This is a genomic window from Streptomyces nanhaiensis, assembly GCF_046614825.1.
Lineage (GTDB): Bacteria > Actinomycetota > Actinomycetes > Streptomycetales > Streptomycetaceae > Streptomyces > Streptomyces radiopugnans.
Genome location: NZ_JBKJFM010000003.1, coordinates 1 through 112,852, shown reverse-complemented (window position 1 = coordinate 112,852; position 112,852 = coordinate 1). Strand labels below are relative to the sequence as shown.

The 112,852-nt window shown below is 72.6% G+C and carries 107 protein-coding genes, 1 pseudogene and 1 CRISPR repeat array (1 of these 109 cut by a window edge); of the genes and pseudogenes, 71 read left to right on the top strand and 37 right to left on the bottom strand.

Annotated elements, in window-relative coordinates:
* From ACLIYP_RS02075 to ACLIYP_RS02010, 14 genes are all read left to right on the top strand, one after another.
* A protein-coding gene (locus tag ACLIYP_RS02075) for an SCO6880 family protein (protein WP_412711410.1) crosses the window boundary here: on the top strand, positions 1–392 show its 3' end. Its footprint begins 1,063 nt before the window's first position; 392 of the gene's 1,455 nt are visible here — the last part of the coding sequence; its start codon lies off the left edge, out of view; its stop codon occupies positions 390–392.
* A gap of 22 nt (positions 393–414) precedes the next feature.
* A complete protein-coding gene (locus tag ACLIYP_RS02070; RefSeq protein WP_412711409.1) occupies positions 415–885 on the top strand; it encodes a DUF6238 family protein in 471 nt (156 codons plus the stop codon).
* Positions 886–913: 28 nt separating this feature from the next.
* A complete protein-coding gene (locus tag ACLIYP_RS02065; protein ID WP_412711408.1) occupies positions 914–2,413 on the top strand; it encodes an ATP-binding protein in 1,500 nt (499 codons plus the stop codon).
* 265 nt (positions 2,414–2,678) lie between these two features.
* Entirely contained in the window at positions 2,679–3,185 is a 507-nt protein-coding gene (locus ACLIYP_RS02060; RefSeq protein WP_412711407.1) for a suppressor of fused domain protein, read from the top strand.
* A gap of 87 nt (positions 3,186–3,272) precedes the next feature.
* Positions 3,273–3,413, top strand: a complete 141-nt coding sequence (locus tag ACLIYP_RS02055; protein ID WP_412711406.1) for a hypothetical protein — start codon at positions 3,273–3,275, stop codon at positions 3,411–3,413.
* Between the two features lie 35 nt (positions 3,414–3,448).
* The gene (locus tag ACLIYP_RS02050; protein WP_412711405.1) at positions 3,449–3,892 is read left to right on the top strand and encodes a hypothetical protein; all 444 of its coding nucleotides are present in this window, start codon (positions 3,449–3,451) and stop codon (positions 3,890–3,892) included.
* A 437-nt stretch (positions 3,893–4,329) separates the two neighbouring features.
* A complete protein-coding gene (locus ACLIYP_RS02045) occupies positions 4,330–5,136 on the top strand; it encodes a hypothetical protein (RefSeq protein WP_412711404.1) in 807 nt (268 codons plus the stop codon).
* A 30-nt stretch (positions 5,137–5,166) separates the two neighbouring features.
* Positions 5,167–5,664, top strand: a complete 498-nt coding sequence (locus ACLIYP_RS02040; protein WP_412711403.1) for a hypothetical protein — start codon at positions 5,167–5,169, stop codon at positions 5,662–5,664.
* Complete coding sequence (locus ACLIYP_RS02035) at positions 5,657–5,944, top strand: hypothetical protein (RefSeq protein WP_237882754.1); 288 nt, start codon at positions 5,657–5,659, stop codon at positions 5,942–5,944. The genes ACLIYP_RS02040 and ACLIYP_RS02035 overlap by 8 nt, the downstream gene beginning before the upstream one ends.
* 67 nt (positions 5,945–6,011) lie before the next feature.
* On the top strand, positions 6,012–7,868 hold the full coding sequence (locus ACLIYP_RS02030) for a type IV secretory system conjugative DNA transfer family protein (RefSeq protein WP_412711402.1): 1,857 nt from the start codon (positions 6,012–6,014) through the stop codon (positions 7,866–7,868).
* Positions 7,865–9,028 (top strand): DnaB-like helicase N-terminal domain-containing protein, encoded by a 1,164-nt coding sequence (locus ACLIYP_RS02025; RefSeq protein WP_412711401.1) that lies wholly within the window; start codon positions 7,865–7,867, stop codon positions 9,026–9,028. The genes ACLIYP_RS02030 and ACLIYP_RS02025 overlap by 4 nt, the downstream gene beginning before the upstream one ends.
* Positions 9,025–9,237 carry a hypothetical protein gene (locus tag ACLIYP_RS02020; RefSeq protein WP_412711400.1) on the top strand — a complete coding sequence of 71 codons (213 nt, stop codon included), beginning with the start codon at positions 9,025–9,027 and terminating at the stop codon, positions 9,235–9,237. The genes ACLIYP_RS02025 and ACLIYP_RS02020 overlap by 4 nt, the downstream gene beginning before the upstream one ends.
* Before the next feature lie 115 nt (positions 9,238–9,352).
* On the top strand, positions 9,353–9,931 hold the full coding sequence (locus ACLIYP_RS02015; protein ID WP_412711399.1) for a hypothetical protein: 579 nt from the start codon (positions 9,353–9,355) through the stop codon (positions 9,929–9,931).
* Positions 9,932–10,182: 251 nt separating this feature from the next.
* On the top strand, positions 10,183–10,755 hold the full coding sequence (locus ACLIYP_RS02010) for a DUF4240 domain-containing protein (protein ID WP_412711398.1): 573 nt from the start codon (positions 10,183–10,185) through the stop codon (positions 10,753–10,755).
* A gap of 175 nt (positions 10,756–10,930) precedes the next feature.
* Here the strand turns inward: ACLIYP_RS02010 and ACLIYP_RS02005 are convergent, their stop codons facing one another.
* Together ACLIYP_RS02005 and ACLIYP_RS02000 are read right to left on the bottom strand one after the other, a co-directional pair.
* A complete protein-coding gene (locus ACLIYP_RS02005) occupies positions 10,931–11,416 on the bottom strand; it encodes a hypothetical protein (RefSeq protein WP_412711397.1) in 486 nt (161 codons plus the stop codon).
* A 174-nt stretch (positions 11,417–11,590) separates the two neighbouring features.
* On the bottom strand, positions 11,591–12,295 hold the full coding sequence (locus tag ACLIYP_RS02000; RefSeq protein WP_412711396.1) for a DUF6308 family protein: 705 nt from the start codon (positions 12,293–12,295) through the stop codon (positions 11,591–11,593).
* A gap of 343 nt (positions 12,296–12,638) precedes the next feature.
* Between ACLIYP_RS02000 and ACLIYP_RS01995 the strand changes: the two genes are divergently transcribed.
* The 3 genes from ACLIYP_RS01995 to ACLIYP_RS01985 are packed head-to-tail and all read left to right on the top strand — an operon-like array spanning position 12,639 to position 14,865.
* Positions 12,639–13,226, top strand: a complete 588-nt coding sequence (locus ACLIYP_RS01995; RefSeq protein ID WP_412711395.1) for a DUF4913 domain-containing protein — start codon at positions 12,639–12,641, stop codon at positions 13,224–13,226.
* A gap of 2 nt (positions 13,227–13,228) precedes the next feature.
* Complete coding sequence (locus tag ACLIYP_RS01990; RefSeq protein WP_412711394.1) at positions 13,229–13,990, top strand: glycosyl hydrolase; 762 nt, start codon at positions 13,229–13,231, stop codon at positions 13,988–13,990.
* A gap of 14 nt (positions 13,991–14,004) precedes the next feature.
* Positions 14,005–14,865: an SPDY domain-containing protein gene (locus tag ACLIYP_RS01985; RefSeq protein ID WP_412711393.1), complete on the top strand. Its 861-nt coding sequence runs from the start codon at positions 14,005–14,007 to the stop codon at positions 14,863–14,865.
* A gap of 54 nt (positions 14,866–14,919) precedes the next feature.
* Here the strand turns inward: ACLIYP_RS01985 and ACLIYP_RS01980 are convergent, their stop codons facing one another.
* From ACLIYP_RS01980 to ACLIYP_RS01940, 9 genes are all read right to left on the bottom strand, one after another.
* Positions 14,920–15,732: a hypothetical protein gene (locus tag ACLIYP_RS01980; RefSeq protein ID WP_412711392.1), complete on the bottom strand. Its 813-nt coding sequence runs from the start codon at positions 15,730–15,732 to the stop codon at positions 14,920–14,922.
* Positions 15,733–15,794: 62 nt separating this feature from the next.
* On the bottom strand, positions 15,795–16,205 hold the full coding sequence (locus ACLIYP_RS01975) for a hypothetical protein (RefSeq protein ID WP_412711391.1): 411 nt from the start codon (positions 16,203–16,205) through the stop codon (positions 15,795–15,797).
* A 95-nt stretch (positions 16,206–16,300) separates the two neighbouring features.
* A complete protein-coding gene (locus tag ACLIYP_RS01970; RefSeq protein ID WP_412711390.1) occupies positions 16,301–18,064 on the bottom strand; it encodes a relaxase/mobilization nuclease domain-containing protein in 1,764 nt (587 codons plus the stop codon).
* Positions 18,061–18,537 carry a MobC family plasmid mobilization relaxosome protein gene (locus ACLIYP_RS01965; protein WP_412711389.1) on the bottom strand — a complete coding sequence of 159 codons (477 nt, stop codon included), beginning with the start codon at positions 18,535–18,537 and terminating at the stop codon, positions 18,061–18,063. Before ACLIYP_RS01965 ends, ACLIYP_RS01970 begins: the two co-directional genes overlap by 4 nt.
* Positions 18,538–18,716: 179 nt before the next feature.
* On the bottom strand, positions 18,717–18,938 hold the full coding sequence (locus ACLIYP_RS01960) for a hypothetical protein (protein ID WP_237875818.1): 222 nt from the start codon (positions 18,936–18,938) through the stop codon (positions 18,717–18,719).
* 63 nt (positions 18,939–19,001) lie between these two features.
* Positions 19,002–20,051, bottom strand: coding sequence for a DUF2637 domain-containing protein (locus ACLIYP_RS01955; RefSeq protein WP_412711388.1), 1,050 nt, complete (start codon positions 20,049–20,051; stop codon positions 19,002–19,004).
* Entirely contained in the window at positions 20,048–20,602 is a 555-nt protein-coding gene (locus tag ACLIYP_RS01950; RefSeq protein WP_412711387.1) for a WhiB family transcriptional regulator, read from the bottom strand. The genes ACLIYP_RS01955 and ACLIYP_RS01950 overlap by 4 nt, the downstream gene beginning before the upstream one ends.
* Positions 20,603–20,724: 122 nt before the next feature.
* On the bottom strand, positions 20,725–21,417 hold the full coding sequence (locus ACLIYP_RS01945) for an ATP-binding protein (RefSeq protein ID WP_237875814.1): 693 nt from the start codon (positions 21,415–21,417) through the stop codon (positions 20,725–20,727).
* Positions 21,417–22,445: a hypothetical protein gene (locus tag ACLIYP_RS01940; protein ID WP_412711386.1), complete on the bottom strand. Its 1,029-nt coding sequence runs from the start codon at positions 22,443–22,445 to the stop codon at positions 21,417–21,419. The genes ACLIYP_RS01945 and ACLIYP_RS01940 overlap by 1 nt, the downstream gene beginning before the upstream one ends.
* Before the next feature lie 472 nt (positions 22,446–22,917).
* Between ACLIYP_RS01940 and ACLIYP_RS01935 the strand changes: the two genes are divergently transcribed.
* The 4 genes from ACLIYP_RS01935 (at position 22,918) to ACLIYP_RS01920 (ending at position 25,952) form a co-directional block, all read left to right on the top strand.
* Positions 22,918–23,379, top strand: coding sequence for a helix-turn-helix domain-containing protein (locus ACLIYP_RS01935; protein WP_412711385.1), 462 nt, complete (start codon positions 22,918–22,920; stop codon positions 23,377–23,379).
* Between the two features lie 229 nt (positions 23,380–23,608).
* Positions 23,609–24,175: a hypothetical protein gene (locus ACLIYP_RS01930; protein WP_412711384.1), complete on the top strand. Its 567-nt coding sequence runs from the start codon at positions 23,609–23,611 to the stop codon at positions 24,173–24,175.
* Between the two features lie 8 nt (positions 24,176–24,183).
* Positions 24,184–25,377, top strand: a complete 1,194-nt coding sequence (locus ACLIYP_RS01925) for an MAB_1171c family putative transporter (RefSeq protein WP_412711383.1) — start codon at positions 24,184–24,186, stop codon at positions 25,375–25,377.
* Complete coding sequence (locus tag ACLIYP_RS01920) at positions 25,374–25,952, top strand: phosphatase PAP2 family protein (protein WP_412711382.1); 579 nt, start codon at positions 25,374–25,376, stop codon at positions 25,950–25,952. The genes ACLIYP_RS01925 and ACLIYP_RS01920 overlap by 4 nt, the downstream gene beginning before the upstream one ends.
* A 51-nt stretch (positions 25,953–26,003) precedes the next feature.
* Here the strand turns inward: ACLIYP_RS01920 and ACLIYP_RS01915 are convergent, their stop codons facing one another.
* Positions 26,004–26,552, bottom strand: coding sequence for a GNAT family N-acetyltransferase (locus ACLIYP_RS01915; RefSeq protein ID WP_412711381.1), 549 nt, complete (start codon positions 26,550–26,552; stop codon positions 26,004–26,006).
* A gap of 22 nt (positions 26,553–26,574) precedes the next feature.
* On the bottom strand, positions 26,575–27,924 hold the full coding sequence (locus tag ACLIYP_RS01910) for an ATP-binding protein (RefSeq protein WP_412711380.1): 1,350 nt from the start codon (positions 27,922–27,924) through the stop codon (positions 26,575–26,577).
* Positions 27,925–28,398: 474 nt separating this feature from the next.
* Between ACLIYP_RS01910 and ACLIYP_RS01905 the strand changes: the two genes are divergently transcribed.
* The 13 genes from ACLIYP_RS01905 (at position 28,399) to ACLIYP_RS01845 (ending at position 36,497) form a co-directional block, all read left to right on the top strand.
* Complete coding sequence (locus ACLIYP_RS01905; RefSeq protein WP_412711379.1) at positions 28,399–28,659, top strand: hypothetical protein; 261 nt, start codon at positions 28,399–28,401, stop codon at positions 28,657–28,659.
* Entirely contained in the window at positions 28,649–28,801 is a 153-nt protein-coding gene (locus ACLIYP_RS01900; protein WP_412711378.1) for a hypothetical protein, read from the top strand. The genes ACLIYP_RS01905 and ACLIYP_RS01900 overlap by 11 nt, the downstream gene beginning before the upstream one ends.
* A gap of 84 nt (positions 28,802–28,885) precedes the next feature.
* The gene (locus ACLIYP_RS01895) at positions 28,886–29,107 is read left to right on the top strand and encodes a DUF5999 family protein (RefSeq protein ID WP_412711377.1); all 222 of its coding nucleotides are present in this window, start codon (positions 28,886–28,888) and stop codon (positions 29,105–29,107) included.
* A gap of 221 nt (positions 29,108–29,328) precedes the next feature.
* The gene (locus ACLIYP_RS01890) at positions 29,329–29,793 is read left to right on the top strand and encodes a roadblock/LC7 domain-containing protein (RefSeq protein WP_412711376.1); all 465 of its coding nucleotides are present in this window, start codon (positions 29,329–29,331) and stop codon (positions 29,791–29,793) included.
* A 43-nt stretch (positions 29,794–29,836) separates the two neighbouring features.
* Positions 29,837–30,244 carry a 6-pyruvoyl trahydropterin synthase family protein gene (locus ACLIYP_RS01885; protein ID WP_412711375.1) on the top strand — a complete coding sequence of 136 codons (408 nt, stop codon included), beginning with the start codon at positions 29,837–29,839 and terminating at the stop codon, positions 30,242–30,244.
* Positions 30,241–30,972 carry a 7-carboxy-7-deazaguanine synthase QueE gene (locus tag ACLIYP_RS01880; protein WP_412711374.1) on the top strand — a complete coding sequence of 244 codons (732 nt, stop codon included), beginning with the start codon at positions 30,241–30,243 and terminating at the stop codon, positions 30,970–30,972. Before ACLIYP_RS01885 ends, ACLIYP_RS01880 begins: the two co-directional genes overlap by 4 nt.
* Positions 30,962–31,456: a phosphoribosyltransferase gene (locus tag ACLIYP_RS01875; RefSeq protein WP_237875786.1), complete on the top strand. Its 495-nt coding sequence runs from the start codon at positions 30,962–30,964 to the stop codon at positions 31,454–31,456. The genes ACLIYP_RS01880 and ACLIYP_RS01875 overlap by 11 nt, the downstream gene beginning before the upstream one ends.
* Positions 31,441–32,280, top strand: coding sequence for a class I SAM-dependent methyltransferase (locus ACLIYP_RS01870; protein WP_412711373.1), 840 nt, complete (start codon positions 31,441–31,443; stop codon positions 32,278–32,280). Before ACLIYP_RS01875 ends, ACLIYP_RS01870 begins: the two co-directional genes overlap by 16 nt.
* Positions 32,277–32,951: a thymidylate kinase gene (locus ACLIYP_RS01865; RefSeq protein WP_412711372.1), complete on the top strand. Its 675-nt coding sequence runs from the start codon at positions 32,277–32,279 to the stop codon at positions 32,949–32,951. Before ACLIYP_RS01870 ends, ACLIYP_RS01865 begins: the two co-directional genes overlap by 4 nt.
* A complete protein-coding gene (locus tag ACLIYP_RS01860) occupies positions 32,933–33,970 on the top strand; it encodes a radical SAM protein (protein WP_412711371.1) in 1,038 nt (345 codons plus the stop codon). Before ACLIYP_RS01865 ends, ACLIYP_RS01860 begins: the two co-directional genes overlap by 19 nt.
* A 62-nt stretch (positions 33,971–34,032) precedes the next feature.
* Positions 34,033–35,070, top strand: a complete 1,038-nt coding sequence (locus tag ACLIYP_RS01855) for a DegT/DnrJ/EryC1/StrS family aminotransferase (RefSeq protein ID WP_412711370.1) — start codon at positions 34,033–34,035, stop codon at positions 35,068–35,070.
* A complete protein-coding gene (locus ACLIYP_RS01850; RefSeq protein ID WP_412711369.1) occupies positions 35,058–35,726 on the top strand; it encodes a 3'-5' exonuclease in 669 nt (222 codons plus the stop codon). Before ACLIYP_RS01855 ends, ACLIYP_RS01850 begins: the two co-directional genes overlap by 13 nt.
* A gap of 30 nt (positions 35,727–35,756) precedes the next feature.
* On the top strand, positions 35,757–36,497 hold the full coding sequence (locus ACLIYP_RS01845) for a nucleoside/nucleotide kinase family protein (protein WP_412711368.1): 741 nt from the start codon (positions 35,757–35,759) through the stop codon (positions 36,495–36,497).
* Here the strand turns inward: ACLIYP_RS01845 and ACLIYP_RS01840 are convergent.
* Positions 36,487–36,978 carry an NUDIX domain-containing protein gene (locus ACLIYP_RS01840; protein ID WP_412711367.1) on the bottom strand — a complete coding sequence of 164 codons (492 nt, stop codon included), beginning with the start codon at positions 36,976–36,978 and terminating at the stop codon, positions 36,487–36,489. The genes ACLIYP_RS01845 and ACLIYP_RS01840 overlap by 11 nt on opposite strands.
* Here ACLIYP_RS01840 and ACLIYP_RS01835 point away from each other — a divergent pair.
* The 13 genes from ACLIYP_RS01835 (at position 36,971) to ACLIYP_RS01775 (ending at position 55,075) form a co-directional block, all read left to right on the top strand.
* Positions 36,971–37,729 (top strand): HAD family hydrolase, encoded by a 759-nt coding sequence (locus ACLIYP_RS01835; RefSeq protein ID WP_412711366.1) that lies wholly within the window; start codon positions 36,971–36,973, stop codon positions 37,727–37,729. The genes ACLIYP_RS01840 and ACLIYP_RS01835 overlap by 8 nt on opposite strands.
* Before the next feature lie 14 nt (positions 37,730–37,743).
* On the top strand, positions 37,744–38,751 hold the full coding sequence (locus ACLIYP_RS01830) for a methyltransferase domain-containing protein (protein ID WP_412711365.1): 1,008 nt from the start codon (positions 37,744–37,746) through the stop codon (positions 38,749–38,751).
* Positions 38,752–39,059: 308 nt separating this feature from the next.
* Entirely contained in the window at positions 39,060–39,359 is a 300-nt protein-coding gene (locus ACLIYP_RS01825) for a helix-turn-helix transcriptional regulator (RefSeq protein WP_412711364.1), read from the top strand.
* Positions 39,360–39,473: 114 nt separating this feature from the next.
* A complete protein-coding gene (locus tag ACLIYP_RS01820) occupies positions 39,474–40,745 on the top strand; it encodes a tyrosine-type recombinase/integrase (RefSeq protein ID WP_412711363.1) in 1,272 nt (423 codons plus the stop codon).
* Positions 40,746–42,120: 1,375 nt separating this feature from the next.
* Positions 42,121–44,982, top strand: coding sequence for a CRISPR-associated endonuclease Cas3'' (locus ACLIYP_RS01815; RefSeq protein WP_412711423.1), 2,862 nt, complete (start codon positions 42,121–42,123; stop codon positions 44,980–44,982).
* 233 nt (positions 44,983–45,215) lie between these two features.
* A complete protein-coding gene (casA, locus tag ACLIYP_RS01810; RefSeq protein WP_412711362.1) occupies positions 45,216–46,790 on the top strand; it encodes a type I-E CRISPR-associated protein Cse1/CasA in 1,575 nt (524 codons plus the stop codon).
* 70 nt (positions 46,791–46,860) lie between these two features.
* A complete protein-coding gene (gene casB / locus ACLIYP_RS01805) occupies positions 46,861–47,616 on the top strand; it encodes a type I-E CRISPR-associated protein Cse2/CasB (RefSeq protein ID WP_279951740.1) in 756 nt (251 codons plus the stop codon).
* A 64-nt stretch (positions 47,617–47,680) separates the two neighbouring features.
* Positions 47,681–48,862 (top strand): type I-E CRISPR-associated protein Cas7/Cse4/CasC, encoded by a 1,182-nt coding sequence (gene cas7e, locus ACLIYP_RS01800; RefSeq protein WP_279951739.1) that lies wholly within the window; start codon positions 47,681–47,683, stop codon positions 48,860–48,862.
* The gene (gene cas5e, locus ACLIYP_RS01795) at positions 48,859–49,713 is read left to right on the top strand and encodes a type I-E CRISPR-associated protein Cas5/CasD (protein ID WP_412711361.1); all 855 of its coding nucleotides are present in this window, start codon (positions 48,859–48,861) and stop codon (positions 49,711–49,713) included. The genes cas7e and cas5e overlap by 4 nt, the downstream gene beginning before the upstream one ends.
* Complete coding sequence (gene cas6e / locus ACLIYP_RS01790) at positions 49,710–50,387, top strand: type I-E CRISPR-associated protein Cas6/Cse3/CasE (RefSeq protein ID WP_279951737.1); 678 nt, start codon at positions 49,710–49,712, stop codon at positions 50,385–50,387. Before cas5e ends, cas6e begins: the two co-directional genes overlap by 4 nt.
* Entirely contained in the window at positions 50,384–51,382 is a 999-nt protein-coding gene (gene cas1e, locus ACLIYP_RS01785; RefSeq protein ID WP_412711360.1) for a type I-E CRISPR-associated endonuclease Cas1e, read from the top strand. Before cas6e ends, cas1e begins: the two co-directional genes overlap by 4 nt.
* Positions 51,383–51,407: 25 nt before the next feature.
* Positions 51,408–51,719 carry a type I-E CRISPR-associated endoribonuclease Cas2e gene (cas2e, locus tag ACLIYP_RS01780; RefSeq protein ID WP_279951735.1) on the top strand — a complete coding sequence of 104 codons (312 nt, stop codon included), beginning with the start codon at positions 51,408–51,410 and terminating at the stop codon, positions 51,717–51,719.
* An 18-nt stretch (positions 51,720–51,737) separates the two neighbouring features.
* Positions 51,738–52,924: a CRISPR direct-repeat array (repeat unit 29 nt; unit sequence GTCCTCTCCGCGCGAGCGGAGGTGTCCCG).
* A gap of 1,107 nt (positions 52,925–54,031) precedes the next feature.
* Complete coding sequence (locus ACLIYP_RS01775; RefSeq protein WP_412711359.1) at positions 54,032–55,075, top strand: glycoside hydrolase family 11 protein; 1,044 nt, start codon at positions 54,032–54,034, stop codon at positions 55,073–55,075.
* A 165-nt stretch (positions 55,076–55,240) separates the two neighbouring features.
* Here ACLIYP_RS01775 and ACLIYP_RS01770 read toward each other — a convergent pair whose 3' ends face one another.
* From ACLIYP_RS01770 to ACLIYP_RS01760, 3 genes are all read right to left on the bottom strand, one after another.
* Complete coding sequence (locus ACLIYP_RS01770) at positions 55,241–55,972, bottom strand: GntR family transcriptional regulator (RefSeq protein ID WP_412711358.1); 732 nt, start codon at positions 55,970–55,972, stop codon at positions 55,241–55,243.
* A gap of 111 nt (positions 55,973–56,083) precedes the next feature.
* A complete protein-coding gene (locus tag ACLIYP_RS01765) occupies positions 56,084–56,578 on the bottom strand; it encodes a hypothetical protein (protein ID WP_412711357.1) in 495 nt (164 codons plus the stop codon).
* Positions 56,579–56,690: 112 nt separating this feature from the next.
* Positions 56,691–57,008: a DUF2795 domain-containing protein gene (locus ACLIYP_RS01760; protein WP_412711356.1), complete on the bottom strand. Its 318-nt coding sequence runs from the start codon at positions 57,006–57,008 to the stop codon at positions 56,691–56,693.
* Between the two features lie 124 nt (positions 57,009–57,132).
* Here ACLIYP_RS01760 and ACLIYP_RS01755 point away from each other — a divergent pair, with 124 nt between their 5' ends.
* Positions 57,133–57,900: a vWA domain-containing protein gene (locus ACLIYP_RS01755; RefSeq protein ID WP_412711355.1), complete on the top strand. Its 768-nt coding sequence runs from the start codon at positions 57,133–57,135 to the stop codon at positions 57,898–57,900.
* Between the two features lie 22 nt (positions 57,901–57,922).
* Here ACLIYP_RS01755 and ACLIYP_RS01750 read toward each other — a convergent pair whose 3' ends face one another.
* The 3 genes from ACLIYP_RS01750 to glgX form a co-directional block, all read right to left on the bottom strand.
* Positions 57,923–58,852 carry a hypothetical protein gene (locus tag ACLIYP_RS01750; protein WP_412711354.1) on the bottom strand — a complete coding sequence of 310 codons (930 nt, stop codon included), beginning with the start codon at positions 58,850–58,852 and terminating at the stop codon, positions 57,923–57,925.
* Between the two features lie 333 nt (positions 58,853–59,185).
* Positions 59,186–59,416, bottom strand: a complete 231-nt coding sequence (locus ACLIYP_RS01745; RefSeq protein WP_412711353.1) for an EF-hand domain-containing protein — start codon at positions 59,414–59,416, stop codon at positions 59,186–59,188.
* An 84-nt stretch (positions 59,417–59,500) separates the two neighbouring features.
* Positions 59,501–61,735, bottom strand: a complete 2,235-nt coding sequence (gene glgX, locus ACLIYP_RS01740) for a glycogen debranching protein GlgX (protein WP_412711352.1) — start codon at positions 61,733–61,735, stop codon at positions 59,501–59,503.
* 263 nt (positions 61,736–61,998) lie between these two features.
* On the opposite strand from glgX, the gene ACLIYP_RS01735 reads away from it, so the two are divergent.
* Together ACLIYP_RS01735 and ACLIYP_RS01730 are read left to right on the top strand one after the other, a co-directional pair.
* On the top strand, positions 61,999–62,766 hold the full coding sequence (locus tag ACLIYP_RS01735) for an enoyl-CoA hydratase/isomerase family protein (protein ID WP_412711351.1): 768 nt from the start codon (positions 61,999–62,001) through the stop codon (positions 62,764–62,766).
* A 228-nt stretch (positions 62,767–62,994) separates the two neighbouring features.
* A complete protein-coding gene (locus tag ACLIYP_RS01730) occupies positions 62,995–63,537 on the top strand; it encodes an ATP-binding protein (protein WP_412711350.1) in 543 nt (180 codons plus the stop codon).
* 67 nt (positions 63,538–63,604) lie between these two features.
* Here the strand turns inward: ACLIYP_RS01730 and ACLIYP_RS01725 are convergent, their stop codons facing one another.
* Positions 63,605–63,913: a hypothetical protein gene (locus tag ACLIYP_RS01725; RefSeq protein WP_093661833.1), complete on the bottom strand. Its 309-nt coding sequence runs from the start codon at positions 63,911–63,913 to the stop codon at positions 63,605–63,607.
* Between the two features lie 149 nt (positions 63,914–64,062).
* On the opposite strand from ACLIYP_RS01725, the gene ACLIYP_RS01720 reads away from it, so the two are divergent.
* The 3 genes from ACLIYP_RS01720 to ACLIYP_RS01710 all read left to right on the top strand — a co-directional run bounded on the left by ACLIYP_RS01720 (position 64,063) and on the right by ACLIYP_RS01710 (position 70,170).
* Positions 64,063–65,952 (top strand): ABC transporter ATP-binding protein, encoded by a 1,890-nt coding sequence (locus ACLIYP_RS01720; RefSeq protein WP_412711349.1) that lies wholly within the window; start codon positions 64,063–64,065, stop codon positions 65,950–65,952.
* Entirely contained in the window at positions 65,949–67,859 is a 1,911-nt protein-coding gene (locus tag ACLIYP_RS01715; protein WP_412711348.1) for an ABC transporter ATP-binding protein, read from the top strand. The genes ACLIYP_RS01720 and ACLIYP_RS01715 overlap by 4 nt, the downstream gene beginning before the upstream one ends.
* A gap of 334 nt (positions 67,860–68,193) precedes the next feature.
* Entirely contained in the window at positions 68,194–70,170 is a 1,977-nt protein-coding gene (locus tag ACLIYP_RS01710) for a M4 family metallopeptidase (protein ID WP_412711347.1), read from the top strand.
* 140 nt (positions 70,171–70,310) lie between these two features.
* On the opposite strand, the gene glgP is transcribed toward ACLIYP_RS01710, so the two are convergent.
* Complete coding sequence (gene glgP / locus ACLIYP_RS01705) at positions 70,311–72,899, bottom strand: alpha-glucan family phosphorylase (RefSeq protein ID WP_412711346.1); 2,589 nt, start codon at positions 72,897–72,899, stop codon at positions 70,311–70,313.
* Between the two features lie 425 nt (positions 72,900–73,324).
* Here glgP and ACLIYP_RS01700 point away from each other — a divergent pair, with 425 nt between their 5' ends.
* The 4 genes from ACLIYP_RS01700 to glgB all read left to right on the top strand — a co-directional run bounded on the left by ACLIYP_RS01700 (position 73,325) and on the right by glgB (position 81,555).
* Positions 73,325–75,352 (top strand): alpha-1,4-glucan--maltose-1-phosphate maltosyltransferase, encoded by a 2,028-nt coding sequence (locus ACLIYP_RS01700; protein WP_412711345.1) that lies wholly within the window; start codon positions 73,325–73,327, stop codon positions 75,350–75,352.
* The gene (treS, locus tag ACLIYP_RS01695; RefSeq protein WP_412711344.1) at positions 75,339–77,036 is read left to right on the top strand and encodes a maltose alpha-D-glucosyltransferase; all 1,698 of its coding nucleotides are present in this window, start codon (positions 75,339–75,341) and stop codon (positions 77,034–77,036) included. Before ACLIYP_RS01700 ends, treS begins: the two co-directional genes overlap by 14 nt.
* Before the next feature lie 228 nt (positions 77,037–77,264).
* The gene (locus ACLIYP_RS01690; protein ID WP_412711343.1) at positions 77,265–78,725 is read left to right on the top strand and encodes a maltokinase N-terminal cap-like domain-containing protein; all 1,461 of its coding nucleotides are present in this window, start codon (positions 77,265–77,267) and stop codon (positions 78,723–78,725) included.
* A 28-nt stretch (positions 78,726–78,753) separates the two neighbouring features.
* The gene (gene glgB / locus ACLIYP_RS01685) at positions 78,754–81,555 is read left to right on the top strand and encodes a 1,4-alpha-glucan branching enzyme (protein ID WP_412711342.1); all 2,802 of its coding nucleotides are present in this window, start codon (positions 78,754–78,756) and stop codon (positions 81,553–81,555) included.
* A gap of 78 nt (positions 81,556–81,633) precedes the next feature.
* Here glgB and ACLIYP_RS01680 read toward each other — a convergent pair whose 3' ends face one another.
* Complete coding sequence (locus ACLIYP_RS01680) at positions 81,634–83,124, bottom strand: cation:dicarboxylate symporter family transporter (protein ID WP_412711422.1); 1,491 nt, start codon at positions 83,122–83,124, stop codon at positions 81,634–81,636.
* 258 nt (positions 83,125–83,382) lie between these two features.
* Between ACLIYP_RS01680 and ACLIYP_RS01675 the strand changes: the two genes are divergently transcribed.
* Positions 83,383–85,005 (top strand): sensor histidine kinase, encoded by a 1,623-nt coding sequence (locus ACLIYP_RS01675; protein ID WP_412711341.1) that lies wholly within the window; start codon positions 83,383–83,385, stop codon positions 85,003–85,005.
* Positions 85,002–85,736, top strand: coding sequence for a response regulator (locus ACLIYP_RS01670; protein WP_412711340.1), 735 nt, complete (start codon positions 85,002–85,004; stop codon positions 85,734–85,736). The genes ACLIYP_RS01675 and ACLIYP_RS01670 overlap by 4 nt, the downstream gene beginning before the upstream one ends.
* 153 nt (positions 85,737–85,889) lie before the next feature.
* On the opposite strand, the gene ACLIYP_RS01665 is transcribed toward ACLIYP_RS01670, so the two are convergent.
* Positions 85,890–86,915: an ATP-dependent 6-phosphofructokinase gene (locus tag ACLIYP_RS01665; protein ID WP_093661856.1), complete on the bottom strand. Its 1,026-nt coding sequence runs from the start codon at positions 86,913–86,915 to the stop codon at positions 85,890–85,892.
* 373 nt (positions 86,916–87,288) lie between these two features.
* Between ACLIYP_RS01665 and pta the strand changes: the two genes are divergently transcribed.
* The 3 genes from pta to pyk are packed head-to-tail and all read left to right on the top strand — an operon-like array spanning position 87,289 to position 92,185.
* Entirely contained in the window at positions 87,289–89,481 is a 2,193-nt protein-coding gene (gene pta / locus ACLIYP_RS01660) for a phosphate acetyltransferase (protein ID WP_412711339.1), read from the top strand.
* Entirely contained in the window at positions 89,478–90,704 is a 1,227-nt protein-coding gene (locus ACLIYP_RS01655) for an acetate kinase (protein WP_412711338.1), read from the top strand. The genes pta and ACLIYP_RS01655 overlap by 4 nt, the downstream gene beginning before the upstream one ends.
* 53 nt (positions 90,705–90,757) lie before the next feature.
* On the top strand, positions 90,758–92,185 hold the full coding sequence (pyk, locus tag ACLIYP_RS01650; RefSeq protein WP_412711337.1) for a pyruvate kinase: 1,428 nt from the start codon (positions 90,758–90,760) through the stop codon (positions 92,183–92,185).
* A 106-nt stretch (positions 92,186–92,291) separates the two neighbouring features.
* Here the strand turns inward: pyk and ACLIYP_RS01645 are convergent, their stop codons facing one another.
* From ACLIYP_RS01645 to ACLIYP_RS01630, 4 genes are all read right to left on the bottom strand, one after another.
* Positions 92,292–93,635: an ICP22 family protein gene (locus ACLIYP_RS01645; RefSeq protein ID WP_412711336.1), complete on the bottom strand. Its 1,344-nt coding sequence runs from the start codon at positions 93,633–93,635 to the stop codon at positions 92,292–92,294.
* Positions 93,628–94,167 (bottom strand): DUF6114 domain-containing protein, encoded by a 540-nt coding sequence (locus tag ACLIYP_RS01640; protein ID WP_412711335.1) that lies wholly within the window; start codon positions 94,165–94,167, stop codon positions 93,628–93,630. Before ACLIYP_RS01640 ends, ACLIYP_RS01645 begins: the two co-directional genes overlap by 8 nt.
* Before the next feature lie 104 nt (positions 94,168–94,271).
* Positions 94,272–94,889, bottom strand: a complete 618-nt coding sequence (locus tag ACLIYP_RS01635; protein WP_237877257.1) for a DUF6230 family protein — start codon at positions 94,887–94,889, stop codon at positions 94,272–94,274.
* 577 nt (positions 94,890–95,466) lie between these two features.
* Positions 95,467–96,450 (bottom strand): tetratricopeptide repeat protein, encoded by a 984-nt coding sequence (locus ACLIYP_RS01630; protein ID WP_412711334.1) that lies wholly within the window; start codon positions 96,448–96,450, stop codon positions 95,467–95,469.
* A 173-nt stretch (positions 96,451–96,623) separates the two neighbouring features.
* Between ACLIYP_RS01630 and ACLIYP_RS01625 the strand changes: the two genes are divergently transcribed.
* On the top strand, positions 96,624–97,301 hold the full coding sequence (locus ACLIYP_RS01625; protein WP_412711333.1) for a TetR/AcrR family transcriptional regulator: 678 nt from the start codon (positions 96,624–96,626) through the stop codon (positions 97,299–97,301).
* Between the two features lie 121 nt (positions 97,302–97,422).
* Here the strand turns inward: ACLIYP_RS01625 and ACLIYP_RS01620 are convergent, their stop codons facing one another.
* The 5 genes from ACLIYP_RS01620 to ACLIYP_RS01600 form a co-directional block, all read right to left on the bottom strand.
* Positions 97,423–99,123: an acyl-CoA mutase large subunit family protein gene (locus tag ACLIYP_RS01620; RefSeq protein WP_412711332.1), complete on the bottom strand. Its 1,701-nt coding sequence runs from the start codon at positions 99,121–99,123 to the stop codon at positions 97,423–97,425.
* A 129-nt stretch (positions 99,124–99,252) separates the two neighbouring features.
* Entirely contained in the window at positions 99,253–99,591 is a 339-nt protein-coding gene (locus ACLIYP_RS01615; protein WP_093661875.1) for a DUF3817 domain-containing protein, read from the bottom strand.
* A 76-nt stretch (positions 99,592–99,667) separates the two neighbouring features.
* On the bottom strand, positions 99,668–100,177 hold the full coding sequence (locus tag ACLIYP_RS01610) for a MarR family winged helix-turn-helix transcriptional regulator (RefSeq protein ID WP_237878613.1): 510 nt from the start codon (positions 100,175–100,177) through the stop codon (positions 99,668–99,670).
* 100 nt (positions 100,178–100,277) lie between these two features.
* Positions 100,278–100,568: an MTH1187 family thiamine-binding protein gene (locus ACLIYP_RS01605; protein ID WP_093661879.1), complete on the bottom strand. Its 291-nt coding sequence runs from the start codon at positions 100,566–100,568 to the stop codon at positions 100,278–100,280.
* Positions 100,565–100,939, bottom strand: coding sequence for a DUF3817 domain-containing protein (locus ACLIYP_RS01600; RefSeq protein ID WP_412711331.1), 375 nt, complete (start codon positions 100,937–100,939; stop codon positions 100,565–100,567). The genes ACLIYP_RS01605 and ACLIYP_RS01600 overlap by 4 nt, the downstream gene beginning before the upstream one ends.
* An 85-nt stretch (positions 100,940–101,024) precedes the next feature.
* Here ACLIYP_RS01600 and ACLIYP_RS01595 point away from each other — a divergent pair, with 85 nt between their 5' ends.
* The 5 genes from ACLIYP_RS01595 to ACLIYP_RS01575 all read left to right on the top strand — a co-directional run bounded on the left by ACLIYP_RS01595 (position 101,025) and on the right by ACLIYP_RS01575 (position 104,903).
* On the top strand, positions 101,025–101,663 hold the full coding sequence (locus ACLIYP_RS01595) for an AIM24 family protein (RefSeq protein ID WP_412711330.1): 639 nt from the start codon (positions 101,025–101,027) through the stop codon (positions 101,661–101,663).
* A 189-nt stretch (positions 101,664–101,852) separates the two neighbouring features.
* The gene (locus ACLIYP_RS01590; protein ID WP_412711329.1) at positions 101,853–102,503 is read left to right on the top strand and encodes an AIM24 family protein; all 651 of its coding nucleotides are present in this window, start codon (positions 101,853–101,855) and stop codon (positions 102,501–102,503) included.
* On the top strand, positions 102,500–103,288 hold the full coding sequence (locus ACLIYP_RS01585; protein ID WP_412711328.1) for an AIM24 family protein: 789 nt from the start codon (positions 102,500–102,502) through the stop codon (positions 103,286–103,288). Before ACLIYP_RS01590 ends, ACLIYP_RS01585 begins: the two co-directional genes overlap by 4 nt.
* 68 nt (positions 103,289–103,356) lie before the next feature.
* A complete protein-coding gene (locus ACLIYP_RS01580; RefSeq protein ID WP_412711327.1) occupies positions 103,357–103,833 on the top strand; it encodes a MarR family winged helix-turn-helix transcriptional regulator in 477 nt (158 codons plus the stop codon).
* A gap of 185 nt (positions 103,834–104,018) precedes the next feature.
* Positions 104,019–104,903 carry a hypothetical protein gene (locus tag ACLIYP_RS01575; RefSeq protein ID WP_412711326.1) on the top strand — a complete coding sequence of 295 codons (885 nt, stop codon included), beginning with the start codon at positions 104,019–104,021 and terminating at the stop codon, positions 104,901–104,903.
* On the opposite strand, the gene ACLIYP_RS01570 is transcribed toward ACLIYP_RS01575, so the two are convergent.
* Positions 104,900–106,429 carry a sensor histidine kinase gene (locus ACLIYP_RS01570; RefSeq protein ID WP_412711421.1) on the bottom strand — a complete coding sequence of 510 codons (1,530 nt, stop codon included), beginning with the start codon at positions 106,427–106,429 and terminating at the stop codon, positions 104,900–104,902. The genes ACLIYP_RS01575 and ACLIYP_RS01570 overlap by 4 nt on opposite strands.
* Before the next feature lie 79 nt (positions 106,430–106,508).
* The gene (locus tag ACLIYP_RS01565; protein WP_412711325.1) at positions 106,509–107,174 is read right to left on the bottom strand and encodes a response regulator transcription factor; all 666 of its coding nucleotides are present in this window, start codon (positions 107,172–107,174) and stop codon (positions 106,509–106,511) included.
* Between the two features lie 122 nt (positions 107,175–107,296).
* Here ACLIYP_RS01565 and ACLIYP_RS01560 point away from each other — a divergent pair, with 122 nt between their 5' ends.
* Positions 107,297–107,827 carry a PepSY domain-containing protein gene (locus ACLIYP_RS01560; RefSeq protein ID WP_412711324.1) on the top strand — a complete coding sequence of 177 codons (531 nt, stop codon included), beginning with the start codon at positions 107,297–107,299 and terminating at the stop codon, positions 107,825–107,827.
* 19 nt (positions 107,828–107,846) lie between these two features.
* Here ACLIYP_RS01560 and meaB read toward each other — a convergent pair whose 3' ends face one another.
* Together meaB and ACLIYP_RS01550 are read right to left on the bottom strand one after the other, a co-directional pair.
* Positions 107,847–108,806, bottom strand: coding sequence for a methylmalonyl Co-A mutase-associated GTPase MeaB (meaB, locus tag ACLIYP_RS01555; RefSeq protein ID WP_412711323.1), 960 nt, complete (start codon positions 108,804–108,806; stop codon positions 107,847–107,849).
* 203 nt (positions 108,807–109,009) lie between these two features.
* Positions 109,010–110,236, bottom strand: coding sequence for an acetyl-CoA C-acetyltransferase (locus tag ACLIYP_RS01550; protein WP_412711322.1), 1,227 nt, complete (start codon positions 110,234–110,236; stop codon positions 109,010–109,012).
* Positions 110,237–110,373: 137 nt separating this feature from the next.
* Between ACLIYP_RS01550 and mce the strand changes: the two genes are divergently transcribed.
* The gene (gene mce / locus ACLIYP_RS01545) at positions 110,374–110,805 is read left to right on the top strand and encodes a methylmalonyl-CoA epimerase (protein WP_093661901.1); all 432 of its coding nucleotides are present in this window, start codon (positions 110,374–110,376) and stop codon (positions 110,803–110,805) included.
* 148 nt (positions 110,806–110,953) lie between these two features.
* Positions 110,954–112,852 (top strand): annotated as a pseudogene (locus tag ACLIYP_RS01540) (hypothetical protein); the annotation flags it as partial.

The following is a 112,852-nucleotide window of genomic DNA, read 5'->3' as shown; positions in this document are numbered from 1 at the left end:
ACCAGGTGCTGTTCACCTCCGGGGTACGCCGCTCGCTGTCCCTGACCTACGAGCCCAAGGACCTGCACGCGGCACTGCGGGACGTGCGGCGCCGCAAGGCCACGGTGATCGCGGACGCGGCCGAGCGGCAGCGCCGGGGACAGGTCGACTCCGAGGAGGACTCGGTGGAGTACGCCGACATCAAGGACCGCGAGCGCCAGCTCATCGCCGGTCACGCCGACGTCGCCCTGACCGGGCTGCTGACGGTCTCCGCCGACTCCGAGGAGGAGCTGCGCACCGCGTGCGCCGCCGTCGAGACCGCGGCCGTCTCCGCCCTGATCGACCTGCGGCAGCTCACCTGGCAGCAGGCCGAGGCGTTCACCAGCGCCGCCCTCCCCCTCGCCCGCCCGTGACGCACCGCCCTCCGGCACTCCCATGAAGACCACCGCCATGCCGATCCCGCCGCCCCTGCCCGAACCCGCCGAGGGCTTCGTACCGCTGGCCACCGCCGCACTGGAGCTCCACCTCGCGCTCAACCTGCCCGGCGACAGCGCCGCCGCCGACCGCGCCGAGCTGGACGCCCTCCACGCCCATCTGGTCTCCCTCCACCGACTGCTGGACGCCCACACCATCCGCACCGGTCCGGTCGCCGCAGCCGAGGCGGACCACCTGCGGGCGGTGCGCACCCGGCTGTGGCAGGCCGCCGAGCATCTCCACGCCGCCTTCCACACCGCCCCGCGCCCCACGACCTGCCGACCGCCCGGGGCGGAGGCACACCGCCCCGGCCTGCGGGAAGGCCCGCCGTGGTCGGCCGTGTGCCGGCGACACCTGCGCACCGCGCTGCGGGTGCGGCGCCAGACCCCGGCCGACCTGCGCGACCCGTTCACCGGCCTCGTCCGCCACTGACCGTCCGTCCTTCCCGGAGGACACCGCCATGCCCCGCATCCGCGCCACCGCCAGCCGACTGTTCGTTCCCCACCAGGCTGACCGCGCCCAAGTCCGCGCGAGCCGCGAGCAGTTCGCCGCCGCCCGCAGCAAGGCCCGCGGCGCCGTACCCTCCCGGCCCCGCCCCTCCGGCAAGGGCGCCGATCCGGAACTGCGCGCCGTCTACCCGGCCGCCGGACGGCCCGGACCGGCCTCCGCGCGCGGCGGCCGACTCAAGCTGCCCGCCCACCGGATGACCACCGCGACCGCCGCCGGCGCCTACCCCTTCCTCGCCGAGGGCGGGCTGGGTGCCGAGGGCCTCTACATCGGCCGCGACGTCCACGCCGAGGCCGCCTTCTGCTACGACCCCTTCGTCCTGTACGGGCGCCTGGAGGGCTTCACCAACCCCAACATCCTGCTCGCCGGGGTCATCGGCATGGGCAAGAGCGCCCTGGCCAAGTCGCTCGCCCTGCGGGCCGTCGCCCACGGCTACCGCGTCTACGTCCCCTGCGACCCCAAGGGCGAGTGGACGGCTGTCTCCTCCACCCTGGGCGGCCGCACCATCGCCGTCGGCCCTGGACTGCCCGGCAGGCTCAACCCCCTCGACGCCCCGGCCCGGCCGCACGGCGCCGACGAGGGCGACTGGGCGGGCGAGGTCCGCAAACGCCGCCTGCTGCTGCTCGCCTCCCTGGCCCGCACCGTTCTCAAGCGGGACCTGCGGCCGATGGAGCACACCGCGCTGGACGTGGCCCTGGACCAGGTCGTCGCCCACACCGCCCGTACCGGCCGCACTCCCGTGCTTGGCGACATCGCCGCCGTACTGGCCGACCCCGACTACCTCGCCCGGGTCGCCGGGCCCACTGGGGGTCACCTGGCCGGCGCTGCCCAGGACCTCGCCCACGCCCTGCGGCGCCTGATCGCCGGCGACCTGGCCGGGATGTTCGACGCCCCCTCCACCGTGGTGTTCGACCCGGCCGCGCCCATGCTGACCATCGACCTGTCCCGGCTCGGCGGCTCTGGCGACGACACCGCCCTGGTTCTGGCCATGACCTGCGCCAGCGCCTGGATGGAGTCGGCCCTTGCCGACCCCGCCGGCGGCAGGCGCTGGGTGATCTACGACGAGGCCTGGCGCGTGATGCGCCACGTCGCCCTGCTGGAGCGCATGCAGTCCCAGTGGAAGCTCAGCCGCGGGCTGGGCATCGCCAACATGATGGTCGTCCACCGCCTGTCCGACCTGCTCACCGCAGGCGACGCCGGCTCCCGCAGCCGCGCCCTGGCCGAGGGCCTGCTGACCGACTGCTCCACCCGCATCGTCTACCGCCAGGAACCCGACCAGCTCACCGCCGCCGCCTCCCTCCTGGGGCTGACCGGGGTCGAGACCCAGGCCGTCGGCGCCCTGGTCAAAGGCCGGGGTCTGTGGAAGGTCGCGGGCCGCTCCTTCATCACCCAGCACCTCCTCCACCCCACCGAGCGAGACCTGTTCGACACCGACGCCCGCATGCAAGCTTGATCTCCTGGTGCCGCCCGGCCTCCGTGCTGTGCTGGTCAACGCCTGGGAGGCCGCCGGGGCCGGTACAGAACATCCAGTCCCAGGACTGGTGAACTTGCATGGTGAGGTAGCGCGAGTTTGCGGCCGATGCCAGCGCTTCATGGCACCGGGTGATCTCTCGGAGACGCCCATCGGCGGTCTGGCATGTCGCGCGGTGAGCGTTGCGAGGATGCGGGCCGCGGAGGCTATCGAATCGCATGTCCGGGAATTCTTCGAAGGGCATCCCATGGAGGTCGTCGAGTACGACCTCGGGCCAGGACGGCGAGAGGTGCTGTCCGACCTGCGAGTTCTCGTCGTGGGTCCCGGCCCGCGCAGCGACTGCTGGGCCTACGTAACGGCCGGTTGCTGGTCCGCGGTGGAGCAGGGCGGCCACGGGCTTGAGTTCGTCATGACGACCCATGTCCGCGACCAGCGGTTCGTCGAACTCATGGCGATGATCGCGTACTACCACTGCGGTGGGTATCGGCTTGGTCCGGGACACAGCATGCCGATCGGTGAACCGTGGGTACCGGGTTCGGCCTGCGATCACCTGTTGATCAGCCTGCCCTATCTGCACGGCCCTGGCCTTGAGCGCTGTCCGTTGCCCGCTGGACACGCTCGCATCCTGTGGGTCTTGCCGGTAACAGCGGCCGAGATCGAGTACCGCCGACATCACGGCCATGAGGCGCTGGAGCAGATCCTCGACGAGGTAGGGATCGTTCCCACCGCCCCCTTCAGGACATCGGTCGTGTGAGTTGTCGTCCGGCCGCCCCGGAGTCATGGGGCTCGGTCCCCGCCGACGTATCGGCTCCAGGTTCCATCGGCTTCGACAACCAGGCAGGTGGCTGTCTTGTCGTGGCAACTGAGCGCCTTCGTGACGGCGGGAGTGGAGATCGTCACCGACAACCCGGACTCCGTCCCCTGCCGGCGCGTGATGACGGCCGCCCACGACGTCAAGGGATACGCCCGCCGCGTTCCGTGACCTCCGTCGATACCTCGTGGAAGGGAAGACCCCAGGTGGAAACGTCCGAGCTCGCCGAGCTGCGCACCATGTTCATCTTCACCCCGCCGCAGGGCAGCACCTGGAACCTGGTACTGGCGGACTTCGCGGCTCGTCTGCGTGAGCGCACCCCGGACGAGTTCGTCCGCATCGACGAGAACCCCCAGGGGCCGGGCGCCCGCGGCCCGTCCATGAGCTTCGGCTTCACCCTCCAGGACGGAGCCGTCGAGGGATTCGTCCTGACGGTCCCGGAAGGCGCAACCGTCACCGGCGTGACGGCCCGGGAGGCGGCGGAGTTCGCGATGTGGCTCCGCAACCACGTCGTACCGAACGGTGCACCCATGATGGTCAACACCGAGTGGGGAGTGGAGGACGACTTCCCCGAGGCCCTGGTACCGGACGTACCGCGCCCCAGCCTCGTCGCGGCCCTCCTGTCACACCTTGAGGAGAGGCTCGACTGACCAGCCGCAGCGGGCAGTTCGCCCAGTAGGTCCCCGGCGAACGAGGCGCCGTGATGGTCAACGTCTTGACCAGGGGACAGACCTACCGGGTGGACGGCACGCTCATCCTCATCGAGGCGGACCAGCAAGTAGGTATGCCCGGAGACATGTATGCCGCAACAGTCGACCGAGCCAGCCGCGGAGTCGGCTCCGTAGCCTCGGCGCGACCCCGGCGGCGGGGCAGGTGACGGTTCAAGGCTCCGGCGCTACTGCACCTGCCACGCAGCCCGCAAGGACCTTCTCGTGCCCCGGCCACCCCGGGCTCATCGACTGCTACCGGAAAACCTGCGGTCCAGCCAAATCCCCTGACTTCCGGATCCTGCTCCTGCCCGGTCGTTTTCGCCCCGGGGATCGGGCGCCACCCCTTGCCCGGGCGGTTCTTTCCAGGAGCAGCCTCCATGAGCAGCCCGCACGTCACGGTTCGCCACCATGACGAGTTCGGCGTCGTGGCATGGAACGTGCGCGACCACCACCTCGTCGACCACATGCTGCGTCTGGTCGGGTTCGAGCCCGTTCCCGGCCAGGCCCTGTATGCGCTCACCGAGCCGGACCGTGATCCGACCAGGCGCGCACGGCAGGCGATCGGTTCTCTCCGAGCGGCTCGCCTCACCGTCGTCGCAGATGCCGCCTACGACATCACCCCATCTCGTCGGCTCCCCTCCGGTCGCGGTCTTCTCGACCGCCGTGACCGGATCGCGTCGCAGACCACCGGCCACGGCAGTCCGGTCACCGGAGAACCGTCACCGTCAGGCCACGCCGGTGCCGGTGCCGGCGATCGGGCGCCGGCCGCGGACACCGGCCCGGACGTGGCTTTCGGTGTGCACCCCTCGCTGGGAGTCGTCGCCGCCGTCACCGACGGCCGCACGGCGGGCGAGCGGATCCTGCGGGAGCAGGGTTTCCGGTACCAGCCCCGACTGGATGTCTACACGCTGCCGGACACCTCCAGGTACCGCGAGGCCGTGCAGAAGGTCGCCCGGACGAGTGCGGCGCTGCAGCGGGCCGGTCTGACCGTCGCCGCTCAGCCGCACCTGGCCGCGTCCGTGGTCTCCGTACGCGTCCCCTCCCGTGCCGCTTCCGCGCGGGCCGAAGGCTTCGCGCTCGGCGGTGGTCCCGCCCGTACCTCCCAAGTGAGGACGGCGCAGACGGCCGCCGCTTCCCGGGCCGCAGCCGCCGAACCGCGTCCCACCCGGGGCCCCTCCCGCTGATCGTTCCTTCCGAGAGGAGTCATGCCTTCGATGGCCGTGAAGAGGATCTGGACCATCGACCACGCCTGCGGACACCGGGCCGACAGGGACCTGTCCGACCGGCCCGCCGATCGCCGGGCCGGATACGCCCGGTGGCTCGCCGAGCGCGACTGCACCTCCTGCTGGAAGACCTCCCGCACCGAGGACGCCGAAGCCAGAGCCGCCTGGGTGGAGGCCAAACGAACAGAGGAGCTGGCCGAGGCCGAAGCATGGGCCGCGCAGTACCGGATGCCTCCGTTGGAGGGCACCGACCGCCTCGTTCCCTGGGGTGTCCGCTGCCGCCACCGGCTCATGACCGCCGCATACACGGCCCTGGTCGTCGAAGGCGAGACCGGCGAAGCGGCCTGGGAGCGCATCGAGGACGCCGCCCGGACCGTCACCCGCGCCGGGTGGTGGGTCGATCAGCGCGACACCGATCCCGAGGACCTGCCCGAGTTGCTGGAGGCCGCCACCGAAGCCGACCGCCCGACCGAGAACCCCTATGTCTGATCCGCTCCCCGCCGAGGTCTCCATGCGCACATCCGACGGCAGCCGCACCCCTCCTTCCTCGCGGGCTCCCGGCATCGTCATCGCCCGGCACCCCGAGATCGGCGTCACCGCCGAGGACGGTGGCAAGCCGGCCGCCGCCCTGCTGCGGCACGCGGGCTTCATTCCGCAGCCCTCGCCCGGGCAGCAGTGGCACCGGCTCCCCTACGACTACGACCTCGGGGAGCCGGCCGGGAACGAAACGGCCGACCACGCCCCGGCGCTCGCAATGAGGGCCACGTGATGGCCGCCGCCGGAAGAGCTCACCGTGCCGACCCCGCCACCGCCCCTGCCCGCTCCCGGAGTCCGCCGTGCCGTCTCCACGCACCCGTACGCCCTCCCCCACCACCGGTACCGACCTGCTGCTCTACCCCCTGCTCGGGCTCGCCGCCGCCGGGATGACCGGCGGCTCCCTGGCCTGGCTGACCGGCAACCTCACCAGCCTCCTCACCGGTCATGATCGGTGGGCCGCCTACCAGCCCGTCGAAGCGCTGTTCCACCCCGAGCGGCTGTGGCCCCACCTGTCGCCCACCGCAGTACTCGTCGGTGCACGCGCCGCCCCCGCCCTGGTCACCACCGTCGCCCTCGCCGCCGGGCTGCTCCTGTGGCTGCGGCTGCGCGCCCCGCGGAACGGATTGGCAGGTCCGCGGGATCTGGCGGCGCTGCTGCCCGAGCAGAGCGCGGCCAAGGCCGTCGATCTGCGTCCCGGCCTGTCGGGCCGCAGGCCGAGGGACGTACATCCGGACGACCGCGGTGTCCTGCTCGGCACCCTCACGCCGGGCCGGGCCGAGGTGCGGTCCTCCTGGGAGGACGTCCTGCTGGCGATCATGGCCCCTCGCTCGGGCAAGACCTCCTGCCTGGCGGTCCCCGCCATCCTCCGGGCCCCCGGTCCGGTGCTGCTGACCTCCAACAAGGCCGCTCGGGACGCCTACACCGCCACCGTCGGCGCCCGCGCCGAGGCCGGACGGGTCTGGACGCTGGATCCGCAGCAGATCGCCCACGCCCCGCGCGAGATGTGGTGGGACATCCTCGCCGACGCCCGCGATCTGCCCGGGGCCCGGCGTCTGGCCGGCCACTTCGTGTCGGCCTCGGTGGATGACTCCTCGCAGGGCGATTTCTGGTCCACCGCCGCCGCCAACACCCTCACCGCTCTGTTCCTGGCCGCGGCCCGCAGCGGGCGTCCGATCACCGACGTGCTGGTCTGGCTGGCCTCTCCTGCCGACCGCACTCCGGTCGATCTGCTGCAGGACGCCGGGCTGGAGGCGGTCGCCGCCCAACTCCAGGGCACCGTCGCCGGCGCGGTGGAGACCCGGGACGGCATCTTCGAGACCGCCCGCCAGTACGCGGCCTGCCTGCTCGACCCGGAGGTCGCCGCCTGGGTCACCCCCACCGATGAGCTACCCGAGTTCAGGCCGCAGGAGTTCGTCACCGGCCGCGACACGCTGTTCCTGCTGTCCAAGGACGGCGGCGGCTCCGCCTCAGCCATCATCGCCGCCGCGGCGGACGCGGTGATGCGCGCGGCCGTCGTCCAGGCCGAGCGCGACGGCGGGCGGCTGGACCCGCCGCTGCTGGCAATCCTGGACGAGGCCGCGAACGTCTGCAAGATCAGCGACCTGCCCGACCTGTACTCCCACCTCGGCTCCCGTGGCGTCATCCCGATCACGATCCTGCAGTCCTACCGACAGGGCGTACGGGTGTGGGGCGAGGCGGGCATGGACGCCCTGTGGTCGGCGGCCACGATCAAGCTGATCGGTTCCGGCATCGACGACGCGGACTTCGCCGACAAGCTCTCCCGCCTCGTCGGCGACCACGACGTGCCCACGGTCTCGAAGACCACGGGCGAGTCCGGCGGATCGACCTCCGTCTCCCTGCGGCAGGAGCGCGTGCTCCCGGCCGACGCCATCCGCGCTCTGCCCAAGGGCTCGGCTCTGCTGCTCGCCACCGGTGTCCGGCCCGCCCTGCTGAAGCTCAGGCCCTGGTACAAGGAGCCGGGCGCCGAGGCACTGGGCAGTGCCTCGGCCAGGGCGGCCGCGGCGATCACCGAGCGCGCCTTGGCCAAGGCCGCCGCCCTTCCCTCCGATGCCGGATCCGGTCGGGCCTCCCCTTCGCCGACCGCTCTTGGCCGGGCGTCCGCAGCCCAGGACCCCGGATACGAGGTCCGCCGGTGAGGCCACTGGTGGAGGCCGAGCAGGCGGTGCTCGGCGCGGTGCTCCTCGACCCCGGCCAGCTTCCGCGCCTCGCCGGCTGGCTGGCTCCGGCACACTTTTCCCGGCCCGTCCACGCTGCCCTGTACGCGGCGATGCTCAAACTCCGCGCCGACAGGCACCCCGCGGCACACGCGGGCGCCGACGAGGTGCCGCTGTCCTGGGTCACCGACACCGTCGCCGAGGCGAGCCGCCATGTGCGGGGGCTGACCGCGGCGTACCCGCACACCCTCGTCGCCGCATGCCCGCGTCCCGGCCACGCCCCGGCCTACGGCCGGATGGTGCTGGAGGGCGCCATCCACCGCAGCGTCGCGGAGCACGCCGTCCGTCTGCACCAGGCAGCCCGCGCCGATGCGGTCCGAGGCGAGGCGGAGGAGAGCCTGCACTGTGCCCGCAGGCTCACCGGCGTACTCACGGACCTCGGTCGCCGGTGGGGTGGTGTCGAACCACGTGCCACCGCTCCGCGAGGGCCCTCGCCAGCTGCTCCGCAGCCCTCCCTTCCGCCGGACGAGCGGGTGGTCGCCGACGAGCGGCACCTGCTCGGTGTGCTGGTCGAGCGTCCCGCACGGCTGGACCAGGTCGTTGCCTGGCTCCGGCCGGAGGACTTCGCCGTTCCCGCTCACGCCCTGCTCTACCGGTGCGTGGCGGCGCTCCACCACCGCGGCGAACCCGTGGACCACCTCACCGTGCTGTGGGAAGCGCAGCACCGCGGCCTTCTCGCCGACGGCACTGTGACGGCCGAGCAGGTCAGGGACGTCTGCGGCAGCGCGGCAGCCGGCTCCGCCGAGTACCTGGCGCAGCAGGTCGCGCGTGCCTCCGTGCTGCGGACCGCCGCCGCCTCCGCCCGGGCCGTGCAGGAGCTGGCGGACGACGAGTCCCTCTCCCCCGGCCGCCTCATCGGCTATGCCCTCCACGCCCTGGAACCGCTGGCGGAGGCCGTGCGCCGCTGGCGGCAGGCCACCGGCTCCCCTGAACCGCCCGTCGCCGCCCGACCTTTCCCCGACCGCATCGCCGCCGCCCGCACCCGCAGCCGGCTCTCGCCGCCGAATCGGGCCGTCCGTCCACCCGCCGCGGCAGCCCGCACGGTGACTCATGCCTGTCCATCCCATCGGAGCCGCCCATGAGCGATCGACTCGATGACGGCGCTGAGCCCCTGCACGCCCTGGACGACGAGGCGAAAGCTCCACGCAGGCGCCTTCCGGTCTCCCTGCTTCCCGGCCGCTTGCCCGACCTGTCCTTCGTCGGCGCCCTCTCCTCTGCCGTCGTCTCCGCCGGCTTCCGCCTCCCAGCCCGGCCGACGGCCTCGCCACCTGGGCGAGTCGGCGAGACGTGACCGGCCACCCCGAACCCGCAGCCACCGCGGGCCCTCACCCTGATCTGCCCGCCAGACGACCGGCCCCTCTTCTCCACCTGCCGCCCAACCCGCGATCACCTTCTCGGAGTTGCTCGTGACCAGCCTGACCGCCGAGGACGCCGAAGCCCTGTACGAAATGGCCCTGCGCTTCGACACCGAGCGGAAGCACCTCTCCTTTCCCGAACACCACGGCCGTCTGCCGAACCTCGTCGAGGTCTCCCAGCGCCTGAGCGGCCTCGGTGAGTTGCTGACCGAGGTGTCGGACGAGGTGCTGTTCCGTGCGACCGCTCCCGAGCAGACCGAATCCCAACGCCAGACCGTCGGCGTGTTCACTGCAGCTGCTGCACACGTCAGGCAGGCCATACGCCTGGTCTCCGACGCCCACTACCACCTGGCCGTCCCGCAGGGAACGGTCGGCGGGCCCGATGCCCCCGACCGCGCTGAGAGCGCCACCGTTGCCGGTGAACGGCTGGACGAAGCGCGCCTGGCCATACTCACGGGCGGCTTCCTTCTCCACAGGGCCGCAGAGCAGCAGAGCCTCCTGTCCTCCCGCGCCGCGCGCAGCCGGTCTGCGCTGCCCGGCCTTCCCCGCAGCAGTGGACAGGCATCTGCCGCCCGTCCAGCGCACAGCCCTGCGCCGGCGTCCTCTCCCGCTTCTCGGCACAGGCGGTGATCGCGTACGAAGTGCCTTCCGGAGATCCGCGCACCAAACGCGGCAGCGTTCTGGCCCGGCACCGAAGGACCGACCTCCAACACCACCCGGTCCCCGCGTGTGCCGTGGCCGGTGCCCGCCAGGAGAGGGCGTGCCCTGGTCGTCCCGACTCGGAGGCGGCGCACCTCCAACCTCTCCTTCCCTCCGCCTCATCGGCGAGGCACGAGGTATCCGCCAGACGCTGTCACATCGGGATGGCACAGTGGCCCCTCATGGACATCGACGAGTTCTGGCAGGTCATCGAGGCAGCCCGGACGAGCACCGCTCCTACCCACAAGGCGCTGGCGGACCTGCTGGCCGCGCGCCCCGCCGAGGAGATCCTGGCCTTCCAGGAGCGCTTCGACGTGGTGCACGGAGCCGTGGACCGCTGGGACCTGTGGGCAGCCGCCTACCTCATCGGTGGCGGCTGCTCGGACGACGGCTTCATCGACTTCCGTGCCGGCCTGATCGCTCAGGGCCGTGCCTGGTACCAGAGAGCAGCTCTCCACCCCGACGATCTCGCCGACCACCCCACCGTGCGCCTCGCCGGCCCGGGCCCAGGTGAAGAACTCTTCTACGAAGAGATCAATTACGCGGCCGCCGCAGCCTTCGCCCGCCACACCGGAGACCGCGACGCCTTCTACACCGAGCTGGCCCGCCGAGAGACCGCGCCGTCCCAGGAGGAGCCGGAGCACGACATGGGAGAGGACTTCGACTTCGACGACCCGGCCCGGATGCGGCAACGTCTGCCCCGGCTCGCAGCCTTGTACCTAGACGACGAAACGCACCGAACTCGCCGGCTTTGACCGGTCAGATGGGGAAGAGCTCAGTACCTCAGACCGCCGAGCCCCCGCCATCCTCTGCTTTGAGTTTCCCCCTCACCTTCTCGGTGGCCGTGCAACGGGGCACCCGGCACCGGACCTGTGGCCCCTTCGCGGTATCCCGCGACGGCCCTCCACCGACACCGGGGCACGGCAGCGGTCACATGACCGGTGGTTCGGCCAGGAGCACGACGCGGTCGGCTTCGGCGTCGAACCCGAGTACCGGGTGGCCGTAGTCACCCTCCGGGTCCATCAGCACCGGCTTGCCCAGCCGCCGCCCTATCGCCCGGAGAAGGCCGCAGAACACATCCAGCCGTTCCTGCCCCTGAAGCTCGCGCAGATCCACATCGAAGTCGATCTCCTCTGTCGTGCGAAAGCGGAAGATCGCCAGCACCTCGTCCGACGGCCAGACCCGCAGCTCGGGGCACTCTGCTTCAGCCGGACGGGACAGCACCACCGCGGCCCGGGGTGGCGGCAGCACCGCCTCGCCTTCGGAGTACCGGCACCTCCAGCCGCTCTCGCCGATGGGATCGAGGACCGCCTGCCAGTCCTCCACCGAGGCATCCGGCACACGTACGTCCGGCAGCGTCCCCATCACGCCTGGGTCGAAGAAGTACGCGACGTCAGCCCACAGCAACTCAGACATCCCGCCATGCTGTCCGCCGTCCCTCCCCGCCGCAGCCCGATTTCCTCGGCGGACCCGGCAGGACGCCTCTGCCTTGAGCTTCAAGAGGGCCCGGCAGGTGCGGAAGGACCGCCCCAGTGGAGGTCCGCACCGCGCGTCGGCCCACGGCCTCGGCCTACCGCCTTCGGCAGACGCCTACTCATCGGGCGCAGAGGGATCCAGTCCCGGGCACTTCCTGCTCGTGTGGTCGCCCCGGTGGCGCATCCACACCACGACATCGCATACCCGCAGCGCACTCACTGTGTCCGGCACCCCGGCCGCCGTCCGCAGCTCCAACAGGCGGCGGTGTATGGCTCGGTCCTCCGCGCGCAGGGCGACACGCAGGTCGTGCCAGAAGCGGGATGGAGACCCCAGCGCGCAGCGCACCACCTGGTCGTAGACCGGCAGCGATCGGGGGCGTTTGCGGGCCAGGAGCTTGCTGGCGGTCACCCAACCGACCTTCGGCTGGGTGACCAGGAGATGCCAGGCCCGGTCCGCCGGGGACCCCTTCCCGATGCGGGCCGGCTCGGCGTCGACGAGGTCGAGGCCGGTCGGGATCTGCCGGAGAAAGTCCTCGATCTGCTGTCCGAGACCGCCTTCGAGAAGGTCCAGCGCGGTGCGCGCCGGTATGCGGACGGAGAGCATCTGCACCGCGACCAGGTCGTCGGCAGTGATCTTGCAGGCGGTATCAGACCGCTCTCCTCCGCCCCCCAGCCCCTCGAAGCGGCTGCCGGTGAAGGGCGTGGTGCCCGTGTGAGGGCCTGTGCCGAAGTAGCTGCGCAGGTCATCGACGGCTCGAGGGGCACTGACCAAGGCGTGCAGCCGTTCGGCCAGTGTCCCGGGAGTTCCGGCAGGCGGCATCGTGACTCCTGGCGAGGAAGAGGCGTCCGGACGGGGGGATTGTTCCAGGCCACACAGCGTCCAGAGGCTGTTAGGAGCAAGAGGTTGCCGCCCTCCTCCGGGGGCTGAGGCCGGTTTCCGGCTCCGCCCGGCTCCGACACTTCCGAGTCCTCCCACGGCCGGCAGCGCGTTCTGGCTCTCGTCGCCGTTCCGGCCCCGGGTTCCACTCCGCCCGGTCAGGTATCGGCTTCGCGTCGCCCCTTGGGCGCAGCCCCATAGCCGTATACACCGGCTGCGCCAAGCCCGAGGTTCTCCGGACCATCCTCCTCGTCTGCATTCCGGCCCATCCCTGTGAGGGAGCACCATGCCCGACTCAGTCGAGGAAGCCCCGGAATCGGCCCGGGCTTCCGGACACGACCTGGACGATCTGGCCTCCACCGTCGCCCGGCTCGTCGCGGACACCCGCGCCCACGGCCGGCTCCTGGACCGGCTGACCGACGAGTTCGACGACCCCGCGGTCACCGCCACCGCGAGCGCAGGCAGCACGGAGGCCGAGTCCGCACCAGACGAAGAAGAGGTGCGTACGGCCTTCATCCTGGCGCTGGACGAGGATGCCTACGCTGCCGAGTTGAAGGCGCTGCGGTTCTGGGTGGACAACCTCCTGCTCCCCGTCTACGGGCGGGAGATCACCACCAACCGCCCCTGGTGCCGACAGTGGTACGAGCATCCCGAGGCCGTCGCGCGCCTGCACGCCCTGTGGCTGGCCTGGCAGCAGCTCACCGACATCGAGGCCGGGCCGGCCGGGCCCAGCACCTGGCACCGCGACCACCTCGACCCCACCCTGCTGCAACTACGTGCTCCCGACGGCCCGTTCGCCGCCTGCACCACCAACCCGGGTCGGCCGAACCACCGTCTGCTCACCACCCCCCAGAACGGTCCGGAAGAGAGGTGACCGTGCCCGACTACCGTCTCGACGGCCTCACCCCGGCCGACCAGGCGGCCGCCGACGCCAAGGACCACCTCGACCTGGCCGGCGACGACTTCCGCGTCCTGGCCGGCCACCACACCGCCGACGCGGCACACAGTTTCCTCGTCCTCCACGACAGCTCGGCCACCTGGGGCCTCCCAGGTGCTCCCCAGCTCGTCTCGCTGCACATCGCCCGCGACCTGCAGGCCCGCACCTTCCAGGTCGAGCACGCGCAGCACGCGATGGTGCCCTTCGCCCAGCGGTGGCTGGTCGCCCGCGGCTGCGATCCTGCGGCCATCCGCCTCCCGGAGGGCAGGTACAGCCGCCCTGCGGACGCCCTGACCACCGAGATCGAGGAACGCATCGTCCGCTCGGGCGAGCGGTACCAGGTGCTCGATCACCACACCCGTGACGGCGAACCGCACGAGACCTGGGTGATGGTCCGGGACACCGACCCCGGCGCCGCCCAGCGTCCGGTCCGGCTCTTCCTCGAGGAAGCCGGCCTCGACGCGTTCACCTACACCGTGCGCGAAGGCGCCTTCCGCGACGGCACAAGCGCCAACCAGTGGTTGATCGACCGGGACACACCGCTTCCCGAACCCGTGCGACACCCCGGCGCACCGGATCTCAGGGCTCGGGCCGCGCTCTCCCGGTCCAGCGGCACCGGTACCCGCCCCACCGCCGACGCCGCCCGAGTCGCCCCGGCGAGCGAACCGCAGCAGAGGCACGACCGACGGAGGGCCCGATGAACACACCGTCCCCCTTGACCGACGACGACCGCCGACGGGAGTACCACGTCGCTCCCCGCTACCTCGCCGGCCCCACCCACACCGGCGACCCTGCTCTCCGGCCCCTGCTGGAGCAGGGATGGGACATCGACGACGACGAGCTCGGCAACGTCTACGTCACCGCACCCGACCACACCGCCCGCCTCGGCTACCTGCCCGAGGGCGAGGACGACGTCCTGTGGAAGATCGCCGCCTACAGCAACCCCTTCGGCCCGCCGCACTGGGTGACCACCTTCAACGGCACCACCCCCACCGAGATCGTCACCGGCTTCACCACCGCCCTGGCCGAGAAGTACGCCCAGGGCCGCGACGGCTACCTGCACGGGAACCACCGGGTACAGGACGGGTACGCGCCCTTGGCCGCGGCAGGCTGGACCGTGCGCTCCAGCTACGACCACGTCGAGGTCACCGCCCCGGACGAGCAGGCCGGCCTGGTCTACCGCCGCGGCCGTACCGACCATCTGGCCGAGCTCTTCGGACATCGGGAGAAATGGACCCTCTGGGGCGGGCCCGAGGGCTACGGCTCACGCTGGTACGGCACCCACTCGACCCACACACCGGCCTCCCTCATAGCCGCCGCCACATCCGCCTTGGCGGACCCGGCCCCGGTCGTCCGCTCCCGAGCCGAGGTCCCCGACCGGTGCTGGGAGCTGGTCGAGGCAACACCGCTCGAACCACCGGCGTCATCCGTCCCCACGCCACTGGACGTCCGCCGAGCCCAAGCCGCCCGGGCCCGCTCCACACCCCCCGCTCCCTCGCCGTCGACCCCGAGCCATGCGGACTCCGCTTGGCGACCGGAGCGGCCTTCCTCTCACCTCCCGGGGCGCCGCCGCTGAACCGGCCACCTCAGAGCGACCAAGTCCTCAGGCAACCGCAGTTGCCGGGGCCGTCTACCCATCGATCCGTTTCACAGCACCGCTTTCCGTTACCTCGTACAGGTCAATGCGCAGCAGACGGCGCACGGCGGCCGGAACCCGTTGGGCGTGCCAGGCGGAGGTCGTCGACACGATGAGGGCGTATCGGGTGGTCGGAGACTCATCCGTCATCCGGCGCAGGAGCTGTCCGTAGGCGGTGTCGGCATCGGTGCCGGGTTCCTTGGTGCGCCCCTTTGCTTCGCCTATCAGCCGCTCCTCGCCTCGTACCGCCTCGATGTCGGTGTGGGGGTCAGTCGGGGTCACCGGAGTCCAGCCATCAGCCGTAAGCCAGCGTCGGAATGCCTCCACCACTCTCTCCTCGTCGCTGGCCTTCGGAGCGGAGGGGCGGGGTTCGTCGTCGGCTGCCGGCGCCAGGAGGCTTCGTATCGTCTCCAGGTCGGTCTCCCTGTTCCGGCGCAGACGGCCTCTGCTGTCGGCATCGAGCTGGGAGGGCCGGATCACCACAAGTCGGAGGCCGTGGGCCGAAACCTCGGTGTCGCGGCGCGCGTCGTACAGCGCCCGCTGCTCGCCTCGGTGCACCCCACTGACCGTCAGCCGATCCGGCTTGTCGAAGAACGGCACCGGCTGGTCGTGCTGTATCTCTCGGTACTCCACCACCAGCCGGTGACTGGCCCAGTACGAGTCGACCGGCAGTCTCGCCCGCCGCCCCGAAACGCCCGGATCTCCTAGAAGCCAGTCAAAACGGTGCTGTCTGCTCCCCTGTTCACCCAAGGCGTCGTCACACAGGTCGAGTACATATGCCTCATCGCTGTCCTGCCTGTTTCCCATGCCACGCGATGATGCCACCTGCAGCCAGCGTCGACCGCCGCTCCGGTACAAGGCATGCAGTGTCACTGCTCAGCATCGGATTCAGGCAGGTAGGCGCCGGCAAGGGTTCCGTCGTATCCGGAGGCGCGGATGGCGGCGGGCAGGGTGGGATAGGCGGTGGCCGGACCGGCGAGCATCGCGTCGAAGTCGGCCCGGGTGATCTCCCGCTCGGCCCACTGGTGTGAGCAGCGGCAGCGGATGCTGACCTCGCCACGGAAGCAGACGAGCAGCCAGTCGCGGCGGGCGCCGCAGGCCGGGCACATCACGGTGATGCCGGTGATGGTCAGTTCGTGCGGGTGGTGGACCGCTCGCCAATGCCCTGGACCGTCCAGTTCGCGGGTCTCCTGCTGGAGGCGCAGCAGGGGATCATCCGTCGGCGACGGCGAGGGACGCTGCTGGTGGCCGAACGGTCTGAGCGCGTGTGTCTTCTCCATGAGGCTTCTCCGGTTCCATCGGTAGCAGCCATCGGATGGTGCTGTCGAGGGGCTTCGGTGTGCCTTCCGGGTGTGGATTACTTGAGGATCGCTGGTCAGCGCCTTGTTGGGCGGTGGCTTGAACTCGCTGGGGTCGGCTGGACGGGCGGGGTTCGCCGGATGGATGCGGAGTGTTCGGAGCGTGGGCGGCTCGTGTGGCTGCCCGCCGCCCTGTTCCGGCGAGGGGGATTCGGGTGGGCGGGGAGTCCGGCCAGGTGGCGCAGCCGCCACACCAGGACGTGGTTGGCGTTCTCTGCCGTCGCCAACTCCCTCATCCCCACCGCCCGCTCCAGCAGTGCCGCGGAGTCGTGTCCGGCGCGTTCGGCCTGGTCGAGGGTGGCCAGCAGCGCGTCCCAGCCGGGTTCGCCGCTCATCCGGGCCGCCCTGTCGGGGAGGGCTGCCCGGATACGGGCGGCGTGGTCTTCGCGGACCGGCGCCGGGAGGCTTCGGCCCTGCTCGCGCAGTGCCTTCATCGGGGCGTGGGCTGCGGCCTGGTAGGCGACGCGCAGGTGTGCGGCGGCCTCGCGGGAGGCGGCGGCCTGCTGGGCGTGGTGGCGGGCGGAGTGCCAGCGGGCGGCGGCGATCGCCACCAGCGCCAGGGTGGACAGCAGCATGGCGGTGGTGCCGCCGTCCTCTCCGCGGCCGAGGGCGCTGCCGGCGCGGATGATCCCCCGGGCGGCCGAGCGCAGAGCGCGGTAGTCGGCCTGCTCCGCGCGGACGTGGGAGCGGGTGGCGCGTTCGAAGGCGCGGGCGGCTTCGGCCAGTTCCCTGCGAGTGCTGGAGGGCGCGGTCTGAGCGAGGCCGTCGAGCAGTTCCCCGATGCCGACGAGCTGCGCCGCTCCTGCGTCGTCGTTCGCACCGAGGACGTCGGCGGCATGTTCGGCGGCCTGGACGGCGTCGCGGCGGGCCTGTGCGGGGCGGGGGCGGTGTGGTGCGGTGGTCTCCGTCTCCGATCCGCGAGGCCTTCCGTCTGCCTCGGCGCGCAGCGGTGCGGCTTCCAGGCGCCGGCGGATCCTGGGCAGTGAGAGGTCGGGGGCCAGCTTGGAGCCGGAGAACCAGATGGGTTCGCCGTCCCGGTTGCGGTCGCCGGGCAGCGCCACGGAGTACCCCAGCACGTCACCGGAGGGGGCGAGCCGCTTGTTCACACGCAGTCCCGCTTCATGCAGCCGGGTGAAGAACTCCTCCTCCGTGGCGGCGCCTGCCACGGCTCGGCGGACGGCTTCGCGCAGCGTCTCGCGCGGTGTCCGGTCGCGGCCGGTGCGCTCGGCCTTGAAGCGCTCGGCGCTGGTGGGGTTCTTCGCCCCCGTTCCGTCGCCGGGGTTGAGCCGCCGCAGTCCCCACTCCTTCTCTATGCGGCGGCACTCGGCCTGGGCACGCTTGAAGTCGTAGCTCATACGAGGGCGGCGCAGGTCGCCGCGGACCATGGTGGCCACGATGTGGATGTGGTCGTCTGCGTGACGGACGGCCACCCAGCGGCAGCCGTCCGGGTCCCCTTCGGGGGCGAGCCTGGTGGCGCGGACCAGGCGACCGGCGACCTCGCCCCACTCGGCGTCGGACAGGTGCCGGTCGCCGGGGGCCGTGCGGACCGAGCAGTGCCATACGTGCTGGGCGGGCGCCCGGTCGCCGGCCTGGACGACCCGCAGGTCCAGTGCCCGGGCGAGCCGGGCCAGGGTGGCCTCCGGGTCGCGGCCGGGATCGGGCGCGAAGCCGTCCCAGGAGGCGACCAGGTGGGGGTCGGTGTGCTCGTCTCGGCGTCCGGGCCCGTAGAGGTAGGCGAGCAGGCCGTACGTGCGGGAACCTCGGCGGATCTTGGGGATCACCGGGTACGCCTCCGGGCGAGGGCGTCGGCGGCGAGATCGACGCGGCCGAGCGTGCCTACCAGGGTCTTCAGAGCGCTGTCGAGTGCGCCCGGATGCGGCCGGCCGCCGCTGTTGCAGGCGCGGGCGATCTGGTTGAGGTTGTTGCCGACGCGGGCGATCTGGGCGCGCAGTGCGGCCAGTTCGTCGATGGCGGCGTCGAGCTGCTCGTCGGCGCGCGGAAGCGCGCCGCGGCCGCGGGCGGCGGTCAGGCCGGCAGTGGCCAGGAAGCCGGCGGGGAAGACTCCCGCACGCCCCGCCGCGGCGGCGATCTCGGCCTTCTCCTCGGACGTGAAGCGGACGGCGATCACGGCTTCGCGGTGGGAGCGCTGGTAGGTGCGGCGGCGCGGCGGGCGGTCGGGGAAGGCGGGCGCGTGCTCGTGCGGCGGCTCGGAGCCGACTGCCTCTCCCCCGGGCGGCACCCCCTGGTGCCGCACGCCCGGCCGGTCCCCGTGCGCCCTCGTTCGGGGACCGGCCGGACCGCCTCCGCTCCCCTGGGCGGAGGCGGACGCCTTGGATAGTCCTTTGGGGCATCCAAGGTGACAACTTGCTCGGCCGGCGGCCGTGGAGGGCCGGCGCTCCTCGCCCGGGGTGGTGCCCGCCGGATCGTCGGCCGTCATCGGAGCCCCTCCCGGTTCTGGCGGCGGAGGTCGAGGAGCACGTCGGCGATGTAGTCCATCGCCAGGACCGGGTGGTGCAGGGTCACGGGCGGGCAGTCAGGGGTGCGCTGGAGGGTCCAGGTCCCCTCGGGCGTGGTTTCGGCGGCGTGGAGGTGGCCTCGGCCGCGCAGGACGGTGATCCAGGCCTCGACCTCGGCGGGGGTGGCGGTGGTGCGCATCAGGTGCTTCCTCTGTGACGGGTCGGCCCGCCCGGCTCGGTGGGCCGGGCGGGCTCCGGACGGTCAGGGGGAAGGCGTCCGGTCCGTGTGCTGCTCTTTCCGGAGGCGCTCGACGAGGTCGGTCAGCCGGTCGTTGCTGATCGACATCCGGTTCGAGCGGACAGCGGTGGCGACCACCTTGCGGGTCACCCGCCCCTCGTCCGCGACCGCCTGGCGGGCGATCGGCAGCAGCTCGTCGATGCTCGCCCTCGTACCGGGCGGAGTGGACGGTCTTCTGATGCGGGTGTCCGTGGCGCCTACCGCTGCGGTGTCCGTTTCCTCGTCCGCAGCCGGACTGTCCGCTCCGGAGGCCCCCGGCCGATTCTCTCCGCGACCGCCGTGGGCACCGCCGTTCTGCCGCAGACGGCCGCCGTGGTGGGCGGTAGTACCGCCGTCCGCCTCGGATCGGTGTCCGGCCTGACCGGGGTGTCCGGGGTGCCCGGCCCGCCGGAGCGTGGTGACCGCGCCGGCAGGGCGGCCCCGCCCTCCGTCCGGAGTGGCCGCGGTGTCCGCCCTCGTGGTGCCCGCCTGTCCGGTGCCGCGGCCGGAGGGGCGGACGCCGGCCACGGCGGACACCGGCTGCGCGGACGGACCGGCCGGGTCGCCCGGGCGGACACCCCGGTTGTCCGCGGACGGGGTCTGGGTGCGGCGGGCGATGAGGATGTAGAGGTGGACGGCTCCGGCCAGGGCGAGCGGAGCGAGGGTGGACAGGACGCCGACGACCGTGTCCCCGAGCCGCAGTCCGCCGTCGTCGGCCGTCTGCTGGTTGAGGCGGACGGCGTGCAGGGCGTTGGCCCAGATGCTGGCGGCGGTGGCGGTGCCGAACAGCGTCCACACGTACAGGCGGGCGGTGAACCGCGCGGTGCGCAGGACCAGCAGGGCGCGTACCCCGTAGGCGATGAACCCGTCGATCACCAGGGGGAAGAGGTAGGTCAGCGGTCCGCGGACGTGGATGGCCTCGGCCATCTGCTGGAGGGCGTCGTACGACAGGGCGCATCCGGCTGCGCCGAGGGCGACGATGGCGGCCCGGTCCCATCCGTTGACGCGGGCCGGGGCCGGGGCGTCCGTGTTCACGCCGCCTCCCGGAAGTCGCCTCGGTCGGGGTGTCCGCCTCCTCGGCAGCTGGGTGCCGCCGACCGGCCCACCGACCGGTTGCGGATCTCGCGGCGGACGCGCCGGTAGAGCTTTTCGGCGTGCTCTTCGGTGATCTTCAGCAGCCAGGCGAGGCGTTCGGCCGGGATCTCGGCCTGGTACGCGGCGTGGATGACGGCCCGGCGCTCGAGGTCGGTGAGGTGGACGTCGCGTCCTGCGAGGACGGCGTCGACGCGGGCGTGGTCCAGGCGGTTGGGGAGGTCGCGGTGCAGGGGCTCGCGCTCCTCCTCGGTCATGCCGCCCCGGATGCCGACCCGGTCGCCGTTCTCCAGGGCGGCGTCCAGGCAGATCTCCTTGACGGAGCATCGTGCGCACAGGGCCTTGGCCGCGGCGATGCGGTCGACCTCGTCGGGGCCGGGGAAGAACAGCTCGGGGTCCACGGGGTTGTCCTCCGTCGGGAGGCAGGCGGCCCTGTTCTGCCAGGTGTGGTCGCCGAGGATCCGGAAGGCGTGGGTCATCGAGGTGTTGGTCATGGTCGTCTCCGATGGCCCTCCGCTCGTGCGGTGGCGGCATCGGCGGAGGGGTTCATGTGCTCGGGGGTGTCCGGGCGGCCTCGGCGAGGGAGGCGACGGCCCGGTCTGCGGCCGGAGTCGGGTCAGGCGGCGGGGCGGCGTCTGCGGTCGCTGCCGGTCAGGACGACCCGTTCGGTCATCTCCGCCAGGCGCGAGGCGACACGGTCTCCGACGGCCTTCCGCAGTTCGGCGATGGCCAGGTTGGTGGTGACCAGGGTCGGGAGCATGTCGTTGTACCGCCGATTGATCAGCCGGTACACGATCTCCTCGGTCCATTCGCTGCTCCTGGCGGCCCCGAGGTCGTCCAGGATCAGCACCGGGCACCGGGCGAGGGCGGCCAACTCCCGTTCGGCTTCGGCACCGAGGCGGAGGCGGAGTCCTGCGTAGAGGTCGGCTTCCGTCGTGGCCTGCCAGCGGACGCCGACTCCGGTGGCGACCAGTGACCGGATCGCGCCGTACGCCTGGTGGGTCTTGCCGGTGCCGGTCGGTCCGGCCAGCAGCAGCGAGGGGCCGGTGCCGACCTGCCGCCGGGCGCCGCTGCTCGGCGCGGCTGCCTTCGAGGCGACCTCGCGCACCCAGGACTCCACCTTCGGGTGGTCGGCGACCGCGCCCCGGTAGCGCGGTGGGATGCGGTCCTCGACCGCGGCCGGGGTGGGGACCGGTTCGGGGACACGGTCCGCCGGCGTGGTTCCGGCGGTGCTGCCTCGGTCGGCGACGATGCGGGCGAGGCGGGCGGTGATGCGCTCGCCGACGAGTTGCGGGTCGCGGCCGGGCATCACAGCTCCTCGGCGTAGGCGGAGGCATCGGCCGGGTTGGCCCATGCGGTGTGGCCGGACACGCCGGGTCGGTTTCCCGGCCGCGCCGAGTCTGCGCTGTCCGCGTTCATGGCCTCGTTGACGAGACTGGCGAGAACGCTGGGGTGCATCGGCTTGGCCCGGAACCGCTCGAGTCCGGCCCGGACGTGGCACGGGTCGATGCCCTCGGCCAGGAGCTGCTTCACCTCGCGCCCCAGGTGGCTGAGGACCTTGGCGGGCGGGCGGCTGGGGCAGGCCGCGGCGTATTCGCCGATCAGCGTCTGCGCCGATGGAGCCGCTGCGGGCGCCGTGCGCCCCGAGGGGGCGGAAGGTCCAGGATCCAGGTTCCTGGATCCAGGGGCCGAGGAGTCGGGGAGGCCTCGGCGAGCCCTCGCGGAGCCGTCGTGACGCGTCTTCCGGGCCGCCGACTCCTCCTGCTCGGTTCCGGGGCCGGCCGTACCCCCGGCCGGGGCGCCTCGGCCGTCGGCGCCGTTCTCCTCGCCGCCGACGGATGGGTCCGCGGTGGTCCCGGAGGTCCGGCCGAGTTCTGCGGGAGCGCTCGGCGAGGCCTCGGGGAGGTCTCGCCGCGGGCTCGGCGGAGTGTCCGTACGGCCTTCCGCGCACGCGCTGCACGGGCCTTTGCAGGCTCCGCACCGGGCCGCGGGGTGGTGGAGGGGGCATGAGGGCAGACGTGACTGGCTCGGTTTGTCGATCTTCTGGTGCTCGAACCAGGTGACCACGTGCAGGTATCGGCGGCCGTCGCAGCCGGTGTACCGGCAGATGAGCCCTGCTTCGGCGAGCTGGTGCAGGTCCTCCTCCGCGTGCACCGGGGTGTGCTCGGCACGCAGCGGCCACAGCAGGCCGTTGATGATGGCGGCGTTGTCCCGGAAGCGCCCGTGGTCGTCGGCCTGGGTGAGCAGGCCGAAGAAGGTACGCTCCGCGTTGACGCTCACCTCTGCGAGGGACTCGGAGACGAACGCCTCCGGCTTGATCGTACGGATCCGTGCCACGGTCAGCGCCCCCGTCCGCTGGTCGTCAGACAGCGCCGCGGGCCGTGTCGGCCGGCTGTGGAGCAGGTTCCGTTCTGGACTTCACGCATGCCACAATCCCTTGCTTGCGGATGGGCGGAGCGGCCGCGTCGTCGGAAAGCCCGGCCGGACCGCCCGATTCGATTCCGCGCCCCTCGGGGCCGCGGTCCGGCGCCGGGGAGTCGGCAGCTCCCCGGCGCCGGTCTGGTCTGTACGCGTCGGCGCCTTGGCAGGCGCACCGCATGGACGTGCTCTCCCTGGGATCGCCACCTCCTCGGATCCGGACGTGTGACTCGATCACCGGTCGCCATTCACATCAGTTCATGACGGCTCGATCAACATAGACCGACAGAGATGGCGCATGTCAACTGAAGAAAATAAGCCACCCACCCCAAGACATGTATCGTTTTCCTCAGTTGATGGACGGCAGGCGGCGACCGAAGGGCGGTGCGGCATGAGCGAAGAGGCGTCCGGGGAGAGGCGCACCCTCGCAGAGAAGATCGACTACCTCTTCGCCACCGTGCACCCGAAGAACCGCGGCCCGTACAGCTACGAGGAGGTGGCCTCCAGCATCAAGAAGTCCGGAGGCCCGACCATCTCGGCCAGCTACATCTGGCAGTTGCGCACAGGCGTGAAGGACAACCCGACCATGAAGCACCTGGAGGCGCTGGCCGGGTTCTTCGGCGTGCCGCCCGCCTACTTCTTCAACGACGAGAGCTCCGAACGGATCGCCGCCGAGCTGTCCACCCTCGCCGCGATGCGGGACAACCAGGTCCGGTCGGTCGCCCTGCGCGCCTCGGGCCTGTCCGCGGAGACCCTCAGGACCATCCAGGGCTTCATCGAGCGCGCTCGCACCCTGGAAGGCCTGAGCGATGAGGGCGAGAAGGAGCCTCGGGTACGCAGAAGAGACCGGTAAGCCCCAAGGGACGTGACGCAGTTCACGCCTGCAACGCCATGCAAGCAGCAGTCATCCAAGTTGCAGGTCTGCACCCTCCGCCCAATCGACAGAGCCGGAATCAGCCACTCACCGCAATGATTCACTCAGAGATCCACCGAACGGCACCCTGCCAGGTGGATCTTCTCCGGGCGCCTGCCATAGAGTTCCGTTGCCTTCGTGAACGTATTCGAGTGCCGCAGTGTGAGGCATGACCGATACCAGACGCGGAACCCGGTTGTCCTGGCACAGCCGACGTAAGCAGCCGAACGGCAGGCCGCACGGCCGCCGACGATTCGACGAGCTGCTCTCCACCATCGACGTTCCGGACCCGTTCGACATCCAGGTCTTCTGCGACCGGATCGCCACTCAACGGGGACGCGCGCTGCACCTGCACAGCGTCCAGGGAATCTCGGGAGCCGAGGCTCCCTGCGGGATCTGGATCGCGTCGGAGACGAGCGACCACATCTTCTACGAGGCAGCCACCAGCCCTCTGCACCGAGATCACATCATCCTGCACGAGGTCAGTCACATGCTCCTGAATCACACGTCGGTGATCGACGTAGACCAGCCGGGAGACGGCGGACTGTTCCCGGACATCGACCCCGCCACCGTCGTCGGCTTCCTGGCCCGCGCGAGCTACGGAAGCGACGACGAGCGGGACGCCGAACGGCTCGCCGGCCTGATCGCCAACAAGGCCGCCCCGGCCACCCGCAACAGCACCACCGCCCACGACCGGGTGCTGCGGCGCCTGGACGACGCCCTCAGCGACCTGTGACGGCTCCGATGACCGACGTACTCCCCGCCCTCCTGCTGTGGTCGGTCACCGCGTGGCGCGCTCCCTCCGCCTGGCGGGACCGCCGGAAGCGAACGCTGTGGACCGCGTTCCTCGCCCTCTCCGTGGTCATGACCGTCCGCCCCCTGCCCGTGGCCCACGCCATGGACCGGCTGGTCCACGTCAACAATCTGTCGTTCCTGGTCAAGCACCTGTGCGGCATCGTGGCGGCGGCCGCGGTCCTCTCGTTCGTGAACGACATGTCGGAGAGGAGGACGGCCGGGCTGAAGGGCGCAAGGCTGCACGCCGCCGTCCCGGCCACCGCTGCGGCCGCGATCACGGCGCTCTTCTTCGCCACTCCGCAGCCGTTCGAGGCGACCGACATCCTCACCGACTACGCGGACGACTGGCGCATCGCCGCCTATGGCACGGTGTGGACGGCCTACCTGGGCACGGCCCTGTTCAGCGCCACACGCCTGTGCCGGCAGTGGGGGCGGCAGTCCGGAACCGGCCTGCTGGAATACGGGCTGCGCTGTACTGGGGCCGGCACCGCGGTCGGCATGCTCTACTCGGCACATCGGATCGTCGCACTGCTGCTCAACCACTTCGGCCGCAACCCCGTGCCCGCCCGGCTCGACGACGGGATCAGCGACCTGCTTCTCCTGGGCTCGCTGCTGCTCATCCTGGTCGGCAGTACCCTTCCCGCCCTCCAGCGCCTGCGCCAGTGGTGGCGGGACTACCGGGACCTCCTCTCCCTCCACCCGCTCTGGTACAGCCTCACCGAGGCGGTGCCCTCCGTCCGGCTGGATCCGCCTCGCAGCAGAACCGCGGAGCGGCTCCATCTGCGCGACGCCCACGTCCGCCTCTACCGGCGCACCATCGAGATCCGCGACGCGATGCTGGCGCTGGGCGACTACACCTCCAGAACGCTGCTGGACCGGGCCCGTTCCCACGTGGAGGCGAACGGACTCACCGGCGCCCGGGCCGATGTCGCGGCCGAGGCCTGCCGACTGGCGGCGGCCCGGGAGGCCAAGCTCCGCGGCGAGCCAGCCTCCGGCGAGCACCACCCGCCGTCCGGCGGGGGCCGCGACCTGCCGAGCGAGATCGAGGCGCTCAAGCAGCTCGCAGAGGCCTACGCCTCCGACCTGACGAAGGCCTTCGTCGCCGACCCGGACCGCACCCGTACCGCGGAGACCTCAGCATGACCACGATCCGTACAGCCCGTCTGATCACCGACGCCCTCGCGCCGGCGAACCTCGTCGTCGCAATCCTCCTCGTCATCGGCTGGCACTCCACACGCGACCTGACGGGCCTGGCGTGGGGGCTGCTCGCCGCGCTGTTCTGCGGCGGCATCCCCTTCGCGATCATCATGTTCGGCGTACGCCGGGGCAGTTGGACCGACAAGCACGTCCGCATACGCGAGCAGCGCGCCGTACCGCTTCTGGCGACCATGGCCTCGGTGCTCACCGGCATCGCGCTCATGACCGCCTTCGATGCCCCGCGCGAGGTCTTCGCCCTGGTCGTCGCCATGCTCGCCGGGCTGGCCATGACCATTCTGGTGACCCTCTGGTGGAAGGTCTCCATCCACAGTGCCGTCGCCGGCGGCGTGGTCGTGGTGCTCGTCCTCGCCTACGGCACCTGGATGGCGTGGCTGCTACTGGGCGTGGCGGTCATCGGCTGGTCCCGGGTCGCGCTGCGCGACCACACCCCGGCCCAGACGGTGGCCGGGGCCATTCTCGGCGGGTTGGCGGCCGCGGTCGTCTTCGACCTCCTGCGGTGAGAGGCCTTGGCCGTACCACCCAGCGGCCGGGAGGCGGCACCTCCCGGCCGCTCACCGCTCCGGCTGCCACTCCTCGGCCAGCACCGAGTAGGTGATGGAGTCCCGCCAGCTCCCCCGCACGTGCACATGCCCCCGGATGCGTCCCTCCTCGGTCATCCCCGCCCTGACCAGGGTGCGGTGGGACGCCTTGTTGGCGGGAGAGCGTGCCGCCCACAGCCGGTGGAGGCCGAGCCGGTCGAACGCCAGGCCCATCAGTGCGCGGACGGTCTCGGTGCCGTACCCCTGGCCCCAGTACGCGGGATTCAGTGCGAAGCCGATGGTGGCGGCCTGCGGCTGGTGGGGGTCCATGGCCAGGCGGGCGAAGCCGATCAGTTCGCCGGAGGGGACGGTGACGGCCAGTGCGTACTCGGTGCGCGGCTCCTCAGCGGCCGAGGCCATCGAGCGCCGGACGATCCCCTCCACCTGCTCGCGCGAGCGGGGCTCGAACGACAGGTACTCGGTGGCCTTCGGGTCGCCGTAGACGGCGTGGACCGCCTCCACGTCGTCCACGGCGAGTTCCCGCAGGACCACGCGAGAGGTGCTGTACGTGATCGGCTCCATGCCGGTGGACTCTACCCGCGTCCTACCGGGGCAGGGCCGGCGTCGGCGACGCCGTGAACACCTCGATCTCGCTGCGCAGATCGCGGGCTGCGTGAGCTTCGGCGAGCGGACCGCGGCCGAGGGCGTCGGCGACGCGCCTGGCGCTGAGCACGATCCCGGCGTTGCGCTGCCCGACCTCGAGGTCCAGCACGGGCCGGAGTGCCTCGGCCGCCCCTTCGAGTTCCTCCCTGTCCAGCCGGGCGATCGCCAGGTTGGTGCACGCACCCGCCTCGTCGCCGAACGCCCATTCCTCCGGCCGGGCGTTCCGGTAGGCGGTGACGGCGTCCTGGGCGTGCTGCTCGGCCTGGGGCAGGTGTTCGGCGAGCAGCACCTCTGCTTCGGCGGTGTAGTACATCCGCCGTGGCCGGGGGAAGGTCAGGATGCCGCCGATCCGGTCCAACTCGTCCTCGACGGCGAGCTCGTCGGCCTCGACGGCCTGGGCGATGGCGCGCAGCGTGGACTCCCTGTCGTTCAACACCGCGTGGGCCCGGGCCTCCAGGCTGTGCAGCCACACCGCGATGGTCCCCTGGAGTTGCCCCTCGGTGCGGCCGCGCTGCGCATAGGTCACGGCCTCCGCCGGGCGGCCCGCCCAGTAGCAGACGAGGGACTGCAGACCGCGCGTCCAGGCCCGCATCTGCGGATGGCCGGCGGTGTCCGCGCACACGTAGGCGGCTCGGGCCTGCGCCATCGCCGACTTCGGGTCTCCCAGGTCGTGGCCGGCCTTCGCGAGCATTCCCGACGCCATGCTCGCCAGCAGGTTCAGGTCCCTGCTCTGTGCCGGGGTGCCGCGGCCCGACTCGAGCAGGCGGAAGACGAGGTCCTGCACCTCGACCAGGTCTCCGAGGATCTGGTGCAGGGGGACGCGGGGGTACTGGGCCGCGATCCGGGTCACCTCCTCCCGGAGGTGGTCCATCGTCTCGTCCCCGACGGTGTTCGACTCCGCGGTGACCGCGAACCGAAGCGCACGACTTGCCGCCATTGCAGCCTGCCTTCCCATCTCTCGTACGTCCGCACCGGGTTCGGTGCGGAGGGTGGTCGGCGCGCCGGCCGCGGAAGCGGAGTGCAGAGCGGTCTCCCCGTCCTGCGGCGGCGCGAGAAGGGTCTCGATGTCGTAGCCGAACATGTGGACCAGCACCCGCCTGGCATCCGGAACCGGCCTCACCCTGCCCGACAGCCACCGCTCATACGTGCTCTCCGAGAACGTCAGCGTCGCGAGACGGGGGTCGCCCTCCCGCTCGGCCAACTCCTGTGCGGCCCGGCGGAACTTCGTCCTGAAGGTGGAGTACGACTGCCAGTTGCGGCCGTTGACCAACTCCCGCAGCAAGGTGCGCATCCCATCTCCTGTCACCAGCGCGCCGACTTCGACGGTAAGGCCGTACTCCCCTCAGGATCCCGGCATCAGTCCCCCGTACGGAAGGTGAGGGGCGGGTGGGGGACCGATGACGGCGGCCGCCACCCGCACGGCCGCGGATGACGGCCGGATGCGGGTGGAGATGGGGGCCGCTCCTTCGCCAGGCTCGAATACGAGATAGCCGTATGTGTCAATCCGAGCACGGAACGTGGAGCAGGGATGCGAGTGATCCGGCACCAGAGACAGACCGCTGCGAACGGCGCCCCCTGCGGGTCCGCGCCCGCCGGGCACCGCCCGGGCGCCTCCCCGGGAACGCCGGTCCGGTCGGGTGTGTGGTGCGAGACCCTCGTCGCCGTCTGCGGCTCGGACGCGGTCGAACGCCGGGACGTGTTCGCGGCGCCGTCTCCCGAAGCCGCCATCGCCTGGATGCGGCTCTCGGCCAGATCCGCCTTACCCATGCTGGGTCCCCTCCAGGCCGGGTACGTGTTGGACCGCTGGGTCCACGGTTCGGGTTCGCTGGAGGACTTCGCCCGGCTGAGCAGAGGGCGTCCCTGCTCCCTCAGCGTCTACCGGGGCGACCTCCGGCTCACCTGGCAGGCGCGCCCGGTGAGGTTCCTCCACATCGCTCCGGCCGGCGGTCCACGATCGGAAGGCGGCGCCGGAGCGCACCGCCGTCCCCGGCTGCGCCTCGTGCCGGGAGGCTCCCATGCCGTCTGACGGCGGCCGTGTCGGCCTCATCCGCTGGTTCCGGATCGCGGTCCGCCGCAACGCCGGAGCCTCACTGCTCACAGCGCTGCTGCTCGCCTTCGCCGCATGGGCGCTGTGGCCGCTGATCGGTCTGCTCCTCGCCTCCTTGTGAACTCTGCGGTGCCTCACGCGCCGCCTCGCGGCAGGCAGGCCCCTTGCTCCCCGCCCAGTCCGGCCACCGGAAGGAACACCGACCATGTACCAGCTCCCGCCGCCGCGCCCAAGAGCCTGCTCCGCCGAACGGGGCGCCTCCCACCTCGTCGCGCACTTCCCGCAACAGGGCTGGGCGCTGCGATCCGACGGCGCGGTGCTGTTCGAGGACACCGGCGAGTTGCTGCCCGACGGGCGGGTCGTCCCTCCGCACCGTCCTGCGGTCTCCGAGCACACCACCGCCGGAGACCGCAGGGGCGCCGTGTGAGCGGAGCCTGCCCAAGCACCGCCCGGGCCTCAAGACCGCAAGCCGCCCCGGCCCGGTCCTGACATCACCGAAACCACCGCTCCCGCCTGCGGATGCTCCCGTTGCGGCCCGCAGGCGGGAGCGGCTCGAAGCTCTCCCCCACCCGGTGGCCGAGCCGCGTCCCCTGCCGGCGCTCCGGGCGGAGGAGTCCCCCGTCCGCTTCCACACCAGAGAAGGCGACCATGCCGAGCGACCAGCCGACCGGACCCCGAGACCTGGACTGGCTCCTCCAGGGCCTTGTCGAACGCGTCCCCCGCACCCGCAGCGCGATCCTGCTGTCCTCCGACGGTCTGGCCAAGGCCTCCCACGGCCTGGAGGCCGACCACTGCGACAGCCTGGCGGCCGTCACCTCCGGCCTGTACGCCCTGGCCCGCGGCGCCGCCGGACGTCTCGGCGACAGCGGCGGTGTACGGCAGATCATGGTCGAGCTCACCGACACCGTCCTGTTCGTCTCCACCGCCGGAGACGGCGCCCACCTGGCCGTCCTCGCCGACCGCGAGGCCGACGCCGCCGTCCTCGGCCACGAGGCGGCGCAGCTGGCCAGAAGCGTCCGCCACCACCTGGCCACCCCCGCCCGGCAGCCCTCGCAGAACCTGCGGGGAGCGGGCTGCGGCTTCTCGGCACCTCCTGCTGCCGAACCGGCATGAACCCCACGACCGTTCCCGACCCGTTCTCACGGAAGGCGACATCATGAGCGAATCCCGCTACAGCGTCACCAGGCGGATCGGCCCCGTCAGCGCCATGCACGCGATCCTGGGACTGCCCGAGGGGCACGAGTGCCGCAACATGCACGGCCACAACCTCTACGTCGAGGTCACCGTCGGCGCCGGGGAGCTGACCGGTCCCGGCTTCGTGGTCGACTTCAACGACCTCGCCCCACTGGAGGAGTACCTGCGGTCCTGGTCGCGGCTGGAGTCCCTCAACTCCCTCTTCCAGGGGCAGGATCCGACCGTGGAGCGGCTGGCCGAGCACATCGCCGCCTGGTACGGCCGGCACATCGCCCCCGGGGCGAACGGCGAACTGGTCGCGGTGACGGTGCACGAGAACGAGACCTGCTCGGCCACCTTCCGCCCGGCGCCGCAGGCGGTGCCCCGGTGAGCGCCGCGGCGGCCGCGACCCACCGCCGCGCCGCGGCCGCGGGGGACCTGGTGGTCAGCGAGCTGTTCACCTCCCTCCAGGGCGAGGGCCCCTCGGCCGGGCAGACCGCGGTGTTCGTCCGGCTGGGCGGCTGCAACCTGGACTGCTCCTGGTGCGACACCCCCTACACCTGGCGGTGGGACCGGCACGACCCGCGGGCGGAGCTGTCCGTCCGGCCGGTGGCGGAAGTCGCGCGGCAGGTCCTGGAACAGCGGGCGCCCCGGGTGGTCGTCACCGGCGGCGAGCCGCTGCTCCAGCAGCGGGCGCTGCTGGAGCTGGTGGCCCGTCTGCACGAGGCCGAGCGGCTGGTGGAGATCGAGACCAACGGCACCATCGCGCCGGCGCCGCGACTGGTCGAGGGCGCGGCCCGGTTCAACGTCTCCCCGAAACTGGCCACCTCCGGTGTCAGGACGGGCAGGCGGATCGTCCCCGACTCGCTGACCGCACTGGCCGGCACGGGCAAGGCCGTCTTCAAGTTCGTCGTCACCGACCCGGGCGCCGACGTCCCCGAGGTGGAGGAACTGGCCGCCTCCTACGGCATGGAGTCGGTGTGGCTGATGCCGCAGGGCACCAGCGGGCCCGAGGTCGTGGACGGGATGCGGGCCCTGGCCGAGGCCGCCGTACCGCGGGGCTGGTCGGTCAGTCCGCGGCTGCACGTGCTGCTGTGGGGTGACGCACGTGGCCGCTGACCCGCGCGTGGGCGCGGTGCTGTCCTGGGGCGACGTCGAGGCCCTCACCGGGAGCATCGCGGAAAGAGTCTGGGCGGACGGGGCGCCGGAGGCGGTGGTGGGGGTCCTGCGCGGCGGCATGGTCCCGGCCACGCTGCTCGCGCACCGGCTCGGTGTGCGGGACATGCGGGCGGTGGAGGTCACCCGCACCACCGCCGACGGGGTGGGCGCGGCCAAGGCACCCGAGCCGCAGTACCGCAACCCGGCCTCCCTGGGCGTACTGGCCGGGCTGGACGTGCTGGTGGTCGACGACATCGCCGGCAGCGGAGCCACCCTGGACCGCGCCCGCCGCCTGGTCCGTGCCCTGGGCCCGTCCCGGATCCGCACCGCCGCCATGGCCGTGAACCGGGACAACTGGTCCACCGAACCGGGCCCTGAAGAGGCCGTCGACTACATCGGAGAACTCTACGAAGGATGGGTGGTCTTCCCATGGGAGAGGCACTGACCGGCCGGGCGTTACCGGAGCAGTACCGCACCCGGCCCGGTACGCCGATGATCGGGCCCTACAGCACCAACCAGATGGACGACTTCTACACGGCGCTGTTCACCGGGCACGCCAAGCCGTCCGGGATCATGAACTTCCTCCAGCACCAGTACATCGCCGAACGCTGCGGCCCCGGCACGCGCGTGGCCGACGTGTGCTGCGGCCGCGGCCTGCAACTGCCGGTGCTGTACCGGACGGCGCCGCACATCGCCTCCTACACCGGGCTGGACGTCAGCCCCGGCAATCTCGCCGAGGCGGCCGCGACGGCGGAGCGGCTGGACGCCCATTACGGGCGGCGGCCCTTCCCGATCGCCTGGCACGAGACGGACGTCTCCGGGCCGTGGCCGGACGGCCTGCCCCGGTTCGACGTGATGGTCAACACCAGTGCCTTCGAGCACCTGCCGCGCGAGCGGGGCGTAGCCAGTCTGCACCGCATGGCCGCCGCCCTGGCCGATGAGGGCCGGCTGTACCTGTCGACCCCGGAGACGCCCGGACCGCCACCGCGTCCCCTGCAGCACCGCGTCCACGTCTACGAGTGGAACCGCGCCGAGTTGGAGCCGGAGCTGAACGCCGCCGGGCTGGAGGTGGTGGAGGTGGTCGGCCTGCTCCCGGCCGGTGAGGAGCAGGTCGCCTCCGCCTTGGCGGACCGGTTCGGGCCGGGCGCGGACGCGCTGTACCGGCGGCTGGTGGAAGTGGTGCCGGAGGCGTTCGTGTCCGCGGTCTCGGCGGCCGCGGTGCCCGAGGCGGCCAGTGAGCTGCTGTACGTGTGCCGGAGGCGGCCGTGACCGTGTGGGTGAGCCTGGAGGGCCCCAACGGGGTCGGCAAGACCCGTCTGGCGCACCGCCTGACGCAGCGGCTGGGGGACGGCTGCGTACTGCTGGAAGAGATCAGCGACCTGCGCGGAGACGGCCTGCCCCCGACCCTGGTCGGGGCACTCGCCGCCGGCGGGGACCCGTTCCTGCGCGGGGCGTCGCCGCTGGCGCGGACGCTGGTCCTCCTAGCACTGAAGACCCGCGCGTACGAGCAGGCCCGCTGCAGCGGCGCCGCCGTCGTGCTCGAGGACCGCGGAGTGGACACGGTCGCCGCCTACCAGGCCGCCGTCCTCGCCGGCACCGGGGCACCCCCGGAGCTGCTGCACCGGGAGATGGAGCGCGTCTACGCCACCGTCTCCGCTTTCCGGCCGCTGCCGGATCTGACGCTGCTGCTGCTGGACGATCCGGCCGTATGCGCTCGCCGCTACGCGCTGCGGACGGGACGCCCCATGGACGCAGGTGAGCGCGCCCTGTCGGACTGCGCCACCGCCCTCTACCGGCACCGGGCCGAACACGAGCCCCGCCGGTTCCGTGTCGTCGACCGCCAGGGGCTGGACGAGGACGCCGTCGTGGACCGGCTGGCGCGCGCCGTCGTCGAAGCGACCAACGAGGAGGAGGACCTGCCGTGCCCGACCGGAACGTAGACCTGCTGTGGGCGCTGCGCAGCCCCTGCAACCTGGGCTGCACGTACTGCTACTTCGGCACGATCGAGGAGCACCGCGACCGGCCGGCACTGGAGGTCGGACGGCTCTCCCACCTGTCCCGCACCGATCTGGGTCTGCCGGAGATCGCCGCGTTCGTCGCGACGCTGGCCGACTCGCCGGTGCGCCGGATCTTCCTCGCCGGCGGGGAGCCGCTGATCTGGCCTCCCGTCCTGGAGATCGTCGAGGAGATCAAGCGCGGCGGCGTCGAGGTGGTGCTGTGCACCAACGGCATACCGCTGGGCCGTGACGCCGTCGCCCGGCGCATCGTTGAACTCGGGGTGGACGCCGTATCGGTCTCCCTGGACGCCGACACCGCCGCCGTCAACGACCGCTACCGGCCCGCCCGCAACCGCAAGGACGGCTTCGACCAGGTCCTGGCCGGTGTGGAGAACCTGCTGCGCCGGCGTGCCGAAGCCGGTGGGCAGGGGCCGCGGATCGGGCTGTACGCGGCCATCGGGCGGCACAACATCACCGCGATCAACACCGTGCCCCGGCTGGCCGCCGGCCTCGGGCTGGACTACTTCGTGCCCCAGCCCGTCTCCCTGGCGCCCGACCACGCGCTGCACGACGAGCTGTGCCTGCGGCCGGACGACATCGAGCGGGTACGGGCCGAGCTGGACCGCCTGTGGCGCAGCCGCCCGGTCGACCTGCCCGACGCCTCCTACCCCGACCGGTTCGTCGCCGCCGTCACCCCTGGCGCCCCGAGCCGTGTGGCGGCGTGCTTCGGCGGCACCTTCCTGCACTTCATCCAGCCCGACGGCTCGGTGTGGGACTGCCCCTCCGCTCTGCGGATCGCCGCCACCGAGCCGGACCGGCGCCGCAGCATCGCGGACCGCACGGCCGCCGAACTGTTCGCCCACGACGGCGCCTGCGGCGGGTGTGCGCTGTTCTCCGCCGACTGCGTGTCGATGTGGCCTCTGACCGGGTTCGGCTCCTTCCTGCCGGGAGGTGTGCGGTGACCGCACGGCCGACCACGCCTCCGAGCCGTGCCGTGGCCGCGGCCACGACCGCGCTCCGGCGGATGCCCGATCCGTTCACCTCCCGGGAGGCGGACGCCTACGACCGGGCGCTCGCGCAGGCATTCGGCGTCCGGCACGCGCTGTGCACCTCCTCCGGCACCGCGGCCCTGCACCTGGCGCTGCTGGCCACGGGCATCGGGGCCGGGGACGAGGTGCTGGTGCCGGCTCTCGCGGTGCCGATGTCCGTCGCCCCGCTGCACTACATCGGCGCCGTCCCCGTCTTCGTCGACTGCCCCGCCGACGGGGTCGGCCTCGATCTGGAGGACGCCGCCGCCAAGCTCACCGACCGCACCCGCGCGGTGCTGCCGGTGCATCTGTGGGGCCGGGCCCCGGACCCGGCTCCCTTGGCCGCCTTCGCCCGGCGGCACGGCCTGGTGGTCGTCGAGGACGCCTGCCAGGCGCACGGCACCCGGGTCGGCGGGCGGCTCGCAGGCACCGGCGGGGACGTGGGCTGCTTCTCCACCAAGGACGGCAAGCTGCTGTGGTCCGGCGAGGGCGGCTTCCTGACTACCGACGACGACCGTATCGCCGACCAGGCGCGCGCCCTGCGCAACCACTACCTCACCCCGCCCGCCCGAGCCCTTCCGCTGTCCCGGGTCGGCTTCAACCATCGGCTGGCCGAACCGCTGGCCGCATACGCCCACGGCAGTCTGCACCGCTTCGACGAGCTGCTGGAGCGGCGCCGCGCCCAGGCCGCCGCCCTGGCCGAATCGCTGTCCGGCCTGAGCCGGCTCACCCCCATCGCCCCGGCGCCCGGATGGAACGGCTACAGCGCCCTGTTCGAGCTCCACCTGGACCAGCCTCGGGCCTTCGCCACGCTGCTGGCGGCCCGCGGCGTGGCCAACAGCGTCGGAACCTTCCACCTCGCCCCGGCCGACCGCCGCCCGGCTCTGACCGTCCGCCCGGCCGCACCGTGCCGGCGGGCCGAACACGTCATCGACACCACCCTCGCCGTGGTCGTCCATCACGGCCACCGCGACGAGGACCTGCACACCATCGCCGAGACCATCGCCAAGGAGGCGGCCGCATGGGCCCCGTGACACACCTCGCAGAAGACCCGGAGTTCCAGCAGACCCACTTCGTCGTCATCGACTTCGAAGGCACCACCCCCACCGGGCACTCACCCGAACCGATCGAGGTGGCGTGCCTGGGACTCCGGCACCAGCCCGGCCAGGGACCCCAGCCCACCGAATTCCGCTGGGAGTCCCTGATGCGGCCTCCGGCCCACGCCCCCGTCACCCCGGCCGACACCGCGCAGATGGGCATCCGCCCCGACGACGTCGCCGACCGGCCGCCCGCAGGCGAGGTCCTGGCCCGGCTGGACGCCGACCTGCCCGGCGCCCCCACGCTCCTGGTCGCCCACAGCGCCGCGGTCGAGGCCGGCTTCCTCTACCGCTACCGGCAGCACTGCCCCCGTCTGGCGATGCTGCCGGTCCTGGACACCATCCGCATGGCCCGCCTCGCCCACCCCGGTCTGCCCCGGTACTCCCTGGACACACTCATCGACCACTTCGGCCTGCCGCGACCGAAGCAGCGGCACCGCGCCATGGGGGACGTGGAGGTCACCGCCCTCCTCTTCCAGCGCCTGCTGGCAGACCTCGCCCGCACCGGTGCCGTCACCACCCTGGCCGCCCTGGCCCGGCAGTGCGCCCGCCCGCCCAAGGCCGCCGAGCCCGAACAGCTCACCTTCGGCTGACCCCTTCTCCCGGCGAACGGAAGGTCCCTGATGCACCCGACCGGCTCCCGCCCCGGCCTGCTCGTCAGCATCGAAGGCGTCAACGGTGTCGGCAAGGACTACCTCCTGCAGCGCGCCCGGCCCCGGCTCACCCGCCCCAGCCGCACCATCGCCGAGTTCTCCGCCCGGATGCGCGCCACCGGAACCCCGGGCCTGTCCCAGCAGATCCTGCGCGCCATGGCCCGGGCCGCCGTCGGAGACCACTTCCTGCGCGGCGGCGCCCCCCGCAGCGAGACGCTGCTGCTCCTGGCCGTCAAGACCCACGACTACGAGTCCGCGCTCCCCCACCTGCTCGACGGCGCCACCGTGGTGGAGGGGCGCAGCCTGCACTCCACCGCCGTCTACCAGTCGCTCATCCTGGAGCCGGCCGATCCCCTGCCCACCGCCCGGCGCCTGCTGGGCCTGGGCGCCCGGTGGCGTCCCCTGCCGGATACGACCGTCCTCGTCACCGACGACCTCGATGCCGCCCTCGCCCGGGCCGAGCAGCGCGACGGCAGGACCTTCACGCCCGAGGAGCGCACCCTGCACCGGCGCGCCGAGGAACTCTTCCGCGAGCTCGCCGACGGCGACGACCGCATCCGCGTCCTGGACCGGCGCCTCCTGGCGCCCGGCGAGGCCGCAGCCCTCATGGCGCAGTGGATCGACCGGGCCGCCGCCCGGAGGGCGGCCGGGGCCGCGGCCGTGCCCCGGCCCCGCGGTGCCTCGGACGCGGACGAGCAGGTCAGCTCGTGAGCCGCGCCAGCTCCCCGATCCGGCCGAACAGCTCCTTGCCCACGATCTTCGTGTCCTCGGGGGCGTGGAGCTCGGCCAGCTCCTCCTCCGCCGTCCACCGGAAGGGATGGACCGCCTCGCCCACCGGGACCTCCGGCGCGTCGACGACCGCGACGTACAGGTGCTCGATGTGCACGTGCGGCTCGCCGTGGTGGTTGTCGCGCGCCGCGGGGATCTCCACCGTCCACCACGGCGCGGCCGCCGCCGGATGCGGGTACCCCGCTGGCAGCTCCGGTCCCGGCGCGGGCAGAAGCCGTCCGGTGAACCCGGACTCCTCCACCAGCTCCCGCAGCGCGCCCTGGTCCGGTGTCTCACCGGCCTCGACGTGGCCGCCGGGCACCATCCACCAGCCCAGCCGCGGGTGCTCGATCATGCCCAGCCGCCATCGGCCGTCCACCAGGGCGAACGGGAAAACAGACGCAGTGGGGTGCTTGATGGTCATATCCGGATCCCATGGGCGGCGGCACGACACGGCCGCGGACGCGGCCGCACCGCCCGACTCTCCCACAACCGGCCATCTCCGCAGGGGTGTTCCGGCCACTTCTCACCCCTCCCCCGCCCCGAGGCGCCGCCTCCGTCCCGACTCGGCACTCCACGGGGTCGGCGCGCTCGTCCTGGACTGGGACGGCACCCTCGCCGACACCCACCAGGCCCGCTACCGCGCCCTGTCCCAGGCACTGGCTCCCTTCGGCGTCTTACTGGACGAGGACTTCTACCGTGCCCGGTCCGGACGGCCGGTCCTCGATCTCCTCGACCGACTGCCCGTACCGGTCCCGGCCGACCGCGTCCGGGCGGCCAGCGCCCGCCTGCTTCTGGAGCACCTGCGCTCAGGCCACCTGCAGCCCGTCCCCGCCACCCTCGCACTGCTGCACCAGGCGCGTGCCGCCGGCCTGCCGTGCGCCATCGCCTCCAGCGCCTCCCGGCGCCTGGTCACCACGGGGCTGCGGGCGCTGGACCTGGAGCACATGTTCGCCGCCGTGGTCACGGCCGACGAGACCTCCCGCGGCAAGCCCGCCCCCGAGGTCTTCCTCCGAGCCGCCGCCGAACTCGCCCTCCCGCCCGCCGCATGCCTCGCGGTCGACGACGCCCACGACGGCATCGCCGCCGCCCGCGCCGCGGGCATGCCCGTCCTCACCCTCACCGGCACCCCGCCGGTCCTCGTCGTCCCGCCCCCTGAGAGAGCCGTCCCGTGATGGATGTCCACACCGTGAACTCGTCCGCATGCCTGGAGACCCGCCAGCTGTTCCGGCCGTTCTGCGTGCACCAGCTGCCCGCCGACGCTGCCGCCCGGCTCCGGTCCCACCTCGACGCCTGCCCCGGCTGCTGGTCCGCCTGGAACGCCTACCGGTGGCACCGCGCGCTGGACACCGACCTCGGGCGCGCGCTGCGCGACTTCCTCGGCGAGGACTTCGTGCCCTTCCACGACTCATCCAAGGCCCTGGCCGCCGCCTGGGACGCCGCCGCTCCCACCACGCCCCGGCAGCGGGCCGACTTCTTCCGCGCCAGCACCGACTACCTCTACAACTCGACCATCTGGACCGCCAGCGGCAACCGCCCGCCCTACCTGGCCCAGGCCCTCCCCGTCCTGCGACGGCTCCGGGCCGCCGGCGTCATCGACTACGGGTGCGGGATCGGAGCCGACACCCTCGGCCTCCTCCACGCGGGCTTCACCGTCCTCGCCTGCGACTACTCCTCGCCCTCCACCGACTTCCTGCACTGGCGAGCCGCCCGCGACGGCGTATACGTACGCACCGTCGAGCCCGGCCGACTCGTCCCGCCGCACGGTGCGGACACCCTGTGGATCATCGACACCCTCGACCACCTCCCCGAACCGCACACCGCCCTGGGCGAGGTGCTGGCCGCCGTACGCATCGTGATCACCGAGAACCTGCACCACGGCCGCGGGCACGGCAACCAGCGCTTCCACCACCGCATGACCCCGGACGAGCTGTGTGCCTTCTTCGCCGCCTACGGATTCCAGTCCGAACCCACCGTCCCGGCAACACGCCACTTGACCGTCTGGCTCCGCGCCGGGCACGACGCGGAGCCGGTCCCCCGGAGCGCAAAGGCCGCCTCTTCGGCAGCAGCGTCAGAGCTCGGGGCCAGGGCGCTGCGTCCCGCCCGGACGGCACGGGTGCCAGGCCGGAGCCCTGGATCGCCGAGCCACGAGACAAGCACCGCCTTTCCGACCGTTGCGGAGGAGAAGCGTGACTGAGGCCGGCGGCAGGCTGCACGACGGCGGCAAGGCCGACGAACCGGCCGCGGAGCAGACATCGCAGACCGCGTGGTCGTCATGGACAGTGGTCACGTCGTGCAGATCGGCACCTTCCACGAACTGATCAACCGGCCCGGACCGGTGCAGGACCTGTGACGCCTCCAGCAGGACCGCGACGCCTACCGCCCCGGCGCCGCCGGCTGACCGGCCTCACCGGGCCACCTCTTGACCGGCAAAAAAATCCACCGGCCGAATATCACATTTCCACGTCCTCACCAAGCCGCTCTCTTTCCGGATCCTCGTCATGCATGTCAACCGTCCAGACGGGAGCTGTTGTGAGCGACGAGGTCCTGACCAGCCACGGGGCCGCCTTCCTCACTCTGCCGAAGGCGGCCGAGTATCTCGGCATATCCCCCAACACGCTGTACGTATGGCGGCACCGCCGACAGGGCCCGCCGAGCTTTCGCATGGGTCGCCGCGTCATGTACCGGGTGTCTGCGCTCAACGACTGGGTGGCCGCGCAGGAGCAGGCCGACTCCCGCTCCAATCCCGCGCTGGACCCGCTGAGCCGGAAGGTACGGCGACGCGCTGGGCGAGGGGTCCGGTAGCGATTCCGTTCGGCCGGCTTTCACATCGCACTCCTGACGGAGGCGAGACCACACCTGGAACCGAGATGACAACTCAGGCCGCTGTGCTCGGCGCACACCGGCCCAAGGGATGAGATGGCGGGTTACATAGAAGACCGGTGGCTCAGAAAGAGGCCGGACATGAAGACCGGCAAACGCGAACGCACCGCCTTGTGGGGCAAGGGCATGCGGTACCGCGTCAAGGGAATACCCGGCGTTCAGGACCGCTCCTTCCACACCAGCGAGGACGCGAAACGGTGGCTGGCCTCAGCACAGGCGGACATCGGGCGAGGAGAGTTCGTCGACCCGCGCGACGGTGAGATCACACTCGCCGACTACATCGAGGAACACTGGTGGCCGAGCCGTACGGACGAGCCCTCGACGGCGGGCCCCATGCACAGTCGAATCCGGAACCACATCATCCCGCTTCTGGGGCCGCTCCGGCTCCGGGACATCGACGCATCGGCTCTGCGGTCCTTCAAGGCCGAGCTCCTGGCACGTGTCGAGGACTCCACCGCCGAGGTGATCTGGGTACATCTCTCGACCGTCCTCAATGCCGCGGTCGACGACAAGCGCCTACTCAAGAATCCCTGCAAGGCCCACCGCACCGTCAAGCCGCCCAAAAGGGTCAAGAAGAAGGCCAAGGCATGGCCTCGCGTCACCGTCGACGCGGTGCGCGAGAATCTCCAGGAGCGCTACCGCTTCGCGGTGGACCTCGGCCTCGGCGCAGGTCTACGGCAGGGAGAGGCTTTCGGTCTCGGCGAGGAGGACATCGACTTCGAAGCCGAGGCCATCCGTGTGCGGCGCCAACTCCGGTGGGATTCGAAGGGACGGCCGTACTTCTCCCTGCCGAAGGGCGGGAAGACCCGCGACGTCCCCCTCTCCCCCGGACTCGCGTCCCGCGCCCGCGAGCACATACACCGGTTTCCGCCGGTCGAGTGCACGCTGCCGTGGCGCAACCCCGAGGAACCGACGAGTCCGCTGGAGGCACGCCAGCGCAAGCCCGTCACCGTCCGTCTGGTGCTGAGCACCGCCCAGGGCAACCGGATCAACTACCGGACGTGGAACGAGCGAAGCTGGAAGCCGGCCCTGGCGGCGGCGGGTGCGCTCAAGACCACAGGCCAGAAGACCGAGACGTACGGAGGCCGCATCCGCAGATATCCTGTGTTCGAACTGTCCCGTGAGGACATGTTCCACGTCCTCCGACACACATACGCCAGCGTGCAGCTCGAAGCGGGCGAATCCGTCGTGAGCCTGTCCGAGTGGCTCGGTCACGCCTCACCCAAGATCACACTCGATCACTACGCCCATTTCATGCCCCAGGCAGGCAGCAAAGGTACTGCGGCCATGGACGCCTGGCTGTCTTGACAGCTACAGCCCTTGGCCCGGAGCAGGACCAGAGGATTCTGCTCCTCTCACATGGAGAGATGCCCCCGCTTGCGCGGGGAGCAGGGGACGATGCGCACCAGCTCGCGCATGACCTCCGGGTCACCCCCGCTCGCGCGGGGAGCAGGTGAGCACCGCGGAGCCGTCGGCGTACTCCACCGGGTCACCCCCGCTCGCGCGGGGAGCAGTAGCTGCAGCGCAGCGTCACGACCCCGTTCCGCGGGTCACCCCCGCTCGCGCGGGGAGCAGGGCGCCTACCGGACCCTCTGTCGTCACGGCCACGGGTCACCCCCGCTCGCGCGGGGAGCAGAGCCAGCCGAGCCCGGGCCGGGGCGGGTCGAACGGGTCACCCCCGCTCGCGCGGGGAGCAGGGCGTCCGGCTCTCCCGCCATCGGGAGTTGGACGGGTCACCCCCGCTCGCGCGGGGAGCAGAGTTTCCCCGCCTCGGAGGCGGAGATGCTCGCCGGGTCACCCCCGCTCGCGCGGGGAGCAGCCGACCAGGCGCAGGGCGCGGGCGCGGGTGCGCGGGTCACCCCCGCTCGCGCGGGGAGCAGGCCGCGTAACCGGCGCGGCCGGCGGGGGGTCACGGGTCACCCCCGCTCGCGCGGAGAGGACACATCGCTCACCAAGCTCGGGCGCAAGCACGGCGGCTCACCTCCGCTCGCGCGGAGAGGACCCTGATATCGATGATCCGGATCATCAGGAGATCGGCTCACCTCCGCTCGCGCGGAGAGGACTGCACGGGGCTGTAGGCGGTGGCGTCGGCAGTCGGCTCACCTCCGCTCGCGCGGAGAGGACCACCGGTCCATCACCCACTGGCTGATCGGGACCGGCTCACCTCCGCTCGCGCGGAGAGGACCACCGGTCCATCACCCACTGGCTGATCGGGACCGGCTCACCTCCGCTCGCGCGGAGAGGACGCCGGGGGCACGCTCAGCACGCGCGCCCGGTACGGCTCACCTCCGCTCGCGCGGAGAGGACCGCTCCGCCTCGCCGGTCATGCCTAGCCCGTCCGGCTCACCTCCGCTCGCGCGGAGAGGACACTTCCGCGATCCACGGGCGCAGCGACACGGACGGCTCACCTCCGCTCGCGCGGAGAGGACGCCGTGGCTGTGCCAGAACATGGACTGTTCGGCGGCTCACCTCCGCTCGCGCGGAGAGGACACTTCCTGACCTGGCCCTTCATCGGGGCTTTGCTTTTTCTTTAATGTTGACTCGGGTCGCTGAGGTGTGCAGCTGGTCTGTCGCATACCGCCGTGGCATGGCAGGGAGTGTACGGGCCGATCGTGCTGAACAGCGTTGTCTGGCCTGAGGTTTGGGGCGATTGTCAGTGGCGGCTGCTATCTCTGCCTTCGTGATGAAGCCCGATCCCTCAACTCAGGTGGCGCCGCTCTTGGATCCCCGCATGTGGGGGAAGGAGAGGGGTCTGCCGAGGCCCTATCCGGTGGTGTGCCATCTGCTGGATACGGCCGCTGTCTTCCAGGCTCTTTGGGACGTGCTGCTAGGCGAGCAGGTACGGGAGCGGATAGCCCTGGCCTTGGGCCTCACAGTGGACGAGTCGCGAGCGGTCCTGGCGTTCTGGGCGGGACTGCACGATCTGGGGAAGATCACGCCACCGTTCCAGGCTCAGGTGCCGGAGGCTTTCGCGGCTGTGCGAGGCGACTCCTCCTACCGGTTCGCGCCGGGGGCGGAGCGTGACCGGGCGTTCCGGCATGAGGCAGCGACGCACTGGGCGCTGGCTCAGCTCTTGGAGGAGATCGGGTATCCCGGTGAGCGCCGGCTGCTGCGGAAGGCTGTCAGCCACCAGGTCGCCCAGCTGCTGGGCGGGCATCACGGCTGTTTCGGCACGGTGTTGAAGTCGAAGGAGCTGGCTCTTGCGAGTGTGTACCGGCCGGGGCTGGGGGAAGAGGGCTGGGCCGAGCAGCGCCGGGTTCACTTCACCGAGCTGCGGCGGATCACTGGCGCTGAGGCGGTGCCCAAGAGGGGGCTGCCTGCTGAGCTGGCTGTAGTGGTCGCCGGTTTGGTCGTGGTCGCGGACTGGTTGGCCAGTCAGACGGATGCGATCGAGCCGCTGCTGCCTCCCGGCGGCTGGCAGGGCACGCCTGAGGATCTCGATGTCCACTGGGCGCGTACGCGGAATGCGGCCTCGGGCCTGGTGAACGCGGCGCAGCTGGGGCGGGCCCGGTTCGTGGCCGAGGAGTTCGGTGCCATGTTCCCGTTCACGCCGAATCCGCTCCAGCAGGATCTGGTCGAGAGGCTGCCAGAGCTGGTCGCGGAGCGGGGGCCGGGACTGTTACTGGTGACCGCGCCGACCGGGGACGGCAAGACCGAGGCCGCGTTGTTCGCCGCGTCGGTGCTCGGGCGGGCCGCTGACGCCCGCGGTCTGTACTTCGCGTTGCCGACCATGGCGACCGCCGATGCGATGTTCCCGCGGGTGAAGGCGTTCGCCGGCAAAGCGCTGAGCGGCGAGCGGGCGCTGACGTTGCTGCATTCCATGGCGTGGCTCAGCCCGGTCTACAGCCAGCGCGAGCACGATGCTGCGCAGCCTGGGGGCATGGAGGTGAGTGCGGAGAAGGCCACAGCCACCGAGGCCGGTGCCTGGCTGCGAGGGGCCAAGCGCGGGCTGCTGGCTCCGCTGGGGGCGGGCACGATCGACCAGGTGCTCGGTGCCGTGCTCCCTCTCACGCACAACGCGTTGCGGCTGTCCGCTCTGTCGGAGAAGGTCTTCGTCGTCGACGAGGCCCATGCGTACGGGCCGTGGATGCACAAGCTCCTGACGCGTCTGCTGGAGTGGCTGGGGGCGTTCGGCGTCCCGGTGGTCTTGCTGTCGGCGACGCTGACGGGCCGTACTGCGGGTTCCCTGGTGAACGCCTACCGGCGGGGTGCCGGGTTCACCGAGCCGTCGGCTGTGGAGCCCTGCTATCCGGGGTGGTTGTTCACCGACGCGGCCTCGGGGGAGGTTGTGGCTCCCCGCGCGGTCGGCAGTGAGCGTGGCCGCACCGTGGAGGTGGCTGTCCGTCCGGTCGTGTGGGATACCGAGGACGGTGTGGGGGCGGCCGTGCGGGCCGGCGGGCGCCGACAGGCGCTGCGGGAGGCGCTGCGGCCGGTGGCGGAGGAGGGCGGCACGGCGCTGGTGTGCTGTACGACGGTGGCCGAGGCCCAGCAGACCTTCCGTGATCTTCGGAAGGCGTTCCCCGAGCTGGCCGGGAGCCGGGGCGGGCTGCGGTTGCTGCACTCGCGGTATCCGGCGACCGTTCGGCAGCGGATCACCGCCGAGTGCGAGGAGGCGTACGGCAAGCCTCGCACGCCGGAGGACGTGGCGCGGCCGCGGCCGGCGTCGATCCTGGTGGCCACGCAGGTGGTTGAGCAGTCCCTGGACCTGGACTTCGACGTGGTGGTCAGTGATCTGGCTCCTCTGGCACAGCTTCTGCAGCGCGCCGGCCGGTGCCGCCGCCATCTGCGGGGAAAGGCGGGGCGCCCTGGGTGGGCACTGCCGGAGGAGCGGCCGCGGCTGGTGGTGCTGGAGCCGGTCGGCGCACGGGGCGGTACGGAGGCGCCGCGCAGTTGGGGCACGGTCTACGACGCCGGGCTGCTGCACCGTACCGCTCATCTGCTGCGCGCCCGGGTGGAGGCCGGGGTCGCGGTGCCCGGTGATGTCCAGCGCCTGATCGACGCGGTGTACGCGGAGGACTTCGTCGACGGGCTGGACGGCGCGGCCGAGCGGGAGGTGCGGCGCATGGATGCCCAGCGGCACGCGGAAGAGGCGGCCGAGGAACATCTGGCCGGCATGGTGGGCATCTGCGCGCCGGCCGATGTGGCCGGCGACCTCCACCAGCTCTCCCGCCGGGAGGTCGGGGTCGGTGAGGAGTTGCTCACCACGCGGCTGGGCGCGGACAGCGGGCGGGTGCTGTGCCTGTACGAGCAGCCCGACGGAACCCTCACGCTGGACGCCTCGGGGAAGCTGCCGCTTCCCGCCGGCGGCAGGCGGGGCCTGGGCCGGGAGGAGCTTGCGCAGATCATGAACCATGTCGCCCCGGTGCCGGGGAAGTGGCTGCGTCACGGCCCCGACGGTCTGCCCGCCCCGGCGGGCTGGGACAAGCAGCCCCTGCTGCGGGATCTGGTGGTGCTGCGCATGCAACCGGGCGGCGAGGGCACCTGGAGCTGCCGCCACGGGGACCGGACGATCACGATCAGCGAGGTCGGTCTGGAAGCAGCCTGAGCCGACTTTGTCAAACCTTAGTCGCCTTCGGCTACAGGCTTGCTACGTTGAGTCGCCACCAAGGTCGAGTCCCTGCCGGGGGGCTACTGCGCAGGGCGCGACCGCCGGTGGTCTACGCCCGCCTGCGCGGGCACGAGGGGACGATCCCGGCTCATCGCCGTAGGCGACAGGCGGATCACCCCCGCTTCCGGTGCGGGGATCCCACCTCATTCTGGCCCACTGACAGGAGCTTGATGCCCACCCACGCCTACAACCTGCTCGACGAACCTTGGATCCCCGTGCGCTGGAGACCGGATGCGCCCCGGCCCGCAGACGGTGAACTGCCCGGCCGGGTCGGGCTGCGGGAGGTACTGGAGCGCAGCGCCGACATCACCGGCCTGGCGGTGCCCGTGCCGCCCGCCCATTCGGCGCTGCTGCGGATCCTGTACGCGCTGACCGCCCGGGTGACCGGTCTGGACGAGGCCGGTCCCGGGGACTGGGGGGAGCGCCGACAGCAGATCCTCGAGGACGGGCACCTGCCTCCGGCGGGCATCGATTCCTATCTCGCCCGGTACCGCGACCGGTTCTTCCTCTACGCCCCCGACGGCGGACGCCCGTGGATGCAGGATCCACGCCTGGCGGCGCAGTGCGATGCGGGCAACACCGCCGGGGTGAACAAGCTGATCGTGACCCGGCCCGCAGGCAACAACCACGCCTGGTTCCGGCACGGCAGCGACGCGGCCCCGGACCTTCCCACCGCGCCGGAGGCGGTGTTGAACCTGCTGGTGTGGCACTACTACGGCCCCTCGGGGCGCTGTTCGGCCCGCGAGGTCAACGGGGCCAAGACGGCGAGCGCGACAGCCGGCCCGCTGCGGACCGCGCTGTCCTACCACCCCGAAGGGAACACGCTGCTGGAGACGCTGCTGGCCGGCCTGACCCCGCCGGAGACCACCGTGCGGCGTACCGAGGACCGGTGCCCGTGGGAGTGGGACGACCTGCCCGACCCCGACGCCGCTCCCCCGGTCCCCTCGGGGCCGTGCTCGCGTCTGACCGCCTGCTCCCAGCACGCTGTGCTGCTGGTGCCGGACGAGCGCGACCCGGGGTTGGTGCGGGAAGCCTTCATCACCTGGGCCTACCGCACCGGCCGCATCCCCAGGGACGACAACTATCTGATCTGGCAGATCAGCCAGCAGGGCAACCGCTATCCCCGCCCGGCCGACTCCCGCCGCGCGCTGTGGCGCGACCTGGACGCCCTGCTGATGAACCACCCGGCCGGCGCCTCCCAGCCCCAGCAGCCCAAAGTGTTCGACACCGCGTATGAGGTGTCCGAGGACCTGCGGGTGCGGGCACTGGGCTTCGAGCAGGAAGGGCAGGCCAAGGACACCCAGTTCGTCGACGGCTCCACCCCGCCGGTCCTCGGCTACATCGAGGACCTCGCCCCCAGGACCGCGCCGGCGGTGGCGCGGATGCGGCAGCTCGGTGAGATGTACGGCTACCGCCTGGAGCGGGCGGTGCGGCGGGCCTGGACGACGTACATGGACGACGCGAAAGCCGACGCGGAGACCTGGGAGGCCGAGGCGGGTGCCCGGTACTGGCCGCAGGCCGAAGCCGAGTTCTGGGCGCGGTTCCGGGCCCTGGACCGCACCGGGCAGAGCCTCGACGTCGGCTTCGACCCCGCAGCCACCCGTGCGGCGTTCCTGCGCCTGGCCGAGCAGGCGTTCGATGCCGTGACCGCGTCGGTCACCCGCACGCTGCGCGGTGCGAAGGCGGTGTCCACCGCCCGTCTGGAGCTGTACGGCGGCCGCCGCAAAAAGAAGAAGACCCCCTGACCTGCCCGCAGCCCTTCCCCGGGCCGCATCTCTTTTCCACCGGCACCACGATCGGACGGAGAACCCGCTCATGGCCACTGACGAGTCACCACCCGGCGCCCCGGCCACTGCCCGGCGCACGCAGCGCCTGGCCTACACCACGTGGATCGAGCAGCTGTGCGCCGGCGATCCCGGGGCCCGCACCGCGCTGCGCAGCGGCATCCGCCGCGGCCTCGATGAGGTACCGCGCATGCACCGCCTGATCACCCGCTGGCTGCCGCAGGACCGGTACGTACCCGACACCGAACAGCGGGCGTACTACACGGTGGCCGCGATGATCGCCGATCAGCCTCGCAGCAGCTACACCACCACCGCCGTCGCCGTCGAGCCGGACACCGAGCAGGACGCCGGCCCGGTCGACAGCCCCAGCCCTGGCAGCGAGCCGAGCAGCCCGGAAGAGACCGCGTCGCGCCGGACAAGCGCGTCTCGTGGAGACCGTTACGGCGCCAGCCTCGGCACGGCCCTGGCGACCGCGGTCACCCAAGGGCCGGGCCGGGAGAGGGAGATGCGCGAGTCCACCGCGGAGGCCCGCCTCAACCTCCTGACCCGGCAGAGCGTCAACGGCCTCCACCGGCACCTGCCCGCCACCATTCGCTACCTGCGCGAGGTCGGCGTGCCCGTCGACTGGGCCCAGCTGCTGGACGACCTGATCGCCTGGCCCGTCCACTCCGGGCAGATCTCCCGCCGCTGGCTGCAGGACTACTACCGAGCGCGCGCCCGGGACGAACGCAACAAGGCCGAGGAAGACGACCGGCAGGAGCTGCAGGAATCCGGACTGCTGCCATAAAGCCCCCTCGCGGCCCCACCACGCCTCACACCCCGCACCACCACACGAAGGAGACCCATCCGTCATGACCGCCCCGGCCCGCTTCATCGACATCCACGCCCTGCAGTCCGTCCCCTTCTCCAACCTCAACCGGGACGACACCAACTCCGTCAAGACCGTCCAGTACGGCAACACCCTGCGCACCCGGGTCAGCAGCCAGTCCTGGAAGCGCGCCACGCGCACCCTGTTCCAGGAGAAGATCGGCGAGGCGGCGCTGCGCACCCGCCGCATCGGTGAGCGCGTCACCCGCGAACTGGAAGGGCGCGGCTGGCCCGGCGAGCTCGCCCAGCGGGCCGGCGGGCACATCGCGGCCGGCAGCAGCATCAAGTTCGAGCTGGCCAAGAACCCCGACGACCCCAAGCAGACCGTCCCCAACAAGGTCCTCACCAACGCCATGGTCTACGTGCCCGAGATCGCGGTCACCGAGCTGGCAGACCTCGCCGAGCAGCACCGCGACAAGCTGGAGGCCGCCAAGGACATCAAGAAGCCCGCCGACAAAAGCGTCCTGCCCACCGACCGGATCGAAGCGGTGCTCCGCTCCCGCAACGGCGTCATCAACCTCTTCGGCCGGATGCTCGCCGAGGTCGACGACGCCGGCGTCGACGGCGCCGTGCAGGTCGCCCACGCCCTGACCACCCACGCCACCGACGTCGAACTCGACTACTTCTCCGCCGTCGACGACATCACCGACGCCTGGGGTGATGCGACCGGCAGCGGCCACATGGGCCACGCCGAGTTCAGCGCCGGCACCTTCTACCGCTACGCCACCATCGACCTGCGCGATCTGGCCCACAACATCGGCGACGAGCCGCAGGCGGCCCGCAACCTGGTCGCCGCGTTCCTGGCCGCGTTCATCGAGTCCCTGCCCCAGGCCAAGAAGAACTCCACCGCCGCGCACACCATCCCCGGCCTCGTCCACATCGCGGTGCGCTCCGACCGTCCCCTGTCCTACGCGGCCGCTTTCGAAGAGCCCGTCCGCGCCGACACCGCAGGCGGCTTCGCCGCCCGTTCCGCCGAGCGACTGGACACCTACGCGCAGGCCGCGAACACCCTCCTGGGCACCGGCCGCATCCTCACCTCCGGCTGGGCGGGTCTGGAGGCCAAGGACCTGACCGGCCTCGGCCGGCAGCACGGCTCCTTCGACGCCCTGATCGCCGACGCCCTGGACGCCGCTCTGGCCCGCAACGACGCCGAGGCCACCGCATGACCAGCCCGGCCGCACCAGCCCCCGAGCCCGGCCTGCTGCTGCGCCTGACCGGACCGCTGCAGTCCTGGGGAGAACACAGCCACTTCAACGACCGCGACACCGCGGGCTTCCCCACCCGCTCCGGCCTCATCGGCCTGCTGGCCGCCGCCCTGGGACGGCACCGGAACGAGCCCATCGACGACCTGGCCCGCCTGTCGCTGACCGTGCGCACCGACCGGCCCGGTGTCCTCCTGCGCGACCTGCACACCGTCGGCGGCGGCCTGCCCGCCAAAGCCACCGTCACCACGGCCGAAGGCAAGAAACGCAGCGGTGACACCGCCACCCTGCTCACTCACCGCGCCTATCTCGCCGACGCCGCCTTCACCGTCGCCCTCACCGCCACCGGCCCCGGCGACACCGACACCCTGGCCCGCTGCGCCCAAGCCCTGCGCACCCCGCACTGGCCCCTGTTCCTGGGACGCCGCTCCTGCCCGCCCGAGGGACCCCTCCTGCTCGGCGAGAGCGACAACGCCCTGCACCACCTGCTCCACCTGCCCCTGGCCGCCCACCGGCCACCCCGGGAAGGGCACGACACCGAGTTCCTCTCCGACCGGCCCCTGGACCGCCTCCCCGTGCCGGAGCACCTCACCACCGCCGACGGCCAGGACGGCACCCACCCCGCCGGCGAGGTCAACGACGAACCGATCTCCTTCCACCCGCGCCGCCGCACCCACCGGGCCCGCCCCCTGTACCGGCGCACACTCCACCTGCCCGACACCCAGTACGCCGGCCTGGGCACCGGCCACCTCGCCCGGCTCCACACCTACCTCAACGCCCACCTGCCCCGTCCCGAAGGGAGGAGCCACCGGTGACCGTCTGGCTCACCCGCATCGTCCCCGACCCGCGCTCACGCGAGGCCCGCCGCGACACCACCGGCACCGACGCGGCCATCCACCTGCACCGCCGTCTGATGTCCCTCTTTCCCGACGGTGCCGGCCCCGACCCGCGCGCCCGCTTCGGCGTCCTGTTCCGCACCGAGGACACCCCCGCCGGCCTCCACCTGCTGCTGCAGAGCAACCACGAGCCCGACCTGGACCGCCTCCCCGCCGGCTACAGCACTACCGCCCTCACCCGCCCCCTGGACCCCCTCCTGGACGCCCTGCGCCCCGGACTGACCATCCGCTACCGGTGCGTGGCCAATGCCGTCCGCAAACCCGGCGCCACCACCCGGGCCCTGTACAACCTGCCCGCCGTCGTCCCCCTCACCGGCCCCGCGGCCGACGATTGGTGGTTGCGCCAGACCGACACCGCAGGCCTGAAACCGCTCAGTCTCCACTCCCAGCCGCTGGACACCGTCCACGGCCGGCGCGGCACCCACGGGGCGGCCGCCCAACAGCGCGTCCGCCACGCCCGCACCCGCTTCGACGGCACCGCCGCCATCACCGACCCCGACCAACTCCGCGCGAAGATCATCGACGGCATCGGCCGCGGCAAACCCTACGGCTGCGGCCTGCTCAGCATCGCTCCCGCCAGGGAGGTCGCATGACATCCACCACTCCCCCGCCCCGCGCCCAGCGTGCCCCCGCCGACGCCCGCCGCAGACTCGCCGCCCCCACCGTCGCCATGCTGCCCCGCATCGCCGACTCCCTGTCCTTCCTCTACCTGGACATCGTCCGCATCCAGCAGGACGACACCGGCGTCTGCGCCGAAGTCACCACCGAGCACCGCGGCACCGAAACCGTCTACTTGCCCACCGCCGCCCTCAGCTGCGTCCTCCTGGGCCCCGGCACCTCCATCACCGCCCGCGCCCTGGCCACCCTCGCCCGGCACGGCACCACCGTCGTCATCACCGGCTCCGGCGGGGTGCGCTGCTACGCCGCAGCCCTGCCCGACTCCCTCACCACCACCTGGCTGGAACGCCAAACCCGCGCCTGGGCCGACGACACCCGGCGCCTGGCCATAGCCACCGCGATGTACGAGAAACGCTTCGGCACCGCAACCGTCCCGCCCGGCACCACCCTCGCTCAACTCCGCGGCATGGAAGGCCAGCGCGTCAAAGCCCACTACCGGCTCCTCGCCCAGCAGTACAAGATCGGCCGCTTCCGCCGCGCCTACGACCCCGCATCCTGGGACTCCCAGGATCCCGTCAACCTGGCGCTGTCCTCGGCCAACACCTGCCTGTACGGCATCGTCCACGCCGCGATCCTCGCCCTGGGCTGCTCGCCGGCCCTCGGTTACGTCCACAGCGGCAACCAGCAAGCCTTCGTCTACGACATCGCCGACCTCTACAAGGCCGAACTGACCATCCCCCTGGCCTTCTCCCTCCACGCCTCCACCAATCCCGAAGCCGAAGCCCGCCGGTCCTTCCGTGACGGCCTGCGCCTGTTCAAGCTCCTGCCGCGCATCGTCGCCGACATCCAACGTCTCCTTGACCCTGACACCGAGTACGACATCCCCGACCCCGAAGAACAGCTCGTGGACCTCTGGGACCCGGTAGCCGGAGCCATCCCCGGCGGCACCAACCACGGGATGGCCTCATGACAGACGCTCCGGGAGGGCACCGGCCTTGTCCTCGATGATCGTCATCTCCGCGACCGCGGTCCCCGACCACCTCAGAGGCGCCCTGACCCGCTGGCTGCTGGAAGTCACGCCGGAGCTGTACGTAGGCACCGTCTCCGCCCGGGTCCGCGACGAGCTATGGGACTCGGTCGCCGCCTGCGCCGGCGACGGCATGGCCGTCCTGGCCTACCCCGCCGACAACGAACAGGGGTTCTCACTCCGCACCGCCGGCACCCGCCGCAGGGAACCACTCGACTTCGACGGCCTGACCCTGATCGCCTTCCGCAGAGAAAGTCAAGAGACGGCAAAGCGCTTCTAACGCCGCAGGTCAGGAAGTGTCCTCTCCGCGCGAGCGGAGGTGTCCCGGCCGACCCCCGCGCGATGTCGTCGTCGGCTACGTCCTCTCCGCGCGAGCGGAGGTGTCCCGGACGAGGGCATGACCCGGGCCGCCGAGCACACGTCCTCTCCGCGCGAGCGGAGGTGTCCCGGTGTACGACGTGCCCGGGGCGAGTCCGCCCATGTCCTCTCCGCGCGAGCGGAGGTGTCCCGCAGCGACCGCGCAGCCGCACGTGCCGCCTTCCGTCCTCTCCGCGCGAGCGGAGGTGTCCCGGACTGCGCCAGCCCCGTGCGGCCCGTCGACAGGTCCTCTCCGCGCGAGCGGAGGTGTCCCGCGGGCCCAGGCCGTCTTGGTGCGTATGGAGTCGTCCTCTCCGCGCGAGCGGAGGTGTCCCGTCGCGGCAGTAGGTCTCCGGGTAGACGCCGGAGTCCTCTCCGCGCGAGCGGAGGTGTCCCGGAACGCCGCCCGAAGAAGGACCCGAACGCCCTGTCCTCTCCGCGCGAGCGGAGGTGTCCCGCACGGCGCCCCCGCCAACGTCATCCAGCTCCCGTCCTCTCCGCGCGAGCGGAGGTGTCCCGCCCTCCAAGATGTGCCGCCGGTACCAGGCGCCGTCCTCTCCGCGCGAGCGGAGGTGTCCCGGTGCTTGTCGGGGTCGGACAGGCGCATTCCGGGTCCTCTCCGCGCGAGCGGAGGTGTCCCGGCCTTCATGCCGGGGGTGGTGAACAGGGTCGGGTCCTCTCCGCGCGAGCGGAGGTGTCCCGTTGGTGGTGGAGCCGAACGCGATCAGCAGGCGGTCCTCTCCGCGCGAGCGGAGGTGTCCCGAAGCGGCTCGGGGAGGAGCGGGCGTGCGCGGTGTCCTCTCCGCGCGAGCGGAGATGTCCCGGTGCTGCCCGCGTTCGGTGAGCTGGCCGGGGCGTCCTCTCCGCGCGAGCGGAGGCGTCCCGAGGATCGCGGCGAGTACGAGTGCGGTGCCGCCGTCCTCTCCGCGCGAGCGGAGGTGTCCCGCCGCCCGTCGAGCAGGAGCCGGACGACGAGGGGTCCTCTCCGCGCGAGCGGAGGTGTCCCGCGGTGGATCTTTCCTCGGGACGCCCACTTGCGTCCTCTCCGCGCGAGCGGAGGTGTTCTGTCTCGGAACTGGTCCGGCAGGAACCGGACCATGTCCTCTCCGCGCGAGCGGAGGCGAACCGGACAAGCGGCCGGGCTACTGCTACCTCTGGCACCATGGCTTGGTGTTGAGGAGCCACTGTGGTCAAGCAACGGCAAAGCCCTCCTAACGTTGCAGGTCAAAAAGCCTGGTCCCCGCGCGAGCGGGGGTGATCCGCCGAACTCTTCGCCGTACGCCTCACGGACGGCCTGGTCCCCGCGCGAGCGGGGGTGATCCGGAGATCGTCCGGCAGGCCGCCGTAGCGCGCCGCTGGTCCCCGCGCGAGCGGAGAGCAGCGGCCCGGGCAGGGCAGCCGATGACCTCACGCGCGTCACCTCCGTGCTTACGGCGTCGCTTTGCCTGAGCGGCTCAGCCGGTCAGAAGGGGGACACGCCCCATACCATCGGAGGGTGCGGGAGACTTGGCGGTCCTGCGCATGGCTCGTCGGGGACTGGCTGAAGAAAGTCCCTGAGAAGTCCCTGAAGCCCCGGCGATCGGTTTCCCGCTTCCGTAACGGCAGGTCAGGACTTGATCGACTGTCCGGGAAGCCTGTAGGTCAAGTACAAGGAGACCGCCCGCGGCGGGCTGGCCGTCAACGTCATCGAGTGCTGAAGGGGCCGCCCCGGCCGCCCCGCTTCCCTCACCCCGTCCCCGGCCCGGATCTCTTCCGGGCCGGGGACGGCCGTGTTCCGCCCCGTTCCCCACCGCATCCGGCCGCATCCGGCACCGCAACTTCCGGATATGTTCCGGAAGTTGCGGTGCCGATCTCCCGAACCGTGGCCACATGATCGAAACCGTCGCCGGAAGCAGCCGGGGGAATCCCGCCGTGCATGGCATCTGAACAGGGGTTATCCGGCCCCGGAAGGATTCACGGCGTCAGATACCTTCCGTAATCCTTGCGGAAACCGTTGACAACCCTGTGGGGCGAATCAACACTGTCGGCGTCGACAGGCCCCGACCGCTGTCGGCCCGGGCCACCCGGCGTGGCCCGGTTACCCGGTCGTCGGCCGTGCGACGACCGACCGATCGACTCCCACCGTCGTCGTACGCACCGGCGTGCGGTGACCGGCCCACCCCGGGCCGGGGTGACCCACGCCGGTCCGTACGCGCTGCCTGGCATCGCCGCCGACCCCTACGAGGAGGCACGCACATGCACGACGCTCCCGCACAGCGGAAGAGACGCAGACCCGGCCGTATCGGCCTGCTGCCCAGGAGCAGCCGGTTCGCCCGGCTGAAGCTGCTCATCGCCAGTGCCTGCGCCGCACTGCTCGCGACCCTGGCGCTCCCGCCCGGCGCCGCCCACGCCCAGACCGTCACCTCGAACCAGACGGGCAACCACAACGGGTACTTCTACTCGTTCTGGACCGACGCCCCGGGGACGGTGTCCGCCACCATGGGATCCGGTGGCAACTACAGCACCTCGTGGCGCAACACCGGCAACTTCGTCATCGGCAAGGGCTGGAGCACCGGCGGGCGCCGGACCGTGACCTACTCCGGCAGCTTCAACCCGTCCGGCAACGCCTATCTGACGCTCTACGGGTGGTCCAGGAACCCGCTCGTGGAGTACTACATCGTCGACAACTGGGGCACCTACCGGCCCACCGGGACCTTCAAGGGCACGGTCACCACCGACGGCGGCACGTACGACATCTACCAGACCACGCGGTACAACGCCCCCTCCATCGAGGGGAACAAGACCTTCAACCAGTACTGGAGCGTGCGGCAGCAGAAGAGGACCGGCGGGACCATCACCACCGGCAACCACTTCGACGCGTGGGCCCGCGCCGGAATGCAGCTGGGCAGCCATGACTACATGATCATGGCGACCGAGGGCTACCAGAGCAGCGGAAGCTCCAACATCACCGTGGGCGGCACCTCCGGCGGCGGTGACACCGGTGGTGGTGGCGGCGGTGGTGGCGGCGGCGGTGGCGGCTGCACCGCGACCCTGTCCGCGGGCGAGCGGTGGGACGACCGGTACAACCTCAACGTCTCGGTGTCCGGCTCCAGCAACTGGACCGTGACGATGAACGTCCCCTCCCCCGCCACGATCCTGTCGACCTGGAACATCACCGCCACCTGGCCCAGCAGCCAGGTGCTGGTGGCCAGGCCCAACGGCAGCGGCAACAACTTCGGGGTCACCATCAAGCACAACGGCAACTGGACCTGGCCGACGGTGTCCTGCAGCACCGGCTAGCTCCCGGAGAGCACCACGAGCACCGCACCTGTGGCGCGGCGGCCCACCGGCCGCCGCGCCACAGCGCTCACGAGGAGACCCCGGGCCCCGGACGGGCGGACGGCAGGCAGCAGGCGACAGGCGGCAGGCAGCAGGCGGCAATCCCCGCCACGCCGAGCCCGTGGGCTACCCCCGCCCGGCCCCGGCCCGCCCGTTCCCGCCCCGTCCGGGGACACGCTCACGGCGGCGGACAGCCCACAGGGCGCGGGCCTGGGTGAGGTGGTGGCGCATGCGCCGCTCGGCGCCGTCCGCGTCGCCGGCCAGCATCAGGTCCAGCAGTTCGATGTGCTCGCGCGCGGACTCGACCAGCACACGCGTGCCACCGGCGCCGGTGAGGGCGCCGGCCAGCCCGTGGAGGCGGGAGCGGCGGCGCAGGTCGCCCACGGTCTCCACCAGGCGGGGATTGCCCGCCAGGGAGAGCAGGCCGAGGTGGAAGCGGTGGTCCGCGTCCAGGTAGGAGACCAGATCGCCGGCGCGGGCGGCGGCCACGGCCTCGTCGGCGGCGGGCCTCAGCTCGGCCAGTTGCCCGGCGGTGGCCACCCGTGCCACCCGGGCGGCGGTCGGAACCTCTATCAGTGCGCGGATCTCGGTGAAGTCCGCCAGGTCCCGCTCGGTGGTCTCAGTCACCCGGAACCCTTTGTTCCGCACCGTCTCGACCAGTCCCTCGCGCGCCAGGTCCAGCATGGCCTCGCGCACGGGGGTGGCCGAGACGCCGTACTCGGCGGCGAGAGCGGGGGCGGAGTAGACCCTCCCGGGCCGCAGTTCGCCCGCGGTCAGCGCGGCGCGGAGGGCGTCGGCCACCTGCTCGCGCACGGGCTGGTGCGGCGATACGGGTCTGCGGGGCCGGGAGTCGCTCATGGTGGCCTTTCGTGACTGGCTGGCCCCCAGCGTAGGCGGTTCCGGCCGGCGCCCCGGCCCCCGTACGGCCGCCACCCGCCGCGGCGGCGGGAGCGCAACCCCCCGCGCCGGTCAGCGGCGGGGCTTGGTCTCGTAACGGGGACCGAGGCCGGGGCCGGCGTCCTCCTGGACCTCGGTGGCCAGCTTGTGGACGGCCACCAGATCGTGCAGCAGCACCCGGGTGCGCTCCTCGGGCAGGTCCGCGGCCCGGGAGACGTCCTGGAGGTGGACGGGCTCGCCGGGGTGCCTGCCCTCCTCCGCGGCGAGGGCGCGGAAGACCTTCTCGTGCTCCTCGCCGTACGGCGGCGCACCGCGGCCGGTGAAGGTGCGGCCGGTCCGCTCCGCCGGCCGGGAGCCGCTGTCCGCGGCGCGCCGGCCCTGCTTGCCCTGGTCGCGGGTCTCCAGCCGCTCCTCGTGCGTGATCGCGGACCGGCCGGTGAGGTGGGTGCGCTGCTTGGACGCGCCGGTGGTCTCGCTCCGCTCGCTGGGCTGCCGTCCGGCCCGCTCGGCCTCGCGGGCCGCGGCCCGCTTCTGGTCCTCGTCGCCTTCCATCTTCCTGCCCGACACGGGGCCTCCCTTCAGTGGCTCGGGACCCCGGTCTCCGGGGGGCGGGAACTCGAGGTCCCGGGGTCGCTTCCGTCGGTCGGTGTCCCTTCCGCCGGGGCCGCGTTGCGCGCCTTCAGCGGTCCAGCTCGTCCTCCACCGGAGGTTTGGGGGCGTCCCGCAGACGCTGCGAGAGTCCCGGCCTGCCGCCCTTCCGGGCCTGCTCGGCCTGCTGGGCGGCACTGTGCCCGGGGTCGGAGTCGGGGTCGACCCGCACCGAGCGCGCGACCTGGTCGCGGTTGTCGTAGCGGTCCGGGGGGATGCGGCGCAGCGCCTTGAGCGCCTCGCCGGAGGCGCCGCCGACCTCCGCGGCCCGCAGCAGTTCGTCCTCGTCCGCCGGGAAGTCGACGTCCTTCAGGGCACCGACGATCTCCTGTACGTCCGTATGGGCCATGCCGTGCGGGTCACCGGCACACCGGGATGAAAACCGTCGATGGGGGCCGGTCGTCCACAGGGGTCCTGCAGCCGCCCGCTCTCGGTTACCCTCGGCGTCCGCAGCACCGAGCGCAGGGGGCGTGATGGCCGTCGACCACGTGAAGAGGCCGGGTTCCGGTTCCGGGTCCGGGTCCGGGTCCGGGTCCGCGATCAGTCTGGAGAAGGTGGAGGCCGCCGCCCCCGGGCTGGTGAGCCTGTACAAGCAGGCCGCGGTCAGCCTGGAGAAGCACCGGCTGTCGGGGCAGCGGGCCGCGGTCTACCTGGTGCTGGACCGCTCCGGTTCGATGCGGCCGTACTACCGCGACGGCACCGTGCAGCACCTGGCCGAGCAGGTCCTCGGGCTGGCCGCGCACCTGGACGACGACGGGCGGGTGCCGGTGGTCTTCTTCAGCACCGGCGTGGACGGGACCGCCGAGGTGGCGCTGGAGGACTACGCCGGGCGCGTCGAGGCCCTCCACTCCCGTCTGGGGCACATGGGCCGCACCAACTACCACCTCGCGATGGAGGCGGTGATCGACCACTACCGGGCGAGCGGTTCCACCGATCCGGCGCTGGTGGTCTTCCAGACCGACGGCGGCCCCACCTCGAAGGCCGCCGCCGAGCGCGTGCTGTGCGAGTCCTCGCGCCTGCCGCTGTTCTGGCAGTTCGTCGGGTTCGGGGAGGACGAGTTCCGCTTCCTGCGGAAGCTGGACGACCTGCCCGTGCCGGGGAAGCGGGCGGTGGACAACGCCGGGTTCTTCGCGGCCGGCCCCGATCCGCGCGCCGTACCCGACGCGGAGCTGTACGACCGGCTGACCGGCGAGTTCCCCGACTGGCTGAGGGCCGCCCGGGCCGGCGGCATCGTGCGCTGACCCGGGCGGCCGGCGGCCCGGGTCAGCGGCGGCCCGTCCACAGGTAGGTGACGGTCACCCAGCCGTTGTCGCGCAGCCCGACGTCGCGGAAGGTGCCGTCGGCCAGGTCGATGCCGGCGGGGTTGAGCACCCGGCGGCCCTTCCCGTCGCGTCCGCCGTTGTAGCCCGTGTAGTACGCGGCCTCCGCCTCGGGCACCCCCCGCGGCAGGTCGCGGAAGGTCTGGCGCACCGAGGACGGGTTCCAGTAGTCGTCGCGGATGTTCCAGGGCCCGACGTCCCACACGGGGGCGGTCACGCAGCGGGCCGGGCCGCAGACCCGCACCGAGTACTCCCTGCCGCCCTTGCGGGACAGGCCCCGCCGGGAGGGCAGGGCCACGAACCGGTCGTTCTTCCGGATGACGTGCCCGTTGGCGGTGGTACGGCCGACCAGGCCGATCCGGGTGGCGAAGACGCGGGCGCCGTACGCGGCGGCCGCCTGCGGCTCCGGCCGGGCGTCCGGGTCGGTGTCGGCCCTCACCTCCAGGCCGCGCAGCCTGATCGCGCCCTCGGGGTCCCACATCGCCAGCCGGACCTGGACGGTGGTGACGGCGCGCGGCAGGGCGGCGGTGCCGCCGCCCGCGCCGCCCGCCTCGCGCCACTCGGTCCACGGGCCGCTCCCGTCGCGTCCGCGGACGTCGAAGGCGATCCCCGATCCGTCGGGCACCTGTCCGGCGGGGCTGATCCGGATCCGGTTGGCCTGCCGGTCGAGCCGGTGCGGGGCAAGGACCTGGACGCCGTAGTCGCCGGTCGTGCGCAGTTCCCCGCCGGCGTGGCGGACGCCGCTGTCGTCGGCGTCCACCCGGGACAGGTCGGCCGCCCAGGTCTGGACGGGGCCGGGCGCCTCGCGAGCGGCGGGAGCGGGGGCCGGGGCGGCGGGGGGTGCGAGGCCGAGACCGAGGCAGAGCAGGGCCACGGCCGGCAGTGCGGTACGGGTGGCGCGGAGCGGTCGGGGGGGCCGGGGCGCGGAGCGGTGGCGGGCTGGGCGTCTGGTGCGCATCGTGGTCCTTCTGTGTCGTGCCGCGTGCCCGGACCCGGTCGGGGAACGGGGCTCGGCGGTTTCGGCTGGCTCAGTGGGCTCGGCGGGCGCGGCGGACCGGGCGGTTTCGGCGGTACCGCCGCACCGGTCGGCGCCGCATCGGGTGCATCAACCGACAAAAGCCACTTATGACACAGAAAAGCGGGGCGGTCACCCTGGGTTGCTCCCTGTGGTGACCGCCCCGCCGCGCCGCGGGCGGCGCGCCGTGCCCTACGCCGAAAGGGTGGCGGCCTTCTGACGGGCCTGCCAGAACTCCTCGAAGGACAGCAGTCCGTCGCCGTCGCCGTCGTGCTGGTCGATCAAGGTCTGGGCCATGTCCACGGTGAGGGTGTAGTCCCCCAGCTCGCCCAGCACCTTGCGGAACTCCGCCGCGGTGACCAGCCCGTCCCCGTCCAGGTCGAAACGGTCGAACGCCTCGCGCGCGGTCTCCATGTCGGCCATCGCCTGTCGTCCCCTCCCTCGTTCGGTCGTGACGCGCACACCCTAACGGGTCATCACTCGCGCCACCGGAGCCACTGGCGTATCTCAGGGCAGCACGCGCCACACCAGTACCGAGCGCGCCGGGAGCACGACCGTCTCGCCCGCCGGGTGGACCGTGCCCGGCTCCTCCCGCTGCTCCTCCCGCGCGGTGTCCACCAGCAGCTCGTACGCCTGCCCCCACGGCGGCCCCGGCAGCGTGAAGCCCCCGTCCTCGTGCCCGGCGTGGAGGACGACCAGGAAGCTGTCGTCGACGACCGGGCCGCCCAGCTCGTCGCGCTGCGGGATGTCCCTGCCGGACAGGTACATGCCCAGCGTGGCGCCGGGCGCGTACCAGTCGGGCTCGCTCATCTCCTGGCCGCTCCCGGTGAACCAGGCCAGGTCCCGCAGCCCCTCCGGGCCGTGCGCGCGCCCGGAGAAGAAGGCCTTGCGCCGCAGGACCGGATGGGAGCGGCGCAGCGCGATCAGCCGCGAGGCCAGGGCGTACAGCTCGCGCCAGGCGGGCTCCTCCAGCAGCGACCAGTCCACCCAGCCGATCTCGTTGTCCTGGCAGTAGGCGTTGTTGTTGCCGCCCTGGGTGCGGCCCATCTCGTCGCCCGCCACCAGCATCGGCACGCCGGTGGACAGCAGCAGGGTGGACAGCAGGTTGCGCAGCTGGCGCCGCCGCAGGGCCAGGACCGCCTCGTCGCCGGTCTCCCCCTCCACCCCGCAGTTCCAGGAGCGGTTGTCGTCGGTGCCGTCGCGGTTGTCCTCGCCGTTGGCCTCGTTGTGCTTGCGCTCGTAGCTCACCAGGTCGCGCAGGGTGAAGCCGTCGTGGGCGGTGACGAAGTTGACCGAGGCGTACGGCCGCCGCCCGCCCCAGGCGTACAGGTCGCTGGAGCCCGACAGCCGGTAGCCCAGGTCCCGCACGTCCGGCAGGGCTCCGCGCCAGAAGTCGCGGACGGTGTCGCGGTAGCGGTCGTTCCACTCCGTCCACAGCGGCGGGAAGGCGCCCACCTGGTAGCCGCCCGCGCCCACGTCCCAGGGCTCGGCGATCAGCTTCACCCGGCGCAGCACCGGGTCCTGGGCGATGACGGCGAGGAAGGGGGAGAGCATGTCCACGTCGTGCATGGAGCGGGCCAGCGCCGCGGCCAGGTCGAAGCGGAAGCCGTCCACGCCCATCTCCTGCACCCAGTAGCGCAGCGAGTCGGTGATCAGCCGCAGCACCTGGGGCTGGACGACGTGCAGGGTGTTCCCGCAGCCGGTGTAGTCGGCGTAGTGGCGCGGGTCGTCGGCCAGCCGGTAGTAGCCGCGGTTGTCGATGCCGCGCAGGGAGAGGGTGGGTCCCAGCTCGCTGCCCTCGGCGGTGTGGTTGTAGACCACGTCGAGGATGACCTCGATCCCGGCGGCGTGCAGCGCCCGGACCATCTCCCGGAACTCCCCCACCTGCCGGCCTCGCGTTCCGGTGGCGGCGTACGCGGCGTGCGGCGCGAAGTAGCCGATGGAGTTGTAGCCCCAGTGGTTGCGCAGGCCGCGGCGGAGCAGGTGGTCCTCGTGCGCGAACTGGTGCACCGGCAGCAGCTCCACCGCCGTCACGCCCAGCTCAACCAGGTGCTCGATCGCGGCCGGGTGCGCCAGTCCGGCGTAGGTGCCGCGCAGCCCGGGCGGGATGCCGGGGTGGCGCATGGTGAAGCCGCGCACGTGCAGCTCGTAGATGACCGAGTCGGCCCAGGGGGTCTTGGGGCGGCGGTCGTCGATCCACTCGTCCTCGCCCCCCGGCCCGGCGCCGAGGGCCGAGTCGACGACGACGCCCTTGGGCACGTACGGCGCCGAGTCCCTGTCGTCGCGCACGGTGTCGGCCAGATGCCGCTGCGGCCAGTCGCGCACGTGGCCGTAGACCTCCGGCGGCAGGCGGTAGTCGCCGTCCACCGCGCGGGCGTACGGGTCCAGCAGCAGCTTGGCCGGGTTCCAGCGGGCGCCCGTCCACGGGTCCCAGCGGCCGTGCACCCGGTAGCCGTAGAGCTGCCCGGGGCCGACGCCGGGCACGAAGCCGTGCCAGATCTCCTGGGTGTGCTCCGTCAGCGGGTACCGGGTCTCGTTGCCGTCGTCGTCGAAGAGGCAGACCTCGACGGCCTCGGCGCCGGCCGACCACAGCGCGAAGTTGGTGCCCGCCACCCCGTCCGGGCCGATGTGGTGGCGGGCCCCCAGCGGCTGGGGGCTGCCGGGCCGGAGGGCGGGGGCGGCCGCGGGGGCCCCGGCGTACCGGGACTCCCGGCGCGTCTGCTGTTCGGGTGCGCTCGACACGTCCGACACTTCGTGGCCTCCGGCGGCTCGCGGCGGGGGCGGGTTCGGGGCCCGTACGGCGTCCCTGCCGTGCGGGTCCGGTACCCGGGTCTGGCAGGAGTGTTCCCGGTGGGGCCGCCCGCCTCACCCGTGTGATCGTCTTCTTTCCGACGCCCTGCTCCGGCCGGGTGAGGGCGGGACGGGACCGGCCCGTGCCCGCCGCGGGGCCGGTACGGCCGGGAGGCGGCGGACCGCGCGGCGTTAACGGGGGCTAACCTGCCCCCATGACTGTGACTCTTGAGGTCGCCGAGGGCGTCGGCACCATCCGACTGAACCGTCCCCCCATGAACGCGCTGGACATCGCCACCCAGGACCGGCTGCGCGAGCTGGCCGAGGAGGCGACGCACCGCGACGACGTACGGGCCGTGGTGATCTACGGCGGGGAGAAGGTGTTCGCGGCGGGCGCGGACATCAAGGAGATGCGCGAGATGGACCACGCGGCCATGGTCGCCAGGTCCCGGGGGCTGCAGGACTCCTTCACCGCCGTGGCCCGCATCCCCAAGCCGGTGGTGGCCGCGGTGACGGGCTACGCGCTGGGCGGCGGCTGCGAGCTGGCGCTGTGCGCCGACATCCGGATCGCCGCCGACAACGCCAAGCTCGGGCAGCCCGAGATCCTGCTGGGGCTGATCCCCGGCGCCGGCGGCACCCAGCGGCTGTCCCGGCTGGTCGGCCCCTCCAGGGCCAAGGACCTGATCTTCACCGGCCGCCAGGTGAGGGCGGACGAGGCCCTGGCCATCGGCCTGGTGGACAAGGTCGTGCCCGCGGCCGAGGTCTACGAGCAGGCGCACGCCTGGGCGGCGAGGCTGGCCGCCGGTCCGGCGATCGCCCTGCGCGCCGCCAAGGAGTGCGTCGACGCCGGGCTGGAGGCGGACATCGACACCGGGCTGGCGATCGAGCGCACCTGGTTCGCCGGGCTGTTCGCCACCGAGGACCGCGAGACCGGGATGCGCAGCTTCGTCGAGGAGGGGCCGGGCAAGGCGAAGTTCCGCTGACGCCCTGCCGGCGGACCGGTGGGTCGGCGGGCCGGCTCACCGGTCCGCCGGTCCGCGGGAACCCGGCGGAGCACGGGGGCGTGGAACGGCGCGCGCGCCGTTCCACGCCCCGCCCCGGCGCACACGACCGGTGCGCAGACGGCACGGCGAGCTCCCAACGGCCTGCCCTGGGAGTGGAATTCGCGCTGTACGGCCGCGGGACGGCCGTTTCGCGGCCATGATGGGCCCATGGCGGGAGTGAACACGGCGCGCACGGCATCGGCACCGGGGGAGGAACCGGCCCCCGCGATCCCCTGCGACGGGCTGGGCGGGACCGGCTCGCTCGACGGGACCGGCTCACTCGGCGAGCCGGCCGGGTCCGCCGGGACGGCCGGGTTCGGCGACCCGGCCGACGCGGAGGTTCGGCTGCCCAACCGCCCCGAGTCCGCGCGCACCGCGCGCCGCCTCGTCCGCTCCGTCCTGCTGACCCGCTGGGGACTGCCCGAGGACCTCACCGAGGACACCGTGCTGCTCGTCTCCGAACTGGTCGGCAACGCCGTACGGCACACCGGGGCCCAGTCCCTCGGGCTGCGGCTGCGGCGGCAGCGCGGCCGGATCCGCGTGGAGGTGCGCGACCCCTCGCGCGGACTGCCCTGCCTGCTGCCCGTGCACGAACTCGACGTCAGCGGGCGCGGGCTGTTCCTGGTGGACCACCTCTCCGACCGCTGGGGCGTGGACCTGCTGCCGCTGGGCAAGACGACCTGGTTCGAGCTGCGGGCCGAGGAGCCCTGACCGGCGCCGGTCCCACGCGCCCCCGCCCGCCTGCCGCCGCATCCGGCCGTCCCGGCCCGCGCCCGCCTCAGCGCCCCGCGTACCGCCGCGCGCCCGCCCGGCGCCGCCGGTCGTTGCACAGCAGACACCGCCCCCAGCCCGGCGGCAGCGGATCGTCCTTGTCCCCGTACAGCGGATCGACCGCCCCGCGCGGATGCTCGCGGCAGCCCGTGCCGCCGCGGTCCTCCCCCAGTGCCCGGGCCGCGTCCAGCGCCCGGCGCAGCGCGTCCGCCAGCTGGTCCGCCTGCTCCGCCGAGGGCTCGCCGTCCAGTGTGAAGACGATGTCGGACGCGGTGTGCAGCGCGGCCCGCAGCTCTCGTAGCTCTGCCTGACTCATACCGGGCAGCGTAGGGGCCCGCACCGACAGCCGCCCGCGGCCCCGGGGCTCGCGGCTCAGGGCCCGCGGAACGAGGCGGGCTCGGCCGTCGGCCCTACGGCGGAAAACCGAGTGTGTCCCGTCAGTGGTGAAACGTAGTCTCACTCGTGATGTCTGCCACCGCCGCCAGTCCACCGCGTCCCGATCCCCCGCACCCCGAGCCCGGCGGCCCCGGCGCGCCCGCCGGTCCCGCGGCGCCCGCGGGGAAGCGGAGCCGTTCCGCCGTACGCTCGCTGCTGCGGCTGTGGCCCTTCGTCCGCCCGGTGCGGGCCCGGCTGTTCACGGCGGCGTTCGTCGCGATCCTCGCCTCCTGCCTGGGCCTGGTCATCCCGCTGATCCTGAAGTGGATGGTGGACGGGCCGATCGCCGCCCGCGACACGGGCGGGGTGTGGCTGGGCGGCGCCCTGCTGCTGGCCGTCGGCGTGCTGGAGGCCGCGCTGTTCGGGCTGCGGCGCTGGCTGGTGGCCCGTCCGCTGGCCGGGGTGGAGGCGTCGATGCGCGCCGCCCTGTTCGGGCACCTGCAGCGGCTGCCGGTCGCCTTCCACGACCGCTGGGCGAGCGGGCAGCTGCTGTCGCGCGCCACGGGCGACCTGCACCTGATCCGCCTGTTCCTGGCGTTCCCGCTCACCTTCCTGCTGGTGAACGGCACCACCATCGTCGTCGGCTTCGCCGTGCTGATGTCCCAGGAGTGGACGCTGGGGCTGGTGCTGCTGGCCCCGGTGGCGCCGCTGGTGGTGTTCTGCTCGGTCTTCGAGACGAGGTTCTCCCTCCAGGCGCGCCGGGCCCAGGACCAGATCGGCGATCTGACCACGGTCGTCGAGGAGGCCGTGCTCGGCATCCGGATCATCAAGGGCTTCGGCCGCCACCGCAGCCAGGCCCGCGCCTTCCGCGAGCTGTCGCGGCGGCTGCTGGGCACCGAGCTGCACAAGGCGCGTCTGCTGGGGGGCATCTGGGCGGCCGTCACGGCGCTGCCGGAACTGGCCATCGGCGCGACCCTGGTGTGGGGCACGATCCAGGTGGCCGACGGCGAGCTGTCGGCGGGCACCCTGGTCGCCTTCCTCACCACGGCCCTGGCACTGCGCTGGCCGGTGGAGTCCCTCGGCTTCCTGATCGCCATGAGCAACGAGTCGGCGACGGCGGCCGACCGCTACTTCGAGGTGCTGGACGAGCCGGTCCCGCCGGACGTCCTCACCGTCGAGCGCCCCTCCCCCGCCTCGCGCGGGGAGACGGAGGCCGCGCGAGGCGGTCTGCGCTTCGAGCGGGTGGTCTTCCGCCACCCGGACTCGCCCCCGGACGCCCGGCCCGTCCTGGACGGCGTCGACCTGCACGTCCGCTCCGGCGAGACCATGGCCCTGGTCGGCGCCACCGGCAGCGGCAAGACCACGCTCACCGCCCTGATCCCCCGGCTGTACGAGGCGACCTCAGGCCGGATCACCCTCGACGGCCGGGACATCGCCGCGATGCCCCGCGAGGAGCTGCGCTCGCTGGTCGCCGTGGCCTTCGAGGAGGCCACCCTCTTCTCCGCCTCCGTGCGCGAGAACGTGCTGATGGGCGCGGCGGGGGATCCGGCGGAGGGGGATCTGGCCCGTGCCCTGCGGGTCGCCCAGGCCGAGGAGTTCACCGCGGCGCTGCCGCGGGGGCCGGAGACCCAGGTCGGCGAGCAGGGGCTGAGCCTGTCCGGCGGCCAGCGCCAGCGGCTGGCGCTGGCACGCGCCGTCGTGGGCCGCCCCCGCTTCCTGGTGCTGGACGATCCGCTGTCCGCGCTCGACGTCCACACCGAGGCGCTGGTGGAGGCCGCCCTGCGCGAGGTGCTGGCCGGCACCACCGCCCTGGTGGTGGCGCACCGGCCTTCCACGGTGCTGCTGGCCGACCGGGTCGCGCTGCTGTCGCGGGGCCGGATCACCGCCGTCGGCACCCATGCCGAACTGCTGCGCTCCAGCGCGGAGTACCGCCATCTGATGTCCGGCGAGCAGCACGGGCAGTACGAGGAGGAGCGATGACCGCCACCGTCACCGAGCCGCCCTCCGGAGACGGGGACGCGCGGGAATCGCGGGACGCGAAGGCAGCGCCGTCCGGACGGCCCGGGCGGCCGGAGGAGTCCGGGCGGCCCGAGGCGTCCGACGCCTTCGACCGCGATGTGCTGCCCGCGCCGAAGGGCGCCTCGCTCCGGCTGCTCGGCTCGCTGCTGCGCCCGCTCCGGCCGCGGGTCGCGGTGGCCGCCCTCCTGCTGCTGCTCCAGCAGGCCGCCGTGCAGGCCGGGCCGCTGCTGGTCGCGTACGCCATCGACCGGGCGGTGCCCGCCCTGCGCGCCGGCGACGGCGGGCCGCTGGCCGCCGTCGCGGCGGGGTACGCGGTGTGCGCGCTGTCCTCGGGCGGCCTGCAGTACGCCTTCGTCCGGGCCGCCGCCCGGGTCAACCAGAGGGTGCTGCTGGAGCTGCGCGGCCGGATCTACCGGCACGCCCAGGTCCTCAGCGTGGACTTCCACGACCGCTACACCTCCGGGCGTCTGATCTCCCGCGCCACCACCGACGTCGAGGCTCTGCGCGAGCTGCTCGACGAGGGTCTGCAGGAACTGCTGGGCGTGATCCTGTCGGTGGTCTACATCTGCTCGGTGCTGCTCTGGCTCGACCTCGGCCTGGGCGGCGCGGCCCTGCTCTCCTTCGTCCCGCTCCTGCTGATCGTGCGGAACTTCCGGCGCCGCTCGATGCGGGTCTACCGCAGGAAGTCCACGGCCACCGCGGCGATGATCGTGAAGTTCGTGGAGACGATGAACGGCATCCGCCCCGTGCAGGCGTTCCGCCGCGAACGGGCGGGCGAGGCGGAGTTCGGCCGTCTCAACGACCGGCATCTGCGGTTCAACGGGGACGCCATCCTGGAGATGGCCCGCTACGTGGTCTCCTCCCGGCTGGTGGCCAACACCGCGCTCGCCGCCATCGTGCTGTGGGGCGCGCACCGGGTGGCGTCCGGTTCCCTGGAGCTGGGCGTGCTGGCCGCGGCGGCGCTGTACCTGCGGCGGCTGTACGACCCGATCGACCGGCTGGGGATGTTCCTCAACTCCTACCAGGCCGCGGCGGCCTCGCTGGAGAAGATCGCCGGTCTGCTCGCCCAGGCGCCCGGCGTCCCCGAGCCGGAGCGCCCCCGGCGGCTGCCGCGGCCGGCGGGTGGGCGCCCGGGCCGTGCCGTGGTCTTCGAGGGGGTGCGCTTCGCCTACCGCACGGGCGGTGAGGTGCTGCCCCGCTTCGATCTGGAGATCCCGGCCGGGCAGACGGTCGCGGTGGTCGGCTCGACGGGCGCGGGCAAGTCCACGCTCGCCAAGCTGCTGGCGCGCTTCTACGACCCCACGGCGGGCCGGGTGCTGCTGGACGGCACCGACCTGCGGGAGCTGGCCACCCCCGAACTGCGGCGCGGGGTCGTCATGGTGACCCAGGAGGCGTTCCTGTTCTCGGGCACGGTCGCCGACAACATCGCGATCGGCCGTCCGGAGGCGACCAGGGAGGAGATCGAGGGGGCGGCGAAGGCGATCGGCGCCCACGACTTCATCGCCGCCCTCCCCGAGGGGTACGACACCGACGTGCGCAAGCGCGGCGGCCGGATCTCCGCCGGGCAGCGCCAGCTGGTCGCCTTCGCCCGGGCGCTGCTGGCCGATCCGGCCGTGCTCATCCTGGACGAGGCGACCTCCTCCCTGGACGTCCCCGGTGAGCGCGCCGTCCAGCGGGCCATGGACACGGTGCTGCGCGGGCGCACCGCCGTGGTGATCGCCCACCGGCTGTCGACGGTGGAGATCGCCGACCGGGTGCTGGTCATGGACGCGGGGCGCATCGTCGAGGACGGCTCGCCGGCCGATCTCATCGCGGGCGACGGCCGTTTCGCCGGGCTCCACCGCGCCTGGCGCGACAGCCTGGCCTGACGGGCCGTCGGACGGGCATCCGGCGGGATGCCCGACGGTGTCCCCTCCGGCGGGCCGCATCCGCCGGAGGGGACACCCCCGCACCCGGCCTCCGTCAGCCTGGCAGGGGCCGATGACGGCCGGGTTTCGCGGCCGTTTCCCTCGTGTTCGGTCAGCGGACAGCGATTTTCCGACAGCGGACAGGTTCCGGCCATTTTCTTGACCTGACCCTGTCATCAACGCCGTTTCGGTGTCACTCTCTCCACGCTGTGCACGGCCGCCTCCCCCCACGGGTCCCCACACCCACAGGCGCACCATCTCCGTCTCCGCACCGCTCTCCAGCGAGGAGTTCAGCGTGACAGGCAGATCCACCCCCCGCAGACGCGCCACCGCCGCCGGCACCCTCGTCGCCGCCTCGGCGCTCCTGGCCGTCGGCCTCCAGGCACAGGTCTCCACCGCCGCGCCCCAGGCCAAGCCCGACCCCGGCGCCCTCTCCGTCAAGCTCTCCCCCTCCCAGCGGGCCGAGCTGCTCCGCGACGCCGAGGCCGACGGCCCCGCCACCGCCAGGGCCCTCGGCCTGGGCGCCAAGGAGAGGCTCGTCGTCCGCGACGTCGTCAAGAACGCCGACGGCACCGTCCACACCCGCTACGAGCGCACCTACGACGGGCTGCCCGTGCTCGGCGGCGACCTGGTCGTCGAGGAGTCGCCCGGCGGTGCGATAGCCGAGGTCGCCAAGGCCACCACGGCGAAGATCGCCGTCCCCTCCACCGCCGCCCCGGCCTCGAAGAAGCCCGCGAAGGCCGCGGCCGAGGGCAGCAGCGCCCCCCGCAAGGTGGTCTGGGCCGCCGACGGCGAGCCCGTGCTCGCCTGGGAGCGCGTGGTCGGCGGCACCCACGAGGACGGCACCCCCAGTGAGCTGCACGTCGTCACCGACGCGGCCACCGGCGAGAAGCTGGCCGAGTGGGAGGGCGTGCACACCGGCACCGGCGAGAGCATGTACAGCGGCCGGGTCGCCCTGGGCACCAGCGGGTCCAGCGGCTCGTACACGATGACCGACGCGGGCCGCGGCAACCACCGGACCTACGACCTGAACGGCGGCTCCTCCGGCACCGGCACGCTGTTCTCCGACGCCGACGACCTCTGGGGCAACGGCTCGCCGTCCAACCGTCAGACCGCCGGCGTGGACGCCCACTACGGCGCGGCCCTGACCTGGGACTACTACAAGAACGTCCACGGCCGCAACGGCGTCCGGAACGACGGCAAGGCCCCCTACAGCCGCGTGCACTACGGCAACGCCTACGTCAACGCCTTCTGGTCCGACTCCTGCTTCTGCATGACCTACGGCGACGGCGCGAACAACTCCAAGCCGCTCACCTCCATCGACGTCGCCGCCCACGAGATGACCCACGGCCTGACCTCGAACACCGCGGGCCTGCGCTACAGCGGCGAGTCCGGCGGCCTGAACGAGGCGACCTCCGACATCTTCGCCGCCGCCGTGGAGTTCAGGGCGAACAACAGCTCGGACGTCGGCGACTACCTCATCGGCGAGAAGATCGACATCCGCGGCAACGGCACCCCGCTGCGCTACATGGACAAGCCCAGCCGGGACGGCAACTCCAAGGACTACTGGTACTCCGGCATCGGCAGCGTGGACGTCCACTACTCCTCGGGCCCGGCCAACCACTTCTTCTACCTGCTCAGCGAGGGCAGCGGCGCCAAGACCATCAACGGCGTCTCCTACGACTCGCCGACCTCCGACGGCAAGCCGGTGACCGGCATCGGGATCGCGGCCGCCGAGAAGATCTGGTTCAAGGCGCTCACCGAGAAGATGACGTCGACGACCGACTACGCCGGCGCCCGCACCGCCACCCTCTCCGTCGCGGCCGACCTGTTCGGCGCGGACAGCGTCCAGCACAAGGCGGTGGCCCACGCCTGGGCCGCGGTCAACGTCGGCTCCCGGCCCGACGACGGCGGCAACGAGCAGCCGCCCGGCGACAACGTCTTCGAGAACACCGACGACCACGCCATCCCGGACCCGGGCACCGTGGAGTCGCCGATCACGGTGAACAGGTCCGGCAGCGCGCCCAGCACCCTGAAGGTGGACGTGGACATCGTCCACACCTACCGCGGTGACCTCGTCATCGACCTGGTGGCCCCGGACGGGAGCACCTACCGGCTGAAGAACAGCTCCTGGGACTCGGGCGACGACGTCCGGGCCTCCTACACGGTCAACGCCTCCTCCGAGGCGGCCTCCGGCACCTGGAAGCTGCGCGTCCAGGACGTCTACCGCACCGACTCCGGCTACATCAACGGCTGGAAGCTGACGTTCTGATCCGCGTCCCGGTCCACAAGCCGATCCACGACCGGCCCCACGTCCCGGCCCGCCCTCCGGCCCGGTGAACGCGGCGGGTACGCGAACGGAAGGGGAGCCGCGCCATCGGCGCGGCTCCCCTTCCCCGTGTCCCGGCCGGCTCAGCGCAGCAGCACCCCGGCGGCCTCCCGGGCGCCGAGGTCGTCCGGCGGCAGGGTCACCAGGCCCATCTCGGCCGGACTGGCCAGCAGCGGATGGGAGGGCAGGACGCGGACGGTGTAGCCGAACGGCCCGGTGCGGTCCAGCGCCAGCGGCCCCTCGTACAGCCGGCTCCCGTCCTCCTCCGGCCCGCCGGAGGGCTTGAGCGGTACGCGTACGGCGTCCTCGCCCGCGATGGAGTCCGACTCGTCCACCCGCCCGGCGACCGCCTGCACCTCCACGTCGCCCGTCTCCAGGCCGCCCAGGGCCACCCGCACCCGCAGCGACAGCGAACCGCCCAGCTCCACGGACTCGCAGACCGACTCCACATGGTCGACCGCCACGCGCGGCCAGCCCGCGCGCACCCTCGCCTTCCACTCCGCCAGCCGTCCGGCGGCGCCGGCGTCGGCCTCCAGCGCCCGGTGGGCGCGGGCGGCGGGGGTGTACAGCCGCTCGGTGTACTCGCGCACCATCCGGTCGGCGAGCACCTTCGGCCCGAGCCGCTCCCGGGTCTGGCGGACCATCTCGATCCACCGCTCGGGCAGCCCGTCACCGGCCGGTCCGCGGTCGTAGAAGCACGGCGCCACATGCTCGCGGAGCAGTTCGTAGAGCGCCGCGGCCTCTATGTCGTCGCGCCGCTCGCGGTCCTGCGCGCTCTCGTGCGCGGCGCCCGGGCCGCCGCCGTCGGCGGTCGGGATGGCCCAGCCGAAGTCGGGCTCGTACCACTCCTCCCACCAGCCGTCCCGCACCGAGAGGTTGAGGCAGCCGTTGAGCGCCGCCTTCATCCCGGAGGTCCCGCACGCCTCCAGCGGGCGCAGCGGGTTGTTCAGCCAGACGTCGCAGCCGGTGTAGAGCTTCTGCGCCATGGCCATGCCGTAGTCGGGCAGGAAGACGATCCGGTGGCGCACCCGGGGGTCGTCGGCGAACCTCACCAGCTCCTGGATCAGCCGCTTGCCGCCGTCGTCGGCCGGGTGCGCCTTGCCCGCGACGACGAGCTGGACGGGCCGGGTGGGATGCAGCAGCAGCTCGGTGAGCCGCTCGCGGTCGCGCAGCATCAGCGTCAGCCGCTTGTAGGACGGGACGCGGCGGGCGAAGCCGACGGTGAGCACGTCCGGGTCCAGGACGCCGTCGATCCAGCCGAGTTCGGCGTCCGAGGCGCCGCGCTGCCGCCAGGAGGCGCGCAGCCGCCGCCGCACCTCGTGCACGAGCTGCTCGCGCAGGGTGCGGCGGACCTGCCACAGCCCGGCACCGCCGGCGTCGGCGGGCAGCGCCCGCATCTCGTCGGCGGTCCAGGTGGGGGCGTGCACGCCGTTGGTGATGGAGGTGATGGGCACCTCGGCGGCGTCGAAGCCCGGCCACAGCCCGGCGAACATCTCCCGGCTGACCGAGCCGTGCAGCGTGGAGACGCCGTTGGCGCGCTGGGCGAGGCGAAGGCCCATCACGGCCATGTTGAACAGCCCCGGGTCGCCGCCGGGGTAGGTCTCGGTGCCCAGCCGCAGCACCTGCTCCACGTCCACGCCGGGCAACTCGCCGTCGTCGCCGAGGTGGCGGGCGACCAGGGCGCGGTCGAAGCGGTCGATGCCGGCGGGGACGGGGGTGTGGGTGGTGAACACCGTCCCGGCGCGCACGGCCTCCAGCGCGGTGTCGAAGGGGACCCCCTCCCCGCTCATCTCCCGGATGCGCTCCAGGCCGAGGAAACCGGCGTGCCCCTCGTTGGTGTGGAACACCTCGGGCGCGGGGTGGCCGGTGACGCGGCAGTACGCGCGCACCGCCCGCACCCCGCCGATGCCCAGCAGCATCTCCTGGAGCAGCCGGTGCTCGCTGCCGCCGCCGTAGAGCCGGTCGGTGACGTCCCGTTCGCGCGGGGCGTTCTCCTCCACGTCGGAGTCGAGCAGCAGCAGGGGGACGCGGCCGACGCGGGCCCGCCAGACGTGGGCGCGCAGGGTACGTCCGCCGGGCAGCCGCAGATCCACGCGGACCGGTGCGCCGTCCGGCTCGCGCAGCGGTTCCAGCGGCAGCTCGTTGGGGTCCAGGACGGGGTAGTGCTCCTGCTGCCAGCCGTCGCGCGACAGGCTCTGGCGAAAGTAGCCGTGCCGGTACAGCAGGCCCACCCCGATCAGCGGGACGCCGAGGTCGCTGGCGGCCTTGAGGTGGTCGCCGGCGAGGATGCCGAGCCCGCCGGAGTACTGGGGCAGGGCGGCGGTGATGCCGAACTCGGGGGAGAAGTAGGCCACGGCGGAGGGCAGTTCGCCCTCCGCGCGCTGGTACCAGCGCGGCTCGGTCAGGTACTCGCGCAGATCCCCGGCGGCGGCGGACAGCCGCTCCAGGAAGTCGCGGTCGTGGGCCAGCTCCTCCAGCCTCCGGGCGGACAGGGTGCCCAGCGTCCGCACCGGATCGCCGCCGGACGCCTCCCAGCCGTCGGGGTCGGCGCCGCGGAAGAGCTCTCTGGTCTCGGGGTGCCAGGACCAGCGCAGGTTGTGCGCCAGGTCGCTGAGCGGTCGTAGGGGTTCCGGAAGGACGGGACGTACAGAGAATCGACGGATGGCCTTCACACCTCGACGGTAGCCGGATCTCCTCCTTTTTCGCCCCGTAACCGGGAATCACGTCACCAACGGATCCATAGGCGCATATGCGCGCACTCGTCGTGCGCCCGCGCGCGGCGCCCCGGTCCGCCTTCCGCCGGTCCTCCGCCTGGCACCGGGTGCCGCCACCGGTCCGAAGACGGAAGGAGTTTCCCGGGCCATGGCGGGAACGGTCAGATTGGGCACGTTTGCTTACGAGTAGTTCACGTTGAGGCGGATGCCCGTCCCACCCGGGCGGGCAGTCTCTCCTCCTACCGCCCTTCCCGGGTTCTCCCGGAACAACCGTCACGCCAGCCGAGTGAAAGCGGACAGGAGCGGCCATGCCCCCGGCCCGTCAACGGTCTGTGGAACAGATAGAAAGAACAAAACCATCCGTAACGCCACCAGGTGATCCAATGATCGGTCGCATCCCCGTACTGGACGTCCATCCGCTCGTCGACTGCGGGCGCCGCCCGGCGAAGGCCGTGGCCGGCGAGACCTTCCGGGTCTCGGCCACGGTCTTCCGCGAAGGACACGACGCGGTCGGCGCGAACGTCGTCCTGCGCGACCCGAGCGGAAACCCGGGCCCGTGGACCCCGATGCGGGAACTGGCGCCGGGCACCGACCGCTGGGGCGCCGACGTCACCCCCGGCTCGGAGGGCCGCTGGTCCTACACCGTCGAGGCGTGGGGCGATCCGGTCGGCACCTGGCGGCACAACGCGAGGATCAAGGTCCCGGCGGGGATCGACGCCGAGCTGACCCTCACCGAGGGCGCGCTGCTGCACGAGCGGGCCGCCGCGGGAGTGCCCGAGGCCGACGGCCGCGCGGCCGTCCTGGAGGCGGTGGAGGGCCTGCGCGACACCTCCCGCCCGGTCGCCGCGCGGCTGGCCGCGGCGCTGGCGCCGGATGTGGTGTCCGCGCTGGACCGCCATCCGCTGCGCGAGCCGGTCACCGCCACCCGCCCCCTGCCGCTGCTGGTGGAGCGGAAGAGGGCGCTGTTCGGCTCCTGGTACGAGTTCTTCCCCCGCTCGGAGGGCGCGGTGGTGCAGGAGGGCGAGCCGCCCGTCCCCGGCACCCTGCGCACGGCCGCCGAGCGGCTGCCCGCGATCGCGGACATGGGCTTCGACGTGGTCTACCTGCCGCCGATCCACCCCATCGGCGAATCGTTCCGCAAGGGGCCCAACAACTCCCTGACCGCCGGCCCCCACGACGTCGGAAGCCCCTGGGCCATCGGCTCGGCCGCCGGCGGGCACGACGCGATCCACCCGGACCTGGGCACCTTCGAGGACTTCGACCGCTTCGTGGCGCGCGCCCGCGAACTGCGCATGGAGGTGGCCCTGGACTTCGCACTGCAGTGCTCCCCGGACCACCCCTGGGTCAAGGAGCACCCGGAGTGGTTCCACCACCGCCCCGACGGGACGATCGCCTACGCCGAGAACCCGCCGAAGAAGTACCAGGACATCTACCCCATCGCGTTCGACGCGGACATGGACGGGCTCGTCGCCGAGACGGTGCGGATCCTGCGGCTGTGGATGTCCCACGGGGTGCGGATCTTCCGTGTGGACAATCCCCACACCAAGCCGGTCCTCTTCTGGGAGAGGGTGATCGGCGAGGTCAACGGGGCCGATCCCGACGTCGTCTTCCTGGCCGAGGCCTTCACCCGCCCGGCGATGATGCACACCCTCGCCAAGATCGGCTTCCAGCAGTCCTACACCTACTTCACCTGGCGCAACGGCAAGGACGAGCTGACCGAGTACCTCACCGAGCTCTCCGGGGACGCCGCCTCGTACATGAGGCCCAACTTCTTCGTCAACACTCCCGACATCCTCAACGAGTACCTCCAGAGCGGCGGCCGCCACGCCTTCGAGGTCCGCGCGGTGCTCGCCGCGACCCTCTCTCCCACCTGGGGGGTCTACTCGGGCTACGAGCTGTGCGAGTCGACACCGGTCAGGCCGGGCAGCGAGGAGTACCTTGACTCGGAGAAGTACCAGCTCCGCCCGCGCGACTGGGCGGCCGCGGAGCGTGCGGGCACCACCATCGCCCCGCTCCTCACCGAACTGAACCGGCTGCGCCGCCGCCATCCGGCACTGCAGGAGCTGCGCAACCTGCGCTTCCACCACAGCGACAACCCGTCGATCATCGTCTACTCGAAGCACTGCGCACACCCGTACGCCGACACGGTTCTCACGGTGGTCAACCTCGACCCCCACCACACCCACGAGGCCACGGTCTCGTTGGACCTGGCGGAACTCGGCCTCACACCCGCTCAGGCGGACGGCGCCGAGCCGTTTCCGGTGCGCGACGAGCTCACCGGCGAGACCTATCACTGGGGCAGGGACAACTATGTGCGCCTGGAGCCGGGCCGTGCCGCGGCGCCCGCGCACATCCTCTCCCTGCGACCGTCCCCACAGACCGGAGGGTCACCCAACCATGACCGTCAATGAACCCGTCATCGACACGTTCGAGGACACGCCCGCCAAGGACCGCGATCCCGATTGGTTCAAGAGGGCCGTCTTCTATGAAGTGCTGGTCCGGTCCTTCCAGGACAGCAACGGCGACGGCATCGGCGATCTGAAGGGCCTCACCGCCCGGCTCGACTACCTGCAGTGGCTCGGCGTGGACTGCCTCTGGCTGCCCCCGTTCTTCAAGTCCCCGCTGCGGGACGGCGGCTACGACGTCGCCGACTACACCTCCGTGCTCCCCGAGTTCGGCGACCTCGCCGACTTCGTGGAGTTCGTGGACGCCGCGCACCAGCGCGGCATGCGGATCATCATCGACATGGTCATGAACCACACCAGCGACCAGCACCCGTGGTTCCAGGAGTCCCGGCGCGATCCCGACGGGCCCTACGGCGACTACTACATGTGGGCCGACGACGACAAGCAGTACCCGGACGCCCGCATCATCTTCGTCGACACCGAGGCGTCCAACTGGACGTTCGACCCGGTGCGCAAGCAGTACTACTGGCACCGCTTCTTCTCCCACCAGCCGGACCTCAACTACGAGAACCCGCAGGTCCAGGAGGAGATGATCTCGGCGCTGAAGTTCTGGCTGGACCTGGGCATCGACGGGTTCCGGCTGGACGCGGTCCCCTACCTGTACGCGCAGGAGGGCACCAACTGCGAGAACCTCCCGCAGACCCACGAGTTCCTCAGGAAGGTCCGCGCCGAGATCGACGCCCACTACCCCGACACCGTGCTGCTGGCCGAGGCCAACCAGTGGCCGGAGGACGTCGTCGACTACTTCGGCGACTACTCCAAGGGCGGCGACGAGTGCCACATGGCGTTCCACTTCCCCGTCATGCCGCGCATCTTCATGGCGGTGCGGCGCGAGTCGCGCTATCCGGTCTCCGAGGTCCTGGCCAAGACCCCGGCCATCCCCTCGGGCTGCCAGTGGGGCATCTTCCTGCGCAACCACGACGAGCTGACCCTGGAGATGGTCACCGACGAGGAGCGCGACTACATGTACGCGGAGTACGCCAAGGATCCGCGGATGCGCGCCAACATCGGCATCCGGCGGCGGCTGGCCCCGCTGCTGGACAACGACCGCAACCAGATCGAGCTGTTCACCGCCCTGCTGCTGTCCCTGCCGGGCTCGCCGATCCTGTACTACGGCGACGAGATCGGCATGGGCGACAACATCTGGCTGGGCGACCGGGACGCGGTGCGCACCCCGATGCAGTGGACGCCCGACCGCAACGCGGGCTTCTCCTCGTGCGATCCGGGCCGGCTGTTCCTCCCCACGATCATGGACCCGGTCCACGGCTACCAGGTCACCAACGTCGAGGCCGCCATGAGCAGCCCCTCGTCGCTGCTGCACTGGACCCGCCGGATGATCGAGATCCGCAAGCAGAACCCGGCCTTCGGGCTGGGCACGTACACCGAACTGCCCTCGTCCAACCCGGCTGTGCTCGCCTTCCTGCGCGAGTACGGGGACGACCTGGTGCTGTGCGTGAACAACTTCTCGCGGTTCCCGCAGCCGACCGAGCTGGATCTGAACGCCTTCAGCGGACGCCATCCGGTGGAGCTGATCGGCGGGGTGCGGTTCCCTCCCATCGGGGAGCTGCCGTACCTGCTGACGCTGGCCGGACACGGCTTCTACTGGTTCCGGCTGCGCGAACAGGCGTGAGGCGGGACTAGGGCAGGCATGGACGGCGGCGGCCCGGGAACAAGCCAGGACACGGATTGGGCCCGGGCCGCCGCGGGCAGTATTCCTCCCACCGCCGATCGCACCACCCACAAGAGTTCGCTAGCCCGCTTGGTGGGTACTCCCCGACACGTCCCGCACCGCCGGACAGCCACAGCCGCAATCCGGGACACTCTGCCGTACCTTTCGTGTGCCCGGGGAAAGGACGCCATGTCGGACAGCTCCTCGCCGCGCGCCGCCGTCGTCGCCACGCGCGAGCCGGAGGGCGCGGCGCTGCTGCGTTCGCTCACGCCACTGCTCACCGAATGGCTTCCGCGGCAACGCTGGTTCGCCGGGAAGGGGCGGCCCGTCAGCGGGTTCGCCCTCGTCGCCGCCACCGAGCTGCTGCCGTGCACGAGCGGGGCCGCGCCGGGCCTGCTGCACCTGCTCGTCCGGGCCCGCCAGCCCGGAGGGCCGGAGCAGACCCACCCGGTCCCCGCCGACTGCTACCAGTTGCTGCTCGGCGTGCGCGACGCCCTGCCGCCGCCGCTGGCCGGGTCCCTGATCGGCCACCCCGCCGACGGGCCGCTGGCCGGCCGCACCGTCTACGAGGCCCTGCACGACCCGCGGCTGGCCGCCGTACTGCTGGAGCGGCTGCGCTCCCCCGGCCGGCTCGGCCCGCTGCTCTTCCAGCGGGAGCGCGGCACCACGATCCCGCAGGGGCTGCCGCCCAGGCCGCTGAGCGTGGAGCAGTCGAACTCCTCGGTGGTCTACGGCGACAGCCACATCCTCAAGCTGTTCCGCCGCGTCAGCCCCGGCATCAACCCCGACCTGGAGCTGCCGCTCGCCCTGGCGCGGGCCGGGTCGGACCGGGTGCCCGCGCCGGCCGCCTGGTTCGAGGCGCGCCCCGGCGAACGCCCCGGCGAGGGCGGCGAGGCGGGCGAGCCGATGACGCTGGGCGTGCTCCAGCCCTTCCTCCCCGGCACCAGCGACGGCTGGCAGCTCGCGCTGGAGTCGCTGGCTTCGCACGGCGACTTCTCCCCCTCCGCCCGTACGCTGGGCCAGGCGATCGCCGAGGTGCACACCACACTGGCGCAGGCCCTGCCGGTGACGGCCCTGGGGCGCCGCCAACTGGAGTTCATCGCCTCCGGCATGAACGAGCGCCTGGAGGCCGCGGCCGCCGCCGTGCCCGCCCTGCGCCCTTACCGGGGGAAGCTGCACACCGTCTTCGACGCCGTCGCCGGACTCGGCCGCGGCGGGCGCTCCTGGTCCGCCCAGCGCATCCACGGCGACCTCCACCTGGGCCAGGCGCTGTGCGCGGGGGACGACGGCCGCTGGTCGGTCATCGACTTCGAGGGCGAGCCCGCCCGCCCCATCGCCGAACGCCGGCGCCCCCAGCCGGTGGTGCGGGACATCGCGGGCATACTGCGCTCCTTCGACTACGCGGCGTGCCAGCACGCCCGCTCCTCCCCCGAGGAGGCCGGGTGGGCCCGCGAGTGGTCCGAGAAGAACCGTGACGCCTACTGCTCCGGCTACGCCGACGCCTCCGGCTCCGACCCGCGCGACGAGGACGTCCTGCTGCGCGCGTACGAGACGGACAAGGCCGTCTACGAAGTGCTCTACGAGGCCAGGCACCGCCCCGCCTGGCTCGCCATCCCGATGTCCGCCGTCCAGCGGCTCGCGGACACCTGAACGATTCCGTGCACAGGAGGCCCCTTCCGTGACCCCCCGTCCCGACAGCCGACCGTTCTCCGAAACCTCCCCGCGGCCCGTCCGCACCGGCGGCCGGGACGAGGACGCCGTCCCGGCCGCTTCCTCCGGAGCCGCCGGCCCGAAGGACCAGGCCGGAGGCCCGGCCCCCTCCGAGGGGAAGGCCGCCGTGAAGAAGGCCGCGGCGAAGAAGACCGCCGCCAGGAAGACCGCGGGCGGGTCCACCGCGAAAACCGCCGCGAAGAAGACGGCCGTCAAGAAGGCCGCCGCCGGGTCAGCCGGGAAGGCCGTGACGAAGAAGGCGGTCGCGAAGAAGGCCGTCACGAAGAAGGCCGCGACCAGGAAGACCGCGAAGAAGGCAGCGGCCGAGCCCGCCGGGAAGGCCACATCGAAGGCCACCGCGAAGGCCACCGCGAAGGCCACCGGGGAAACCGCCGGGAAGAAGGCCCCGGCGAGGAAGGCCGCGGCCGGGCAGCCGGCGGCGTCCGAGCCCGTGGCGCTGCGCCAGGACGAGCCGCTGAAGGACCACGCCCCCAACTGGCCCGGCGCGCGCCCGCCCGCACCGCGCCGGAGCGACGACGCCCCGGCCGGACAGGACGTCGGGCGCGCCGCCGCGCTCGACCCCGGCGAGCGGCAGCGCCTGCTGCACGGCTCCCACCACGACCCGCACACGGTGCTCGGCGCGCACCGGGTGCCCGGCGGGGTGCTGTTCCGGGCGCTGCGGCCGTACGCCCGCTCCGTCACCGTCCTGGCCGGGGGCGCGCGGGCAGAGCTGCACGACGACGGGGACGGGCTGTTCTCCGGCGTGCTCCCGCTGGCCGCCGAGCCCTCGATGCCCTCCTACCGGCTGCTGGTGCGCTACGGGGAGGAGCCCGGCGAGGACGAGGTCGAGACCGAGGACCCGTACCGCTTCCTGCCCTCGATCGGCGAGCTGGACCTGCACCTGATCGGCGAGGGCCGCCACGAGGAGCTGTGGCGGGCGCTGGGCGCGCGCCCCATGACCGTCGACGGGGTGGCCGGCACCCGTTTCACCGTCTGGGCGCCCAACGCCCTGGGTGTGCGGGTCGCCGGGGACTTCAACTACTGGGACGGGACGGCCTCCCCCATGCGCTCGCTGGGCGGCAGCGGCGTGTGGGAGCTGTTCCTGCCCGGGGTCGGCGCGGGCGCGCTGTACAAGTTCGACATCACCCGCGCGGACGGCTCCCACACCCTGCGCGCCGATCCGATGGCCCGCCGCACCGAGACCCCGCCGGCGACCGCCTCGATCGTGGAGGAGTCGGCGTACACCTGGCACGACGAGGAGTGGCTGGCGCGCCGCGCCGAGCGCGCGCCCCACCAGGCGCCCCTGTCCGTCTACGAGGTGCACCTGCCCTCCTGGCGCCCCGGGCTGACCTACCGCGAACTGGCCGAGCAGCTTCCGGCGTACGTGAAGGACCTGGGCTTCACCCACGTGGAGCTGATGCCCGTCGCCGAACACCCCTTCGGCGGCTCCTGGGGCTACCAGGTCACCGGCTTCTACGCGCCCACCGCGCGCATGGGCACCCCCGACGACTTCCGGTACCTGGTGGACCGCCTCCACCAGGAGGGCATCGGGGTGCTGATGGACTGGGTGCCCGCGCACTTCCCCAAGGACGAGTGGGCGCTGGCCCGCTTCGACGGCACCGCCCTGTACGAGCACTCCGACCCGGCCCGCGCCGAGCACCCGGACTGGGGGACGCTGGAGTTCAACTTCGGGCGCACCGAGGTCCGCAACTTCCTGGTCGCCAACGCCGTCTACTGGTGCGAGGAGTTCCACATCGACGGCCTGCGCGTGGACGCCGTCGCCTCGATGCTCTACCTGGACTACTCGCGCGAGTCCGGCCAGTGGACCCCCAACGTGTACGGCGGACGGGAGAACCTGGACGCGGTGGCCTTCCTGCAGGAGATGAACGCCACCGTCTACCGCCGCTGCCCCGGCGTGATCACCGCCGCCGAGGAGTCCACCGCCTGGGACGGCGTCACCCGCGCCACCCACCACACCGGGCCGGGCGGCTTCGGCGGGCTGGGGTTCGGCTTCAAGTGGAACATGGGGTGGATGCACGACTCCCTGGAGTACATGGTCAGGGAGCCGGTCCACCGCAAGTACCACCACAACGAGATGACGTTCTCGATGGTGTACGCCTACTCGGAGAACTACATCCTGCCCATCTCCCACGACGAGGTGGTGCACGGCAAGCGGTCGCTGGTGTCGAAGATGCCGGGCGACTGGTGGCAGCAGCGGGCCGACCACCGGGCGTACCTGGGCTTCATGTGGTCCCACCCGGGCAAGCAACTGCTGTTCATGGGCCAGGAGTTCGCCCAGGGCTCGGAGTGGTCGGAGGCGCACGGGCCGGACTGGTGGCTGCTGGACCCGGCGTACTCGGCCGCCGGCGACCACCGGGGGGTGCGGGACCTGGTCCGCGACCTCAACCGCGTCTACACCGCCACGCCCGCCCTGTGGGAGCTGGACACCGATCCGGCCGGCTTCTCCTGGATCGAGGGGGGCGCGGCCGACGACAACGTCTTCGCGTTCCTGCGGTACGCCGCCGACGGCTCGCCGCTGATCGCCGTCTCCAACTTCTCCCCCGTCGTGCGGCACGACTACCCGATCGGCGTCCCCGAGGGGATCGCCGCCTGGCGGGAGGTGCTCAACACCGACGACGCGCGGTACGGCGGGAGCGGCGTGGGCAATCCCGGGCCGCTGAAGGCGGACGCGGCCCCGGCGCACGGCCGTCCGGCGGGCATCGCCCCGACACTGCCGCCGCTGGCGACGATCTGGCTCGTTCCCGCCTGACCGGCGGCGAGCCGCGGCGGCCCCGTCCCGGGGGAACGGGACGGGGCCGCCCGGGTGGCCCGGGGCGTCACGGGGAGGTCACACGCCCGCGGGCTCCTTGGCGGCGGGCCCGGTGGGGCCGGGGTCCCGCGTGGTCTCGTCACCGGCGGTCCGCTCGGGGACACCGTGGGCGGCGCCGTGAGCGGCGCCGTGAGCGGCGCCGTGAGCGGCGCCGTGAGCGGCGCCGTGGGAGTGGGCGTCGTCGAGGAGGGTCCGCTCGTCGAAGGGGACGCGGCCGGCCAGCACCTCGCCGACCCGCTCCTTGTCGATCTCCCTGGTCCAGGTGCCGACCAGCACCGTGGCGACCGCGTTGCCGGCGAAGTTCGTCAGTGCGCGGGCCTCGCTCATGAAGCGGTCGATGCCGACGATCAGGCCGACGCCGTCCACCAGCTCCGGGCGGTGGGACTGCAGGCCGCCGGCGAGGGTGGCGAGGCCCGCGCCGGTGACGCCGGCCGCGCCCTTCGAGGCGATGATCATGAAGACGAGCAGGGAGATCTGCTGCCCCACCGTGAGCGGGTCGCCCATCGCCTCGGCCACGAACAGGGATGCCATCGTCAGGTAGATCGCGGTGCCGTCGAGGTTGAAGGAGTAGCCCGTGGGGACGGTGATGCCCACGACCGGCCGGCTCACCCCCAGGTGCTCCATCTTCGCGATCAGGCGCGGCAGCGCCGACTCCGACGAGGAGGTGGACAGGATCAGCAGGAACTCGCGGCCCAGGTACCTCAGCAGGGCGAGGATGTTCACCCCCGCCACCAGCCTCAGCAGCGTGCCCAGCACGACGAAGACGAACAGCAGGCAGGTGGCGTAGAAGCCGATCATGATGACGGCCAGGGACGTCAGCGCGTCCACTCCGGTCTCGCCGACCACCGCGGCGATGGCGCCGAAGGCCCCGACCGGGGCCACCCACATGATCATGGCCAGCACCCGGAAGACCAGCCGCTGGACGTGGCCGATGCCCCGCAGCACCGGCTCGCCGGCCGGGCCCATCGCCTGGAGCGCGAAGCCCACCAGCAGGGCCACCAGCAGGGTCTGGAGGACCTCTCCCTCGGTGAAGGCGGAGACCAGCGTCGTCGGGATGACGCCCAGCAGGAAGTCGACGGTGCCCTCACCGGCGCCCTCGGCCTGCGCCGCACCGGCGCTCCTGGCCTCCTCGGTGAGCCGGAGTCCGGATCCGGGGTCCAGCACGTTGCCGACGGCCAGGCCGATGGCCAGGGCGACAGTGGACATCACCAGGAAGTAGCCGAGCGCGAGCCCGCCCACCGCGCCGACCTTGGCGGCCTTCCGCACGGAGCCGATGCCCAGCACGATGGTGCAAAAAATCACCGGCGAGATCATCATCTTGATGAGGTCGACGAATCCGGTGCCCAGCGGCTTGAGCTCCTTGGCCACGCCCGGGGCCGCGAAACCGAGCGCGACGCCCGCCAGGACGGCGGCGATCACGGCGATGTAGAGGTAGTGGGTGCGGTCCCGCCCCTTGGGCCGGGCGGCCCGCGGGTCCTGCGCGGCCTGCGCGGCCTGCGCGGTCCGCACGCTCTGCGCGGCCTGTTCGTTCTGCTCGTTCTGCGGTGGCACGTCGGGCTCCTCCGTGTTGCGGCTCCGACTCGCGTGGAGTCCCGGCGACTATGCACCCGGCTGTGAGGCCGGTCACGGTTGCGTGCATTACGTGCACGGAAAACCCGTCCGGGGGCGGGGCTCCGGCCGTACCGGCTCGCGCGGGCAGGGCCGGCAGCCGTCTTGCGCGGCCCCGGGGAGGACCGCTCGGGCGGACGAGCGGGCAGACTGGTGCCCATGCGTCTGTCCCGCCCCCGCAGCCTGGCAGGCCAGCTCTTCGCGATGCAGGTCGTGGTGGTGGCCGCCGTGGTGGCCGGGTGCGCGCTGTTCACCTACCTGAACGACTGGCGGCAGGCCGAGACCGCCGCCCGGCACCGCGCCACCGCCACCGCCCGGACGATCGCCGACTCGCCCTCGGTGGCGGAGGCGATCGGCTCGCCGGACCCGAGCGCGCTCCTCCAGCCGTACGCCGAGCGGGTCCGCCGCGACACCGGCGTCACCTTCGTCACGATCATGGACCCGCGCGGCATCCGCTGGACCCACCCCGAGCCGGACCGCATCGGCCTGCGCTTCGTGGGCCACATCGGCCCCGCCCGGCGCGGCGAGACCTTCCACGAGACCTACACCGGCACCCTCGGCCCCTCGGTTCGGGTGGTCACGCCCGTGCGCGACGGCGGCGGGCGGATCGTGGGGCTGGTGAGCGCCGGGATAGCCGTGGAGCGGATCACCGACGAGGTGGAGCGGCAGATGGCCGTCCTGCTCGCGGTGGCCTCGGGCGCGGTGCTGCTCGGCGGGCTGGGCACATATGTGATCAACGCCCGGCTGCGCCGCCACACCCACGGCATGAACGCCGCCGAGCTGAGCCGGATGCACGCCTACCACCAGGCCACGCTGCACGCCGTGCGCGAGGGGCTGGTCATGCTCGACGGGCAGCGCCGCGTCGCCCTGATCAACGACGGCGCCCGCGAGCTGCTCGGCCTGGCCGGGCGCGAGACCGTGGGACTGGGCGTCGCCGAGCTGGGACTGCCCGCGCCGCTGACCGGGGCGCTGCTGGCCTCCGAGCCGCGGGTGGACGAGGTCCATCTGACCGGCGAGAGGGTGGTCGTGGTGAACACCTCGCCGGTCTCGGCGCGCGATCTGCGCGGCACGGTGGTCACCCTGCGCGACCACACCGAGCTCCAGGCGCTGGCCGGCGAGCTGGACTCGGTGCGCGGCTTCGCCGAGGCGCTGCGCTCGCAGGCGCACGAGGCCGCCAACCGGCTGCACACCGTGGTCTCCCTGATCGAGCTGGGGCGCGAGCGGGAGGCGGTGGAGTTCGCCACCGCCGAGCTGGAGCTGGCACAGGCGCTGACCGATCAGGTGGTGGCGGCGGTCGCCGAGCCGGTGCTGGCCGCGCTGCTGCTGGGCAAGGCGGCACAGGCCAACGAGCGAGGGGTGGAGCTGGTGCTCACCCGGGACAGCAGTGTCGACGACGGCCTGCTGCCGCCGGACCTGCCCGCCCGGGATCTGGTGACGGTGCTGGGCAACCTGATCGACAACGCGCTCGACGCCGCGTCCGGGGACACCACCGGGGACGCCGCCGCCCGGGTCACGGTGACCGTACGGGCGTCGGAGCGCGAGCTGCTGCTGCGCGTGGCCGACACCGGGCCGGGCATCGGCCCGGAGGAGGCCGGGGAGGTCTTCCGGCGCGGCTGGTCCACCAAGCCGGGCGGGCCCGCGAGCCGGGGGCTGGGCCTGGCGCTGGTACGGCAGACCGCACGGCGGCACGGCGGCACCGTGGAGCTGGCCGGTGCGCCCGGCGGCGGCGCGGAGTTCACCGTACGGCTGCCGCTGCGCGCCGCCGCGGGGGCGACGGCGTGACCGGGCCGGGGGCGGGGGCCGGGAGCGGGGGCGGCGGTACGGAGGCCGGGCCGATCAGGGTGCTGGTGGTCGAGGACGACCCCGTGGCCGCCGACGCCCACGCCCTGTACGTCTCCCGGGTGCCCGGTTTCGCCGTCGCGGGGGTGGCGCACTCCCGGGCGGAGGCCGGGCGGGCCCTGGAGCGGCTGGAGGTCGATCTGGTCCTGCTCGACCTCTACCTGCCCGACGGCCACGGCCTGGCCCTGGTGCGGGCGCTGCGCGCGGCGGGCCACACCACCGACGTCTTCGCCGTCACCTCGGCCCGCGACCTGGCCGTCGTGCGCGAGGGGGTCTCGCTCGGGGTGGTCCAGCACGTGCTCAAGCCCTTCACCTTCCCCGCACTGCGCGAGAGGCTCCAGCGGTACGCCCGGTTCCGGGAGACGATCGCCTGCGCGGGCGCGCAGGCCCGCAGCCAGGCGGAGGTGGACCGGGCGCTGGCCGCGCTGCGGGCTCCGGGGCGCGTCACGCTGCCCAAGGGACTGAGCCCCGCCACCCTGGAGGCGGTCACCTCCGCACTGCGCGCGGCCGCCGGGGAGGGGCTGACGGCCTCCGCGGCGGCCCGGCGGGTGGGAGTCAACCGGATCACCGCCCGCCGCTACCTGGAGTACCTGGCCGGCACCGGACAGGCCGAACGCGCCCCGCGGTACGGGCAGGTGGGGCGGCCGGAGCTGCACTACCGCTGGCGCGGCTGACGTTGCCGCGGGCGCGGCCGGCCCGGCACCGGCCCCGGACGCGCACCGCGCCCGCGGCGGCCCCGTGGGAGGGGGCACGCGACGGGCGCGGCGGCACTGGTGGAGGAGGCGGCGCGGGCGGCGGGAACGGCCTCGGGCCGGTGGACGCACCGCTCAGAAGACGGCCTCGGTCTCGTCCATCCGGTCCTGCGGCACCGTCTTCAGCTCGGTGACCGCGTCGGCCAGCGGCGCCATGACGATCTCGGTGCCGCGCAGGGCCGTCATCATGCCGAAGTCGCCGCGGTGCGCGGCCTCCACGGCGTGCCAGCCGAAGCGGGTGGCCAGCACCCGGTCGTACGCGGTGGGGGTGCCGCCGCGCTGCACGTGGCCGAGGATGACCGGACGGGCCTCCTTGCCCAGGCGGTGCTCCAGCTCGATGGCGAGCCGGTTGCCGATGCCGGTGAAGCGCTCGTGCCCGTACTGGTCGATCTGCCCCTTCTCGTAGGGCATCGAGCCCTCGGCCGGGCGCGCGCCCTCGGCGACGCAGACGACCGCGAACTTCTTGCCGCGCGCGAAGCGCTCCTCGATCATCTTGCACAGGTCGTCGACCTGGAAGGGCCGCTCGGGCACGCAGATGCCGTGGGCGCCGCCGGCCATCCCCGCCTCCAGCGCGATCCAGCCCGCGTGGCGCCCCATGACCTCGACGACCATCACGCGCTGGTGGGACTCGGCCGTCGTCTTCAGCCGGTCGATGGCCTCGGTGGCCACCGTGACGGCCGTGTCGAAGCCGAAGGTGCGGTCGGTGGCGGAGATGTCGTTGTCGATCGTCTTGGGCACGCCCACCACCGGCAGCCCGGCGTCGGCGAGCATCCGGGCGGCGGTGAGGGTGCCCTCGCCGCCGATCGGGATGAGCGCGTCGAGGCCGAGCCTCTCCAGCAGCTCCTCGGAGTTCTGGCACGCCTCCCGCAGCCGGTCGCGCTCCAGCCGGGCCGAGCCCAGGATGGTGCCGCCTCTGGCGAGGATGCCGGAGACGGAGTCGATGTCGAGTTCGCGGTAGCGGCCGTCGAGCAGGCCCTTGAAGCCGTCCTCGAAGCCGATGACTTCGTCGTGCCGGTCGACCACGGCGCGGTGCACGACCGAACGGATCACGGCGTTCAGACCGGGGCAGTCGCCGCCTGCGGTGAGGACTCCGATGCGCATGGGGATCGCTTCTCCTGCTCGCTGCTGGTTCGGGGGTGCGCCGCCGCGATTGTTTCACGCCCTGAACGCATTCCCGCCTCCCGTCTCACATACCGTTCGAGACACGACCGGCACGCGGCATCACGGGGCACGGCGGTAGGGTCAAGGGTAGTCAAAGGAACAAGTGCCCGGATAAGCCCTGCCGGAGCCGTTTCCAGGGGTTTTCGCGGGGATCCCCGCAGGTTCTGCGGGGTCCCGCGGGGTTCCCCCGGGTCCGCGCGGTCTCCCTGGGTGGTCTCCCGGCTTCCGGCACTTTTCCGCCACGGCGTGCCCGGGTACCCGACGGGAGCAGGGCCCGCAGGGGCCCTGGGCACGACGAACAGGGAGAGCACACGTGACGCGCAGCGTGTACGTGACCGGCATCGGCCGCGGGGACGGCCGCCAGGTCGTGGAGCTGGGAGTCATGGAACTCCTGTCCCGGCGGACGGGCCGGGTCGGCGTCTTCCGCCCGCTCGCCCACGACGGCCCCGATCCCATCTACGACCTGCTGCGCAGCCGCTACCGGCTCTCCCAGCCCGCCGGGACCGTGGTCGGACTCGGCTACGACGAGGCCGTGGCCGTCCTGGCCGACCGGGGCATCGACGAGCTGGTGTCCCTGCTGGTGGACCGCTTCCACACGGTCGCCCGCGGCTACGAGGCCGTCCTCGTCCTGGGCACCGACTTCGCCGACACCGCTCTGCCCGCCGAGCTGGCGCTCAACGCGCGCCTGGCCAACGAGTTCGGCGCCCCGGTGCTGCCGGTGGTGGCCGGCACCGGCCAGGACACCGACTCGCTGACCGCCGAGGTCCGCAACGCCTACCACGCGTACGCCTCGCTGGGCTGCGAGGTCCTCGCCATGATCGCCAACCGGGTCCCCGACGGCGCGGCGGTCGGCGCCGCCGGCCTGGACGGGCACCTGCCGGTGCCGGTGTACGCCCTGCCCGAGGACCCCGCGCTGGCCGCGCCGACCGTCGCCCAGGTCGCCGAGGCGCTGGGCGCGAAGGTCCTCCAGGGGGACCCGGCCGGGCTCGCCCGGGACGTGCGCGGTTTCGTCTTCGGCGGCGCCACGCTGCCGACCTTCCTGCCCGCCCTCACCGAGGGCTGCATGGTCCTCACCCCCGGGGACCGCGCGGACCTGGTCGTCGGCGCGCTGGCAGCCCACTCCGCGGGCTCCCCCGCCATCGCCGGGGTGCTGCTCACCGTCGGGGAGCACCCCGGCGAGGAGACGATGGCGCTGGCCGCCCGGCTCTCCCCGGGCACCCCGGTGCTGTCGGTGCCCGGCGGCTCGTTCTCCACCGCCGGCGAGCTGATGTCCCTGGAGGGCAGGCTGACCACGGCCAACCCGCGCAAGGCGGAGATCGCCCTCGGCCTCTTCGAGGGCCACGTGGACACCGCCCGGCTCACCGAGCGGCTCTCGGTGGTCCGCGGCGACCGGGTCACCCCGATGATGTTCGAGCACGAGCTGATCGAGCGGGCGCGGGCCGACCGCCGCCACGTCGTCCTGCCGGAGGGGACCGAGGAGCGGGTGCTGCGGGCGGCCGAGGTGCTGCTGCGCCGGGGCGTGTGCGATCTGACGCTGCTGGGCGACGAGACCGCGATCCGCAAGCGCGCCGCCGAGCTGGGCATCGACCTGGGCCTGCTGGGGCCCGAGGAGCTGCCCGAGGGGCCGGGCGCCTTCGCCCGCGCCGTGGACCCGTACACCTCGCCGCTGCGCGAGCGCTTCGCCGAGCTGTACGCCGGGCTGCGCGCCCACCGGGGCGTCACCTACGAACTGGCCTACGACCAGGTGGCCGACGTGTCGTACTTCGGCACCCTGATGGTCCAGGAGGGGCTGGCCGACGGCATGGTCTCGGGCGCGGCCCACTCGACGGCGGCGACGCTGCGGCCCGCCTTCGAGATCATCCGCACCAAGCCGGACGCCGAGATCGTCTCCTCGGTGTTCTTCATGTGCCTGGCCGAGAAGGTGCTGGTCTACGGCGACTGCGCCGTCAACCCCGACCCGGACGCCGAGCAGCTCGCCGACATCGCCGTCCAGTCCGCGGCCACCGCCGCCCGGTTCGGCGTGGACCCGCGGATCGCGATGCTGTCGTACTCCACCGGCACCTCCGGCTCCGGCGCGGACGTGGACAAGGTGCGGCGGGCGACGGAGCTGGTGCGCGAACGCCGCCCGGACCTGCTGGTGGAGGGGCCGATCCAGTACGACGCGGCGGTGGAGCCGTCGGTGGCGGCGACCAAGCTGCCGGAGTCGAGGGTCGCGGGACGGGCCACCGTGCTGGTCTTCCCGGACCTGAACACCGGCAACAACACCTACAAGGCCGTCCAGCGCTCGGCCGGCGCGGTGGCCGTCGGCCCGGTCCTGCAGGGTCTGCGCAAGCCGGTCAACGACCTCTCGCGCGGCGCTCTGGTGCAGGACATCGTCACCACCGTGGCGATCACCGCGATCCAGGCGCAGCAGAGCCGGCGGGCCGCGGACGCGGCGGCCGGCCCCGCCGGTTCCACCGAGCCCACCGAACCGACCGGCCCCGAGGGGAAGGCTGCGAACGAGTGAGAGGCACCCGCGTCCTCGTCCTGAACACCGGCTCCTCGTCGGTGAAGTACCAGCTCCTGGACATGGCCGACGGCTCCCGCCCGGCCGCCGGCCTGGTCGAGCGGATCGGCGAGCGCACCTCGTACCTGCGCCACGCCCCGGCCGGCGGCCCCCGGCGCGAGCGCGAGGAGCCGGTGCCCGACCACCATGCGGCGCTGGGGGCGGTCGCCGAAGAACTGGCCCGCGACGGACTGGGCCTGGACTCCCCCGGACTGGCCGCCATCGGCCACCGGGTGGTGCACGGCGGGCGCCGCTTCACCGAGCCGACCGTGATCGACGACGCGGTGCTGGCCGAGATCGAGCGCCTGGTTCCCGTCGCGCCGCTGCACAACCCGGCCAATCTGGCGGGCATCCGCACGGCCATGGCGCTGGCGCCGCACCTGCCGCAGGTGGCGGTCTTCGACACCGCCTTCCACACGACGATGCCGGAGTACGCCGCCCGGTACGCCATCGACACCGCCGTCGCCGACGCCCACCGGGTGCGCCGCTACGGCTTCCACGGCACCTCGCACGCGTACGTCTCGCGCAGAACGGCCGAGCTGCTGGGCCGGGATCCGTCCGAGGTGAACGTCATCGTGCTGCACCTGGGCAACGGCTCGTCGGCCTCGGCGGTGCGCGGCGGGCGGTGCGTGGACACCTCCATGGGGCTCACCCCGCTGGAGGGTCTGGTGATGGGCACCCGTTCCGGTGACATCGACCCGGCGGTGGTCTTCCATCTGGCGCGGGTGGCCGGGATGCCGGTCGACGAGATCGACGTCCTGCTGAACAAGCGCAGCGGCCTGCTGGGCCTGTGCGGGGACAACGACATGCGGGAGGTCCTGCGCCGGATGGCGGGCGAGGGGCCGGACGCGGAGTCGGCGAGACTGGCCTTCGACGTCTACGTCCACCGGCTGAAGAAGTACATCGGCGCCTACTGCGCGGTGCTCGGCCGGGTGGACGCGGTGGCCTTCACCGCCGGGGTCGGCGAGAACGCGGCCCCGGTGCGGCAGGCCGCCGTCGACGGGCTGGAGGGCCTGGGCCTGGCCGTGGACGCGGAGCTGAACGCCGCGCGCGGCGGCGGGCCCCGGCTGGTGTCCCCGCCCAGCGCGCGGGTGGCGGTGGCCGTGGTGCCCACCGACGAGGAGCTGGAGATCGCCGGCCAGACGTATGCGCTGGTGGGCGACGGCACCGCGGGACGGATGTGAGCCGGCTCACCCCCTGGAACGTTCCGCCACTGAACAAAAGATAGGATCGCCCCATGCGCCGTTCCAAAATCGTCTGCACCCTGGGCCCCGCCGTGGACTCCTACGATCAGCTCAAGACGCTGATCGAGGCCGGCATGAACGTGGCCCGCTTCAACATGAGCCATGGCAGCCACGCCGAGCACGAGGAGCGCTACCACCGTCTGCGCAAGGCCTCCCAGGAGACGGGGCGCGCGATCGGCGTGCTCGCCGACCTCCAGGGACCCAAGATCCGCCTGGAGACCTTCGCCGACGGCCCCGTCGAGCTGGTGCGCGGCGACGAGTTCACCATCACCACCGAGGACGTCCCCGGCGACCGCACCGTCTGCGGCACCACCTACAAGGGCCTGCCGGGCGACGTCTCCAAGGGCGAGACGATCCTGATCAACGACGGCAACGTCTGCCTCCAGGTGATCGACGTGGACGGCCCCCGGGTGCGCTGCATCGTCATCGAGGGCGGTGTGATCTCCGACCACAAGGGCATCAACCTGCCCGGTGTGGCCGTCAACGTCCCGGCCCTGTCGGACAAGGACGTCGACGACCTGAAGTTCGCGCTGGAGATGGGCTGCGACATGGTGGCGCTGTCCTTCGTGCGCGACGCCGCCGACGTCCGCGACGTCCACCGGGTGATGGACGAGGTGGGCCGCCGGGTGCCGGTGATCGCCAAGGTGGAGAAGCCGCAGGCGGTGGAGAACATGGAGGAGGTCGTCCTCGCGTTCGACGGTGTGATGGTGGCCCGCGGCGACCTGGCGGTGGAGTATCCGCTGGAGAAGGTGCCGATGGTGCAGAAGCGGCTGATCGAGATGTGCCGCCGCAACGCCAAGCCGGTGATCGTGGCGACCCAGATGATGGAGTCGATGATCACCAACTCCCGGCCCACCCGCGCCGAGGCCTCCGACGTGGCCAACGCGATCCTGGACGGCACGGACGCGGTGATGCTCTCGGCGGAGTCCTCGGTGGGCCAGTACCCGATCGAGACCGTCAAGACCATGTCGAAGATCGTCCAGGCCGCCGAGGAGGAGCTTCTCTCGCGCGGCCTCCAGCCGCTGGTGCCCGGCAAGAAGCCGCGCACCCAGGGCGGTTCGGTGGCCCGCGCGGCCTGCGAGATGGCGGACTTCCTCAACGGCAAGGCGCTGGTCGCCTTCACCAAGTCCGGTGACACCGCCCGGCGGCTCTCCCGCTACCGGGCCGCCCAGCCGATCCTGGCCTTCACCACCGAGCCCTCCACCGCCTGCCAGCTCACGCTGAGCTGGGGCGTGGAGTCCTTCGTGGTGCCGCACGTGGACCACACCGACGACATGGTGGACCTGGTCGACGCCGAACTGCTCAAGCTCCAGCGGTACAACACCGGCGACACCATGATCATGACGGCCGGCTCGCCTCCCGGCATCCCCGGCACCACCAACATGGTGCTGGTGCACCACCTGGGCACCGACAAGCGCTGACCTCGTCCCTCGGCTTCCCGGCCCCTCGCCCGCGGCGCGGCGAACGGCGGCGGCCCGCGTACCTCCAGGGGTACGCGGGCCGCCGCCGTTCGCCGCGCCGCGGGTGTCAGTTCTCGTTGTAGAGCTTCATGCCCGGGATGTGCAGGTCGCCGCCGAACTGGCCGGCCTGTCTGACCGACACGTCCGTGAAGAACACCTCCGGGATGTTCAGCGGCGGCGGCGACTCGGGGCTGAAGGTGATCGGGATGAGCCCGAAGAGCTTGCCCTTGAGCTCCTCGGTGTACATCGTCACCGTGCCGTTGCGGATGGTGGAGGTGCTCCCCTCGGCCGCCTTCACGTGCGCGGTGCTGCCGCCGGGGCCCTCCACCAGCTGGTGCAGGTCCCGGATGTCCACCGAGCGGGCGGTGAACTTCAGGGCGTTCTTGACCGTGCCGTTGTGGGTGCGGACCTTGACGATGCCGTGGTAGTCCAGGCCGTGGAGGGTGAGCAGGCTGGTCTCCAGCACCCACGGGGCGTTGGGCAGCACCGCCTCGGTCCGCTCCTCCTCCGCGTCGGCCAGTGCCTCGGCGTCGTAGGTCGGGCAGGGGAAAGGCTCCTTGCCGGAGGCGTCCGCCCCGGGGACGGCCGCCTCCTCCGTTTCCCCGGCGGCCTTCTCGCGCGCCTCGCCGGCCTTCTCCCGCGCACCGCCGACGGTGTCCTCCACCGCGTCGCCGACGCGGTCGGCGGTGTCCTTCAGCCCCTTGCCGACACCGTCGACTGCACCGTCCGCGGCGTCGCCGACGGTGTCCTCCAGCGGGGTGCCGGAGCCGCCCCCGAGCTCCCCGGACGGCGACGGGCTGGGCGAGGCGGAGGGCTCGGCCGCGGCCTCGGCATCCTTCTCGTCCGGAGTGAACAGGTCCTTGATGGCGTCGCCGATGCCCAGCGGGTCCAGCGGGTTGCGCTCCTCGGTCTGCGAGGGGCTCGGCTCGGGCTCCGGCGTACCGGCGTCCTTCTCCTCCCCGCCTCCGGTGCCGCCGGAGGCGGAGCCCGGCTGGGAGCCGGTTCCTCCGTCGGCAGGGGGCTCGGCGGGTGCCGTGGTGCCGGGCTCGGGCGCGGGGGAGGCACCGGGCTTCGCGTCCCGGCCGTCCTGCCCGCTCCGGCCGTCCTGCCCGGACTTCTCCTTCTCCGCTTCCCGTCCGCCGTCCTCCTCCGCCTCCTTGTCGGGGGCGGTCACACACGGCCCGTCCCTGAAGGGGTTCTTCGGCAGCGGCTCGGCGAGCGCGAGCTTGGGGGTCAGCCCCATGCCCATGAGCACGGCCGACGGCATGGCGGCCAGTGCTATCGCCTTGCCCGCGGGAACGTGCAGCCGGGTCAGCAGCGGCTTCCTCGGGGCGGCGTGGCGCGGCCCGCTCCCGGTACGCCGGGGCGGCGCGGCCGCGGCCGCGTCCTCCTGGTTCAACTCGTCAGGCATCACGGTGCGTCCCGTTCTGTCCGTCGTCCGCCCCGGCGGGGGCCTGCTCGACGATGGCCAGGCCCACCTCCTGCGGAGCCTCTTCGGGCGCGGGACCACCGGGAACGTCCCCGGTCTCCGCGGGCTCGGCCGGCCGCTCCTTGTTCTGCACCCAGGAGAGGCCCATCGCGCCGCCGACCATCGCCAGCAGGAAGCCCACGAAGAGGCCTCCGAGGTTGGAGACCACCAGCGAGACCAGGGCCAGCAGGATGGCGGCGACCCCGCTGAACACCCGGGAGTGCGGCTGGAACCACAGGGTCAGGCCCAGCACGAACAGCAGCACGCCGATGATCAGCGATCCGGAACCCGTGGTGGTCGCCAGCCGGAAGGACAACTGGCTCAGGCTGGGGTCGGCGTACGGGATCCAGATGATCGGTACGCCGCCCAGCAGCGTCAGCAGTCCCGCCCAGAAGGGGCGCTGCCAGCGCCACAGGCGGAACGACTGCCGCCAGTGGCTGATGCGTTCACGCGCTCCCGGCGACTCGGCACTCATCAGAAAACAGCTCCCTAGGGCCGAACTGTCCATAAAGATCGATGGCACTGCGGGGAGGCGGAAGACCGGCTCGGCGGTCCCCCGCCCCCTCTCCGCTCAGTGCGTCAGAAGCACTCGTTCTTGCCCTTGGCGACATTCAGCGAAAGGCCGGAGAGCTTGAAGGTGCCGGCGCTGGTGGCCCAGGACGTCTGCTTGACGCCGGTGAGCACGGCCTCGTCGGCCTCCTGCGCGAAGGAGCCCGGAAGCACGGCGTCGCCGTCCTTCAGACCCGGGCCCTTGCTGGTGTCGTTCGCCGAGACGCCGATGTTGATGTTCTTGAACGTGGCGTCGGCGTCGAGCTGGTCGAGGTCGATGTAGAGGTTCTTCGCCTCGACGACCTTGCCGTCGTTGCCCGCGTTCAGCTTCACCGAGACATCGCCGAAGACCGGAACGGGGATGACGACGGACTGGCAAAGCCCCCTGAGCTCGGCGCTCTTGAAGGCCGACACGGCGACGGGGACCTTCTTGCCCCCGTGCACGGTGTCGATCGTGCCGTACTGCACGAACCCCTTGCCGTCCAGCCGGTCAACCGAGACCTTCGCCTGCTGACCGGAGACGCTGAACGACGCGGCGAGTGCACCCTGTGCCAGGGCGACCCCGACCGCCGCCGTGGCGGCGACGCTGGGGACCATGACGACGGCGAACCGCTTCCATCTGGTCCCGCCACGAGCCACAGACTCCATGACTTTCCTCCTTCTCGGACGTACATCTCCGGCCCGGGCCGGACCCGGACGGGATGGGAGAAGTGCTACGTCCTCGGGAAGGGGAGCGCCGTTCCCCGGATTCACCAGATTCCGAAGCGCCGGCGATCACCCCCGAGCGACAACCACTGGCCGCGCTCTCGCGCGACCTGCCGGACAGGCCCTGCCCCTGGGCAGAGACCCCCCTGTCCGCGGCCGGCGTCACCGACGCCGGCCCGCCCGGTGGGGACCCATGGTCCGGTTGCGCCCGGATGTGGTGTGCCGGGCTGCGGACGATGGACCGAGCGTGGCCGATCGTGGTCCATGAGAGGCCGGGGCACAAGGGGCTCGTTACTTGCGAGTAACGGGAAGATGACCACGCCTGCGCCGAAAGTGATCAAGCAGGCACCCAGGGTTGCCGGGAGAAACGATGGGCGAGCGGATCAACCGGACTTGACGGGACCAAACACCCCAGGTGGTTTACTGCGAGTAACAGCGGCCGCGATTACCAAGTTTCGGTAAAGACGCGGCCGCTGTTGATCGTTATGTCAACAAGTCCCGGACCACTGGAACCGGCAGGTCAGAAGAGGACGCGGGCAAGGGCACCGCGTGCCGCGACCACCCTCGGATCCTCGTGTCCCACCACCTCGAAGAGCTCCACCAGACGGACGCGGGCGGCCTCCCGGTCGTCACCCGCCGTGCGGCGGACCGTCTCCACCAGCCGCCCGAAGGCGTCCTCGACGTGCCCGCCCGCCAGGTCGAGGTCGGCCGCCCTCAGCTGCGCCCGCACGTCGGCGGGCGCCTCGGCCGCCTCCTTGCGCACCTGGGCCGCGTCCAGCCCCTGGACGCGCTGCAGGAGTTCGGCCTGGGCCAGACCCAGCTTGGCCTCGGTGCTGGCCGGGTCGCCGGCGAGGACGTTCCGGTACGCCTGGATCGCACCGCCCAGGTCCCCCGCGTCCAGCGCGGAGTGGGCGGCGGCCAGCGCCGGGTCCTCCGGGACACCGGGTGCGGCCGGGGCCTGCTCGCCGACCTCGCCGCCCTCCACGGAGATGCCGGTGATGCCGAAGCGCTGCTCGGCGACCTGGACGAGCTGGTCCAGCACCTCGCGCACCTGCTGTTCGGGCGCCGCCCCCTGGAACAGCGGCAGGGCCTGGCCGGCCACCACCGCGAAGACGGCCGGGATGCCCTGCACCCCGAACTGCTGGAAGAGCATCTGGTTGCGGTCGACGTCGATCTTGGCGAGGAGGAAGCGCCCGGCGTACTCGTGCGCCAGCCGCTCCAGCAGCGGCCCGAGCTGCTTGCACGGGCCGCACCACTCGGCCCAGAAGTCGATGACGACCGGGACCTCGGCGGAGCGCTGGAGCACCTCCTGCTCGAAGTCCGCCTCCTCGACGTCGATCACCAGGGCCGCCGGGACCGCTCCGGCCGCGCCGGCACCACCGGCCCCGCCCTGCTGCCGGGCGGCCCGGGCACGGGCCTCCTCGGCCTTCTGCTTGGCCTCCCCGGCCGCCTTCACCGCGGCGAGGTCGACCACTCCGCTCATGGACATGTTGCGTGGCTGCATGTGACCAGTCTCCCCCGTTCCGGGACCGTTCCGTGCAGCGTGTCTCACATCGGTGCCGGGTCCCCGTCCGGCGCCAGTGGTTGCCGCGTGATCGCCGCTCGCTCCGGAGGCGCCGGAACCAGCTTTTCGATACGGCTCGTAGCGTAACTGATGACCCCGGCTACAGTCACCCCATGGCCGATTCCGCTCGACGCACGGGCAGGCCGCGCAGCGCCGCGGCGGACCGCGCGATCCTCGACGCGACACGCTCGGCCCTGGTCGAGCTGGGGTGGGGCGGGCTGACCATGGGCGACGTGGCCATGCGCGCGGGAGTGGCCAAAACCACCCTCTACCGCCGCTGGACGAACAAGAGCGAGATGGTCGTGGACGCCGTCGCCGTCCTCTTCGACGAGCTGGAGCTGCCCGACCGCGGCAGTCTGCGGGCGGACGTCGAGGGCGTGGTGCTCTCCTTCGCGGCGCTGCTGGAGCGGCCGGAGGCGAAGACGGCCCTGATGGCCGTCGTCGCCGAGGCCACCCGCGACGAGGCGCTGCGCGCCCGTATCCGCACCGCCATCGTGGAACGCCAGAAGCGCCTGGTGGTCACGGGCCGCCGCCGCGCCCAGGCCCGCGGCGAGCTCCCGCCCGACGCACCCGGTCCGGAGGGCGCCGCCGCGGCGGACCGCGCCGCGGACCTGATCTTCGATGTGATCGCGGGCGCGGTCGTCCACCGCTCACTGGTCAGCGCGCAGAGGGTCACCCCGGCGTGGGCCCGTGCCCTGACCGCCCTGCTGCTGCACGGCCTGTCCCCCGCCTCCGGGCCCGCCACCGACCCCGCCTCCGACCCCACCCCGGGCGGCTCCGGCGGCGCCTGACGGCGCCCCCGGCTCCCGCCGGGGCTCCGGCCCCGTTCCCGGAGGAACGGGGCCGGGCGGCGGTCCGGTCCGGTGACCGGCGCGCGGTGGCCGGCGGCCGGTCACCGCGCGCCGCGCCGCGTCAGAAGCCGGCGGGCTCGGTGTAGACGCCCCACTCCTCGCGCAGCACCCCGCAGATCTCGCCCAGCGTCGCCTCGGCGCGCACCGCGTCCAGCATGGGCTCGATCATGTTGGAGCCGTCCCGGGCGGCGGCCAGCATCCCGTCCAGGGCGGCGCGCACGCGCGCGTCGTCGCGCGCGGCCTTGCGCTCGGCCAGCACGCGCACCTGCTCGCGCTCGACCTCGTGGCTGACCCGCAGGATCTCCAGGTCGCCGGTGACCGAGCCGGTGTGGCAGTTGACGCCGACGACCTTCTTCTCGCCCTTCTCCAGCGACTGCTGGTAGCGGAAGGCGGCCTCGGCGATCTCGCCGGTGAACCAGCCGTCCTCGATGCCGCGCAGGATGCCGGATGTGATCGGGCCGATGGGGTGGTTGCCGTCCGGCACCGCGCGGCGGCCGCGCTCCCGGATCTGCTCGAAGATCTTCTCGGCGTCGGCCTCGATCCGGTCGGTCAGCGCCTCGACGTACCAGGAGCCGCCCAGCGGGTCGGCCACGTTGGCCACGCCCGTCTCCTCCATCAGCACCTGCTGGGTGCGCAGCGCGATCTCCGCGGCCTGCTCGCTGGGCAGGGCGAGGGTCTCGTCCAGGGCGTTGGTGTGCAGGGAGTTGGTGCCGCCCAGCACGGCCGCCAGCGCCTCCACGGCGGTGCGCACCACGTTGTTGTACGGCTGCTGGGCGGTGAGCGAGACGCCCGCGGTCTGGGTGTGGAAGCGCAGCCACTGCGCCTTCTCGCTCTTCGCGCCGTACACGTCCCGCATCCAGCGCGCCCAGATCCGCCGGGCGGCGCGGAACTTGGCGATCTCCTCGAAGAAGTCCACGTGCGCGTCGAAGAAGAACGACAGGCCGGGCGCGAAGGCGTCCACGTCCAGGCCGCGCGAGAGGCCCAGCTCCACGTAGCCGAAGCCGTCGGCGAGGGTGTACGCCAGCTCCTGCGCGGCCGTCGAGCCGGCCTCGCGGATGTGGTAGCCGGAGACCGACAGCGGCTTGTACGCCGGGATGCCCCGGGCGCAGTGCTCCATCAGGTCGCCGATCAGGCGCAGGTGCGGCTCCGGCTCGAAGAGCCACTCCTTCTGCGCGATGTACTCCTTGAAGATGTCCGTCTGGAGCGTGCCGTTGAGGACGGAGGGGTCCACGCCCTGCCGCTCGGCGGCCACCAGGTACATGCAGAACACCGGCACGGCCGGACCGCTGATCGTCATCGAGGTGGTGACGTCGCCCAGCGGGATGTCCCGGAAGAGGACCTCCATGTCGGCGGCGGAGTCGATGGCGACACCGCAGTGGCCGACCTCGCCCAGCGAGCGCGGGTCGTCGGAGTCGCGGCCCATCAGGGTCGGCATGTCGAAGGCGACCGACAGCCCGCCGCCGCCGGCCGCGAGGATCATCTTGTAGCGCTCGTTGGTCTGCTCGGCGTTGCCGAAGCCCGCGAACTGGCGGATGGTCCAGGTCCGGCCGCGGTAGCCGGTGGGATACAGGCCGCGGGTGAAGGGGAACTCGCCGGGCCAGCCGATCCGCTCGAACCCCTCGACGGTGTCGCCGGGCGCGGGGCCGTAGACAGGCTCGACGGGGTCGCCGGAGAGCGTGGTGAAGTCGGCGTCCCGCTTGCGTGCGGCGTCGTACCGGGCCTGCCAGCGGCGGCGGCCCTCTGCGATGGCGTCAGCGTCCATACGCACAAATTTACTAGGACGTCCAAGTAATTGTCGATGGAAGACCGCCCGGTGCGGCGTGGCGCACACGGGCGGCCCAGTGGTTCCCGAGGCGCGCGCGAGGGCCGGCCCCGGCGCCCGGGGCGGCGGTCAGGCCTCGGCGGGAACGGCCGCGTCGTCCTCGACCAGCGGCCCGACCTCGCGCGACACCTTCCGCTCGACGAAGAACGCGGCGGTGGGGACGGTGCCCGCGAGCAGCACCCAGGCCAGCTTGCCGAACTTCCACTTCGCCTTGGAGCCCAGGTCGAAGGCGAAGACCAGGTACAGCACGTACAGCCAGCCGTGGGCGATGCTGACGACGCTGGTGAAGCCCTCGGCGCCGTCCATCTCCAGCAGGTACTTGCCGATCATGCCGATGACCAGCAGGACCAGCAGGACACCGGTGACGTAGGCCATCACCCGGTAGCGGGTGAGCACGCTCTTCTTCATGCACACGAGCGTAACCGGCGCTCCGCGGGGCCCGGCCGCGGCCCCGGGCCCGGCGGATTCCGGCGGAGAGCCCGGCTCAGCCCTCCTTGAAGTCCCCCGCGGCCACGCGCAGCGGCCTGAGCAGCGCGAAGATCTCGTCGCACTCCTCGTCGTCGTACGCGCCGAGCCCGAAGTCCATCGCCATCAGGTCGCGGGTGGCCGCCTCGCACACCTCGCGCCCCCGGTCGGTGATGGAGGCGAGCGTGCCGCGGCCGTCGTTGGGGTTGGGGCGCTTGGCCACCAGGCCGGACCTCACCAGGCGGTCGACGGTGTTGGTCACGGAGGTGGGGTGGACCATCAGCCGCTCACCGATCTTCGACATCGGCAGCTCGCCCGCCTTGGAGAAGGTCAGCAGCACCAGCGCCTCATAACGGGCGAAGGTCAGCCCGTAGGGCTTGACGACGGCGTCGACCTCGGCGAGCAGGATCTGGTGCGCGCGCATGATCGAGGTGATCGCGGCCATCGAGGGCACGGAGCCCCATCGCTGCTTCCACAGTTCGTCGGCGCGGGCGATCGGGTCGAACGTCAGGCTGAGCGGCTTCGGCACGGCTACGACCTTACCGGCCGGTCATATCGTGGTCAGCTCCGTCTCAGCAATCGGGCCGCCCGGCGGCACGGCCACCGCCGGGCGGGGAGGGAGGCGGCGCTCAGCCCAGGTGCCGCTCGACGGTGGCGACCTTCGAGGTCAGGCCGTCGGTGACACCGGGGCGGACGTCGGCCTTGAGGACGAGCGAGACGCGCGGCGCCCGGGCCTCGACTGCGGCCACCGCCCGCCGCACGACCTCCATGCACTCGTCCCACTCGCCCTCGATCGAGGTGAACATCGCGTCGGTGCGGTTGGGCAGCCCGGACTCGCGGACCACGCGCACCGCGTCGGCGACGTACTCCCCCACGTCCTCACCGACCCCGAGCGGAGTGACCGAGAAGGCGACGATCACGCGTCCACCGCCCCCGTGCGGGGCCGCTCGCTCTGCTTGGCCCGCTCGGCACGGGCCCGGGCGGCGATCACGCTCGCCTCGGCCTCGCGGCGCAGCAGCCTGTCGGCGTAGAAACCGCCGCCGGGCAGCACCGAGAGCACGAAGTAGAGCGCGGCGCGGCCCAGCGGCCACTTGGCGCGGTTCCAGGCGTCCAGCCAGAAGATCATGTAGAGCACGAACAGGGCGCCGTGGACGGCGCCCATCACCGGTACCGCGTTGAACTCGGTCGTGCGCTTGAGCACGGAGCACACCAGCAGCAGCAGGAAGGAGACTGCCTCCGGGGTGGAGATCAGCCGGAGGCGGCGGAGCGCTGAAGCGGTCTTGAGGTCCACGGGGAGATCCTTTGTGAAGGGATGCACAAGCTCTGCCATTGTGGCAGCCTCCCCCCGGAGACCCTCGTCCGGGTAGATTCGCACCGTGGCTCGGTTCCGACTCCAAGGCGGCAAGGTCCTCGCCGTCGACCTGGCAGGCGACACGGTCAGGGCCAAGAACGGCTCGATGGTCGCCTACGACGGTCAGATGGCCTTCAAGAAGCTCACCGGCGGCGGCGAGGGCCTGCGTGGCATGGTCACCCGCCGCCTCACCGGTGAGCAGATGGAGATGATGGAGGTGAAAGGGCAGGGCACCTGCTACTTCGCCGACCGCGCGAGCGACATCAGCCTGGTGGCGCTCCAGGGGCAGAAGCTCCATGTGGAGTCCAGCAACCTGCTGTGCGCCGACGGTTCCCTGCGCACCGGCACCGCCTTCACCGGACTGCGCGGCGCCTCCCAGGGCAACGGCCTGTTCACCACCACCGTCGAGGGCACCGGCACGGCGGCGCTGATGTCGGACGGCCCGGCGGTGGTGCTGCGCGTCACACCGCAGTCGCCGCTCCAGGTGGACCCGGGGGCGTACGTGGCCCACACCGGGAACCTGCGGCAGGAGTTCCAGACGGGCGTGAACTTCCGGACCTTCATGGGCGAGGGGTCGGGCGAGTCCTTCCAGATCCGCTTCGAGGGCGAGGGGCTGGTCTACGTCCAGCCCAGCGAGCGGAACACGATCGGCGGTGACGTCTGACCGTGAGCGACGCACGTGCGGCCACCGGCCCGCAGACGACCACCCAACCCGCACCCCCGCACCGCACGGGCGGAGAAGCGAACGGAAAGACGCCGTGAGCGACGCACGTGCGGCCACCGGCCCGCAGACGACCACCCAACCCGCGCCCCCGCACCGCACGGGCGGAGAAGCTCACAAAAGGGGGACCTGATGCCGTTCAGGGAGATCAGTTCCAAGATGGTCGAGGCCCGGGTGACGCCCGGGCAGCGGATGTTCAGCCAGCGCGGCGCGATGATCGCGTACAAGGGCGAGGTCTCCTTCACGCCCAGCATCCAGGGCGGCCAGGGCGGCATCGGCTCGATGATCGGGCGGCGACTGGCCGGCGAGGCGGCTCCGCTGATGACGGTCGAGGGCGACGGCACCGTGCTGTTCGGCCACGGCGGCCATCACGTCGAGGTGGTCGAACTGTCCGGCGACACCCTCTACGTGGAGGCGGACCGGCTGCTCGCCTTCGACGGGACGCTGGAGCAGGGCACGATGTTCATGGGCTCCCAGGGCGGGGTCATGGGCATGGTGCGCGGCCAGGTGACCGGGCAGGGGCTGTTCACCACGACGCTCAAGGGGCACGGCTCGGTGGCCGTGATGGCCCACGGCGGGGTGCTCCGGCTCCCGATCGCCCCGGGCCGCCCGGTCCACGTCGATCCGCAGGCGTACGTCGCCCACCACGGGGACGTACGGAACAAGCTCTCCACGGCGCTCGGCTGGCGGGACATGGTCGGGCGCGGCTCGGGCGAGGCGTTCCAGCTCGAACTGTCCGGGCAGGGCGAGGTGTTCGTACAGGCCAGCGAGGAGAAGCTGTGAACGGTCCGGTCGTCCACGACGCCCACACACTGCCGTCGAACGACAACGTCAACCCCTACGCGTTCTGCGTCGACCTGTCGGGCCGGTGGTTCCTGCAGAAGGGGAAGATGATCGCCTACTACGGGCAGATCACCTTCAACGGCATCGGCCACGGCCCCCTGGACCGGCTGGTCGCCGCCAGCTTCCACTCCCCGCTGCACGCCTCGGACTGGGTGGTCGCCGAGGGCAAGGGCAAGATGCTGCTCGCCGACCGGGCGTTCGACGTGAACTCGTACGACCTGGAGGACGGAAACCTCACCATCCGCTCGGGCAACCTGCTGGCCTTCGAGCCGAGCCTGGCGCTGAAGCAGTCGATCGTCCCCGGTTTCGTGACCCTGCTGGGGACGGGGAAGTTCGTGGCCGCCTCCAACGGCGAGGTGCACTTCGTGGAGCCGCCCGTACGGGTCGATCCGCAGGCCCTGGTCGGCTGGGCCGACTGCCCCTCGCCCTGCCACCACTACGACCACCAGTACATGCGCGGTGTGCTCGGCGGACTGCGGGCGATGACCGGCATCGGCGGCGTCTCCGGCGAGGAGCACCAGTTCGACTTCACCGGGGCGGGGACGGTGCTGATCCAGTCGACCGAGGTGCTGATGGAGGAGCGGGACACCGGCGCACCTCCGCCGTCGCAGCCGGGCGTCCCCGGTGCGGGCGGCGGGCACGGTGGTCACGGCGGGCACGGTGGGCAGCAACTGCCCCAGCTTCCGGGCCATTTGGGCGGCATCCAGCGCCGCTTCGGACTGTGACCGAGGCGCTGCCCCGGGTGAGGGTCCCCGGCGGAGCGCCCCCCGGCCGCCGGGTAGAGTCCCGGGGCATGGAGAGTGACAAGGAAACCCGCTGGCTGAGCGCAGAGGAGCAGCGCGCCTGGCGTGTCCACCTCGACGTCAACAGGCTTCTCATGCACCAACTGGAGCGGGACCTCCAGCCGTTCGGGCTGACCATGAACGACTACGAGATCCTGGTGAACCTCTCCGAGTCGGACGACCACCGGATGCGGATGAGCGATCTGGCCGCCGCCACCCTGCAGTCCAAGAGCCGTCTGTCCCACCAGATCACCCGCATGGAGAAGGCCGGGCTGGTGCGCCGGGAGAACTGCGAGTCCGACAAGCGCGGGCTGTTCGCGGTGCTGACCGAGCACGGCTGGACGACGATGCGCGAGGTCGCGCCGCACCATGTCGCCTCCGTGAGGAGCCACTTCATCGACCTGCTCGCACCCGAGGCGCTCGACGTGCTGCACGGCTCACTGGTGCCGGTCGCCGAACACCTGCGGTCGCTGCGCGGACGCGGTTGAGACGCCCCGTCAAACCCCCGCGCCCCGCGGGGAGTCCGTAGGGGATGATGAGGAGGACCCGCTCGACTGCCGTGACGGACAAGACGCGGCGGGTCCGCGGCTGACTGGCCCTTTCCGGGGGAGCGCTGGACCGGACGAGCGGGAGGGTCATCTGCCGCCGGACCCGCGCCAAGAGGTAACCGCCGATGAGTCAGCCACCACCGGGCCGGCCCCCGAACGACGGCTTCGGCCCCCCGCAGTATCCGGGCGGGCAGCCGCAGCCGCCCCGGCAGCCCCCGCCGCCGCAGGGCGGCCCGCCCCAGGCTCCGCCGCCGGGCTACGGCGGGCCCGCGGCGTACCCCCAGGGCGGCGGGCAGCCGGGCTACGCCTACCCGCAGCCCGGGCAGCAGCCGCCCCAGCAGCCCTACGGGCAGCCGAACCCGTACGCCGCCTACCCGCCGCCTCCGCAGGCCGGTGGAGGCCCCGGCCCGAAGGGCGCGAAGGGCAGGGTGGCCCTCATCGTCGGCGGCGCCGTGGTGGCGCTCGCCCTCATCGGCGGCGGGGTCTACCTGGCGGTCGGTGATGACGACGGCGAGCCGGCCGCCACCGCCGCGAGCCCCTCCCCCAGCGTCTCCTCCGAGCCTGCCGAGGAGACGGACGAGCCGGAGGAGCCGACCGAGGAGCCGGCCGAGGACCCGCTCGACGACTACGACGAGCCCACCGACGAACCGGCCGACGAACCGGCCGACGAACCGGCCGGGGCGCCGCCCGCCCAGAACGACTTCAAGGGGCAGTGGCAGGGCGAGGGCGCCAGGACGCTGACCGTCGGCAAGGTCTTCGAGAGCGGGGAGGCCGAGGGGAAGAACTCGGTCTCCTGGGTCGAGTTCGGCGGCGACGGCATATGCGTGGGCATCGGCGAGAACCAGAGCCGCGGCTACCGGATCGCGCTCAAGTGCGGCGAGGGCGATGACGAGGAGTACATCGCGGGCACCGCCAACAAGACCTCGGACGGCGAGAGCATCAAGATCAAGTGGGACGACGGGGGCGGAACCGACACCCTCGACTGGATCGGCGACGACAACATCACCTAGTGCCGCCCCGGGCGGGCCGGGGCGGCGGCGGGCAGCCGCAGGGTGAACAGGGCGCCGCCCCCGGCCGCCCGGCCGACGGTGAGGGTGCCGCCGTGCCGGCCCGCCACGTCGCGGGCGATGGCCAGCCCCAGCCCGGCTCCGCCGTCGTCCCGGCTGCGCGCGTCGTCCAGCCGTACGAACCGCTCGAAGATCCTCTCCCGCTCCTCCTCCGGCACCCCGGCGCCGTCGTCGGCGACCTCCAGCACGGCCTGCCCGTGTTCGCGGCCCACCCGCACCCGGACGCGGGAGGCCGCGTGGCGCTGGGCGTTGTCCAGGAGGTTGCCGAGCACCCGGGCGAGCAGGCCGCGCGAGCCCGACACCTCCACCGATTCACCGTCCTCGCCGCCCTCACCGTCCTCGCCGTTCTCCAGGACCACGGCGATCCGGTCCCCGGTGCGCTGCGCCAGTTCCTCCCGCACCAGCGCGTACAGGTCCACCCGCGCGTCACCGGGGCGCTCCCCGGCGTCCAGGCGGGCCAGCAGCAGCAGATCGGCGGCGAGGGCCTGCAGCCGTACGGTGTCGTGGACCGCGCCGTCGATGTCGAGCAGTCCGGGGTGGGCGGCGGCGACCTCCAGCTGGGTACGCAGGGAGGCGATCGGGCTGCGCAGCTCGTGCGAGGCGTCGGCGACGAAGCGGCGCTGCCGTTCGACGGACGCCTCCAGGGCGCTCAGGGTCTCGTTGGTGGTGCGCGCCAGGCGCGCGACCTCGTCGCGGGAGGGGGGCTCGGGCACGCGCCGGGACAGGTCGGTGCCGGCCGCGACGGCCGCCATCTCCCGCCGGATGCCCTCCACCGGGCGCAGCGCGCCCCGGGTGACCAGCCAGGTGACGCCCCCGACGACGGCGAGCAGCGCGGGCAGCCCGGCGAGCATGGTGCCGGTGACGGTCGAGACGGCCTCCTCCTGCTCGGCGAGGGAGGCGCCGGCGTAGACGGTGACGGGGACGCGGTCGCGGGTGACGCCCTGCACGGCGACCAGGCGGAAGTCCTGCGTCGCCGCAGCCCGGGAGCGGTCGTAGGTCACCTCCCCGTCCTCGTCGACGGGCAGGGCGACGGTGCGGGTGACGCTGTTGCGGTCCACCGCGACAGGCTCGTCGGACGGCGCCGGGGTGGCGCCGCCCCCGTCGTCGTCGCGGTCGTCGTCGCGGTCGTCACGGTCGTCACGGTCGTCACGGTCATCGCCGTCGCCGTCGTCGCCGCTGTCCTCCGGAGAGGGCGTGGTGGGCGTCCGCCGGGGTTCCGCGGGCCTGTTGAAGTCGGCGACGGGCCCGCGCCCGCGCAGCGGGGCGCCGGCACCGAGCACCGTGCCGAAGGCGTCCACCACCTGCACCGGTTCGTCGTCCGCCAGCGCGTCCACTCCCGCCACCTCCTCCGCCGGCACGTCGGCGACCCCGGCGGCGACCTCGCGGGCGGTGGTCTCGGCGTGCAGCCGGGCGTTCTCGGCGAGGCCTCCGCGGAGCACCTCGACCACCGCGACACCGGCCGCCACCAGGGCGACCGCCACCACGAGCGTGGCGCCGAGCGCGGCGCGCACCCGGACGGTGAGCCGGGCCAGCGGGGAGGGCAGGGGCCTACGCACCGGCCCGCACCAGCCGGTACCCGGCGCCGCGCACCGTGGCGATCGCCGCGCTGCCCAGCTTGCGGCGCAGCGCGCTGACGTACACCTCGACGATGTTGACGTCGCCCTCATAGGCGAAGTCCCAGACGTGTTCGAGGACTTCCGCCTTGGAGACCACCTCCCCGGCGCGCACCGCCAGGTACTCCAGGACGGCGAACTCCTTGGCGGTCAGCGCCACCTCGCGCCCGTCCAGGGTCACCCGCCGTGCGGCGGGGTCCACGGTCAGCCCGCCCACCCGCAGCACGGCCGCCCCGCCCCGGGTGCGGCGACGCAGCAGCGCCCTCACCCGGGCGAGCAGCACCACGTAGGAGAACGGCTTGGCGAGGTAGTCGTCGGCGCCGGTGTCGAGGCCCTCGGCCTCGTCGTACTCGCCGTCCTTGGCGGTCAGCATCAGGATCGGCGTCTCGTCCCCGGCGGCGCGCAGGGCCGAGCAGACCCGGTAGCCGTTCATGCCCGGCAGCATGATGTCGAGGACGATCAGGTCGTAGGGACCCTCGGTAGCCCGGTGCAGCCCGTCCCGCCCGTCGTGGACCACGTCGACGGCGAACCCCTCGGCCGTCAGCCCCCTGGCCAGCGACAGGGCGAGCCGCTTCTCGTCCTCCACGATCAGTACGCGCATGGGGTCAGCCTGCCAAAAGCCGCCTGAAGAGATCTTCAGGCGGCTTCAGGAAGCCCTCAGCCGCACCCTGCGACGGTGTTCCACGCCGGATACGGAACCCCGCCTCCAGGGAGGAAACACCCATGAACCGCAAGCTGGTCGTCGCCGCAGTCGCCACCGCCGCCCTAGCCGTCGGCGGTGGCACCCTCGCCTTCGCCGGGGACGACACCGATCGGAGCGCCCTGGCCGCGAGTCTGCGGGCCGGTGCCGACACCGACGGCCGGGACGACACCGACGGCCGGGACGACCGGAGCGACGACGACCGGGGCGAGCGGCAGACGCTGCGCGACACCGAGGTGACGCTCCAGGAGGCCGTCGCGGCCGCGCTGAAGGCCGTACCGGGCACGGCGGAGTCCGCCGAGCTGGACGACGACAGCGACCGGCCGGTCTGGGACGTCGACGTCCTGGGCGAGGACGGCGCCTGGCACGAGGTCTCGGTGGACGCGGACAGCGCCGACGTGCTGGAGCGGGGCGCCGGCCCGGACGACGGCGACGACGCGGAGGACGACCGGGACGACGACACGGACGACCGCGGCGACGACGCGGAGGACCGGGGCAGGGCCGACGCCGACGACCAGGACGGCGACCGGGACGACGACCGCCGCGAGGGCTGACGGCCGCCCCCCGCCGGGCTCACTCGCCCGTCAGCCCCGCCACCAGCTCGTCGGCCGCCGCGTACGGGTCGAGCGTCCCGGCCGCGATCCGCTCGGCCAGCGCGTCCAGGCGCCGGTCGCCGCGCAGGTCGCCGATGCGCTCGCGCAGCGCGGTCACCGCGATGGTCTCCACCTCGCGGGCCGCGCGCGCCCGGCGGCGCTCGGCGAGCACCCCGCGCTCCTCCATCCAGGCCCGGTGCTTCTCCAGCGCCTCGACGACCTCGTCGACGCCCTCGCCGCGCGCGGCGACGGTCTTGACGATCGGCGGGCGCCAGTCGCCGGGCTTCCGGGCCTCGCCGAGGCCCAGCATGTGGTTGAGCTCGCGGGCGGTGGCGTCGGCGCCGTCGCGGTCGGCCTTGTTGACCACGTAGACGTCGCCGATCTCCAGGATCCCGGCCTTGGCGGCCTGGATGCCGTCGCCCATGCCGGGTGCGAGGAGGACGACGGAGGTGTCGGCCTGCGAGGCGATCTCGACCTCGGACTGGCCGACGCCGACCGTCTCCACCAGGACCACGTCGCAGCCGGCCGCGTCCAGGACGCGGATGGCCTGCGGGGCGGCCCAGGCCAGGCCGCCGAGGTGGCCGCGGGTGGCCATGGAGCGGATGTAGACGCCGGGGTCGGAGGCGTGCTCGGACATCCGCACCCGGTCGCCCAGCAGCGCGCCGCCGGAGAAGGGCGAGGAGGGGTCCACCGCGAGGACGCCGACCCGCCTGCCGGCCTTGCGGTACGCGGTCACCAGCGCCGAGGTGGAGGTGGACTTGCCCACCCCCGGCGAGCCGGTCAGGCCGACGACGTACGCGTTGCCCGTCAGCGGCGCCAGCGCCGCCATGACCTCCCTGAGCTGCGGGGAGGCGCCCTCCACCAGCGAGATCAGCCGGGCCACGGCCCGGGGCCTGCCCTGCCGTGCCTGCTCCACCAGTCCGGGGACGTCCACCGCCATGCGTGCTGCGCTCCTCGCGTTACTCGGCCGTCGCCGGCCCTCGGTCGGCCCTCATCGGCCCTCGTCGGCCGCCGGACGGCCGCTGTGGCCGGCCGCCCGGTCCGGCCGTCATTCTTTCCCGCGCCGCTCGCGCGCCGCCGTGCCGCCGGTCACACGGGCCCGCACCCGCCGGATACGGCGTACGGGCCCGTGCGACCGCGCCGTCACTTCCCGGGCACCCGCACGATCAGGGCGTCGCCCTGGCCGCCGCCCCCGCACAGCGCCGCGGCGCCGACGCCCCCGCCGCGCCGCTTGAGCTCCAGGGCGAGGTGGAGCACGATGCGCGCGCCGGACATACCGATCGGGTGACCCAGCGCGATCGCGCCGCCGTTGACGTTCACCTTTTCGTGGTCGATGCCGAGGTCCTTCATCGACTGCACCGCGACGGCCGCGAACGCCTCGTTGATCTCGATCAGGTCGAGGTCGCCGACCTCCAGGTCGTCCTTCTTCAGGGCGTGGCGGATGGCGTTGGACGGCTGCGACTGCAGGGAGTTGTCGGGGCCCGCGACGTTGCCGTGGGCGCCGATCTCGGCGATCCACTCCAGGCCCAGCTCCTCGGCCTTGGCCCTGCTCATCACGACCACCGCGGCGGCGCCGTCGGAGATCTGCGAGGAGCTGCCGGCGGTGATGGTGCCGTCCTTGGCGAAGGCCGGGCGCAGCCTGCCCAGGGACTCGGCGGTGGTCTCGGGCCGGATGCCCTCGTCCTTGGAGAACAGGATCGGGTCGCCCTTGCGCTGCGGGATCTCCACCGGGGTGATCTCGGCGTCGAACAGGCCGTTCTTCTGCGCGGCGGCGGCCCGCTGGTGGGAGAGGGCGGCGATCTCGTCCTGCTCGGCGCGGCCGATGCCCAGGCGGGTGTTGTGCTTCTCGGTGGACTCGCCCATGGCGACGTTCTCGAAGGAGTCGGTCAGGCCGTCGTGGGCCATGGCGTCCAGCATCTGCACCGCGCCGTACTTGAAGCCCTCGCGGGACTTCGGCAGCAGGTGGGGGGCGCCTGTCATGGACTCCTGGCCGCCGGCGACGACCACGTCGAACTCGCCGGCGCGGATGAGCTGGTCGGCCAGCGCGATGGCGTCCAGGCCCGACAGGCAGACCTTGTTGATCGTCAGCGCGGGGACGTTCATGGGGATGCCGGCCTTGACGGCGGCCTGGCGCGCCGGGATCTGCCCGGCGCCGGCCTGGAGCACCTGGCCCATGATCACGTACTCGACCTGGTCCCCGCCGATGCCCGCGCGGTCCAGGGCCGCCTTGATGGCGAAGCCGCCCAGGTCGGCGCCGGAGAAGGTCTTCAGGGAGCCCAGCAGGCGGCCCATGGGCGTACGGGCGCCCGCGACGATCACGGAGGTGGCGGCGGACGCCGAACGGGTCTCGGGGTTCGTCTTTTCGGTCACGGTGCGGCCCCTTCGGAGCAGGGAGTTAACGAGGGTTATCGCCAATGTACTGAGCGGTACCGTCCCGGGTCACCGGTCGGTCGGTGTGACCGTGCGCACGTTGCGTAACCACACCCCGGGACGGTGCACTGTCTTCCATGCTGACGCGCATCGACCACATCGGTATCGCCTGTTTCGACCTGGACAAGACGGTGGACTTCTACCGTGCCACCTACGGCTTCGAGGTGTTCCACACCGAGGTGAACGAGGAGCAGGGGGTGCGCGAGGCCATGCTGCGGATCAACGGCACGGACGACGGCGGCGCCTCCTACCTCCAGCTCCTGGAACCGACCCGCGACGACTCCACGGTGGCCAAGTGGCTGGCGAAGAACGGCGAGGGCGTGCACCACATCGCCTTCGGCACCGCGGACGTCGACGGCGAGGCCGAGGCGATCCGGAACAAGGGCGTCCGGGTGCTGTACGACGAGCCGCGCACCGGCTCGATGGGCTCGCGGATCACCTTCCTCCACCCCAAGGACTGCCACGGCGTACTCACCGAACTGGTCACCTCCGCTTCCTCACACCACTGACGCCCGCTCCCCCGGCCGGTAGAGTGGCCGTTCGGCCGGGGCTGCGGGCCGGCAGGGGCCCGTCCCATGTTCCGCCGATGATCTGACACCATTTCTCCGAAGGGTCAGTTCACCTTCACCACGACCAGGGGACGGATGGGACCGCGCAGTGCGGGGCTACGACCGCTACGAGGCTGACGACCACCTCGACCACCTCTCTCAGCTCGAAGCCGAGATGAAGCGGCTGAAGGACGAGCGGGACAAGGCGGTCGACCACGCCGACGACCTCGGCTACCAGGTCGAAGTGCTGCGCGCCAAGCTGCACGAGGCGCGCCGCGCTCTCGCCGCGCGCCCGGCCGGCTACGACAACCTGTCGCACCAGGCCGAGCAGCTCCTGCGCAATGCCCAGGCGCAGGCCGAGCAGTTGCGCGCGGACGCCGAGCGCGAGCTGCGCGAGGCCCGGGCCCAGACCCAGCGGATCCTGCAGGAGCACGCCGAGCGGCAGGCCCGTATGGAGGCCGAGCTGCACGCGGAGGCGGTCGCCCGCCGCCAGCGGCTGGACGAGGAGCTGGCCGAGCGCCGCGCGACCGTCGAGTCCCACGTCAACGAGAACGTCGCCTGGGCCGAGCAGTTGCGCGCCCGCAGCGAGTCGCAGGCCCGGCGGCTGATGGACGAGGCCCGCGCCGAGGCCGAGCAGACCCTGGCCGCGGCCCGCGCCGAGGTGCAGCGGCTGACCGAGCAGTCCCGGCAGCGCCTGAACTCCGAGGCGGAGTCCGCCAAGGCCGAGGCCGAGCAGTTGCTGCGCCGGGCCCGCGCGGACGCCGAGCGGCTGCTGAACGCCGCCTCCACCCAGGCGCAGGAGGCCACCGAGCACGCCGAGCGGCTGCGCACCTCCACCGCGGCCGAGTCCGATACCGCCCGCCGCGAGGCCACCGCGCTGGCGCGCCAGGCCGAGCAGCGGATGCAGGAGGCCGAGACGGCGCTGCGCGAGGCCCGCGCGGAGGCCGACCGCGTCCTGGCCGAGGCTCGCGAGGCCGCCGCCAGGCGGCTGGCCGACGCCGAGTCGGAGAACGAGCAGCGCGGGCGTACCGCCAAGGCCGAGATCGCGCGCATGGTCGCCGAGGCCACCAAGGACGCCGAGGCCGCCAAGGCCGAGGCCGAGCAGGTGCGGGCCGACGCCCGTGCCGAGGCCGAGCGGCTGATCGCCGAGGCCCGCGAGAGCGCCCGCGCGAAGTCGGCCGAGGAGTCGGCCGCCCAGCTCGCCGAGGCCGCGCGTACGGCCGAGGAGGTGCTCACCAAGGCGTCCGAGGAGGCCAAGGCCACCACCCGGGCCGCCACCGAGGAGGCCGAGCGGCTGCGGGCCGAGGCCGAGGCGGAGGCCGACCGGCTGCGGGCCGAGGCGCACGATCTGGCCGAGCAGCTCAAGGGCGCGGCCAAGGACGACACCAAGGAGTACCGCGCCAAGACCGTCGAGCTCCAGGAGGAGGCGCGGCGGCTGCGCGGCGAGGCCGAGCAGTTGCGCGCGGACGCGGTCGAGGAGGGCGAGCGGATCCGCGGCGAGGCCCGCCGCGAGGCCGTCCAGCAGATCGAGGAGGCCGCCAGCCGCGCCGAGGAGCTGCTCAGCCAGGCCAAGGCGGACGCCGAGGAGACCCGCGGCGCCGCGGTGGCCGAGGGCGAGCGGGTGCGCACCGAGGCGATCGAGCGGGCCACCGCCCTGCGCCGCCAGGCCGAGGAGGCCCTGGAGCGGGCCCGCGCCGAGGCCGAGGAACTGCGGACCGCGGCCGAGCAGCAGGCCGAGCGGACCCGCGCGGAGGCCGAGCAGAGCGGCCGCAGGCTGCGCGAGGAGGCCGAGCAGGCCGTCACCGCCCGCCGCGCCGAGGCCGACGCGGAGCTGGAGCGGCTGCGCGATGAGGCCGAGCAGCGGCTGACCGCCGCCGAGGAGGAGCTGCGCGGGGCCCGGGAGGAGGCCGAGCGGCTGCGCGAGGAGGCCCGCGCCGAGACCGAGCGGCTGCGCGCGGAGTCGGCGGAGCGGCTGCGCGGTCTGCGGGAGCAGGCCGAGGAGGAGGCC

Bases quoted from the DNA above. Each gene is read 5' to 3' on its own strand.
- ACLIYP_RS02070 (WP_412711409.1), top strand. From the start codon at position 415: ATGAAGACCACCGCCATGCCGATCCCGCCGCCCCTGCCCGAACCCGCC.
- ACLIYP_RS02065 (WP_412711408.1), top strand. From the start codon at position 914: ATGCCCCGCATCCGCGCCACCGCCAGCCGACTGTTCGTTCCCCACCAG.
- ACLIYP_RS02060 (WP_412711407.1), top strand. From the start codon at position 2,679: ATGGAGGTCGTCGAGTACGACCTCGGGCCAGGACGGCGAGAGGTGCTG.
- ACLIYP_RS02045 (WP_412711404.1), top strand. From the start codon at position 4,330: ATGAGCAGCCCGCACGTCACGGTTCGCCACCATGACGAGTTCGGCGTC.
- ACLIYP_RS02040 (WP_412711403.1), top strand. From the start codon at position 5,167: ATGGCCGTGAAGAGGATCTGGACCATCGACCACGCCTGCGGACACCGG.
- ACLIYP_RS02035 (WP_237882754.1), top strand. From the start codon at position 5,657: ATGTCTGATCCGCTCCCCGCCGAGGTCTCCATGCGCACATCCGACGGC.
- ACLIYP_RS02020 (WP_412711400.1), top strand. From the start codon at position 9,025: ATGAGCGATCGACTCGATGACGGCGCTGAGCCCCTGCACGCCCTGGAC.
- ACLIYP_RS02010 (WP_412711398.1), top strand. From the start codon at position 10,183: ATGGACATCGACGAGTTCTGGCAGGTCATCGAGGCAGCCCGGACGAGC.
- ACLIYP_RS02005 (WP_412711397.1), bottom strand. From the start codon at position 11,416: ATGTCTGAGTTGCTGTGGGCTGACGTCGCGTACTTCTTCGACCCAGGC.
- ACLIYP_RS02000 (WP_412711396.1), bottom strand. From the start codon at position 12,295: ATGCCGCCTGCCGGAACTCCCGGGACACTGGCCGAACGGCTGCACGCC.
- ACLIYP_RS01995 (WP_412711395.1), top strand. From the start codon at position 12,639: ATGCCCGACTCAGTCGAGGAAGCCCCGGAATCGGCCCGGGCTTCCGGA.
- ACLIYP_RS01980 (WP_412711392.1), bottom strand. From the start codon at position 15,732: ATGGGAAACAGGCAGGACAGCGATGAGGCATATGTACTCGACCTGTGT.
- ACLIYP_RS01975 (WP_412711391.1), bottom strand. From the start codon at position 16,205: ATGGAGAAGACACACGCGCTCAGACCGTTCGGCCACCAGCAGCGTCCC.
- ACLIYP_RS01960 (WP_237875818.1), bottom strand. From the start codon at position 18,938: ATGCGCACCACCGCCACCCCCGCCGAGGTCGAGGCCTGGATCACCGTC.
- ACLIYP_RS01950 (WP_412711387.1), bottom strand. From the start codon at position 20,602: ATGACCAACACCTCGATGACCCACGCCTTCCGGATCCTCGGCGACCAC.
- ACLIYP_RS01945 (WP_237875814.1), bottom strand. From the start codon at position 21,417: ATGCCCGGCCGCGACCCGCAACTCGTCGGCGAGCGCATCACCGCCCGC.
- ACLIYP_RS01935 (WP_412711385.1), top strand. From the start codon at position 22,918: ATGAGCGAAGAGGCGTCCGGGGAGAGGCGCACCCTCGCAGAGAAGATC.
- ACLIYP_RS01930 (WP_412711384.1), top strand. From the start codon at position 23,609: ATGACCGATACCAGACGCGGAACCCGGTTGTCCTGGCACAGCCGACGT.
- ACLIYP_RS01925 (WP_412711383.1), top strand. From the start codon at position 24,184: ATGACCGACGTACTCCCCGCCCTCCTGCTGTGGTCGGTCACCGCGTGG.
- ACLIYP_RS01920 (WP_412711382.1), top strand. From the start codon at position 25,374: ATGACCACGATCCGTACAGCCCGTCTGATCACCGACGCCCTCGCGCCG.
- ACLIYP_RS01915 (WP_412711381.1), bottom strand. From the start codon at position 26,552: ATGGAGCCGATCACGTACAGCACCTCTCGCGTGGTCCTGCGGGAACTC.
- ACLIYP_RS01910 (WP_412711380.1), bottom strand. From the start codon at position 27,924: ATGCGCACCTTGCTGCGGGAGTTGGTCAACGGCCGCAACTGGCAGTCG.
- ACLIYP_RS01905 (WP_412711379.1), top strand. From the start codon at position 28,399: ATGCTGGGTCCCCTCCAGGCCGGGTACGTGTTGGACCGCTGGGTCCAC.
- ACLIYP_RS01900 (WP_412711378.1), top strand. From the start codon at position 28,649: ATGCCGTCTGACGGCGGCCGTGTCGGCCTCATCCGCTGGTTCCGGATC.
- ACLIYP_RS01895 (WP_412711377.1), top strand. From the start codon at position 28,886: ATGTACCAGCTCCCGCCGCCGCGCCCAAGAGCCTGCTCCGCCGAACGG.
- ACLIYP_RS01890 (WP_412711376.1), top strand. From the start codon at position 29,329: ATGCCGAGCGACCAGCCGACCGGACCCCGAGACCTGGACTGGCTCCTC.
- ACLIYP_RS01885 (WP_412711375.1), top strand. From the start codon at position 29,837: ATGAGCGAATCCCGCTACAGCGTCACCAGGCGGATCGGCCCCGTCAGC.
- ACLIYP_RS01870 (WP_412711373.1), top strand. From the start codon at position 31,441: ATGGGAGAGGCACTGACCGGCCGGGCGTTACCGGAGCAGTACCGCACC.
- ACLIYP_RS01855 (WP_412711370.1), top strand. From the start codon at position 34,033: ATGCCCGATCCGTTCACCTCCCGGGAGGCGGACGCCTACGACCGGGCG.
- ACLIYP_RS01850 (WP_412711369.1), top strand. From the start codon at position 35,058: ATGGGCCCCGTGACACACCTCGCAGAAGACCCGGAGTTCCAGCAGACC.
- ACLIYP_RS01845 (WP_412711368.1), top strand. From the start codon at position 35,757: ATGCACCCGACCGGCTCCCGCCCCGGCCTGCTCGTCAGCATCGAAGGC.
- ACLIYP_RS01835 (WP_412711366.1), top strand. From the start codon at position 36,971: ATGGTCATATCCGGATCCCATGGGCGGCGGCACGACACGGCCGCGGAC.
- ACLIYP_RS01840 (WP_412711367.1), bottom strand. From the start codon at position 36,978: ATGACCATCAAGCACCCCACTGCGTCTGTTTTCCCGTTCGCCCTGGTG.
- ACLIYP_RS01825 (WP_412711364.1), top strand. From the start codon at position 39,060: ATGTCAACCGTCCAGACGGGAGCTGTTGTGAGCGACGAGGTCCTGACC.
- ACLIYP_RS01820 (WP_412711363.1), top strand. From the start codon at position 39,474: ATGGCGGGTTACATAGAAGACCGGTGGCTCAGAAAGAGGCCGGACATG.
- ACLIYP_RS01815 (WP_412711423.1), top strand. From the start codon at position 42,121: ATGAAGCCCGATCCCTCAACTCAGGTGGCGCCGCTCTTGGATCCCCGC.
- casA (WP_412711362.1), top strand. From the start codon at position 45,216: ATGCCCACCCACGCCTACAACCTGCTCGACGAACCTTGGATCCCCGTG.
- casB (WP_279951740.1), top strand. From the start codon at position 46,861: ATGGCCACTGACGAGTCACCACCCGGCGCCCCGGCCACTGCCCGGCGC.
- cas7e (WP_279951739.1), top strand. From the start codon at position 47,681: ATGACCGCCCCGGCCCGCTTCATCGACATCCACGCCCTGCAGTCCGTC.
- cas5e (WP_412711361.1), top strand. From the start codon at position 48,859: ATGACCAGCCCGGCCGCACCAGCCCCCGAGCCCGGCCTGCTGCTGCGC.
- cas1e (WP_412711360.1), top strand. From the start codon at position 50,384: ATGACATCCACCACTCCCCCGCCCCGCGCCCAGCGTGCCCCCGCCGAC.
- ACLIYP_RS01775 (WP_412711359.1), top strand. From the start codon at position 54,032: ATGCACGACGCTCCCGCACAGCGGAAGAGACGCAGACCCGGCCGTATC.
- ACLIYP_RS01770 (WP_412711358.1), bottom strand. From the start codon at position 55,972: ATGAGCGACTCCCGGCCCCGCAGACCCGTATCGCCGCACCAGCCCGTG.
- ACLIYP_RS01760 (WP_412711356.1), bottom strand. From the start codon at position 57,008: ATGGCCCATACGGACGTACAGGAGATCGTCGGTGCCCTGAAGGACGTC.
- ACLIYP_RS01755 (WP_412711355.1), top strand. From the start codon at position 57,133: ATGGCCGTCGACCACGTGAAGAGGCCGGGTTCCGGTTCCGGGTCCGGG.
- ACLIYP_RS01745 (WP_412711353.1), bottom strand. From the start codon at position 59,416: ATGGCCGACATGGAGACCGCGCGCGAGGCGTTCGACCGTTTCGACCTG.
- ACLIYP_RS01735 (WP_412711351.1), top strand. From the start codon at position 61,999: ATGACTGTGACTCTTGAGGTCGCCGAGGGCGTCGGCACCATCCGACTG.
- ACLIYP_RS01730 (WP_412711350.1), top strand. From the start codon at position 62,995: ATGGCGGGAGTGAACACGGCGCGCACGGCATCGGCACCGGGGGAGGAA.
- ACLIYP_RS01725 (WP_093661833.1), bottom strand. From the start codon at position 63,913: ATGAGTCAGGCAGAGCTACGAGAGCTGCGGGCCGCGCTGCACACCGCG.
- ACLIYP_RS01720 (WP_412711349.1), top strand. From the start codon at position 64,063: ATGTCTGCCACCGCCGCCAGTCCACCGCGTCCCGATCCCCCGCACCCC.
- ACLIYP_RS01715 (WP_412711348.1), top strand. From the start codon at position 65,949: ATGACCGCCACCGTCACCGAGCCGCCCTCCGGAGACGGGGACGCGCGG.
- ACLIYP_RS01700 (WP_412711345.1), top strand. From the start codon at position 73,325: ATGATCGGTCGCATCCCCGTACTGGACGTCCATCCGCTCGTCGACTGC.
- treS (WP_412711344.1), top strand. From the start codon at position 75,339: ATGACCGTCAATGAACCCGTCATCGACACGTTCGAGGACACGCCCGCC.
- ACLIYP_RS01690 (WP_412711343.1), top strand. From the start codon at position 77,265: ATGTCGGACAGCTCCTCGCCGCGCGCCGCCGTCGTCGCCACGCGCGAG.
- ACLIYP_RS01675 (WP_412711341.1), top strand. From the start codon at position 83,383: ATGCGTCTGTCCCGCCCCCGCAGCCTGGCAGGCCAGCTCTTCGCGATG.
- ACLIYP_RS01665 (WP_093661856.1), bottom strand. From the start codon at position 86,915: ATGCGCATCGGAGTCCTCACCGCAGGCGGCGACTGCCCCGGTCTGAAC.
- pyk (WP_412711337.1), top strand. From the start codon at position 90,758: ATGCGCCGTTCCAAAATCGTCTGCACCCTGGGCCCCGCCGTGGACTCC.
- ACLIYP_RS01645 (WP_412711336.1), bottom strand. From the start codon at position 93,635: ATGCCTGACGAGTTGAACCAGGAGGACGCGGCCGCGGCCGCGCCGCCC.
- ACLIYP_RS01640 (WP_412711335.1), bottom strand. From the start codon at position 94,167: ATGAGTGCCGAGTCGCCGGGAGCGCGTGAACGCATCAGCCACTGGCGG.
- ACLIYP_RS01635 (WP_237877257.1), bottom strand. From the start codon at position 94,889: ATGGAGTCTGTGGCTCGTGGCGGGACCAGATGGAAGCGGTTCGCCGTC.
- ACLIYP_RS01630 (WP_412711334.1), bottom strand. From the start codon at position 96,450: ATGCAGCCACGCAACATGTCCATGAGCGGAGTGGTCGACCTCGCCGCG.
- ACLIYP_RS01625 (WP_412711333.1), top strand. From the start codon at position 96,624: ATGGCCGATTCCGCTCGACGCACGGGCAGGCCGCGCAGCGCCGCGGCG.
- ACLIYP_RS01620 (WP_412711332.1), bottom strand. From the start codon at position 99,123: ATGGACGCTGACGCCATCGCAGAGGGCCGCCGCCGCTGGCAGGCCCGG.
- ACLIYP_RS01615 (WP_093661875.1), bottom strand. From the start codon at position 99,591: ATGAAGAAGAGCGTGCTCACCCGCTACCGGGTGATGGCCTACGTCACC.
- ACLIYP_RS01590 (WP_412711329.1), top strand. From the start codon at position 101,853: ATGCCGTTCAGGGAGATCAGTTCCAAGATGGTCGAGGCCCGGGTGACG.
- ACLIYP_RS01580 (WP_412711327.1), top strand. From the start codon at position 103,357: ATGGAGAGTGACAAGGAAACCCGCTGGCTGAGCGCAGAGGAGCAGCGC.
- ACLIYP_RS01575 (WP_412711326.1), top strand. From the start codon at position 104,019: ATGAGTCAGCCACCACCGGGCCGGCCCCCGAACGACGGCTTCGGCCCC.
- ACLIYP_RS01565 (WP_412711325.1), bottom strand. From the start codon at position 107,174: ATGCGCGTACTGATCGTGGAGGACGAGAAGCGGCTCGCCCTGTCGCTG.
- ACLIYP_RS01560 (WP_412711324.1), top strand. From the start codon at position 107,297: ATGAACCGCAAGCTGGTCGTCGCCGCAGTCGCCACCGCCGCCCTAGCC.
- meaB (WP_412711323.1), bottom strand. From the start codon at position 108,806: ATGGCGGTGGACGTCCCCGGACTGGTGGAGCAGGCACGGCAGGGCAGG.
- mce (WP_093661901.1), top strand. From the start codon at position 110,374: ATGCTGACGCGCATCGACCACATCGGTATCGCCTGTTTCGACCTGGAC.